This window comes from Brevundimonas sp. AJA228-03 (assembly GCF_017795885.1).
Taxonomy (GTDB): domain Bacteria; phylum Pseudomonadota; class Alphaproteobacteria; order Caulobacterales; family Caulobacteraceae; genus Brevundimonas.
Genome location: NZ_CP059297.1, coordinates 328,639 through 439,022, shown reverse-complemented (window position 1 = coordinate 439,022; position 110,384 = coordinate 328,639). Strand labels below are relative to the sequence as shown.

Genomic DNA, 110,384 nt, shown 5'->3' with positions numbered 1-110,384 from the left:
GCACCCGCACGATCTTCAGCAGTTCGTCCATCAGGGCGGACTTATTCTGCAGCCGACCGGCCGTGTCGATCAGGATGACGTCATAGTTCCCGGCCCGCGCCTTCGTATAGGCGTCGAACGCCAGCCCTGCGGGATCGGCTCCGTCCCTGCGGCTCTCGAAATCGGCACCCGCCCGTTCGGCCCAGACCTTCAGCTGTTCGCGGGCGGCGGCTCGGAAGGTGTCGCCGGCCACGATCATGACCCTGGCCCCCTTGCCGGTCAGGTCGGCCGCGATCTTGCCGAGCGTCGTGGTCTTGCCGGATCCGTTCACCCCGACGAACAGCACGACATAGGGCTTGATGCCTTCCGACAGGGGATCGAACGTCGCCTGGCGCGGCAGCAGTTCGGCGGCGACCGCCTCGGCCAGGGCCTCCTTGACCTCGCGTTCGTCCGACACCTTGCCGAACCGCAGCTCGCGGAAGCGGGCGACGATCCGGTCGGTGGCGGCGGGGCCCAGATCGCTTTCCAGCAGATGCTCTTCCAGCCGGTCGAGCGCGGCCTCGCTCAGCGGCTCCCTGACGAAGGCGCCGACGACCGTCTCGGTCATCTGCTGGCTGGAGCGGGCCAGCCCGGCGCTGAGGCGCTGGAACCAGCCCTTCTTTGGCGTGTCGGTCATGGGCAAGGGCTTTAGCGGGGCGGGGAAAGGGCGTCATCTTTTCCTTTCGTCATCCTCCGGTCTACGCCGCAAAGGCGCGGCTTGCCGGAGGATGACGAAAGAATTGAAGGGCGGATCGGAGTCGTTTGGGGATCCGACCCTTTAGCTCTATATGAGCATAACCCATCTCGAGGATCTGCCTTGGCCGAACCGCACCCGTTCCACTCCCCGCGCACCCACGGCTTCGTCCGGGTCGCGGCGGCGACGCCGGTGGTCCATATCGCCGACCCGATGGCGAATGCGCAGGAACATGCGGCCCTGATCCGTCAGGCGGGCGAAGCGGGTTGCGACCTGGTCGTTTTCCCGGAGCTGTCGCTGAGCGGCTACGCCATCGACGATCTGCACATGCAGGCGGCGCTGCTGGACGCGGTCGATCGCCAGATCGGCGAACTGGCCCGGGCGGTGGGCGAGGCGGGCCTCGTCGCCGTGGTCGGCGCGCCGGTGCGGCACGGCGATCGCCTGCTGAACACCGCCGTCGTTCTGGCGGGCGGCGAGGTCACGGGCGTCGTGCCCAAGACCTATCTGCCCAACTACCGCGAATACTATGAGAAGCGCTGGTTCTCGTCCGGCGACGACATCGGGGCGGAAACGATCCGGATCGGCGGTCAGGACAGCTGGATCGGCACCCGGCTGCTGTTCGAGGCCGACGACCGGCCGGGCTTCGTCGTCGGCATCGAGATCTGCGAGGACTTCTGGGCCCCCGTGCCACCCTCGACGCGTCAGGCGCTGGCGGGGGCGCGCATCCTGCTGAACCTGTCGGCCTCCAACATCGTCATCGGCAAGGCGGACGAGCGGGCCATGCTGTGTTCCAGCCAGTCGGCGCGGACCCTGTCGGCCTATGTCTTCACCGCCTCCGGCTGGGGCGAGAGCACCACCGACCTGGCCTGGGACGGCCAGGCGACGATCCACGAACTGGGGGCGAAACTGGCGTCCGGCGAACGGTTCGCACTGGAAAGCCACCTGACCATCGCCGACGTCGACATCGCGCGGATCGGCCAGGACCGGCTGCGCAACGGCACCTTCGCCGATTGCGCGCGGCGGGAGCTGGATGAGGAGGGCTGTATCCGGCTGGGCTTCCGGACCCATCCCTCCCCCGGCGGAGGAGGACTACGCCGCCCGCTGGACCGCTTCCCCTTCGTCCCCGACGATCCCGCGCGTCTGGACCAGGACTGTTTCGAGGCCTTCAACATCCAGGTCCAGGGCCTGATGCGGCGGATGACGGCCACCGGAGCGGAAAAGCTCTGCATCGGCGTGTCGGGCGGTCTGGATTCGACCCAGGCCCTGCTGGTCGCCTGTCGCGCCTTCGACCGGCTGAAGCTGCCCCGGACCAACATCCTGGGCTTCACCCTGCCCGGCTTCGCCACCTCGGAGGGGACGAAGTCCAATGCCTGGGCCCTGATGACGGCGCTCGGTGTCACGGGCGAGGAGATCGATATCCGCCCCGCTGCGGAGCGGCTGCTGGCCGACATCCACCATCCCTATGCGGATGGCCAGCCCGTCCACGATATCACCTTCGAGAACGTCCAGGCGGGGCTGAGGACCGACTATCTGTTCCGGCTGGCCAACCAGAACCGGGCCTTCGTGCTGGGGACCGGCGACCTGTCGGAACTGGCCCTGGGCTGGGCCACCTATGGCGTCGGCGACCATATGAGCCACTACAATGTCAACGGCGGCGTGGCGAAGACCCTGATCCGGCACCTGATCCGCTGGGTCGCCGAACGCGAACCCGAGGGCGGGGCCTCCGACGTCCTGAATGCCATTCTGGACACGGAGATCTCGCCCGAACTGGTCCCGGCGGCCGCGGACGGGCAGATCCAGTCGACGGAGGCCACGGTCGGCCCCTATGCGCTGAACGACTTCTTCCTGTTCCACATCACCCGCTTCGGCACGAGCCCGTCGAAGGTCGCCTTCCTGGCCCATCAGGCCTGGGGGGATGCTTCGCGCGGGCACTGGCCCGCGAACACGCCCGATGCCGAACGGTTCGCCTGTGACCTGCCGACCATCAAGGCCTGGCTGCGCAAATTCCTGATCCGCTTCTTCCAGACCAGCCAGTTCAAGCGCTCGGCCCTGCCCAACGGCCCCAAGGTCGTCACCGGCGGCTCCCTGTCGCCTCGCGGCGACTGGCGCGCGCCGTCGGACGGGAACGCGCGGGTCTGGCTGGACGAGCTGGACGCTCATGTGCCGGAGGCCTAGGAGGCGAGCATGACCGACGCCCCCACCAAGGATTCCAACGGCAACATCCTGTCCGACGGCGACAGCGTGACCCTGATCAAGGACCTGAAGGTCAAGGGCTCGGGCGGGGTGACGCTCAAGCGAGGCACGATGGTCCGGAACATCCGCCTGACCGACGACACCGACGAGATCGAGGCCAATGTCGAGAAGGTGCGCGGGCTGGTGCTGAAAACCGACTTCGTCCGGAAGGCCTGAGACAGACCTCAGGGAATATCCCGCAGGAATTCGAAGATCGCGGACATGGCCTCGGGTTCGTCCAGCATGGGCGCGTGGCCGACGCCGGGAACCTCGGCATAGGCCATGTCCGGCGCGGCCTTCTGCATGCGGGCCGCGATGTCGGCTCCCAGCAGGTCCGAGGTCGCCCCCCTGATCAGCAAGGTGGGACGCTTCCTGGCCAGCCGTCGGAAATAGGGCCACAGGTTCGGGGCCAGGGCCCTGGCGCCCGCCGCCCGGATCGGTGCGGCGATGTCGGGATCGTAGTCGAGGACCGGCGACCCTTCGGTCCCCTCGCGGAACGTCCTTCGCGCGAAGGCGTCCCAGTCGGCGTCGCTGTAGTGCGGCAGGGCGACGGCGTTGATCCGCTTCGCATAGGCGGCGGCGGCGGCCCAGGTCGGGGTCTCGACCGGCTGGCCGGAATAGGCGGCGATCCGGGCCAGACCTTCGGGCGACACCTGGGGGCCGATGTCGTTGAGGATGGCGGCGGCGACCACGCGGGTCTTCATCGCGGCCAGCGTCATGGTGATCAGCCCGCCCATGGAGGTGCCCAGGAAGACGGCGCGCTCGAGACCTGCCTGTTCGAGCAGGGCCAGCACATCGTTCGCATAGATCGGCGGCTGATAGGTCATGGGATCGGTGGCGCGGTCCGAGCGCCCCCGTCCCCGCACGTCCAGCGCCAGAACCCGTCGCCCGCCCCGCGCGATCAGGGGCGCGATGGCGTCGAAATCGGCACTGTTGCGGGTCAGGCCGTGGATGGCGATCACCGGCAGCCTGGCCGGACCATCGGCACCCGGATAGTCGCGCGCGAACAGGCTGAGCCCGTCGGATGAGGTCCAGTGACGTTCGGAAAAGCCGGTCGGATCGGGCATCGGTTCGTCTCCCTGACAGCGACGCCCCCGCGTCGGGCCCACAGTATTTCATCGCACGTGGAAATGCGATCAGCCGCCCAGCAGATCGCGGACGAATTGATCCAGATTGCCGCCCTCGAACAGAAAGCCCGGCACACCGGCCCGGCGAGCTGCCTCCAGGTCGCTCTGTCGGTCTCCGATCAGGAATGACCGCGTCGGATCGATAGGGTGATCGGCGATCGCGCGCAGGATCATGCCGGGATTGGGCTTGCGGTCCGGGTGATCCGGATGCCGGTAGCGGGGATCCTGCGCCTCCGCATGGAACGGGCAGGCATAGACGGCGCCGATCCGGGCCCCCTTGCCGGCCAGAGACCGCACGAGCTGGTCGTTGAACCGGTTCATCCGGGCCTCGTCGAACAGGCCGCGCGCGACGCCGGACTGGTTGGTCACGATCACCACCATATAGCCCAGGCCGTTCAGCCGACGTACCGCCTCGGCGGCGCCGGGGATCAGCACCAGATGCTCGTCCAGATGCGGATAGCCACTGTCCTCGATCAGGACGCCGTCGCGGTCCAGAAAGACCGCGGGGGTGCCGGGTTGGGGTTCGGTCAAGGCGAGGCGGCTCCGGGTGCTGACGGGCCACTGGATAGAAGCGACCGTTGCAAGGCGCAACGCGAAGTGACCCGGGCGTGTTTGGCGTTCGGGACCGACACGGGCTAGACCGCGCCCACCTTCGACGGCCGGGCCGTCCGCAAAGAGGCAACCCCCATGAGCATCGCCTTCATCGACCTTCAGGCCCAGCGCCGCCGTCTGGGCGGCAGGATCGAGGCCGCCATGATGGCCGCCGTCGAGAGCGGGGCCTATGTCATGGGTCCGCCCGTGCGCGAGTTCGAAGCGGCGCTGGCGACCTTTGGCCAGGCGAAACACGCCCTGGGCTGCGCCAACGGGACCGAGGCCTTGGTCCTGCCGCTGATGGCCTGGAACATCCGGCCGGGCGACGCGGTGTTCGTGCCCAGCTTCACCTTCTGCGCCACCGCCGAGGTCGTGCCCTGGCTGGGCGCGACGCCGGTCTTCATCGACATCGACGCCAGAACCTACAACATGGACCCCGGCCATCTGGAGGCCGCCATCGAGGCGACGATCGCCGAAGGGAAGCTGCGACCAAAGGTCGTCATCGCCGTCGACCTGTTCGGCCAGCCGGCCGACTATCCGGCGATCCGGGCGATCTGCGACAGACACGGTCTGAAGCTGATCTCGGATTCGGCCCAAGGCTTCGGCTGCACGATCAACGGCGACCATCCGCTGAAATGGGCCGATGTGACGACCGCCAGCTTCTTTCCGGCCAAGCCGCTGGGCTGCTACGGCGATGGTGGGGCGGTGCTGACCGACGACGACGACCTGGCCCAGGAGATGGATTCCTACCGGGTGCACGGCAAGGCGGTGGCCAAGGACCTGGTGGGCCGGACCTTCGCGCACGACACCAAATATCTGAACATGCGGGTCGGCATGAACTCTCGGCTGGACACGGTCCAGGCCGCTGTCCTGATCGAAAAGCTGAAGGCCTTCCCCGAAGAGATCGTGTGGCGGAACGGTATCGCCGCCCGCTACAACGAAATGCTGGCCCCCCATGTCACCGCCGTGCCCTTCGTGCCGGCCGGCAACGTCTCCAACTGGGCCCAGTACACGATCGAGCATCCGGACCGGGACGGCCTGGCCGCCCACCTGAAGGACCAGGGCGTGCCCTCCGCGGTCTACTATCCCATCCCGTGCCATCTGCAGCCGGCCTATGAGCATCATCCGCGCGGGCCGCAGGGTCTGCCCGTGACCGAGGCCAAAAAGGAAACGGTCATCAGCCTGCCGATGCATTCCGACCTCGACGAGGCGACCCAGGACCGGATCGTCGCCGCCGTCGCCAGCTACAAGGGTTGAGCCTCATGCCGAACCATCCCATCCCCCTGAAGGTCGGCGTCGCCGGCGTCGGCGTCATGGGCCGGAACCATGCGCGGGTCCTGTCCGATATCCGCGACTTCGACGTCACCACCATCTTCGATATGGACGCGCTGACGGCGGAGGGCGTCGCCGGGCTGTATGGCGCGACCCCCGTCACGACGGCCCAGGCCTTCGTCGACGCCGGGCTGGACGCGGCCGTGGTCTCCACCCCCAACCGCACCCATGCCGACCTGTCGGTCGCCCTGCTGGAAAAGGGCGTCCACGTCCTTGTGGAGAAGCCGATCGCGGCGTCCGTGGCCGATGCCCGGCGCATGATCGACGCGGCGAGGGCGAACGACCGCGTGCTGATGGTCGGTCAGGTCGAGCGGTTCAATCCGGCGGTCGAGGCGGTCAGGCGCGCCATCGCCGACGAGAAGGTGATCTCCATCCAGATCACGCGCGTCGGCCCCTTCCCGCCGCGCATGGGTGAAGTCGGCGTGGTCATCGACCTGGCCGTGCACGACATCGACATCATCCGCCACCTGACGGGCTCCGAGGTCGCCGAGGTCCAGCCGCAGCTGGCCCGCACCCGCGCCGAGCGCGAGGACACGGCCCTGCTCCAGTTCCGCATGGACAATGGGGTGATCGCCCACATCACCACCAACTGGGTCACGCCCTACAAGGTCCGCACGCTGCAGGTCGCGACCCAGGGCAAGTTCGTCGTCGCCGACCTGATGACCCGCCAGGTGACCGAATATTTCGGCCAGCAGCCGGACGGCAGCTACCAGACCCGGGCGGTGAACAGCTGGCCGAACGAGCCGCTGAAGAAGGAGCTGGAGAGCTTCGCCCACGCCATCCGCACCGGCGAGGCCCCGGCCGTCACCGGCGAGGACGGCCTGCGCAACCTCGAAGTGGCGCTGAGGTGCCTGGGGGAATGAACCTCGGATCGACGGTGCTCGAGAACCGGTTCGTCCGGCTGGAACCATTCGAGGACCATCACAGGGAACCGCTGCGGTTGGCCTGCGACGCCGACCCGGACCTGTGGCCGACCTTCTACTACACCTCGCTGGGCGGGGATCGGTTCGATGCGGGCTGGCAGGCGATGCGCGATCAGCAAGCAGTCGGAACGCGCATCCCCTTCGCCGTGATCCATGAGGGCGAGGTCGTCGGCCTGAGCACCTTCATCGACATCCAGCCCGCCAATCGCGCGGTCGAGATCGGCACGACCTACTATCGACCATCCGCGCGTGGCGGGGTGGTCAATCCGGCCACGAAACGACTCCTGCTGGACCATGCCTTCGGCTGTGGTGCCCAGCGCGTCGTCTTCCAGGTGGATCAGATCAACCAGCGCAGCCAGGCGGCGATGGCCAAACTGGGCGCGGTGCGCGAGGGCGTGATGCGCAACGACAAGGTCACCTGGACCGGGCGTATCCGCAGCTCCGTGATCTATTCGATCCTCTGCGAGGAATGGCCGACCCTCCGGGCGCGGCTGGACGATCGGCTGGCCGCCTTCGGATGATGCTCAGTCCGTCGATGGCGGCCGGGCCCGGGGGTGCCGCGCCCGGCCGTGGGCCCTGTCGCGTCCCTCGCGGCCCCGGACGCGCTGGAACAGGTCGAGCGCCGTCCATGCGGCGAGCACGGCGACCGGATAGGCCAGACGCAGGAAGGTCGTGCCGTGGTGCTGCTGTGCGTCGATTACCGTATGGACGTCATGGGTTTATCGGCCACCCGCTCTGGAGCGTCCACCGTCATCAGCCGCCCGCGACCACCTGCATCCCCAGCCACTCCGCGATCAGGGCCGGCTTCTCCGCCCCTTCTATCTCGACCGTCAGCTCGTGTTTGAGGAGCCAGCGCCCGCCACCCTTGTCCTCGGCGCCCAGCAGTCTGAACCGGCCCCGGATCTTCGATCCGGCCGGCACGGGGGCGAGGAATCGCAGCTTGTCGAAGCCATAGTTGACGCCCATCACGACGCCCTCCAGCGGCTTGACCGCATCATAGGACATGGCCGAGGCGAGGCTGAGGGTCAGGAAACCATGGGCGATGGTGCCGCCGAACGGCGTGGCCCGGGCGGCTTCCGGATCGATGTGGATGAACTGCCGGTCCTCGGTGATCTCGGCGAAGGCGTCGATGCGCGCCTGGTCCACCAGGATCCATTTCGAGACGCCGATCTCGGTGCCGATCAGGGATTGAAGGTCGGATGTTTTGGTCATGCAGCGTCTCCCTGGGGCCCGGGCCGGAATCGACCCTCTATGATTTGCGAGAACAGTCCGGGGTCGATGTTGCCGCCCGAAAGGATCACCGCCGTCGTCAGACCGGTCGTCTCGACCTTGCCCGCCAGCACGGCGGCGAGCGCTGCCGCGCCCCCCGGCTCGACCACGAGCTTCAGGGTGCGAAAGGCATAGGCCACGGCATCGGCCGCGTCCTGGTCGGAGATAGTGACGGCCCCGGTCAGGACGCGCCGGTTGATCGGAAAGGTCAGGACGCCGGGGACCGGCGTCTGCAGCGCGTCGCAGATCGATGGCGGCCCCTTCGGATGCCCCACGCGCTCACCGGCCGCCAGCGACCGGGCCGTGTCGTCGAAGGCTTCGGGCTCCACCGCCCAGCTCTTCGTCCGGGGGCTCCGTGCCTCCAGCACCAGATTGATCCCCGCCATCAGCCCGCCGCCGGAACAGCAGCAGATCAGCTGATCGATCGGGCCATCGGCCTGGTCCAGCAGTTCCAGCGCCGTCGTGCCCTGACCCTCGATGACGTAGGGGTCGTCGAAAGGAGGGACGAGCACGGAGCCTCGCTCCCGGGCCACCTGGGCCCCGATCTCCTCCCGGCTTTCGGTCCAGCGGTCGTAGAGGCGGACCTCGCCGCCGAAGGCCTTCACGCCCTCGATCTTGATCGCGGGGCTGTCGGCCGGCATCACGATCACCGCCCGCGTGCCCATCAGCTTCGCCGCCGCCGCCACCCCCTGGGCATGGTTGCCGGACGAGAAGGCGACGACGCCGCTGGCCAGCTCGGTCGCGGTCAGGCGGCTGATGCGGTTGTAGGCCCCGCGAAACTTGAACGCACCGGCAACCTGCAGCGTCTCGGCCTTCAGCAGGATGCGCCCGCCCGTCCGTGCGTTCAGCGCCGGGCTCTCGATCAGGGGCGTGCGGACGGCCGCCGGGGCGATCTGGCGGGCGGCGTCCAGGACGCCTTCATACGAAGCGATGCGATCGGTCATGGTCCCACTTAACCCGATGACGGTGGTGCGCGTAAGGTGGCGGCATGACGACCTGCATCCTCGCCATCGACCAGGGCACCACCTCCACCCGCGCCATCGCTTTCGAGCTCCGGGACGACCACGGCCTGCATCCCATCGCGGTCAGCCAGATCGAACTGACCCAGCATTTCCCGAAGTCCGGCTGGGTCGAGCATGACGCCGCCGAGATCTGGACCGCGACGGTCCAGACCTGTCGCGAGGTGATCGGGAAGGCCGGGGGTGTCGGGCGCTTCTCCGCCATCGGCATCACCAACCAGCGGGAGACCTCCGTCCTGTGGGACGCCACGACCGGCGAGCCCCTGCACCGGGCCATCGTCTGGCAGGACCGCCGCACGACCGCGGTCACGACCCGGCTGGCGGCCGAGGGCCATGAGGCGATGGTCCAGGCGGCGACGGGCCTGATCCTCGACCCCTACTTTTCCGCGACCAAGTTCGCCTGGCTGCTGGATGCGGTGCCCGGCGCGCGCGCGCGCGCGGCCGGCGGCGAGGTCCTGCTAGGTACGATCGAGTCGTGGCTGATCTGGAAGCTGACCGGCGGGGCCAGCCACGTCACGGACGCGACAAATGCGTCGCGCACCTCGCTGATGGACCTGCATACCCTCCAGTGGCGCGACGACCTGTGCGACCTGTTCGACGTGCCGAAAGCCGCCCTGCCGCGCATCGTCGGCTGTGCCGGCCCGATGGGCGCGTGCGACCCCGCCCTGTTCGGCTGCGCCCTGCCGATCACGGGCTCGGCGGGGGACCAGCAGGCGGCGCTGGTCGGCCACGGCGCGCTGAAGCCCGGAGACGCCAAGATCACCTACGGCACCGGGGCCTTCCTGGTCGCCAATGTCGGCGATGCGCCGGTGTCCTCGTCCAGCCGCCTTCTGGGCACGCCGGGCTATTCGGTCGGCGGGGCCGTCGCCTATGCGCTGGAGGGATCGATCTTCTCGGCGGGGTCGGCGATCCAGTGGCTGCGGGACGGGGTCGGAATGATCACCGACAGTCGCCAGTCGGAGGCGGTGGCCCAGACCCTGGCCGACAACGGCGGCGTCTATCTGGTGCCCGGCTTCACGGGCCTGGGCGCGCCCTGGTGGGAGCCGGACGCGCGCGGGACGGTCATCGGCCTGACGCGGGATGCGAGGCCGGCGCATTTCGTCCGCGCGGCCCTGGAGGCCCTGGCCTATCAGACACGCGACCTCCTGGACGCGCTCGAAAAGGACGGGGCCCCGCCGTTGAAGGTCCTGAAGGTCGACGGCGGCGTCACCGCCAACGCCTTCGCCATGCAGTTCGTGGCCGACATCTGCGGCGTGCCGGTCGAACGTCCGGCGTTTCAGGAGATGACCGCCCTGGGGGCGGCCCGTCTGGCAGCGCGGGGCGCCGGGCTGATCGACAGTCTGGAGCCCCACAACGACGAGGCTCCCGCCGTCTGGACACCGCGCATGGACGAGGTCGAACGCATCCGGCTGCTCGAGGGCTGGCGTCGCGCGGTGAACGCCGCCATCATCGCCGCCGCATGACCCAGACCGACACCGCCGCCGCCATCGAAGACGCCCAGTCCACTTTCTCAGGCACCCGCGAGGTCGATGCCCGATACCGGTTGGACGAGGTGGCCCTGGACCGCTGGATGGTCGACCACGTCGATGGCTATGGCGGGCCTCTGACGATCCGTCAGTTCAAGGGCGGACAGTCCAACCCGACCTATGAGCTGGTCACGCCCGGGGCCGCCTATGTGCTGCGGCGCAAGCCGCCCGGCACCCTGCTGCCCAGCGCCCACGCCGTCGACCGCGAATACACCGTCATCTCGGCCCTGTACGCGCAGGACTACCCCGTGGCCCGGCCCCATGCGCTGTGTGTCGACGAGACCGTGATCGGCTCGATGTTCTATGTCATGGCCAAAGTCGAGGGCCGGGTGCTGTGGGACCTGAAGCTGCCCGGCATGGAGCCCGGGGAGCGAGGCGCGATCTACCGGGCCCAGGTCGATGCCCTGGCAGCGCTGCACCGGTTCGATCCGGACGCTATCGGCTTGGGCGACTACGGCCGCCCCGGCAACTATTTCGAGCGCCAGACCGCGCGCTGGACCAAACAGTACCGGGCGTCGGAAACGGGCCCTGTCGCCGACATGGATCGGCTGATCGCCTTCCTGCCCCAGGACCTGCCGCCACAGGGGCCGACGCGCATCGTTCACGGCGACTTCCGGCTGGACAACCTGATCATGGCTCCCGACACGGCGCAGGTTCGGGCCGTTCTGGACTGGGAGCTGTCGACCCTGGGCGATCCGCTGGCGGACCTGTCCTATCTGCTGATCGGCTGGGCCATCCCTGCGACACTTCGAAACGGTCTGGGGGGTGCCGATCTGGAGGCGCTGGGCATTCCCTCGGTCGAGGAGACAGTCGCCCGCTACTGCGAGCAGTCGGGGACGGCAGCCCCCGCGCATCTGGACTGGCTGTTCGCCTACAACCTGTTCCGCCTCGCCGCCATCTGCCAAGGCATCGCCGGGCGGGTGCGAGATGGCACCGCCGCCTCGCCCCAGGCGCGCTCCATGGCCGCACAGGTCGAACCCCTGGCCGCCGCGGCCTGGGGCTTTGCGAAGAAGGCGGGGGCGTAGAGCCTGATCGTTTGAGCTGGACCCCCGTCGCGGGTCAGACCGAAAGTGTGGATCAGGCTCCGGAGCAGGTCCCCCGACCCGCGCCCCGTCGGTTGCGACCGGCAAAAGCCCATGCTATCAGGCGCCCGGCTTCCAGAGGGTGTTTCGGATGAAACAGCCACTGGCGTGCTTTCCTTAAGCATTTCAAGCCTTTGACCGGCGCGAGGCTCGCGGCCGGTCGTTTGAACAGATACGTATTCGGACGGACAGGCCTTGGCTGACGATTTCAGAACGACGGAAGTCGGCGCGCGCTATGCCCAGGCGCTGTTCGATCTCGCCCTGGAAACGGGCCGGCTGGACGCCGTCCGCGCCGATCTGAAGTCGCTGAAGGCGGCCTGGGTCGAGAGCGCCGACCTGCGCCGCATGGCCACGTCGCCGATCCTGTCGGCCGAGGATCAGGGAAAGGGCCTGACCGCCATCGCCACAGCCGCGAAGTTCGAGACGACCACGAGGAATTTCCTGGGTCTGCTAGCCCAGAACGGCCGCGCCCGCGACCTCGGCGGCGTCATCACCGGCTTCGAGGCCCTGTATGCGCGCCACACCGGCGTTGTGGCGGCCGAGGTCGTCTCGGCCCAGGCCCTTACGGCGACCCAGCTGAAGGCCATCAAGACCGCCCTGACGACCGCGCTCGGCAAGGATCCGGAAATGACCGCCCGCGTCGATCCCTCGATCCTCGGCGGACTGAAGGTCAAGGTCGGCTCGAAACTGTTCGACGCCTCGCTGAAGACCAAGCTCGACCAGATGAAGTTCGCCCTGAAGCGGGCTTGATCCGCTTCATAAACCCGACGGCAGCGCGCATAGGCTGCACCACGATTTGACCGTCGGCCTCGCCGCCGACGCCCAGGAAGACGAAAGCCAGAGAGCCCGACCATGGACATCCGCGCCGCCGAGATTTCGGCCATCCTCAAGTCCCAGATCGCCAACTTCGGCGTCGAAGCCGATGTTTCCGACGTGGGTCAGGTCCTGTCGGTCGGCGACGGCATCGCCCGCATCCACGGTCTGGACAACGTCCAGGCCGGCGAGATGATCGAATTCCCCAAGGCCGGCGTGAAGGGCATGGCCCTGAATCTGGAACGCGACAACGTCGGGGCCGTGATCTTCGGTGCCGACGCCCAGATCGCCGAGGGCGATGAGGTCCGCCGCCTGGGCGAGATCGTGGACGTGCCGGTCGGCAAGGGCCTGCTGGGTCGCGTGGTCAACCCGCTGGGCGAGCCGATCGACGGCAAGGGCCCGATCCAGTTCACCGAGCGCCGCCGCGTGGACGTGAAGGCTCCGGGCATCATCCCCCGGAAATCGGTGCACGAGCCGATGCAGACCGGCCTGAAGGCCATCGACACCCTGATCCCCGTCGGCCGCGGCCAGCGCGAGCTGATCATCGGCGACCGCCAGATCGGCAAGACCGCCGTGGCCATCGACGCGATCCTGAACCAGAAGTCGATCAACGTCGAAGGTGCCTCGGAAGGCGAGAAGCTTTACTGCATCTACGTCGCCATCGGCCAGAAGCGCTCGACCGTCGATCAAGAACGTGGTGCGCGCGCTGGAACAAGCCGGTGCCATGGAATACACGATCGTGGTGGCCGCATCGGCTTCCGAATCGGCTGCCATGCAGTACGTGTCGGCCTACTCCGGCTGCACGCCATGGGCGAGTTCTTCCGCGACAACGGCATGCACGCCCTGATCATCTATGACGATCTGTCGAAGCAGGCCGTGGCTTACCGCCAAGTGTCGCTGCTGCTGCGCCGTCCACCAGGCCGCGAAGCCTACCCTGGCGACGTGTTCTATCTCCACAGCCGCCTGCTCGAACGCGCAGCCCGCGTGAACGCCGACTACGTCGAAGCCTTCACCAAGGGTGAAGTCAAGGGCAAGACCGGTTCGCTGACCGCACTGCCGATCATCGAAACGCAAGCCGGCGACGTGTCCGCCTTCGTGCCCACCAACGTGATCTCGATCACCGACGGCCAGATCTTCCTGGAAACCTCGCTGTTCAACGCTGGTATCCGCCCCGCCATCAACGCCGGTATCTCGGTGTCCCGCGTCGGTGGTGCTGCCCAGACCAAGCTGGTGAAGAACATGTCCGGTGGTATCCGTACCGACCTGGCCCAGTACCGTGAGCTGGCTGCGTTCGCGCAGTTCGCTTCCGACCTGGACGAAGCCACCCGCAAGCAGCTGGACCGCGGTGCCCGCGTGACCGAACTGCTCAAGCAGGCACAGTACTCGCCGCTGACCGTCGAGGAGCAGGTCGTCTCGGTCTATGCCGGCACGCGCGGCTACCTCGACAAGATCGCCGTGGCCGACATCGGTCGCTTCGAGGCCGAACTGCTGGCCCGGATGCACTCGGCCCATCAGTCGACGCTGGACGCCATCAAGTCGACCAAGGCCCTGTCCAGGGAGCTGGAAGCCGAGCTGAAGGCCGCGATCGAAGCCTTCGCCAAGACCTTCGCCTAAGTCTGACCCCGGAAAGCTGAGAGAGTAGCGCCCGATGGCCAGCCTCAAGGAAATGCGCAACCGGATCGAAAGCGTGAAGTCCACGCAGAAGATCACGAAGGCGCTGAACATGGTCGCCGCGGCCAAGCTGAAGCGTGCCCAGGGGCAGGCCGAAAGCGCGCGTCCCTATGCCCGCAAGATGGCCGCCGTCATCGCCAATCTGGCGGCGGGCGTGTCGGGCGACGGTGCCCCCAAACTGCTGTCCGGCACGGGCAAGGACCAGAAGCACCTGGTCGTGGTGGCCACGGGCGACAAGGGTCTGGCCGGCGGGTTCAACACCAACGTCATCCGCGCCGCCAAGGAACGGATCAACACCCTGATCGCCAACGGCAAGGACGTCCGGATCGTCGCCGTGGGCCGCAAGGTCCGCGACGGCCTGACCCGCCTGTATGGCGGCCGGATCATCCGGACGTTCGAACTGTCGGACCACAAGGTCATCGGCATGACGACCGCCGAGCCGATCGCCCGTCTGATCGCCGAGGAGTTCGAGGCCGGAAACGCCGACGTCGTGACCCTGTTCTACAGCCGCTTCCAGTCGGTGATCTCCCAGGTGCCGACGCCCAGGCAGCTGATCCCCGCCGTGGTCGATGGCGACGCCCCCCCGGTCGACCTGAACGGTGCGGTCTATGACTATGAGCCGTCGGAGGAGGAGATCCTCGACGTGCTGCTGCCGCGCAACCTGACAACCCAGGTCCTGGCCGCGTTATATGAGAACCAGGCCAGCTTCTTCGGGGCCCAGATGGGCGCCATGGACAACGCCACCCGCAACGCGGGCGAACTCATCACCTCGCTCCGGCTGACATACAACCGCAAGCGCCAGGCCCAGATCACAACCGAACTGATCGAGATCATCGCCGGCGCGGAAGCGCTCTGATCCTCCGATCCTGACAGACACACGATAAGAACGGACCCCGACCGATGACCGACACCGTCGCCAAGAAGCCCGCCGCCCGGAAGCCTGCCGCTCCCAAGGCACCGAAAGCCGCCGCCGCCACCGGCAATGCCGTGGTCACCGCCGGCACCGGCGTGGGCAAGATCGCCCAGGTCATCGGCGCCGTCGTGGACGTGGAGTTCACCGGCCAGCTGCCCGCCATCCTGAACGCGCTGGAAACCCAGAACGTCGACCAGGAACGGCGACAAGCCGCTTCACCCTGGTTCGAAGTCGCCCAGCACTCGGCGAGAACACCGTCCGCACCATCGCGATGGACGCGACCGAGGGTCTGACCCGCGGCCAGCCGGTCATCGACACCGGCGCGCAGATATCGGTGCCCGTCGGTCCGGGCACCCTGGGTCGCATCATGAACGTCGTCGGCGCGCCGATCGACGAACAGGGCCCGCTGAAGACGACGATGTTCCGCCCGATCCACCGCGAGGCGCCCAGCTTCGAGGAACAGTCGACCTCGTCGGAAATCCTGGTCACCGGCATCAAGGTCATCGACCTGATCTGCCCCTACACCAAGGGCGGCAAGATCGGCCTGTTCGGCGGCGCCGGTGTGGGCAAGACCGTGAACATGCAGGAACTCATCAACAACATCGCCAAGGCCCACAGCGGTCTGTCGGTGTTCGCTGGTGTGGGCGAGCGTACCCGTGAAGGGAACGACTTCTACCATGAAATGGCCGATTCCGGCGTGGTGAACCTGGAGAAGCTCGAAGAGTCCAAGGTTGCCATGGTGTACGGCCAGATGAACGAGCCCCCAGGCAACCGTCTGCGTGTGGCGCTGACCGGTCTGACCATCGCCGAGTCCTTCCGTGACGAAGGCCGTGACGTGCTGTTCTTCGTGGACAACATCTACCGCTACACGCTGGCCGGTACCGAAGTGTCCGCTCTGCTGGGCCGTATGCCTTCCGCCGTGGGCTACCAGCCTACGCTGGCCGAAGAAATGGGCCGTCTGCAAGAGCGTATTACGTCGACCAAGGTCGGCTCGATCACCTCCATCCAGGCCGTGTACGTGCCTGCCGATGACTTGACCGATCCTTCGCCTGCCACCACGTTCGCCCACTTGGACTCCACCGTGGTGCTGTCGCGTGACATCGCCTCGCTGGGTATCTACCCTGCCGTGGACCCACTGGACTCCACCAGCCGCCAGCTGGACCCGAACGTCGTGGGCGAAGACCACTACGCCACGGCCCGTGCGGTGCAAGGTACGCTGCAGCAGTACAAGGCCCTGAAGGACATCATCGCCATCCTGGGCATGGACGAGCTGTCGGAAGAGGACAAGCTGATCGTGTCGCCCGCGCGCGAAAGATCCAGCGTTTCCTGTCGCAGCCTTTCCACGTGGCCGAAGTGTTCACGGGCTCGCCAGGCAAGTACGTGCCTCTGGCCGAAACCATTCGTGGTTTCAAGGGCATCGTCGCCGGTGAATACGACCACCTGCCCGAAGCCGCCTTCTATATGGTCGGCCCCATCGAGGAAGCCGTCGAGAAGGCCCAGAAGCTGGCGGCGGACGCAGCGTAATGGCGGGCAAGCTCAGCTTTTCGCTGGTCTCGCCGGAACGCGAGGTCTTCTCCGGCCTCGTCGATCAGGTCGATGCGCCGGGCGTCGAGGGTGACTTCGGCGTCCTGGCCGACCACGCGCCCTTCATGACCGCCCTGCGCGAAGGCCCGGTCACGGTGTTCGACGGCGCGTCGCGGCGGACCTTTACGGTGCGCGGAGGCTTCGCCGACGTGACCCCCGCCGGCCTGTCCATCCTGGCCGAGGAAGCCACGGAAACAGCCGCGGCTTAAGGGCTTGTCATTCCCGAAGCCGCGCAGCGGCTATCGGGGATGGTGACGCCCCGAGGACGATCCCTCCCGGAAGGCGGAGCCTGTCCGGGAGCAGGGTCGAAGCCACCCGTCTCCCGGTTCAGCTCTGCGAGCTGCCCGGGAGTTTTTTTGGAGTCCTGTCTCGTCCCGGCTCTCCGCTTCGCTTCGGCCGGGATGACAAGGTGCGGCGTCGACGCCCTTCATCTTTGAAGCCCGCACCTGTGGCCGCGAGCGTTGCCTCGAGCTAAGGATCACCATGTCCCTACCTGACCTTCTCGGCATCTTCGGCGTCCTGCTGATCCTGGTGGCCTATGCCGGGGCGACGGCGGGGCGGCTCGATCCCAAACAATGGCCCGCCCTGTGCCTGAACCTCGTCGGCGCGCTGCTGATCCTGTGGTCGTTGTCGGTGGACTTCAACCTGTCGGCGGCGCTGATGGAGGGGGCCTGGGCGCTGGTGGCGGTGGCGGGGCTGGTCCGGCTGGCGTTGCGGCGATCCTCATCCCGAGCGTAGCGAACGGGGGAGGATCAGGGCGTGAACCGGCTGAACGCCGCCACGACCTGTTCATAGGCCGCGCGCTTGAACGGCACGATCAGGTCGCAGGCCTCCGACAGCTCGCCCCAGCGCCAGGCGTCGAACTCGATCTCGTCGTGGCGGTTCAGGGCGATCTCGGCCTCGTCGCCGGTGAAGCGGAAGGCGAACCAGACCTGCTTCTGGCCGTCCCAGGGCTTCCGGCCCTCGAGCCGGTGCGCCAGTTTCAGGGCCTCGGGGAAGTCGTAGACGATCCAGCCTTCGGTGCGGCCGATCAGCGCGGCAGAGGTGACACCGGTCTCTTCCTCCAGCTCGCGTCGGGCGGCGGCCTCGAGGTCCTCGCCCCTGTCCACCCCGCCTTGCGGGAACTGCCAAGCATGGTCCGTCGGTTGACCGGCGCGATGGCCGTACCAGACCTGGCCTGCGGCATTGAACAGGACGACGCCGACGTTGGGGCGGTGTTTGGGGAAGGAGGGCATTGGGATTAGGGATTGGGGATTAGGGATCATGAAGCAAGAGGGTCGGCACCCCTGCGCCGAGCAGAGCGTCCTTTTCCCTAATCCCTAATCCCTATCTTCCCGGCCTCTGCGTCATCGCCGACGCCGGGGCCAGTTGCAGACCGCGGGCTTCCAGACCGGCGGTCCAGCGGGCGGCGGCCTCGACCGTCACGGGATAGGCGAAGCCGGTCCCCATCGCCGCGCCGCGGGTCTTGGCGGTGGCTTCCAGCATGTTGAGGGCCCCGATGATGGCGGCGGGGGTCTGGGTCTCATCGATGATGCTGTCGGCGCTGGCGCGGGCCCAGGCCCCCGGCCGGCGACGGGCCGAGCCATCGTCGAGGAAGGCGATGCCGCGCTGGCGCAGGATGCCGAGGAAGGCGCTCATGCCCGTGTCGGAGGTCACGAACCGGTCGCCGAGATAGTTGGTGACCCCGAAATAGCCGGTCGCGCGGCCCAGCAGCCAGTTCATCTTGGCCTGGACGTCGTCGGGGGTGGCATTGTTCAGCAGGGTATAGGGCCCGGGGTCGGTGTTGGGATAACCGGTCGGCTCCATCGGGATCTCGATCATCACCTCGTGCCCTTGCGCGCGGGCCAGGTTGATCCACCCCTGAAGGCCCTCGGCATAGGGCACGAAGGACAGGGTGACCTCGGCGGGCAGGCGCTCGATCGCGGCGCGGGTGGTCACGGCGTTGAGGCCGAGTCCGCCGACGATCAGGGCCACCGTCGGCTTGCCGTTCGGGCGGAAGGGGCGGGCATAGGCCTGGGCCGGGACGCGGCCGTCGGGCGCGATGACGGGCAGAGGCCCCAGCGGACCCGGCTGGCTGAGACCGGCGATGGGGGCCGCGACCAGGGGCTGGGCCGGCTGGGGCGGGGCCGCGATGGCCGAGCCGCCTGCGACGGTGGCCCCGTCGGGCAGGGTGATCAGGGCGTCGCCGCCGGCCGCGCCGGTGGCGGGATCGACGGGAACCCCCGACAGACCCTGCCAGGCCCCGAATCCACCCATGCTGAACGCCTCCAGCCCCGAAGGCGCGGGGGGAGCGACAGGGGCGGGGCGGTGCAGGGAAACGCGCGCCGACGGCGTGCCGGCCCGGGGGTCGCCCAGCACGGTCAGGAACAGGGCGACGGTGCCCAGCAGCAGCAGGCCAGCGGCCCCCACGGCGACGGGCGGTTTCTTCAGCATCGCCCCGACGGGTTTGAAGTCGAGCTTCAGACCCCGACCCGGAGGCGGGGCACCGGCGGCGGCGGCGAGGGCGGACTGGCGCTTGGCGAACATGATGGGCGGACGCTCGATACAGGGCCCGGACGGATTTCCGGACCTCGACCTTCGCCCACGACTATGAACGGCCGTCGGTTAAGAAAGCCTAACGGCGCGTTAGGCATGTTTCTGGCCGCTGATGCGGCGCGCGATGGTCGGCTCGCGGAGCCTCCCGACTTGAGCGCGTTTCTTGCCGGTTCGCGCCCTGCCTATTCGCCCTCTGGCTCTTCCGTCGTATCGACCGCGGCCGTCTGGATCGTGCCGTCGTTGATGACGATGCCGTCGGGCGCGGCGGCCAGGCGGGTCAGGTCACCACCGGCGCGGAGCACGTCAAGCGCGCGCTGCAGCTGGTAGTCGGCGTCCTTGTCATAGTCCTCGCCGGGGGCCTCGCGGGGCGTATGGGCGCCCTTGCGTTCCGCGCCGATCGAGGCGTCCAGCGCCGTGGCATAGGCGGCTTCGGAATAGATGAAGCTGGAGCGGGAGACGATGCGGGCCTCCGCCGCGTTGCGGGCGACTTCCAGGTCCGGCTCGATGCCGATCTTCTGGATCGAGCGGCCGGACGGGGTGTAATAGCGCGCCGTGGTGATCGACAGCGCACCGTCCTGACCGTTCCTGAGCGGGATCACGGTCTGGACCGAGCCCTTTCCGAAGCTGGTCAGGCCGACGAGGGTCGCCCGCTCCTGATCTTTCAGCGCGCCGGCGACGATCTCGGACGCCGAGGCCGATCCATAGTTGATCAGCACCACCAGCGGCAGGCCGCCGGTCAGGTCTCCGGGCCGGGCGGCATAACGTTCGATCTGGTCGGGCTTGCGTCCCCGCTGGCTGACGATCTCGCCACGCTGCAGGAAGGTATCGGACACGTCGATGGCGGCGGTCAGCAGGCCGCCTCCGTTGTTGCGCAGGTCCAGCACGAAGCCCTTCACATCGGGCTTTTCGGTCCTGATCTTCTGGATCGCGGCGGCCAGTTCGCGCCCGGTGTTCTCGTTGAAGGTCGAGATGCGCAGATAGCCGAAATCGCCCTCCAGGCGGCCGGTCACGCTTTCGACCTTGATGACCTCACGGACCAGGGTGGTCTCCAGAGGGTCCTCACCGTCGCGCAGGAAGGTCACCTTCACCGATGTGCCCATGGCACCGCGCAGCCTGTCCGACACCTGCGACACCGTAAGACCCGAGGCGTTCTGGCCATCGATGGCCGAGATGACGTCCCCGGCCTTGACGCCCGCGCGGGCGGCGGGGCTGTCGTCCATCGGCGAGATGACTTTCACCACGCCGCCCTCGGCAGAGATGGTCAGGCCGACGCCGGAGTATTCGCCGGTCGTCCGCTCCTGCAGGTCGCCATACCCGTCCGGGGACAGATAGTTGGAATGCGGATCCAGCGCGGTCATCATGCCCGCCAGGGCCGCCTCGATCAGCTTCTTGTTGTCGACCGGGACCACATAATACTGCTCGACCACCGCCAGGGTATCGCCGAACAGCTGCAGCATGCGGAACGTCTCGTTCCTCGGCGTCTGGGACGCCACGGTCATGCCGCTGAGCCCCAGGGCGAGGACGGCACCGCCGACGATGAACAGTTTACGCATTCGGTCTCTTTCAGCCCGCCGGCCCGGCGGCAGGGTCATGGAACGACATGTCACGATGAAATCGTGGCGACGTCGCGTCGGTGGATAAAATCAGTGCGGGGCGGGCATGGGAAGCGGAATTGGAAGGGAGGCAATAGGCAGTAGGCAATAGGCGGGACGCAGGCGAACCGAGAGCGGGTAGTCCGCGCAGCGGACGCTCCCCATTCGTTACCTTCTATTGCCTATTGCCTATTGCCTACTGCCTTAAAGGTACGGGGCCGGATCCACGGGGCGATCCTCGCGGCGCAGCTCCAGATAGACCTCACCGCCCGCCGTGCCGGTGCCGACCGACTGGCCGTCGGCGATCCGGTCTCCGGAGGCGACCGAGACTCCGTCCAGACCGGCGATGACCGCGCGCCAGCCGGGGCCGAGATCGAGGATGACCACCTGGCCCCAGCCGTTCAGAGGACCGGCATAGTCGACGCGGGCGGCGGCGGGCGAGGCGACCGGACCGGCGCTGGACGGCCAGCGCCAGCCGCTGGAGCCGCGTCCGAACCGGACGGTGGGCGAACCGGAGACCGGCGGGGTGAGGCGTGCGCGTCCGGCGGGCAGGCGCATGGCCGGGGTCGCGTCCCTGGACGGGACGATATCGGCCGGTCGGCCACCCAGATTGCGGATGCGGGTCTCCAGCGCGGCCGAGGCGCGCTCGGCCCGGTCGGCGTCGGCCTTGAGCACGGCCAGCAGGGCGGAGCGGCGGGCGACCAGGTCCTCGATCTCGGCGCGGCGATCTCCCTGGGTGCTCTCGCTGGTCAGCAGCCGCTCGCTGGCCAGGACGGCGAGACGGCGGATGCGGCGGACCTCGGCCTGGCGCGCATCGAAGCCCGCGGCGCGACGCTGCAGCGCCGGGGCCATGGCCTTCATCAGGATGGCAGCCCGGACGGTATCGACGGCGCGGTCGGCCGGAACCAGCAGGGGTGGCGGCGGCTTGCGGCTCATCATCTGCAGGGCCGAGAACAGGCGGCCCTGGGCGTCGCGGGTGCGGGCCAGTTCCGTGACGAGGACGGCCTCGCGTCGGGACAGGTCTCGCAGACGCTGGCGCTGGGCCGACATCTGGACGTCGTCGGCGGTCTGGTCGCGCCGCAATGAGGTCAGCTGACGGTCGAGTGCGGCCAGGGAGACGGCCGCTTCGGCCGCGTCTGCGCGCAGGCGGCGGGCGCGGACGACCTCGTCGCGATAGCGGGCCTGAAGCAGTTCGAGATCGTCCTGAACCGATGCCGCGGCCGGCAGGGCCGACAGGGCGATCATCAGGGACAGGAGGGCGGGCCGATTCATCAGTCCCGATGATAGGGTGATCCGGCCAGGATCGTCACGGCGCGATAGAGCTGTTCGGCCAGCATGGCGCGGGCCAGGGCATGGGGCCAGGTCTGGGGTCCGAAGGCCAGGGTCGATCCGGCGGCGGCCAGAATGCCGGCATCCAGTCCGTCCGCCCCGCCGATGGCGAAGACCAGCCGCCGCTCACCCCGGTCGCGCAGGGCAGCGATGTGGTCGGCGAAGGCGCGACTGGGCCAGGTCCGGCCCCGTTCGTCGCAGGCGATCAGATGCGCGCCCTCGGCGGCGGCCAGAATCAGTTCGGCCTCCGGGGCCTTGCCCGGCTTTCGCGGATCGAGGTCGATCAGATCGAGCGGGCCCAGCCCCAGGGCCCGCCCGGCGGCGGTCGCGCGGGCGGCATAGTCGCTGGCGAGCGTGGCCTCGGGACCGCGCCCGGGTTTGCCGATCGCCACGATCGCCAGCTTCATGGCTGGATCAGGCGTTCGCCGTCCGGTGCGCGCTGTCGACGGCCCAGATCTTCTCGATGTTGTAGAACATCCGCACTTCGGGCCGGAACAGATGGACGATGACGTCGCCGGCGTCGATCAGCACCCAGTCGCAGTGGGGCAGACCCTCGACCTTGGCGCGGCCCAGACCCTGTTCCTTGAGCGTGCGCAGCAGATGGTCGGCCAGGGCACCGACGTGACGGTGTGAGCGGCCCGAGGCCACGATCATGGTGTCGGCCATCGGGGACTTGCCCTTCAGGTCGATCAGGACGATGTCCTGGGCCTTGTCCTCGTCGAGTTTGGACAGAAGTGCGGTCTCCAGCGGGTTCGAGCCGGTGGGCACCACGCCCTGGCGGTCGAAGCTGGATACGTCGTCGGCGTCATCGTCCGCGCCGAACAGCGGAAAATCCTCGGCGGAGTCGTCGGAAAGGTCTTCGTCCGAACCGTCGTCGCCGTCCTCGGCGTGGATGGGTTCGATGGCATCCATCTCGTGGGCCGTGTTGGAAACGGCGTCGTCGCGATCGGGATGGTCTTGCGCGTCGTGCGCGGGCGAGGGGGTCAGTGGAAGGCTCCGGGAGGGTTCACCAAACACGCTCTCTAGCATGGATGGGCCAAGAGGTCACCTTGTGACCCTGGCGCGCAAACGCCCGGCGCGCGGAGCCTCTCTAGCTGAGCGGCGGCCCGCCCTTGTTTCGCACCGCCGTCGACGAACTGGGGTTCAGGGGCGCGGTCAGATAGGTCCAGGCCGGGGCGGCCATCAGGGGCAACATGCGGGCCTCGTCCGAAGCCACGCGGTGGCCGGCGAAGCGGCGGGCTGCGGGGGCCGAGCGGCTTTCCAGCAGGGAGCCGGGTCGGGCGACGACCGCGACGGGCATCATCCGCATGATGTCGGTCCATCCGCGCCAGCGGTGAAAGCTTTCCAGATTGTCGGAGCCCATCAGCCAGACGAACCGCACGCCGGGATGCCGGGCCTTCAGCGCCCGCAAGGTGTCGATGGTCCAGAAGGTGCCGGCGCGGCTCTCGAAATCGGAGACGGTCATGCGGGGGCCGCCGGCGAACGCCTGGGCCGAGGCCAGCCGCTCGGCCAGCGGTGCGGTCTGGCGGGCGTCCTTCAGCGGGTTCTGGGGCGAGACCAGCCAGACGACCCGATCCAGATCCAGCCGCCGCATGGCGGTTTCGGCAACGTGGGCGTGGCCGTCGTGCGCCGGATTGAACGACCCGCCGAACAGTCCGACCTTCATGCCGGGCATCAGGGTCAGGCCGTCCCTCAACGCCCCGGATCGGGGGCCGCTCGCCTGGGGCGCGGGACCGGCATGGAAGAAGGACAAGGCGGCGGGACTCGCGGCGGGCTTATGCTCAAGGGTGAGCTAACACGGACGATCCGGAGTGTCGCGATATTCTCCCTCCCCCGAGGGGGAGGGTGGTCGCAGCGAAGCGAAGACCGGGTGGGGAGGGCAAGGCGCCCCAGACTCTGACCGTGCCGCTTGCCTTGCCGCCCCCACCCGGTTGCTTCGCAACCTGCCCTCCCCCGAGGGGGAGGGAGAAAGTCCATGCCCTAAGGCACCCAGCCGTCGGCGAAGGTCTCGATCTCGTCGCCTTCCTCGTCGATCTCGCCCCGCGTCTTGCGCACCTCGGCCCAGGCCGCGCGCAGCAGTTCGGGCACGCCCTCTCCGGAAACGCCGGAAACCAGCATCGGGCGGCGACCGGCCACGGCTTCCAGTTCCGCCGCCTTCTCCTCGCGCGCCTCGGGGGTCAGGGCGTCGATCTTGTTGAGCGCCAGGATTTCCTGCTTGTCGGCCAGGCCCTCGCCATAGGCGTCCAGCTCGCCGCGGATGATGCGGTAGGCCTCGGCGACGTCGTCCTGGGTGCCGTCGATCAGGTGGATCAGGGAGGCCGAGCGTTCGACGTGGCCCAGGAACCGGGTGCCCAGACCCGCCCCCTCCGATGCGCCCTCGATCAGGCCGGGGATATCGGCGATGACGAACCGTTCGCCGGGGCTCAGGTCGACCATGCCGAGGTTGGGGGCGAGCGTCGTGAACGGATAGTCGGCGATCTTGGGACGCGCAGCGCTGGCGGCGGCGAGGAAGGTCGACTTGCCGGCGTTGGGCAGGCCCGCCAGGCCGATGTCGGCGATCAGCTTCAGCCGCAGCCAGATCCACATCTCCTGGCCTTCCTGGCCCGGATTGGCGTGGCGGGGGGCCTGGTTGATCGGGCCCTTGAAGCGGACATTGCCCCAGCCGCCGTTGCCGCCACTGAGCAGCAGCTCCCTCTGGCCCGCCTCGACCATGTCGAGCACGACCGTTTCCTTGTCCTCGCCCAGCACCTGGGTGCCGACCGGAACTTTCAGCACGATGTCCTCGCCCCTGGCCCCGTGCATCTGGCGGCCCTGTCCGTGGCCGCCGGTCGGAGCCTTGAAATGCTGCTGGTAGCGATAGTCGATCAGGGTGTTCAGCCCCTCGACCGCCTCGACCCAGACATTGCCCCCATTGCCGCCGTCGCCGCCGTCCGGACCGCCGTTGGGGATGAATTTCTCGCGCCGGAACGACACGGAGCCCGCCCCGCCATTGCCGGAGCGGATGTAGATCTTGGCCTGGTCGAGGAACTTCATTTGCGCGCGTATAGGCGAAGCGAGCGGCGATTTACAGGCGTCGGTTTCGCCTTCACGGTTAAGCCGACAGCTCATCAAAGGCCGATCAAATGCCAACTGAAGACGAAATCGAACACGCGAAGATTCATCTACGGGCGAAAGCGCACGCGGAAGCCACGGTTTACAGCCTCAATAATTCGTATCTGACGCAGCACCAGAAAGCTTCCGTTGAGGCGGTTTACCAGTTTCCGCTCGGATTGATGGGCTTTGCATACGGTTTACTCGCTCTTGGAAGCGACCAGACTTGGCTGAACGCTTATTGGAATGCGAGCTTCCTAGGTGCCCTCGCTTGGGCATTCGCGGCATATGGGCCCACAGGATTCGTAGCCAAAATCGGCTTCCTAACCGGCGGGTGGGCAGCCACGCTTCTTGATCTCGCGCTGGCGGCGTGGGCTCTTTACGAACATCGCTGGCTAATCGCGGGGCTATTGGCAGGCACAGCGTTCGGTCTGACCTCTCCTGCCATGCTTCCAACTTGGCTTTGGGCATGGCAGGGAAAAGGCATGAACATCAAGTATCGGATCGCTAAGCGACTGTTTGGAGTAAACTTTCCCTTCGAACACCATCTGCGAGTTGGCAGCTAGATTTCAGATAACAGCAGGGTTTACTGCCCGTACGCCACCGGCATGCCGCCATCGATCCGGCCGCCCGCGCGATAGCGGTCGCGCAGCAGGATCTGGCGGCTGGTCAGGGGCTGTTCCTGGCCGTTGATGAACTCGGCGGTGACCGAGGACAGGGGTTCCAGCGGGTCGCCGGACCACACCACAACATCGGCGGCGGCCCCGGCGCGCAGTTCGCCGAACTGCCCGCCCATGCCGAAGATGCGGGCCGGGTTGACGGTCAGGGCCGCGATCGCCGCCTCGAACGGCAGGCCGTGCGAGACCGCATTGCCGGCGTTGTAGCGGGCCTCGCGCGCGCGGTGGACGCCATTGCCCTTGATGGCGATGACGACGCCTGCGGCGTTGAGGACCGCAGCATTCTCCATGCGCGAGGCGCGGGTCTCGATACTGCCGGGCAGGTTGTCGATCGGGTTCAGCAGGACAGGCACGCCGGCCGCCGCGATCTGCGGAGCGACCAGCCAGCCCTCGTCGGCACCGTCCAGGATGACCTTGACCCCCTCCTCATCGGCCAGGCGCAGCACCTGCAGGATGTCGGCCGCGCGGCGCACGGTCACGATCAGGGGCATGTCGCCACTGGCGACCGGGATCAGGGCCTCGAGGTCGGCGCGGGACAGGCTGAGATCGCGCAGGCCTGCGCGGTCATAGGCGGACTTGTTGCGGGCATAGAGGCGGACTTCGGCCAGGGTTTCCCGGAACTGGACGAACTGGGCCCCGCGCGCGCCACCGGCGATACCGGCCCCCGCCTCTCCGAACGGCGCGACCATGGCCACGCGTGGCTTGACCAGGATGTCGCTTCCGGCGGCCAGGTGGATGATCGAGGCCGTGCCGGCGAACAGGCCGGGCGTCTGGTAGCCGCCGTCGCCTGCGCCCGCGAACGCGGCCTCGCCGTCGTCCTGATGCAGGCCGCCGCCGCCCGACCCCGCGTGATTCGGCACCACGATGGCGCGGGTGATGCCGCCCAGACGCGCGACGGGCAGGGTGAAGGACCACGGATCGAGGCCATAGCTGACGTCGAACGAGGCCGAGATGGTGTTGGCGCTGTTCGATAGATCGTCGGACCCGTCCACCGACGAGACTTCGGAGGCTCCCAGCCCGGCATCCACGGCGACGAAGCCGGGTGCGACGACCTTGCCGCGCGCGTCGATCACGCGGGCCCCGGAGGGCGCCGCCCCGGTGCCGACCGAGACGACGCGGCCGTTCTGGATCACGACGGTGCCGTTCTCGATGATCGAGGTGCCGGTCAGGACGCGGCCGCCGGTGATGGCGGTGAGCTCCTGGGCGAGGGCGGGCATGGCCGACAGGGCCAGGGCCGTCAGCGAGATCAGTGCGAAACGGCGCATCAGCGGGCTCCCTCGTTCACGGTGGCGGCGGTCAGGCCGAAGCCCGGCTGGCCCAGCTCGAAGTCGGACACGGGCTGGTAGCGGGGGTCGAAGCGGTCAAACGTGAGCGCCCCGTCGATGAAGACCTGGTCGGCGCGGGCATAGACGCTGAACGGATTGGCGCTCCAGATCACGACGTCGCCCCGCTTGCCGGCCTCCAGCGACCCGGTCTCGTCGCCGATGCCGATGGAGCGGGCGGCGTTGGAGGTGATCCAGCTGATGGCGTGTTCCTCGGAGATGTCCAGGCCTGCATTGCGGCCGGCGGCCAGGGCGGCGGCGGCCTCCTGGTTCAGCCTCTGGGTCAGCTGGGCGTCGTCGGAGTGGATGACGGCGCAGGAGCCCTCGGGCGCATCGACCAGGGCGGCGTTCGCCTCGATCCCGTCCAGGGCCTCCATCTTGAAGCCCCACCAGCCGGTCCACATGTCGGCGCAGACGCCGGCCGCGGCCAGCTGCGGTGCGATCTTGTAGGCCTCGATGGCGTGGTGGAAGGCGGTGATCCGGTAGCCGAACTCCCTGGCGATATCGAGCATCACCATCATCTCGTCGGCGCGGTAGCAGTGGTTCTGGACCAGGATGGAGCCGTCCAGCACCCCGGCCAGGGTTTCATTCTGCAGGTTGCGGGTGGGGGGCGAGCCCTCGCCCGTCTCGCGCCACCTGTCCCATTTCTCGCGGTAGTCTTGGGCGGCGATGAAGGCGGCGCGATAGCCGGCGACATTGCCCATGCCGGTCGCGGGCGACTGGTTGCGGCTGCCGTAGACGCGGCTGGGGTTCTCGCCGCAGGCCATCTTCACGCCATAGGGCGCGCCCGGGAATTTCATGCCCTGCATGGAGATCGAAGGGATGTTGCGGACCGTCACCGAGCGACCGCCGAACAGATTGGCCGATCCGGGCAGGATCTGCAGCGTGGTGACGCCGCCGGCGCGGGCGGTGTTGAAGCCCGGGTCCTGGGGCCAGATCGAGTGTTCGGCCCAGACCTGGGCGGTATTCGGGCTGGTCGCCTCATTGCCGTCGCTCATGCCGGTGACGCCGGGCGAGGGATAGACGCCGAGGTGCGAGTGCACATCGATGATGCCGGGTGTCACATAGCGGCCGCGGGCGTCGACGACGCGGTAGCCGGCGGGTACGGCGGTCGAGGCCGGGCCGACCGTCTCGACCTTGCCGTCCGCGACCAGAACGACGCCGTTCTCGATCTTCTGGCCGGTCCCGGTCAGCACCGTCCCGCCGACGATGGCGATATTGTCGCGCGGCAGGGGCTGATAGGTCGAGGGGAAGGGATCCAGGTTGGTCGAGGCGTCGAGACCGCGCGCCATGGTCCGATCGGTGTCGGCTCCGGCATTGTCCGAGCCATCGGGCGCTGCGGCCCCGTCCCCGGTGGTGGCGCAGGCGGATAGCGCCAGCGCGCAGGCGACGACGGCGAGGCTGGGGCCCCGCAAGGCGTGACGGATCATGGATGGACGCTCCCCTGTCGCGCCGACGGCGCGGAACGGGTCGGATTACAAAGGCGTCGCAAGCCGTCCGTCAAAGGCGGAAACATTACATTCCTGTAAGGTGCGCTCTGAGGTCCTCATCCTCCATGCCTTCGACCTCGATCATTTTCAGGCGCGACTGCCCGCCGCGCATCAGGGACAGGGTCGAGCGTGGCACGCCGAGCGATTTCGCCAGCAGCAGGATCAGGGCCGCGTTGGCCTGTCCCTCCACCGGCCGGGTGCGCACGCGGACCTTCAGGACGGGCCGCCCGTCGACGTCCACGTCCCAGCCGTCGATGCGGTCGGCCGAGGCCCCGGGCATCAGTTTGACGGCGAGGCGTGCCATGGCGACGCAAGCTTCCTGGCATCCTCGATCAACTGATCGAGCAACCGGCCATCGTCAGTTCCGTGACGCTCAATCACAAGTCCATCGCGTGCAACGCCTCTGACCCGCCATGCCCCATTGGACACTTCCGTAACCGTAAACGACCAACCTTCAGGTGGTGCAGCGGCTATGGTACGTTGATGCGATGACATCCGGGCAGTCTGGCACATCGGGTATTGGATTTCTTCTCCCGTCCGACAGAAGTGGCTGAATCGCAAGCGCCCTGGTCATGCCTGTGGACGCCTCGTGCTTGTCATCCCGGCCGAAGCGAAGCGGAGAGCCGGGACGTGATGACTGAAAAGCCGGTCACTCCCGGAAATCGCGAAGCGGTTATCCGGGAGACGGGTGGCCGTCGCGCTTGCCCTGACCTGTCGCCCGGTTAGCGGCTGACGCCGCTTCCGGGAGGATCAGATGGGTGCGTCAGGCGTCCCGGATCGCCGCGCTGCGGCGTCCGGGATGACCAGGGGCCAGTGCCTACCCCAGGGCGGCCATCAGCTCCGGGACGATGGTCTTGTAGTCGCCGACGATGCCATAGTCCGCGACCTGAAAAATAGGCGCGTCGGCGTCCTTGTTGATGGCGACGATGACCTTGGAATCCTTCATGCCCGCCAGGTGCTGGATGGCCCCCGAGATGCCGACGGCGATGTAGAGGCCGGGAGCGACCACCTTGCCGGTCTGGCCGACCTGATAGTCGTTCGGCGCGTAACCGGCGTCGACCGCTGCGCGCGAGGCCCCGACGGCGGCGCCCAGCCGGTCGGCCAGGGGCTCGATCACGGCGTGGAACTCCTCGGCCGAGCCCAGGGCGCGACCGCCCGAGACGACGATTTTCGCCGCGCCCAGCTCGGGACGGTCGGACTTGACCAGTTCCTCGCCGACGAAGCCGGCCTTGCCCGCATCGGTGCCGGTGACGGTCTCGACGGAGGCCGACCCGCCTTCGTCTGCGGGCGTGAAGGCGGTCGGACGCACGGTGATGACCTTCTTGCCGTCCGAGGACTGCACGGTCTCCAGAGCATTGCCGGCGTAGATCGGACGGATGAAGGTGTCACCCGAGACGACCTCGACGATGTCCGAGATCGGGGCCACGTCCAGCCTGGCGGCGATGCGCGGCATGAAGTTCTTGCCGTCCATGGTCGCCGGCGACAGCACGGCGTCATAGCCGACCATCAGCGGCACGACGGTGGCGGTGACGGCTTCGGCCAGGGTGTGGCCCAGCTCGCCGCTCTCGGCCAGCAGCACCTTGCGCACGCCCGCGATCCTGGCGGCCGCATCGGCGACACCCTTCGACCCCTGGCCGACGACCAGGACGTCGACGTCGGGGCTCAGCGCCAGGGCGGCGGTGACGGTCTTGTGGGTCGTGTCGCGAACATGGGTGGCGTCGTGATCGGCGATGACGAGAACGGCCATTTACAGGGCTCCCACGGTCTTGAGCTTGGACACGAGTTCGGCGGCGTCGGCGACCTTGATCCCGGCCGAGCGGACCGGCGGGGCGGTGACCTTCAGGACGGTCAGACGGCTGGCCGTATCGACGCCGTAGTCGGCGACCGCCTTCATGGCGATCTCCTTCTTCTTGGCCTTCATGATGTTGGGCAGGGACGCATAGCGCGGGGTGTTGAGGCGCAGGTCCACGGTGATGACAGCCGGCAGGGCTGCCGACAGGGTCTGGTTGCCGCCATCGACCTCGCGCGTGACCGTGGCCCGGCCATCGGCGATCTCGATCTTCGCGGCGAAGGTGGCCTGGGGCCAGTCCAGCAGGGCCGCCAGCATCTGGCCGACCGCATTGTTGTCACCGTCGATCGACTGCTTGCCCATCAGGACCAGGTCCGGCTTTTCCTCGGCGACCACAGCTGCCAGCAGCTTGGCGACGGCCAGCGGCTCCAGATCGGCGTCGGACTGGATCAGGATGCCGCGATCGGCCCCCATGGCCAGCGCCGTGCGGATGGTTTCCTGGGCCTGTTGGACGCCGATGGACACGACGACGATCTCGTCGACGGTTCCGGCGGCGTGATGCTCCTTGCCCTCCTTCAGGCGAACGGCCTCCTCGACGGCGATTTCGTCGAACGGATTCATGCTCATCTTGACGTTGGCCAGATCGACGCCGGTCTGGTCCGCCTTGACGCGGGCCTTGACGTTATAGTCGATCACCCGTTTGACGGGGACGAGAACCTTCATGTTTGCCTGTCCATAGGATCGCCGGAATGTTGCGGCAGGGAATGGAACGGGCGAACCGGCCTGTCAATGTAACGCGGCGTGATCGGGCGTCGCACCGGGACAAGATTTGAGATGAACCGCTTCCTGACCGCGCGCCGCATCGGCGGACTGTTCTTCGGCCTGTTCGCCCTGTTGATGGTGGGTCTGTTCATCGTGCAGCGGTTCTATGTCGAGCCCGAGGACGCCTGCGTAAAGAGCGGGCGCTGGTGGTATGCAGAAGGGCGCACGTGCGTCCAGCCGATCTATCTGCCCGACATCACGGGGCGGGCCGAAGGCGTCAGCCGCGCCGAGGCCTCGGCCCAGCAGAACCGCGAACTGGTGGCGATCGAAGATCGTCTGAAGCGGGAGCGGGAGGCCCGGGCCGCCGCGATCCTGCGCGACCGAAAGGCCTATGAGGCCAAGCTTCCCGAGGTCTGATCAGACGGCCGCGTCGAACAGGGCGTCGCGCACGACATCGGCGCGGGTCATCGGGAACAGGTGGCCCGTGTCGGGGACCGTCTCGACGGCGACATGGGACAGACCGCGGGGGTGAGGCGGCATCTGTGTGATCGAGCCCGTGTCGGCCCTCAGGATGCGGACGGGCTTGCGATAGGTCCTCATCGCCCGCCACGGGTCATGGCTCTGGGACACGAAGTTGGACGCCTCCCAGGCCGGGTCGCAGCTGAGGGCGAACCCGTCGTCCGTCCGCGTCAGGCCATCGGCGAGGTAGTCGATCAGCACGGCGTCGGACCAGCCCCTGAACGCGCCCCGTCCGCGATAGGCGGCCAGCGCCTGTTCGCGGCTGTCAAAGACCGCCCGGCGTCGGCGGGCCGCCTTGACCAGCGGAATGCGGTCGCTGAAGCGGCGGAGCAGAGGCGTGCGAAACAGGACGTTCGTCAGCCCGCCCCAGATGACCGGATCGAACAGCACCAGCTGCGACACGCGGTCGGGCCGTTCTGCCGCCGCCAGCAGGCTGGACGTGCCCCCCAGGGAATGACCGGCCATGACCACGGGCGGACCCGGAAAGGCCTCCAGCAAGGAGATCAGGTCGTCGCGGTGGTCGTGCCAGTCGCGACGGCCATCCATTCCTGTCGGCAGGCGGGTGCCGCCATGCCCGCGCAGATCCGGGGCGAGGATGCGGAGCGATGAGGCCAGGGGTGCCAGGATGGAGCGATAGGTGACGGCGTTGAAGCCGTTGGCATGGCTGAAGATCAGATCGACCGGCCGCTTCGGGTCGCCGAAGTCCAGCACCGCCATGGTTCCACCGCCCCACCGGTTGTCGATGGGAACGCTGAGGCGACGGGGCGGGAAGAGCCGTGCGGCGTCCATGGCCCGAACTTAGGGGTCGCGGCGGGTGGACGCCAGCGGGAAGGGCCTATGCGGCGACGCGGCACGCCGGGCAGCGGCCATGGCCCTCGATCGTCGTCCGTTCCAGCAGATATCCCGAGGCCGTCGCTGCCTGCTGCAGGGCCTCGTCTTCGGGGGGGATGACCTCTTCGGTGGCACCGCAGCAGTCGCAGATCAGGAAGGCGGCGGCGTGGGCGCGATCGCCCACCGAACAGGCGACATAGGCGCTGATCGAGGCGATCCGGTGGGCCATGCCCTGTTTTTCCAGGAATTCGAGCGCGCGATAGACGGTCGGCGGCTTGGCGGCCGTGCCGTCGGTGCCGAACCGGGCGATCAGGTCATAGGCCTTCACCGGCTCGCCCGCGTCGAGCAGCAGCTCCAGCACCCGCCGGCGCGGCGCGGTCATCCGCTCGCCCCCCGCAACGCAGCGGCGTTCGGCGAGATCCAGGGCTCGGCCGACCTCGACGGCCGACAGGCCACCCGGTGCATGGTCGTGATCGCAGGAGGAACCCATGACCCACAGCTAGGACGGGTCCACCCCGACCGCAACCGTCATGGCTTGACCAACTGTGATGTTATCTCATAACACTCAAGCAGCCTCCCCGCGTCTGGAGTTCCCGTCATGCGTATCGTCCGCCCGCCCCTTGGCATCCTCCTGTCCGCCGCGAGCGCCTGGACGGCGCTGAGCGGCGTCGCCGCTGCCCAGTCCCGGCCCCAGGTGGACCAGGTGGACGATGTCATCGTCACGGCCGCGCCTTATGGCGTCAGCCAGCGCGCCTCGGTGATCGCCACCGATGTCGTCGACGAACAGGCGCTGGCGGTGGCGCCGGCCCAGTCGCTGGGCGATCTCTTGTCCAGTCAGCCGGGCCTGCGTTCCACCAGCTTCGCGCCGGGGGCCAGCCGCCCGGTGATCCGGGGTCTGTCGGGACCGCGTGTGCAGGTTCTGACGAACGGCATCGGCCTGATCGATGCCAGCTCCGTCTCGCCCGATCATGCGGTCGCCACCGACCCGGCCGAGGCCAGCCGGATCGAGGTCGTCCGCGGCCCCTCCACTCTGATCTATGGCGGGTCGGCCATCGGCGGCGTGGTCAATATCATCGACGACCGGGTGCCGACCGAACAGCCTGAGGGCGGCGTCGACGGCGTGATCTCGACCCAGGCCTCCAGCGTCGACGACGGGCGCTCGATCTTCGGGCGTGTGACGGTCGGCGCCGGACCGTTCGTGTTCAATGTCGACGGCGTGGATCGGCGGACCGACGACTATGCCATCCCTTCGCCCTCCCTCTCGGCGCGCAAGGCGACGGCGGACGGCGTGGCGCGCGACGACAACGACACCCAGCCCAACAGCGCGACGGAACTTCAGACCTGGGGCGGGGGCGCCGCCTATGTCGGCGAAAAGGGCTTCATCGGCGCCGCCTACAAGGAGACCGACAGCGAATACGGCACCGTGGCCGAACCCGACGTCTTCATCCGGCTGAACCAGACGCGCGAGGATGTGCGCGGCGAATACCGCTTCGACGCCGGGCCCTTCTCGGCCCTGCGCGCCAACTATGGCCATGCCCGATACACCCACACCGAGTTCGAGGGACCGGGCCAGCCGGGCACGATCTTCAACTCCGACGGTCAGGAAGGCCGCATCGACCTGGTCCAGCGGGAGCGGCCGATCGGCGAAAAAGGGGCCTGGAACGGGGGGATCGGGGTTCAGGCCTTGACCCGTGATTTTTCCGCCATCGGGGCCGAGGCCTATGTGCCCTCGACCCGTATCGAGGAGCAGGGCGTCTATGCGATCCAGCGCCATGACCGGGGCGCGACCGGATTCGAAGGCGGCCTGCGCTTCGACCGTCGCACCCTGACGGCCACGCCGCTGGGCACCACGCGCGAGGTCGAACGCGAATACGACAACGTCTCGGCCTCCATCGCCGCCTTCGCCCGGCCGGTCCCCGGCCTGTTCATGGCCCTGAGCCTGGCTCGCAACGAACGCGCGCCCAGCGAGGTGGAGCTGTTCGCCGACGGCCTGCACATCGCCACCGCCGCCTATGAAACGGGCGATCCGACCCTGGACACCGAGACGGTCACGACGCTTGAGGCCACGGTCCACTATGCGACGGGCGCGTTCGAGGGGGACCTGCACGTCTATGGCTCGCGCTACGACGGCTTCATCGACGAACGGCCCACGGGCGCGGTCTTCACCGATGGCGGAGAGGCGTTTCCGGTCTTCCGGTTCGTGCAGACCGATGCCGACTTTTACGGCTTCGAGGCCGAAGGCTCCTACGCCGTCTGGTCCAGCGGGGACCGCACGGTCTCGCTGGAGGGCCAGGCCGACTATGTGCATGCAGACACCGACCTGGGGCCGGCCGCGCGCATTCCGCCCTATTCGGTCACCGGCCGGATCACCTATGCCTCGACGCCGTTCGATGTCGGCCTGGAGGTGCGCCATGTCGGCCAACAGGACGAGCTCGCCGCGTTCGAACCGGGCACCGACGGCTACACCCTGGTCAATCTGACGGGCGCCTGGCGACCGCTCGCGCATCGCAACGTCACGGTCTTCGCCGAGGCGCGCAACCTGACCGATGCGGAGGCCCGCGAGCATGTTTCCTTCCTGAAGGACATCGCGCCCATGCCGGGTCGTAACCTGCGTCTCGGCCTCGCCTACCGGTTCTGAACCGTGATCGCCGGGGGAAAAACAGCGTTGCAAAATGCCCTTCCGGATGAATCCGGCGTCGGTCCTGTGCACGCGTTTGCCCGAACCGGCGTGTTCGGCTAGAAGCGCGCCTTCCTGCAATTCCAGAGCCCGCGTCCATGACCGACACCACCACGCCCGCACCGAACGGCATGCCCCAGCTGGACGGCAACGTCCTGTTCTATTCGCAGCCGCAGCCGCTGTCGGCCGAGTTGCACGGTACCCTGGGCGTCAATGCCCTGGACAAGCCCTATGCCTTCGTCGGCGCGTCTCACGTCGTGCCGATGACCGTGACGGAGTTCGCGCCCGGCGCCCTGTCCTATCCGATCGTCTTCCTGGGCGAGACCAAACAGCCGTGCGCCGTGATGGGCCTGCGCCAGGGCGAGAACCTGTACGTCAGCCCGGCCGGTGATTTCCGTCCCGAGGCCTATATTCCTGCCTATGTTCGCCGCTATCCGTTCGTGTTCGCCAACGATGCCGGGCAAGGCCGTCTGATCCTGTGCATCGATCGCGCGGCACCGTTCATCGCCGAAGGCGGAAGCGTGCCGCTGTTCGAGAACGGCCAGCCGACCGAATACGTCACCCAGGCCATGGAGTTCTGCAACAATTTCGAGCAGGAGCGTCAGCGCACCGACAGCTTCGTCGCCCTGCTGACCGAACTCGACCTGTTCGATGTGCGCGAGGCCGTGTTCACGCCGCGTGATGAGAAGGGTAATCCCGGACAACCGCAGAAGCTGGCCGACTATTTCGCCGTATCGGAAGAGAAGCTGAAGGCGCTTTCGCCCGAGAAGCTGGCCGAGCTGCGCGACAACGGTGCCCTGGGCCAGATCTATGCCCACCTGGTGTCGCTGCTGGGCTGGGACCGTCTGATCGCGCTCGCCTTCCAGCGCGCGGCCGAAATGCCGACCGCAGCGAACGCCTGAGCCACGAGCAACGATGTTTCTCCCTCCCCCAAGGGGGAGGGAGAAGGCTGTGCCTACCGCCGCACGAACAGCCCGCGCGTCAGGCACGAGAACACCAGCCGGCCGCCTTCGTCGAGCAGGTCGTGCTGGGCGATGACGATGCCCTTTTCGTCGCCGACGGGATCCTTGCCCATCACCGTCATGCGGCCGCGAAGCAGTTCGCCCGCAGGCGGATTGCGCATGTAGCGCAGGCCGTCCACCGCCAGCAGCTTGGACTGGGCCCAGCCGGCGGACTTGTCCGACTGCAGCCGGCTCCACAGGGCATAGACCAGGGCGTCGGGCGCGCCGTAGGCCAGGTCCCAGCCGGGCGCGAAATGGGTCACGAACACGTCGATGGCCGTCTCATCGACCGCGCAGGCTCCGAGTTGCAGGACCTGCCCGATCTCCAGATCCTCGAAATGGACGTGCAGGGGATCGGCCATCAGGCGGGTTCTTCGGAGACGCGGACCAGCAGCTTGCCGTCGTGGTCGCCCGTGAACAGACGGTTGAGCGAGGTCACGGCCCCCTCCAGGCCGTGGTCGACATGGACCTTCCACTTGACCTTGCCGGACGCCAGCCAGGGACCGAGTTCGGCGACCATTTCTCGCGCGCGCGGCGCATAGTCCATCACCAGGAAGCCCTGAACCGTCATCCGGTGCGTGATCAGACGGCTCAGATCGGGCGACGGCGGACGTTTGGTGGCGTTGTAGGCCGAGACCATGCCGCACACGGCCATCCGGGCCCTGAGGTTCAGCCGGTTCCAGACCGCGATCATGATGTCGCCGCCGACGTTCTCGAAATTCAGGTCGATGCCGTCCGGGCACAGCCGGTCCAGCGCCTCGCCCACGTCCTCGTTCTTGTAGTCGACCGCCCCGTCGAAGCCGAGTTCGTCGACCAGCCAGCGGCATTTGTCGGGTCCGCCCGCGATGCCGATGACGCGCGCACCTCGCTGCCTGGCGACCTGGCCGGCGATCGAGCCGACGGCCCCGGCGGCGGCGGAGATGACCATGGTCTGGCCGGGTTCGGGCCGCAGCACGTCGGTGACGCCGAAATAGGCGGTCATGCCGGTCATGCCCATGACCGACATATGTGCCGTCAGCGGCAGGCCGGGCGCGCGGTGGACTTTCGACACGCCGCTGTCGGCCACCACGCCATAGTCGCCCCAGCCGCCCATGGCGGTCGAGACGATGTCGCCCACGCTGAACCGCTCCGATCGCGACTGCTCGACCACGCCCAGGGTCAGGCCGCGCATGACTTCGCCCAGGCCGACGGGCGGGAGATAGCCGACGGCGTCGTTCATCCAGGTGCGGTTGGTCGGGTCGAGGGACAGATAGATGGTGCGGATCAGGACCTGACCGTCGCCCAGTTCCGGCACCGGGCCGGAGACCAGTTCCAGATCGGCGTCCTGCACCAGCCCTTGCGGCCTCTGGCGCAGTACCCACTGTCGGTTCATCAGGGTCATGGTCGTCTCCCGGCTGGTTTCTTTTGCAGACCCATCATGGCGCAGCACGGCCTTCAGGCCAAAGAAAAAGGCGACCGGTCAGGGTCGCCCTTGAAGTTGGCATCATCGGGAATGAGGCGCGGAGGCAGCAAGGACCGGCATGTGGCCGATCCATGTCAGGGGGCGTCGCCGCCTCCGCAAGGTGATAACCGCGGCGGGCCAGGACGGTTCCGCCTCGTCTCATCCTTTTCGTGCGTCGGCGAATGACGACAGGGTCAGGAACGCCGACGTTTCGACGACGTTGCCTCTGCGATCCCTTCCCCAGGATGCCGGAGCCCTGCATGTCCCACCACGATCCCCATTCCGAAGCCGCCGACGCTGTTCACGAAGGCCGCCCGGTCGAGGCGCAGTATACGAAGCAGGGCAAGGGCGGTCGCCGCATCTCGATCGAGATGGGCATTGCCGTCGCCCTGACGCTCGTCGGTTTCGCGGTGGTCTTCCTGTTCTTCAGCGGGGCGTCCAGGGGCGTCAACACCAGCGCCGAATCGTCCGTTGACTCGCCCACCACGGCCACCGGTCAGCCCACGGCCCCGACGCCTGATTGATCCAGTCGCGCCCAACGAAGTAGCCCTGCCGGTTCGCACCGGCAGGGCTGTTTCAGTCGCTAATGGCGCCTGTCGTCAGGCGGCTTCCCGGGTCCGGCGTGACGGATGGAAGAACAGGGCCTGGCTGATCGCCGCCTTCACCGTTTCCGGCTGGAACGGCTTGGTGATCAGGAAGGTCGGCTCGGGCCGTTCGCCGGTGAGCAGCCGCTCGGGGAAGGCGGTGATGAAGATGACAGGCACATCAAACCGCTTCAGGATGTCCTTGACCGCATCGATGCCCGACGAGCCATCGGCCAGCTGGATGTCGGCCAGGACCAGACCCGGGCGATGACGGGCGACCGCCTCGACCGCCTCGTCATGGGTCGTCGCCGTAGCGGTGACGTTGTGGCCCAGTTCGCGGACCAGGCTCTCGATATCTGCAGAAATGATCGCCTCGTCCTCGATGATGAGGACGTCGGTGGCCAGTTCGGCATCGATCCCGGCCTGGGCGTCGGCAATCAGGCGCTCGACCTCCTGGGCGTCGGACGACAGGATCTGCGCGGCTTCCGATGGCGTGAAGCCTTCCAGAGCGGTCAGAAGGAAGGCCTGCCGCGATTTCGGGGCGATGCGCATCAGGCGGCTGGAGGCGTCGGTGACGTCCAGACCACTCATGTCCTCGAGCTGCGCACCTGTCGAGGACCAGATGGCATGGAAAACATTATACAGGGCCACGCGGGGCGTCATGTCCGGAGACAGCTGGCGCTCGCCCGCCGCCAGGGCTTCCAGGGCGACGCGGACGTAGTTGTCGCCCGTCGCCTGGTCGCCGGTGAGGGCCCGCGCGTAGCGGCGCACATAGGGCAGATGCGGCGCAAGTCTGGCCAGAAGGCTCATTCAGATAGTCCCCGACGAAATCAGTGTTGCCGCCCGTTTTCCGGGCGGACCCTAACGTCAGAACGTCTCGGTGCTGCAACGGTTCCCGTGACACTGGCCAGCTTGACCATTAAATGCCGTCACGCCCGGAACCGGGGTGAACCCGCGACGTTCAACGGGTCGAAGAACGACAGACCGGTGTCGGTCGGCGCGCCTTCACCATCGAGATCAACATTGGCGACCGGGACTCCATGATCGACACACCCGACCAGGGGCGCAAGCCCGGCGCAGGCAAATCCGGCTCCCGAGAAATCCTGCTGGAGGAAGCCCGCCTTCGTCAGCAGGCCATCGGCGTGAAGCTGCGGCATCTGTTCGACGAGGTGGTCAACGAGCCGGTCCCTGACGAGTTTCTGGAGATCCTGCGTCGGGCTGACGAGCGCAAGGCCGGTGGAGACAAGGTGTGACCGTGGGCAACCGGCGCTCGACCGCGCCCAAGCCCCCCTCCGCCGATGACGAAGGCTTCAAGCGCGAGCTGGTCCAGTTGATCCCGCATCTGCGCGCCTTCGCCCGGACCCTGACCGGTGACCCGACGGCTGCGGACGACCTGGCGCAGGACGCGATGATGAAGGCCTGGGACGCCCGGGCCAGCTATCAGATGGGCACCAATATGAAGGCCTGGACCTTCATGATCCTGCGCAACCAATTCTATTCCGAGAAGCGCCGGTCGTGGCGCTCGACCCAGCTGGATCAGGAAGCCGCCGAGCGGACCCTGGTCGCCGTGGACGATCCTGAGGCGCCGGTGGCCCTGGATGAACTGCGTCAGGCGCTGAACACCCTGCCCGAAGAACAGCGCGAGGCGCTGATCCTGGTGGGTGCCGGGGGCTTTGCCTATGAGGAGGCGGCCGAGATCTGCCAGTGCGCGGTCGGTACGGTGAAGAGCCGGGTCAGCCGCGCCCGCAAGGCGCTGCAGGCCACGCTGGACCGTGGCGGTTACGGTCGCGACGGGCGCCCGGCGGGCGATGCGATGCGTTCCATTCTGGCCGACGCGGACCGCCTGAGCCGCGCGCGACAGGCCTGAGCGGGTGGCTGATAACGGCCCTGCGGCGGTTCAGCGTCTCGCGTCTCGCGTGCCCCGTTCGATGAAGCGGTTCCTGACCCGTTCGCCCCGGTTTCAGGGCATCCGCTTCCGGATGGGCATGGCCATGGCCATCGCCCTGTTGCCGATCCTGGTTCTCGGCGCGGTCCAGGCCCAGGCGGAGTTCCGGCGGCAGTCGGTCGATCGACAGGCAGACCTGCAGCAGGCGGCCGTGCGCGCGGCCATGACCGCCAGGGTCAGGCTGGACACCGCGACCGTGCTGCTTGACGCCCTGGCCCCTGAAGGCGCCGGTCCGGCCTGTTCGGAGCGCCTGTCGTCACTGGTCGATCGCGTCGAAGGCTTTCAGGCGCTGTATCGCATCGGCACCTCGGGAACGGCGGTCTGTGGCGGTGGTCTGTCTGGTGCCACAGAGGCGGCCCGGTTTGGCGACGACGCCTGGTTCCGGCGCCTGCAGCGGGGCGAGCCTGTGACCGTGGCCCGGGCCTCACGCGACGTCAGCCCGACACCGGCCCTGATTGTCGGCGTACGCTGGGACCGGCCACGCGGCGTGTTCGCCGGAGCCATGGCGGCCGTTCTTTCTCTGACGGACCTTCAACCGGACACCAATGACCGGTCGCTGCCCGCCGGGGCGCAGGCCGCGCTGACGAACGAAGACGGTCAGGTGCTGGTCGCCACAGATGCCCGGGCCTTCGACCTGCAGCGGGGGGCGTCGCTTCTCGGCTGGCTCGAGCGTGCGCGGCGGGGCGAGTCGGTGGCCTTCGACGGCTGGGACGCGACCGGCGAGCACCGCGACTATGCCGGTGCCGCCCTGGCCGGGCGCGATGTCTATGTCGTGGTGTCGGCCCCGTCGCCCGGACTGTTGTCCTGGGCCCGGCTGAATCCGATCGGCGTGCTCCTGCTGCCGCTGGCAGCATGGCTGACGGCCTTCGCCGCGGTCATGCTGGTGTCCGAGCGGATCGTCATCCGCTGGCTGGGCTATCTGGAGCGGATCGCGTCGCTCTATGCGCGAGGCCGTTATTCTGTGCGTCCGGTTCAGGCCGCCAGCGCCCCCTCGGAAATCCGCGTGCTGGCCTCGACCCTGGACGGTCTGGCAGCGGCGATTTCCAACCGCGACGGCTCGCTGAACGAAAGCCTGGCGGAAAAGGACGCGCTGATGCGCGAAATTCATCACCGGGTGAAGAACAACCTGCAGATCATCTCGTCCCTGCTGTCGATGCAGCAGCGGTCGCTGAAGGACGAACCGGCCAGGGCGGCCCTGGGCGACACGCGCCAGCGGATCTCGGCGCTCGCCCTGATCTACCGCACGCTCTATCAGTCCGACGACATCCGCTACGCCGACGCGCGCGACTTCATCCATGAGCTGGTGGGGCAGCTGGTGGCCGCCGAATCCGGTCGCGGCCCGGTGGTCACCAGTTCGATCGACGCCGACAGCCTTGTGGTCGATCCCGACAAGCTGGCGCCGATGGCCCTGTGGCTGGTCGAGGCGGTCTCCAATGCGCAGAAGCACGCCTTCACTGGACGTGGCGGCGCGCTGCAGGTCCGTTTCCGGGTCCACGGCGACACCAGCGTGCTGGAGGTCCAGGACGACGGACCGGGCCCGCAGGAGGCCATGGCGAAGGCCGGTGTCGGCCGGACCCTGATGGGGGCCTTCGCCAGGCAACTGCGCGGCGAGGTCGAGGTGATCGCGGCACCGGGTGGCGGTACGATCGCGCGCATGATCTTTGCCACGCCCGAGGCCGTTCGGCCCACCGACCCGCAGGATCTGGAGCGCAGCGATGCCGTCATCCGACCGGGAACCCTGACCCGCGCCCGGCGTTGATCTGGCGAACCGGCGATCCGTCCCCGCCGATCCGGATTTTCAGGAGTATTCCGATGCGCAAGATTTTCGTTCTGGTCGCTGCCGCCGCCGCACTGACCACAGCCGCCTGCAACACCGTCGCCGGTGCCGGCCGCGACACCCAGGCGGCCGGGTCGGCCGTCACGGGTGCAGCCGAGGCCGCCAAGAACTAGACGACATTCTTCCCCGAAGGTGAAAGCCTCGTCGGTCACCGGCGGGGCTTTCGCTTGTCCGGCGGCCGGTGGTGACGCTAGATCGGAATGAAGGGTGTCCACCAGACGACGCCTGCGGGAAGAGACGACATGAGCGAACAGGCCACGAAGGATGCGGGCGGGCCCAGCCTGAAGACGGTCGTGGGGGCCTCGGCGGCCGGCACGGCGTTCGAATGGTATGACTTCTTCATCTTCGGATCACTGACCACGATCATCGCCCGGCATTTCTATGCCGATGTCGGCGAGGCGACCTCTTACATCCTGGCCCTGCTGACCTTCGGCGTCGGCTTCGTGGTCCGACCGCTCGGGGCCCTGGTGTTCGGATGGTTCGGTGACCGGACCGGGCGCAAGACGACCTTCCTCGTCACCATCACCCTGATGGGGGTGGCGACCGTGGCGATCGGCTTGCTTCCCGACTATGGCCAGATCGGCATCGTCGCGCCCATTCTGCTGCTGCTGATGCGTGTGCTTCAGGGGTTCGCCCTGGGCGGTGAATACGGCGGCGCGGCCATCTATGTGGCTGAACACGCCCCCGCGAAGAAGCGCGGCTTCCTGACCGGCTGGATCCAGACCACGGCCGCCATCGGTCTGATCATGGCGCTGAGCGTCATTCTGATCACCCGGGCCATTCTGGGCGTCGAGGCCTTCGATGAATGGGGCTGGCGCGTGCCCTTCCTGCTGTCAGCCTTCCTTCTCGTCATCAGCCTCTGGATCCGGCTCAAGCTGCACGAAAGCCCGGCCTTCAAACGCATGGTCGCCGAAAGCACCGAACGCCAGGCCCCGTTCCGCGAGAGCTTCGGCACCTGGAAGATCGGCAAGTTCGTGCTGATCGCCCTGGTCGGCATCATGTTCGCCCAAGGGGCCGTCTGGTACGCCGGCTATTTCTACACCCGCTTCTTCATGGAGCGAGTGCTGAAGGTCGAGGTGGCAACGGTCGATCAGCTGATTCTGGCTATAACCGTGGCCTCGGCCTTCCTCTATGTCTTCTTCGGCTGGCTGTCGGACCGCGTGGGGCGAAAGCCCGTGATGGTCGGTGGCATGGTGCTGTTCCTGCTGGCGGTGTTTCCGTGCTTCCACGCCCTGACCCAGGCCGCCAATCCGGCGCTGGCCCGGGCCCAGGCCTCATCGCCCGTCACCGTCATCGCCGACCCGGCCACCTGCGCAGTGCAGTTCGATCCGGTCGGCAAGACGGCCTTCGCCTCGTCCTGCGACCTGGCCAAGTCGGTGCTGTCGAACGCGGGCGTCAGCTATGACAATCTGGCCGCCGCCCCCGGATCCTTGGCCACCGTCCGTATCGGCACGGTCGAGATCGCCTCGGTCGAGGGCGCGGGTCTGGACGCCGCCGCCCTCAAGGCCGCCCGCACCGACGTCGAAACCCGGATCAAGGCGGCGCTCACCGGGGCGGGCTATCCGGCCAGGGCCGACGCCGCCGGCGTGAACATGCTGGCCGTCTTCGGCATACTGATGGTCTTCATGGTCGCGGCCACCGCCGTCTATGGCCCCCAGGCCGCAGCCCTGGTCGAGCTGTTCCCCACGCGGGTCCGCTATACGGCCATGAGCCTGCCCTACAACGTCGGCACCGGCTGGGTCGGTGGGCTGTTGCCCGCCGCCAGCTTTGCCCTCGTGGCCTGGTCGGGGAACATCTATTTCGGCCTGTGGTACGCGGTCGCATTCACGGCGGTGGCCTCTGTCGTGGCCCTGATCTTCCTGCCCGAGACCCGGGGTCGCGACCTGAACACGATCGGCGACTGAGGCGTTAGGTCGGGCGACGACCCTCCCCCGCAGGGGGAGGGAGAACAGGATGACACAATGAACACCGCCGCCCGTGACGCCGGACTGAAGCTCCTTCGCGAGCACGCCTTCATCGCCGGAGAGGCGATCCCCGCAGGGGCGCACGGCATCCCCGTCGACGACCCCGCGACCGGCGAGATCATCGGCCACATCCCGAACCTCGGCGTCCCCGACGTCAAGCGCGCGATCCAGGCCGCCCACGACGCCTTCCCTGCCTGGTCGCGCTCCGACCCGCACGCGCGCGCCCGGTTCCTGCGGGACTGGGCGCGGCTGATCGACGAGCATACCGAGGGTCTCGGGGCCCTGATGGCGCTGGAGAACGGCAAGCCGCTCGAGGAGGCCAGGGGCGAGGTCGCCTATGCCAACAGTTTCATCACATGGTTCGCGGGCGAGGCCGAACGCATCATCGGCGAGACCCAGGACAGCCCGCTGGGCCACGTCATCCTGACCTTCCGGGAGGCCGTCGGCCCCTGTGCCCTGATCACGCCCTGGAACTTCCCGGCCGCCATGCTGACGCGCAAGCTCGGTCCCGCCTTCGCCGCGGGCTGCACCGCCGTGGTCAAGCCGGCCAGCCAGACCCCCTTCACCGCCATCGCCCTGGCCGAACTGGCCTACCGGGCGGGGCTGCCCAAGGGCGCGCTCAGCGTCGTCACCGGCGATGCGGCGACCATCGGCGGCGTCCTGACGGCCTCGCCCCTGATCCGCAAACTGTCCTTCACCGGCTCGACCCCGGTCGGGCGCAAGCTGGCCGAACAATGCGCCCGGACGCTGAAGCGGGTTTCGATGGAACTGGGTGGGGCCGCGCCGCTGATCGTGTTCGAGGACGCCGACCTCGACCTCGCCGTCGCCGAGACCATCAGGGGCAAGTTCCGCAACGCCGGCCAGACCTGCGTCTGTCCCAACCGCGTCTATGTCCAGGCCTCGGTCGCCGGGGCCTATGCGTCAAAACTCGCCGAGGCGGTGTCGAGGATTCCCGTCGGTCCGGCCTTCGAGGACGGCGTCAAGGTCGGGCCGCTGATCGAGGACAAGGCCATCGCCAAGGTCGAGGACCATCTGAAGCGCGTCCTGGCCTCGGGTGGCCAGGTCCTGACCGGCGGGGCGCGTCATGCGCTTGGCGGCCGCTTCTTCCAGCCGACGGTGACCCTCGGCGGCGACGACGAACTGTTTCGCCACGAGGAGACGTTCGGCCCCCTGATCCCCGTCTTCCCGTTCGAGACAGAGGCGGAGGCGCTGGGCAAGGCGAACGATTCGGAGTTCGGCCTGGCCTCCTATCTGTTCACCCGCGATCTGGACCGCGCCATGCGAATCGGGCGCCATATCCAGGCGGGCATGATCGGCATCAACACCGGCATCATCTCCACCGCCGTCGCCCCCTTCGGCGGGGTCAAGCAGTCCGGCTATGGGCGCGAGGGGTCGATCCACGGGATCGACGAATACATCGACATCAAACAGGTCACGCTCGCGTTGAAATAGGGGGCGCTGAGTGACCCGCCGCCGGTTCCAACCCCTGGTCTGGCCCTTGACCCTGCTGGTCGCGGGCGGGCTGATCGCGCTGCTGGCCGAGGCGACCGCGTGGTCCGACGGGACAGTGGGGATGTACGGAATGGCGAAGGTGGTCAGCGACCTGGTGCTGGGGATCGGAGGGATCTGGCTGGCGATCTCAGCCGTCAGTCTCTGGCTCGATGTGAGACGTTAGACCTTCTTCAGCCCCGCGATGAAGGTCTGCACGTCAGGCGCTTCCCAGTCCGCGCCGTCCCACCAGAAGCTGGCGAGCGCCTCGTGATTCAGGGCCACCCATTGCATGACGCGCGGAGCCATCTTCGTCAGATCCCGCTCCTCCAGGCTGTTGGCGACGACCCGGGGCTCCGACGCCACAGCGATCGAAAAGCTCGGGTTATGCCGGCCGGCCTTGAGGAAATATTTCACGCGAGGGCCATGCCGTCCCATCACCGTCGTGATCGTCACGATGCCCACAATGCCGGTCTGAGCCTCGGTCAGATTGGCCATGTCGAAGATGTCCTCGTCGTCCAGCGCACCGATTTCTTCGTCGAGCGTCGGCTCACGATCGGTCCAGACAGCGATGTTGTCGCTAAAGCCCATGGGGGAGATAAAACCCTCGCCCCAGCCTCCAAGTCAAGCGGACAATACAACCATTCCGCGCTTTCCGCACGATTTTCCGGCTCCCTGTCGGCAACCCCCCCGAAATGCTCGCTCTGGTTACTGGCCGAGCCAGGGGGTATATCAAACCGGCAGCGCTCCCCGCTTGACCACCGTCCGCATCGCCACGCTGGAGCTCACCCGCGTCACCCCTGGAATGGTCGTCAGGGCCCTGGCATGGACCCGCTCCAGGTCGTCGACATCCTTGACCACCAGCCGCAGCAGATAGTCCGACCCGCCCGTCATCAGATAACATTCGACCACTTCGGGGACGGTGGCGATGGCGGTCTCGAAGGCGGTCAAGGTGCTCTCGGCCTGGGACGACAGGGTCACGGTCACGAACACGCTGATCGGCAGGCCCACGGCCCTTTCGTTGATGATGGCGGCATAGCGGCTGATGACCCCGGCGGCCTCCAGCGCCCGCAGGCGGCGCAGGGACGCGCTTTCCGACAGGGCGACCGCCCTGGCCAGATCGGTATTGCTCATGCGGCCGTCCTGCTGCAGGGCACGAAGCATCTTTCTGTCGGTCGCGTCCAAAGTGACGGCGGAAACAGTCTTCATGGCGGCTCCAGACGCAATATTCTGCGAGTTTACGCCGATCACCCATCAAAATGAACAGGAACCTGCGATCGGGGCGGCGCTATTTTCCGGTCAACCCCATCAGAGGCGAGGAAATCCCATGCGTGTCGGCGTCCCAAAGGAAATCAAAAAGAACGAACACCGCGTCGGCCTGACGCCTACGGCCGTCCGCGAATATGTCGCCCACGGTCACACCGTGTCAGTCGAGACCGGAGCCGGTCTGGGCGCGGGCTTCACCGACGAGGATTTCCGGCGGGCCGGTGCCGCCATCGTCGCCGATGCGCCGACGATCTTTGCCGGCAACGACATGATCGTGAAGGTGAAGGAGCCGCAGAAGGTCGAGTGGGAGATGCTGCGCGAGGACCAGATCCTCTACACCTACCTGCACCTGGCCCCCGATCCGGAGCAGACCCGGGGCCTCCTGGCCTCCCGGTGCGCCGCCGTCGCCTATGAGACCGTCACCGATGCGCGGGGCGGCCTGCCCCTGCTGGCCCCGATGTCCGAGGTCGCCGGACGGATCGCCGTCTTCTCCGCCGCCGAGACCCTGCTGAAGCACAACGGCGGCATGGGCCTGCTGTTCTGCGGCGTCCCGGGCGTGGCCCCGGCCCGCGTGCTGGTCCTGGGGGGCGGGGTCGTCGGCCTGAACGCCGCCCGCATGGCCATGGGTCTGGGGGCCGAGGTCGTGGTGCTGGAACGCTCGATCCCGCGCATGGCCTATATCGACGAGGTCACCAACGGCCGCGTCATCACCCGCTATTCCTCGATCGGCGCGATCGAGGAGGAGATCGTCAAGGCCGACGTCGTCATCGGCGCAGTCCTGGTCCCCGGAGCCGAGGCCCCCAAGCTGATCAAGAAGGACCATCTGAAGCGAATGAAGCCGGGCTCGGTGCTCGTCGACGTCGCCATCGACCAGGGCGGCTGTTTCGAGACCAGCCACGCCACCACCCACGAGGACCCGACCTACACTGTCGATGGCGTGGTCCATTACTGCGTCGCCAACATGCCGGGTGCCGCCCCGCGCACCTCGTCCGAGGCCCTGAACAACGCCACCCTGCCGTTCGGCCTGGCCCTGGCCGACCACGGACTTGAGGCGCTGAAGAAGGACCCGCACCTGGCGCGCGGCCTGAACGTGCTGAAGGGCGAGATCACCTATCCCGCCGTCGCCGAGGCCATGGGCCTGTCGTGGTCCGATCCGTTCGGGGTCTGGGCCAGGGGCTGAGGCACAGCTTCACCGAACGATGCGGGCGGGCTATCCTGATCGGATGGCCCCCCGCATCTTCATCGACGCCGACGCCTGTCCGGTGAAGGACGAGGTCTATCGCGTGGCCGAGCGCTACGGCCTGCACGTCTTCGTCGTGTCCAACAGCTGGATCAACACCCCGCGCCACCGCTGGATCGAACAGATCGTGGTCGATGCCGGTCCCGACATCGCCGACGACTGGATCGCAGAGCGGGCGGGTCCGGGCGACATCGTCGTCACCGCCGACATCCCCCTCGCCGACCGCTGCCTGAAGGCCGGGGCCCAGGCGCTGAAGTCCAACGGTCAGCCCTTCACGCCGGACTCGATCGGCTCGGCCCTGGCCGGTCGGATGGTGGGCGAGCATCTGCGCTCGATGGGCGTGGCCACCTCCGGCCCGCCACCGTTCGGTCCTCGTGACCGCTCGGCCTTCCTGCAGGCGCTGGATCAGGCGGTGGTCAGGGCCAGGCGAATCTCGGCATGACCGTCATTCCCGAGGACGAGCTGGAGTTCCGCTTCTATCGCGCCGGCGGGCCGGGCGGCCAGAACGTCAACAAGGTCTCGACCGCGGTGCAGATGCGGTTCGACGTGGTCAACTCGCCGTCGCTGCGCGATCCGGTCAAGGCGCGGCTGATGAAGCTGGCGGGCAGTCGGCTGACGCTGGACGGCGTGATCCTGATCACCGCCGTCCGTCACCGAACCCAGGAGCGCAACCGCGCCGACGCCATCGCCCGGCTGCAGGAGATGGTGGACCAGGCCTCGATCGCTCCGACTTTTCGCGTCCCGACCCGTCCGACGCGGGCGTCGAAGGAGCGGCGGCTGGACGGCAAGACCCGGCGTTCGGACATCAAGTCGGGGCGGGGCAAGCCGACCCTGGACTGACCGCGCGACCCTCCAGCGCCGGGCGCAGCAGGCCCTCGGCCAGCGCCTGCACGACCGGCACAGCCACGGCGTCGCCCATCAGCTTCAGCGCCGCCGTCTCGCCGCGCGGCAGGATATAGGTGTCGGGCACCCCCATCAGCCGCGCCGCCTCCCGCCCGGTCAGGCGGCGGGCGCGCACCTTGCCGCCCACGCAGACGATCACATACTGGCGCGAGGACCCGCCGGACGGCGTGCGCAGACAGCCCGCCAGGCCGTCGAACCGCAGCTCCAGCCGCTGGACCTTCTGCCCCGCTTCGATCCGGACCCGGCGAAAGGCGGCCGCGACGCGTCGCTCGCCCGACGCGCGGGCGGCCTCCAGCCGGTCGCGATGCAACGGGGCGGTCAGGGCCAGCAGGGCTCCGGTCTGCGCGTCCGTAAACCAGCCCACAGCATCGTCCGGTTCCAGCAGGGCGGCCAGATCGAGGTTGCGCCGAGGCGGCGCGGGCAGGGACCACCAGACCCACGCCGCCTTCGCCCGCCCGGACAGACGCTGTTGCGCCGTGATGACCCGCGCAGGATGGAACAGGGCGACCGGTCCCGCCGCGACCGGCCCCGAAACACCCCGCATCGCGACCACGAACAGCCGGGGCCGTGACTGCGGCAGCCAGTGGGCCGTGTCCATCTCCAGGGCCCCGACGCGATAGCCCGCCCCGGCCAGAGCCTCGCAGATCGCGCCGAAATCCCGACCCGCGCCGGAGGTCAGAAGTCCGACGACATTCTCGATGACGATGACGGGCGGCGCGCGGCCCCCGGTCTCCAGCGCCTCGATCAGCCGCCAGAAGCCCCATAAGGCCCCCGACCGACGGGCGTCCAGCCCCGCCCGCGCACCGGCCAGGCTGACGTCCTGGCAGGGGGATGAGGCCCAGGCCAGATCGGCCTGCCCCGGCAGATCGGCGGCCGTCAGGTCCCAGACGTCACCGACCGCGATGGCGGCCTCGTGATTGGCCCGCCAGCTGGCCGCCTTGGCCGCATCCATGTCGTTGGCGAACAGGGTCCGGAAGCCCTCGAGGCCCAGACCCGCCAGCCCGCCCCCGGCGAAGAACTCATAGGCCACGAGGGCCGGACGATCGCGAATCGACATCACGCGACGTTAGGCGCCTGATCGTCATCGTGCGACCGTCGTGACCCGCGGTCGGACGGCGGGCTTTGCCTCGCCGCCGCGACGGGCTATCCCCGCCTCGTTCCGCGCGACTGATCTTCCGGAGAGCCCCGATGCGCCTCGTCCTGCCCGTCCTGACCTCCCTGATCCTGATGGCCGCCCTGGGTGGCTGCTCGAAGGCGTCGGAGACCGAGGCGGAGCCCGCGCCCGAGACGGTGACCGCTCCGGTCGTCATCGGTGGCGTCGACCTGACCCGGCCGGTGCGGGTGCTGGGGACCGAGCCCTTCTGGGCCATCGACATCGCCGATCAGGACCTGGTTCTGACCCGCCCGGACGTGGCCGACGTCACGGCGCCCGTCGCCTCTCCGATCGTGACCGGCACCACGGCCGTCTACACCGGCACGACCGATTCCGGTCAGACCGTGGTGCTGACCCTGATCGCGACCGAATGCTCGGACGGCATGAGCGACCGGCTGTATCCGCTGACGGCCAGGGTCGAGCTCGGCGAGGAGACGCTGAACGGCTGTGGCACGACGCCCGAAGCTTTGGCGCAGGCTCCTGCTGTGTAGGGTTCAGGCGTCGCCGAGCAGCGGCCCCACGCCCGGAACGCTGCGCACCGCCTCGCCCAGAAGATCGCGACCGGTCCGGGCGCGGATGAGGTCGCGCGCGGCGGGCAACAGCCGCTTCAGATCGGCTTTCGAGACCCCGACCTCCTCCAGTCGATCCAGCAGCCCCATGGCCTCGGCCACGGCCTTGCCCGACAGGCCGCCCGCGCCGGCGATCAGCCCGCCGAACGGACCGCGCTTCGGACGGGCCGCGCCCTCCGACCGGGCAGCGGCCTCGGCCCCCGGCACCGCCTCGAACAGTGCGACCAGGGTCTCGTGCGCGGCATGGCGATCCAGCAGGCCCAGCGCCCCGGTCAGGGCGATACGCGCCTGGTCCCGGGACAGGCCGGCATCGGCGGCGCTGAGCCCCGTCAGGTCGTCGAACGTCAGGTCCGGCAGCATGGTGTCGCGCGCTATCATGGGGCCCTTAACGCTTCCCGAACCGGTCCGGGCGCAGGATCGACCGATGATCTCCGGTTCCGCCCCCGCAGACCTTCGCCCGCTGACCGCCCTGCGGTTCTTCGCGGCCGCCTGGGTGGCGCTGTATGCCTTCTGGCCCAATCTGGATGTCGCCTTCGTGCCGACCCTGGTGACCAAGGGCTATCTGGGGGTCGAGCTGTTCTTCGTCCTGTCCGGCTTCATCCTCAGCCACGTCTATCTGGCGGCCCATGGCGAGAAGCGGTTCAGCTATGGCGGCTTCCTGTGGGCGCGGATCGCGCGGGTCTATCCGCTGCATCTGGCGACCCTGATCGGCGTCGGAGTGCTGGGCCTCGCCGCCGTCGCTATGGGGATGGCGATCGACGCCAATATCCTCAGCTGGCCGTCGCTGCCCGCCAATCTTCTGATGCTGCACGCCTGGGGCCTGGCTCCGCAGTCGGGCTGGAACCATTCGTCCTGGTCGATCTCGGCAGAGTGGTTCGCCTATCTGGCCTTCCCGGCCTTCGCCTTTGTGGCCTGGCGACTGCGCGACCGGCCCGTGCTGGCGCTGGTCGGGGCCGCCGCCTTCATGATCGGCCTGTATGCTGCGTTCCAGGCGCTGGCCGGCTTCTCCCTGACCGAGGCGACCATTCGCTGGGGCGCGCTGCGGATCGTTCCCTGCTTCGCCCTGGGCTGTGCGCTCTATCTGATGCACCGTCGCCGGACCCTGCCGCGTCCGGGCTGGATCGCCGGGGCGTGCGTTCTGGCCATGGCCGTCGCCGGATCGCTGGGCGCGCCCGATGGGGCTTTGGTGCTGCTTGGCGGGGGGCTGATCCTCGCCCTGGCCTCCCTGCCCAATACCGGCTGGCTGGCCTCGCGCCCGGCGGTCTATCTGGGTGAGATCAGCTATGCCGTCTATATGGTGCTGGTGCCGTGGCAACTGCTGGCGGTGAACCTGGCCGCCCGCGTCACAGGGGCCGAGGACAAGAAGCTTCAACTCTTCGTGTGGCTGGCCGTCGTGCTGGCCCTGCCCGTAGTGGCCGCCATCGCCCATCACCTGGTCGAACGCCCGGCGCGACGGGTCCTGCGGGCTATGGCCGGGCGCAGGGCGGCGCGGAAGGCCTCGGCCAGGGAGACGCCCCAGCCGGCCTGAAAAGGCGGCTTCAAGGCCCCGGCGCTAAGGGCTGCCGACCCGGCGACCGGTCTGTCCTGACGTGGCGGCGGACGGGTCCCCTGCGCATTCGCGCGACCGAATCCACGTCTGCCGCCGGCCGCAACCCATCAATTGCGGCCCTGCACGCGAACTGATAATGGCGTTACTCCGTCATGAGGAGGCTGCGATGAAGCAAGGAATCGTGAAACTGCTCGCCGCATTGATGGCAACGTTCTTGTGGACCGGGACGGCCCTGGCCGACGCGCCGTCGATGGCACGCACATGGCACTGGAATGTCGGCTCCACCTCGGCCGGTCTCAGCATGGCGGCCAATGATGCGGGCCTGCCGGGGCATTTCTGGTTCGAACTCGGCACGTCCCCCGATCTGTCGGATGCGCATACCGTCGGCGACGAGCGGAACGATCAGGGTTATGGCGGCGTCGTCCAATCGCATGCCACGATGTCCGACCTGCGTCCGGGGACCACCTATTACTACCGGGCGCATGTCCGCAATTACGACGGCCAGGCGCAGAGCGGGATCCAGTCGTTCACGACCGCTGCGGCTTCTGCCATTGCGGCACCGAGCATCAGCTTCGAAAAGTCCCAGCCCTACGAGGGCGGCTGGATGTTCGATTTCGTGGTCGACGGGCATGGGCTGGGCGGGGAGGTGCGGGTCTCGTTCAGCACCAGCCCGGACATGAGCAACGCGCGCGAAATCCTTGTTGATCGGATCGAGGCCGGGCCCACGGGCCAAGGGATCCATGCCATCGTGCCGCCCGTGACCTACCCCGACCGGACGACGATCTATGTACGGGCCGTCGCCACATCTTCAGCGGGCACAAGCAGCGCCAATGCGCAGATGGTCTATCGCAACGCCGACTACTGATGTAGTCAGGCGCAGAGGTGCCCTCTCCCCCCAAGCATCCCGGTCGCCTGCAGCAGCGGACGTAACAGTCGGAGCCCATCCCGTATGTTGAAACGACTCACTGCCGCCGCAGTTGCGGCGACCCTCGGTCTTTTTGCGCTGGCCCCTGCCGTGGTGGCCACGCCTGCGAGAGCCGAGGATCCCTACTGGCAGTGCGTGACGTTCGCGCGGATGTTCTCCGGCATCAATATCTTCGGTGACGCCTGGACCTGGTGGAGCCAGGCGGTCGACCGGTTCCGCACCGGCCGCGCGCCCGAGACCGGCTCGGTTCTGGTGTTTCGCCCCGAAGGCCGTATGAGCCGGGGCCATGTCGCCGTGGTGTCCGACATCCTGACCGACCGCGTCATTCGCGTGACCCACGCCAACTGGGGCGGCAGCCGGGGCCGGGTCGAGGAGAATGTGACCGTCGTCGATGTCTCCGGTGCCAACGACTGGAGCGAGGTGAAGGTGTGGTACAATCCGATCAATGACCTGGGCACCACCGTCTATCCGACCTATGGCTTCATCTATAACGGTGCCCGCGACGCCTATGACGCCGGTCGCCAGATGGCCGCGAATGCCAGCTCGCCCGCCGGTCAGCCCTGATCGCCTGACCCGACCTTGAGGCGACGCCGATGATCCGCCTCTATCGCGCCGGTTGCGCCGCCTGTGAATCCGTCGAGATCGACGTCGCAGGCCCATGGAATATGCCGGCCGACACCCTGTGGATCGACCTGATCGAGCCGACACGCGCGGAGGACCTGGCCGTTGAAAGGGCGCTCGGCATCGCTATTCCGACGCGCGAGGAAATGAGCGAGCTGGAGGCCTCCAGCCGACTGTATCGCGAGGGCGGCGCGACCTATGTCACCGCCGACATCATCCATAACGGCGACGCCGACCTGCCGGGGAGCGATCCCGTCACCTTCGTCCTGACCGCGGGGCCGATGGTCACCATCCGCTACTTCGACCCGCGTCCCTTCACCCAGTTTACCGACAAGCTCGAACGCGACCCTTCGCTGTGCGCGACGGGCCTGGAGATGTTCCTGAACCTGATGGAGGCGATCATCGACCGTGCCTCCGATGTGCTGGCCAGGACCGCGCACAAGGTCGAGGCGGTCGGCAACCACGTCTTTTCAGACGGCAAGCGCGTCGGGTTCGAGCATCTGGTGACCAAGCTGGGCCGCGCCCACATCGCCAATGCCCGCATCGAACAAAGTCTGGCCGGGCTGGCCCGCGCCTTCGCCTTCGTCGGCTTCGACGACCGGATGGACGAGGCGCCCGAGGCCTGCGAGCATCTGAAATCCCTGGCCAGCGACGCCGCCAGTCTGATCTCGCACAATCAGGCGGTGGCGGCGGGGATCAATTTCCAGCTGTCGGCGGCGCTCGGCTTCATCAACATCGAGCAGTCGTCGATCTTCAAGGTCTTCTCGATTTTCAGCGCGGTCCTGATGCCGCCGACGCTCATCGGCGCCATCTACGGCATGAATTTCGAGCATATGCCCGAGCTGCGCTGGGCCGGCGGCTATCCGATGGCCCTGGTCGTCATGGCTGTCTCGGCCTTGCTGCCGCTGCTGTGGTTCAGGCGCAAGGGCTGGATCTGAGGGGAGAGTTTGGGGGGTGAGGGATTAGGCATTAGGGATTAGGACCGTAATCAAGACCAGGCAGGACGGAGCATCTTCCCAAGTCGCCAATCCCTGATCCCTAATCCCTAGTCCCTAGTCCCTAATCCCTAATCCCTAGTCCCTGATCTCTCGCGTCTACCACTGCGGCTTGATCGACAGCTGGAAGGCCACCAGACCCTCGGTGACGTCGTTGTCGAGGCCACGGCCACTGCGCAGCCCTTCCGCTTCTATCTCGCGGTAGACGATGCCGAACGAGCCCTGCATGTCGCCCCGGCGAAGCGCCACGCCGACCGAGGCATCCCCCAGGAAGTTGCCGCTGTCGCGACTGACGCCCGAGCGGGCATAGTCGCCGTCACGGTTGCGGGCGAAATTGTAGCCGACGGCCGTCCCCGATCCGGCAGCATACAGATACCATCGCGCGCGTTGGCCGAATTCGGCACTGCCCTCGGGAACCAGCCGGTCGATACCGCGTCCGATCCTCAGCGTGGCTCCCGCCTCCGCCAGACCGCCGCGGTCGCCGACCCCGATGCCGGCGTGCGGCGTCAGGGTGACCTCCAGCCCCGAGGCCGTATAGCCGCGCGCGACCGGCCAGCCGCGCGAAAAGCTGACGTCATAGCCCTCGGCCAGGAAGGCACCATGGTCCAGCGGCGAGACGGGAAGGGGGGCACCGTCGGCGCGGCGCAGTTCGCCGCGAGTCCGCATCCGCAGGCGGTCGGCATGGCCATCGCCCTCGATCCAGACATCCCGCGTCGTGGCGGCCGCGAAGGGGTTGCGCATTTCCGCTGGAGCGAAGGCATCGGCCACTTCGAGGCCGGGTCCGAACCCGGCCTCGGCTGCGACAGCGAAGGCGGGTCGGCTATTCAGCCGGGCGGTGATGGCGGTGGCTGTCGCCTGCTGGTCTGCCGACCAGTTCTGGTTCACCCACGTCTGGGCAGAGGCCGGGACCGCCAGGGTCACCAGACACACTACGCCCGATGCAAGTCGCTCCAGATAAGGCAACGGTCCTCCCACAGCCCGCAAGCGGCACATAGAATGCACCGGAAATCCGGCCCGGCCAACCGCGATTTTGTGACACGGTCCTGAGGCTTGCAGAACGCGGGGCGCGGAAGCGTGTTCCCGGCCCCCCGCAACGACCGCACGAATCAACCCCGGGCGGGTAAAGTGGTCCTTGCGCCCAAGCCGACAGGCTCCGCGAGCCCGGCGTTTGCGCCTCTTGCCGCAGAACGCGCTGAAGCCGCGAGTGACCGTGCTGCGAGCCTTGACGCCCTGCCCTACTGGCAGGCCAGGCACTCGTCATAGTCGGTGCGCGCAGCGCTGAACAGGTCGGGCTGGTTGGGATCGGGCTCGACCTCGGCCTTGTCCTCCGCGCCCGCGAAGGCGGCCCGCTGCACCGACTTGGAGCGCAGGTAATACAGGGACTTCACCCCGCTCTCCCACGCCTTCCAGTGCAGCATATGCAGGTCCCACTTGTTCACGTCGCCGGGGATGAACAGGTTGATCGACTGGGCCTGACAGATTTCCGGCGAGCGGTCGGCCGACAATTCGACGACCCAGCGCTGGTCCAGCTCGAAGGCGGTCTTGAACACGCCCTTTTCGTCGTCGGAGAGGAAATCGAGATGCTGGACCGAGCCTTCGTGCTCCAGGATCGACGACCAGACGACGTCGGTGTTGCGGCCATAGCCTTCCAGCAGCTGCTCCAGATAGGGGTTCTTGACGGCGAACGAGCCCGACAGGGTCTTGTGAGTGTAGATATTGGCCGGGATCGGCTCGATGCCGGCGCTCGTCCCGCCACAGATGATCGAGATCGAGGCCGTGGGGGCGATGGCCAGCTTGTGGCTGAACCGCTCCATCACGCCGCGCTCGGCTGCGTCCTCGCAGGGCCCCTTCTCTTCGGCCAGCTTGACGCTGGCCTTGTCGGCCTCGCGGCGCAGGTGCTTGAACAGGCGCATGTTCCACGACTTGGCCATGGCGGATTCGAAGGCCACGCCCTGGCTCTGCAGGAAGGAGTGGAAGCCCATCAGCCCCAGACCCACCGACCGCTCGCGCCGGGCCGAATAGACGGCGGCGGCCATCTCCGGCGGTGCGCGGGTGATGAAGTCCTCCAGGACGTTGTCCAGGAACCGCATCACGTCCTCGATGAAGCGGGGCTCTTCGCGCCATTCCAGGAACATCTCGGCATTGACCGACGACAGGCAGCAGACGGCGGTACGGTCGATGCCCAGGTGGTCGGGGCCGGTGTGCAGCATGATCTCGCTGCACAGGTTCGACTGTTTGACCTTCAGTCCCAGCTCCTGCTGGTGCCGCGGCATCTGGCGGTTCACCGTGTCCGAGAAGATCAGATAGGGCTCGCCGGTCTGCAGGCGGATCTCGAGGATCTTCTGCCACAGCGACCGCGCATCGACGCGGCGGATGACCGCCTGGTCCTTGGGCGACAGCAGGGCGAAATCGGTCCCGGCCTTCACCGCCTCCATGAATTCGTCGGTGATGTTGATGCCGTGGTGCAGGTTCAGGGACTTGCGATTGAAGTCGCCCGAGGGCTTCCGGATCTCCAGGAACTCCTCGATCTCGGGGTGGTGCACATCCAGGTACACCGCCGCCGAACCCCGGCGCAGCGAGCCCTGGCTGATCGCGAGCGTCAGCGAATCCATCACGCGGATGAAGGGGATGATGCCGCTGGTCTGGCCCGCGCCCTTCACCTTTTCGCCGATCGAGCGGACGCCGCCCCAATAGGTGCCGATGCCGCCGCCGTTCGAGGCCAGGCTGACGTTCTCGTTCCAGACGCGCTGGATGCCGTCCAGGCTGTCGGCGACCGAGTTCAGGAAGCAGGAGATCGGCAGGCCGCGGTTCGCGCCGCCGTTCGACAGCACCGGCGTCGAGGGCATGAACCATAGTCTGGACATGTAGTCATAGACGCGCTGGGCATGATCGGCGTCGTCGGCATAGGCCGTCGAGACGCGGGCGAACATGTCCTGATAGCTCTCGCCGGGCAGCAGATAGCGATCCTCCAGCGTCTTCTTGCCGAAGTCGGTCAGAAGGTCGTCGCGGGTCCGGTCCAGTTCGAGGCTGCGCACCACGGTCAGATGGGGACGATCGGACGCCAGCGCGCCCTGTGGCACGCCGGGAACCGCCGCAAAATCAACCGTCTTCAATGCTTCCCCGCCAGCCATAATCGTTATCGCCCTGAACCAAAAATCGAAGTGAAGCCGCCAGGCTCCAACCACTGCATCTAGTGGCCGAAGCACTCCCCGAACCAATATATGGGGCGCAGATGCCTAACCAACCGTCAACGGGCTTGACGCCGCAATTCGTTCCGAATCATCTCGGGGCAGGGGATGACCCTGTGCAAAAGGGCGCGACGGCCGTGCGACGCAGCATTGTGACAGAATTCACGAAACCGTGATCCGGAACGGGCCCCCAGCTTGACCGTTAGCAAACGATGCCATCTTCCGATCTCGTCCCTTTTCTCCGTCGCGCGCTTTCCGTGGCGCGGGCCGAATTCGCCGCCCTCGGCGCCCTCGCCGTCGTCACCCTGGGGACCGTGACCTTCGTCGGGCTCGCCGACGACATGACCGAGGCGGACGGCCAGGCCTTCGACCAGGCCATCCTGCACTGGATGCAGCCGGTCGCCGGCCAGCCGCGTGGGCCCTGGTGGCTGCACGAGGCGGCGACCGACCTGACCTCCCTCGGCGGCATCGCTGTCCTGACCCTGTTCGCGGTCGTCGCCCTTGGCATACTCCTGATCCTCAGGAAGCGACTATCGGCCCTGCTGCTGGTCGTGGGCCTGGCCGGGGGCGTCGGTCTGAGCGAGGGCCTGAAGGCCATGTTCGGCCGTGAACGCCCGCCGGCCGACTTCCAGGCGGTCGAGACATTGAACGCCAGCTTCCCGTCCGGCCACGCCCTGCTGTCGACGGTCTTCTATCTGACGGTTGCGGTGATGATGACGCGCGCCTTCCCCAGACGGCGGCTGAAGGCCTATGTGCTCGGCGTCGGCATGGTCTTCGCCCTGATGGTCGGCCTGACCCGCGTCTATCTCGGCGCCCACTGGGCCACCGACGTCATGGCCGGCTGGTGCGTTGGCGCGGCCTGGGCCATGGCCCTGTGGCTGGTCAGCTATGCGGTGGAGCGTCGCCAGGCTGTGCACCATGCCACCCTGGTCGACGACCCGGCAGTCGCTGAAACCTGAAATTTCACTAGGTCGCCACGCCGCGTCGGCGTTAACTAAATCCCGGACGGTCGAAGCCCCCGTTTCGACCCCATCTGCGGGAGGACCGACATGATCGGCCTGATGCTGGCTCTCGCCGTCGCCGACCCGGCTGCCGCGCTCCCCTCGGCGTCCCCCGCGGCTCCGCCCCAGGCGGTCCAGGCCACGCTGCAGTCCTGTGCCATGGAGCAGGGCCGCTGGGTCTGCCGCTATCAGGTGCCGGACGTGGAGATCATCCCCTTCACCGGTGAGGCGTCGGAACTGGAACTGACCTCGCGGACCGGACCGGCCCCGCCCCCGACCCCGGGCGCACCCGCGAACGGGACCGTCCCGACCGAAGCCGGCGCCGCCAGGTCCGAGACCGGCATTTTGACGGAGCGGGAGGCCGGTCTTGTGGCGCGCTGTGCCGATGCCGGCTGGATGTCCCTGTGCCTGCCCGACGACCGTCGGGCCGCCCGCGCGCTGCGGGATCGCCAGGTCGCCTATCAGACGGTGCAGCGATCGGTGACGGGCCTGCTGGCCGAGGATCGCTGCGACGACGCCATCAGGGCGGCGCTGGACGGCGGCTATCTGGGGCTGGCGCGCGAGGCCCGCGATTTCTGCGCCGCCCCGATGGCCGAACCGGCCAACGTCCAGGCCGTGGTTCCCCCGGCCAGCTGACGCCGCCCGCGCCCGGCGCGAACAGCCTCCAGACAATAAAGGACCCGGACGTCGAGCAGCGTCCGGGTCTTTTTGTTGATCCACCGAAGATGCCGGCGGGGCCGTCCGGCCCCGCCGGCGATCATCAGGGTTAGTGGCCGCCCGGCATGGGCGCGCAGACGGTGCCGTCCGGGCAGTCCGCGAAGTGGACCTGCGGCGGCTCGACCAGGATTTCCGAGGGCCGGACGTGGACTTCGGGACGCTGGATGTAGATCTGCGCAGGTGCCACGCGGATCGGAGGGGCGTTCACCCAGACCGGCGGGCCGGCGACATAGATGGTGGGGCCTTCCACCTCGACCGGACGACCATAGACGACCACGCCCGGCGCATGAACGTGTATGGCAGGCCCGGCCGGGATGTGAACAGCGGGACCCCAGCCGCCGGGAGGTCCTCCGGGACCCGGCCATGCACCGCCGGTCCAGGGACCGTAGAAGTCGGTGTGATAGACGCACGGGCAGAGTTCGCCGTCGTAGTGCGGATGCGGTGCGCATCCGTCCGGTGCTTCGACCATGCCGCCCAGCAGCATGGAAGCCACCAACATCGAGACTGGTTCCATGAAATAACTCCCCTAACCCTCTGAAAGAACACATATTCCCCTCAGAAGCGAAATCACTCTAATGGCGCTTTCGAGGCATGATCAGCGTTATATTAACCATATTGGACTGTCTACCGCTCCCGTCAGGTTCGCGCACGGCTGTGGCGCGACCCTTGCTGGCAACTTCGGCCATCTGGATGAGGTTCACCGTTAGAACCGGCCGAACCGATGACGCCCGCTTCTCACCCCGGGCTATAGACCGGTTTCGATCCGTCGCGAACATTCATGCCGCTTGGGCACATTGGGCGCGGCGGCAAAAAGCGAACCACCGTAGAGCTTGTCAAACGAGACTCATTCAGAGGCGACATGCTCACCCTCATTGTCCGATGGTCACTATCCCGCCCCCGGCTCGTCGCACTTCTGGCGGGCCTCATCGTTGCCTATGGCCTGGTTACGCTATCGAGAGCCAGGTTCGACGTCTTTCCGGATTTCGTGCCGCCCCAGGTGGAGGTCCAGACGGAAGCGCCTGGTCTGTCTGCTGAACAGGTCGAACAGCTGATCACCCGCCCTATCGAGCAAGCCATCGCGGGCGGCCAGGGTGTCGAGGCTGTCCGATCCGAGTCGATCCAGGGCATTTCCGTTGTGACGGTGATCTTCGCCGACAAGGTCGATCCCTATCGCGCCCGCCAGACCGTCACGGACAGCCTCGTCGAGGCTGGTTCGGCCCTGCCCGCCATCGCCCGGTCGCCCCAGGTCGCGCCCTTGACCTCCTCGACGATGGACCTTCTGAAGATCGGCTTCACGAGTGAGGCGCTTTCACCGGAGCAGCTGCGAAGCCTGATCGATACGGTCGTTCGTCCCCGGCTACTGGCAACGCAGGGCGTCGCGCGGGCCAGCGTCTATGGCGGGGAGGTCAGCCGGATAGAGGTGCGGATGCGGCCTGGCGATATGGCGCGGTTCAACCTCACGCCGTCCGACCTCGCCAGTGCCGTTGCTGCAGCCACAGGCGTTCGGGGAGGCGGCTTCGTCGACACGCCTTCCCAGCGCATCCTCATCACGCCCCAGGGACAGGCCCAGGGTCCTGATGATCTGGCGCGCGGCGTCATCCGATCCGTCGTGGGCCAGCGCGTTACGGTCGGAGACGTCGCCGATGTCGTCGAGGCGTTCGAGCCCCGTCTCGGCGAGGCGCTGATCATGGGCCGGCCCGGCGTGCTGGTCAGCCTGTCGAGCCAGTATGGGGCCAACACCCTCGACGCGACCCGAGCGGTCGACGCCGCCCTTGCCGAGCTTCAACCGTCGCTGACCGCCCAGAGGGTTTCCGTCAACGCCGACCTCCACCGCCCGGCGAATTTCATCAACACCGCCCTGTCCGGACTTCGCGAGGACCTGGTCCTCGGCGCGGTCCTGATCGCGGTCGTCCTGTTCGCCTTCATGGGCAGCGTCCGGACCGTGATCATCTCATTCGTGAGCATCCCGATCTCGCTTCTCTCCGCCCTGATCGTCATGGACCTCCTCGGGCATACCCTCGACACGATGGTCCTCGGCGGCCTCGCAGTCGCGCTGGGCGTCGTGGTCGATGATGCGGTCATCGACGTCGAGAATATCGTCCGACGCCTGCGACAGAAGACGTCTGGATCGCTCGCCGAGGTCATCCAGCACGCATCGGTCGAGGTGCGCGGGCCGGTCGTCTATGCGACCCTGGTCGTCGCACTGACCCTCGCGCCCGTCCTGTTGCTGGACGGGCTGCAGGGTCGCTTCTTCAGTCCTCTGGCGTCTGCCTTCATTCTGGCGACGATAGCCTCGCTTCTGGTCGCGGTCATCGTGACTCCGGCTCTGGCCTTGCTCACCCTCGGCGGCTGGACGCCCGTGTCCGAACCGGTATGGCTCGCAAGCCTCAAGGCGCGCGCCACAAGACTGATCGCCAGGGGTGCAGGCCAGGGCCGTGTTGCAATCGTCGTCACCTGTGCAAGCGCCGCCGCCATGCTGGTTGCCCCCTTCGTTTTCCCCTCCGAGCTGCTGCCGACCTTTCGCGAAGGGCATTTCGTGGTGGGGGTGTCCGCTGTGCCCGGCACCTCGCTGGAGGCCAGCCGCAGCCTGGGTCGGTCTCTCACGACCGAGTTCCTCGCGATCGACGGGGTTCAGACCGTCGAGCAACAGATCGGGCGCGCGCAAGGCGGGGAAGATACCTGGGGACCGGAGCAGAGCGAGTTCCATATCGAACTGAAGCCTCACCTCAGCGGGGCCGCGCAGGACAGGGTCGAGGCTGGATTGCACGCGGCCCTGGAGAGCCATCCGGGCCTTGAGACCGAAGTCCTGACCTTCCTGGGCGACCGGATCGGGGAGTCCGTGACCGGCGAAAAGGCCCCGGTCGCCGTCAGCGTCTTCGGTGACGATCTCGGCGAGCTCGATCTGGCGAGCCATGCCGTCGCGCGCGCACTGGAGGCCATACCCGGCACCGGCGATGTGACGCGACAGACCCCGCCGGAAGCCCCCGCCGTCCGGATCAGTCCCCGGGTCGACCAGCTGGGGAACGCGGGACTGACTGTCAACGACATGCTCGATGTGGTGTCGAGCGCCTATCTGGGCACCGTCGCGACGCAGCTCTATCGTCCGGATCGGGCCATCGACGTGACGGTCATTCTGCCGCCGGAGCAGCGCGCCGACCCCACGGCCATTGGGCAGGTCATGTTGCGGGGCGCGGCAGGCGAGGTGCCGCTCTCCAGCGTCGCTGATGTCGGGATGGGAAGCCAGCGGACCGTCGTCTCGCGTGAGGCAGGACGTCGCCGGGAAGTCGTCACCGCCGATCCCAACCCGGCAAATGTGGCTCGGGTCGCCCGCGAGGCCAAGGCTGCTATCGCGTCATTACGCCTGCCGCCCGGCATCGTCGCGTCCGTGTCCAGCACGGCGGACGCTGCCGCCTCGGCCCGCAATCAACTCGTGTTCAACTGCGCCATTGCGGCCTTGGCTGCCGTCGTCCTTCTGATCCTCGCGTTCGGCGACGGACGCTCGGTCGGACTGGTACTTTGCTGTGCGCCGGTGGCGCTCCTTGGGGGCATCCTGGCGTTGCCTCTCGCGGGCGGCAGCCTGTCGCTCGGGGCCCTCGTGGGCTTCGTCACCCTCTTCGGGATTTCATCGAGGAACTCGATCCTGCTGGTCTCGCACGTCGATCACGTCGTTCGACATGAGGCGCGGGAATGGTCGCTGCACACCCTCGTCAAGGCGACCGAGGAACGGGTTACGCCGATCCTGATGACCGCCCTGGTAACGGGTCTGGGACTTCTTCCGCTTGCCCTTCAGAACGGTGAAGCCGGGCGCGAAATCCAGGGGCCTATGGCGATTGTCATTCTCGGTGGGCTGCTCACCTCAACGGCAGCGACACTGTTCATGCTGCCCGCGCTGATCTGGCGTTTTCGTCGAACGTAGTGGAGGTGGGCGAGGCGGTGGCCATCCGCGCGGCCTGGCTACAGCACGTTCACGACACGATGGCTGACCACGGCGACGGGCAGGATGCACCGGGGACGGACACGCCGGACGCCGCCTGGGTTACGGAGAGTCACCTCGGCCTGCGTCACCGTGACCCAAAACGCTCCCCCAATTCACACAAGATGTTGAGGCTGGGGATCGTTAACCATCTACCCGTAGCATTCGGATCGATTCTGGGGTTGGATAAGGTCCCAGGTCGCCCACTCGTCCCCGCCGCTTCCATTTCCGGTCATGCCATGAACGCTCACGTCTCGATCAAGCCCGCCCTGCCTGGCCTGCTGACCCCCTCGGCGGCCTACAAGCCGTTCCGCTATCCGTGGGCGTTCGACATGTGGAAGAAGCAGCAGCAGGTCCACTGGATGCCCGAAGAGGTGCCGCTGGGCGAGGACTGCAAGGACTGGGCGGCGAACCTGAACGACAGGGAGCGCAACCTGCTGACGCAGATCTTCCGCTTCTTCACCCAGTCGGACATCGAGGTCGCCGACAACTACATGGAAAAATACGGTCGGGTGTTCAAGCCGACCGAGGTGAAGATGATGCTGTCGTCCTTCGCCAACATGGAGACCATCCACATCGCGGCCTATGCCCTGCTGCTGGAAACCATCGGCATGCCCGAGAGCGAGTTCGGGGCCTTCATGGAATACGAGGCCATGCGGGACAAGCACAACTATATGGGCCAGTTCGGGGTCGAGACCGAGGCCGACATCGCCCGGACGCTCGCCATGTTCGGCGGCTTCACCGAGGGGCTGCAGCTGTTCGCCTCCTTCGCGATGCTGATGAACTTCCCGCGCCAGAACAAGATGAAGGGCATGGGCCAGATCGTGTCCTGGTCGGTCCGCGACGAGAGCCTGCACTGCGACGGCATCATCAAACTGTACCACGCCTTCAACAAGGAAACGGGCTGCGTCACGCCCGCCGTGGCCGACGACATCGTCGAATGCTGCCGCACCGTGGTCGGTCTGGAGGACAAGTTCATCGACCTGGCCTTCGAGGCCGGCGAGGTCCAGGGCATGACGCCCGGGGACATCAAGCAGTACATCCGCTTCATCGCCGACTGGCGCCTGCGCCAGCTGAAGCTGCCCGAGCTCTACGGCATCAAGGAAAACCCTCTGCCCTGGCTGCAATCGCTGCTCAGTGGCGTCGAGCACGCCAACTTCTTCGAGGCGCGCGCCACCGAATACTCCAAGGCCGCCACCACCGGCGCCTGGCACGGCGCCGACGGCGTCTGGGGCGAGTTCGACAAGCTGATGGCCCGCCGCGACATGAGCATGGTCGCGGGTTAGGCTCAGATCCCCGCGTACCAGGCGTAGCCGCGGTCGGGCCAGTAGCCGCCCTTGCCGCCCTCGATGTCGTCGAAGCGCTCGACGGCCTCGATCCGGCGGATGTATTTGGCCTGTTTGTAGCCCAGCTGGCGCTCGACCCGGAGCCGCAGGGGCGCGCCGTGGGGAACGCCCAGGACCTCCCCGTTCATGTCGTAGGCCAGCAGGGTCTGGGGATGGCGGGCGTCGACCAGGTCGATGCTCTCATAGTAGCGCGGCCCGTCCTCGGTCTGGGTCAGGGCGTCGAAGCAGTGGAAGACGATGTACCGGGCTTCGGGCTTCAGGCCCGCCTCGTCCAGCAGGGTCTCCAGCCGGACCCCGGTCCATTGCCCGATCGCCGTCCAGCCCTCGACGCAGTCGTGCTTGGTGATCTGGGTCCGCGACGGGCGCGCCCGCAGCTCGGCCAGCGACAGGCTCAACGGCCGCTCGACCAGACCGCCCACCTCCAGCCGGTAGTCGGCGAAGCCCGCGTCCCGCAGCGCCACATAGTCCGCCGCCGCTGGCGAGATGGAGCCGTTGGGCTTGAAATCCGGGCTGATCTCCGAGACGTCGTACTCCGGGGCCAGGGCCTCGCGCGGGATCAGCAGACGCTGCGCACGACGGGTCAGGGCCTCGGCGCTGACCAGCAGGCTCGCCCCGGCGTCGCTGGCTCTCTGACAGCCGGCCAGCGCCATCACGCCCGCCGTCGCCAGCGCCCGACCCAGCCAGGACCGGCGGTTAATCGGGGTCCCGCTCATGCCGCATCCCCCTTTGTGGTGTCGGAGGGCTCCAGCACGAACCAGCCCGTGATCATCGCCCGCATGTTGTTCAGGAAGCCGGTCCAGAAGACGAGGAAGACGTGGACGACGATGAAGCCCACGATCAGCCCGGCCGAGAGGAAATGCAGCGTCCGCGCCGACTGACGCCCGCCCATGATGTCCAGCAGGAAGCCGCCCACCGCATTGAACCCCGGCGACATCGACAGCCCCGTGATAAGCATCATCGGCAGGATTACCAGGATGATCGTCACATAGGTCAGCTTCTGGATGACGTTGTAGGTCCGGGCCTCCTCATCCTTTGGAAAGTGGAAGCGGGCGTGCTCCTTGACCGAGGCCCAGGTGCCCTTCAGCTCGTCCGTGGTCGGCCACAGCCGCCGCCCAAACCGTTTCGAGGCGAAGCCATAGGCCAGGTAGATCAGGCCGTTGATCACGAAGACCCAGGCGAAGAAGAAATGCCAGGTTCTCGCTTCGGCCAGGTTCCGCCCCTGCGGAATCAGCAGCCAGTCGGGAATGGTCGGAATGCTCAGCCAGGGATCGGCGAAGGTCGAACGCACGCCCCAGTACAGATGCGGATGGGCCAGCAGGATATTGGCCCCGCTCATCAGCAGGACGACGACCGCCGTCACGTTCAGCCAGTGATTGATCCGCACCAGCGGTGGATGGCGATAGGTGTCGGTGCGCCCGCCCGGCAGGGGGCGATCCGCATGATCCGGCGGGCCGTCTTCGACCGGAAAGGCTTCCAGCGTTCCGTCGCTCATCGATCCCTCCACCAAGGCCCGGACGGTCTCACAGGACCGCCCGTTCGGCAAACGCTTCCGTCAGCCGACTACGTTGGGGGAATGCGAAAGGTTACCGGGGACAGCGTGCGCGCTCGCCTGCGCGGCAGGCCAGCAGGTCGGCGGCATATTGAGCGCGCGCGCGTTCGGCGGCCTCCCACTCGGCTTCCCACTGGCGGCGCGCTGCATCGGCCTGACGGGCGGCCTCCTCATAGGCCAGACGCTCCCGGGTGGCCTGGGCCACCGTGGCCTCATAGGCTTCCCGATCGGCGCGTTCCTGGTTCTCGGCCAGCTGGTTGCGCGACACGATCTCTTCGTTGAGGGCCTGGGTCGTTCGCACCTCGGCCGGATCCTGTTGAGCGTCGTCGGCGCGATGGTAGGCCTCGCCATCGTTGACCGTCACGGGCGTCGGCCGGACTTCCGATGGCAACAGTCGATCGACCGCATCGGCGCGGGCCCGGGATGCAGCCGGATCCGCTGTCTGCGCCCGGCCTTGGCCTGACATGGCAAGCGAGGCCAGGACCATCACGATCCCGGCCTTGACAGGATGGAACATCTCGATCTCCTGGCTGCGTCCCCACTGGACCCGCCCGATGCCAACAACGCGGTTCTCTCGACAAGGATGCGCGCCATGCCTTGCCCGGGGGTAAACTTGCCCTAGGATCAGGTCCGATGATGCTGACCACCACATCGGGAACCTTTCCCATTCCGCCGGAGGTGGCCAGCCGCCTGCCGCAGGTGCCACCCATTCCGAGCCCGGATGCGCCGGATTACAAAGTCCTGAGCAAGGCCTTCAACCAATGGCTCGAGGCGTCTTCGGTCCATGCCATCGACTTCGAACGCCTGCGTCGCTGGCATCTGGTGCAGGAAGAACTGTCCGCCAGGGCCATCGCCAGCGGCCTCGACTATCAGGTCACGGACGACGGTCTGGACTGAGCTGTCCCGCCAGAAGGCTGATCCTGTCGGCCCCCATGGCCTGAAGGTCTGCGGCATCGTGCGACACGACCAGGATCGCCACATCGATCCGGGTCGTCAGGTCGACCAGCCAGGGGATGAGTTCGTCGCGTCGGCGCTGATCCAGGCCGGAAAAGGGCTCGTCGAGAAGCAGCAGTCGCGGACCGGCCGCAAGGCTGCGCGCGATTGCCACACGCCGGGCTTCTCCGCCCGACAGATTGCGTGTCCAGCGCGCCAGAAGATGACCGATCCCCAGAAGCTCGACCAGCGCGCCCACGTCCGTCCGGTTCGGCGCGAAGCGCTGGCCATAGGCGATGTTGTCGGCGACGCTCAGATGCGGGAACAGCCGGGCGTCCTGAAAGACATAGCCCACGCGCCGGGCATGGGGGGGCGGTGCCAGACCGGCGTCGGTATCGACCAGAGCCTCGCCATCCACGATCAGGCGCGCGCGGTGGACGGGGACCAGGCCGGCCAGGGCGTGAAGCAGGGTCGTCTTTCCGGCCCCCGACGGACCCTCGATGCCAACAACGCGGGCCGTGCTGTCGAAGGCGACGTCGATCCGGAACCCGCCACGTTCGGCCTGAACGGCGCAGGTCAGGCTCATGCGACGGCGGTCCGTCGGGCCAGGCCGCGACTGACGGCCTCGGTGGCGAACAGGGCGATCATGGCGACGGCGACGGACACCAGGGCGAGCCGCAGAGCCACTGTCTCTCCACCCAGTCCCTGCAGCGACGCATAGATCGCGACCGGCAGGGTTCGGGTCTCTCCGGGGATGGCTCCCACGAAGGTCACCGTGGCCCCGAACTCTCCAAAGGCCCGGGCAAACCCCAGCAGGGCCCCGGCGATGACGCCGGGCAGGGCCAACGGCAGGGTCACGCTGAAGACCACGAAGGCCGGGGGCGCGCCCAGGGTCGCCGCGGCCTGCTCCAGGCCCCGATCCACGCCCTCGATCGCCAGGCGGATGGGCCGTACCATCAGCGGCAGGGCCATGACCGCGGCGGCCAGAGCCGCTCCGGTCCAGTGAAACAGCAGGCTGACCCCGAACACATCGGCCAGCACCCGGCCCAGCGGTCCCCGCGATCCGAACATCAGAAGCAGCGCAAGACCCGTCACCACCGGCGGCAAGACCAGCGGCAGGTTGATCGCCGCCTCGACCAGCCATTTGCCCGGAAAGACTCCCCGCGCCATCAGCCATCCCAGACCCACGGCAACCGGCAGGGTTGCCAGGCTGGCGACGCCCGCCACGCGCAGCGACAGGCCAAGGGCTTCCAGCTCGGGCCCGGTCAGCGGGGCGAACAGATCAGTCATGGCGATTATCCGGCGCGTCCAGGGCCGCCAGCGTCGGCGCGGCCGTGCTCGCCAGCGCCACGCGCAGATGCTCGTAGGCCGCCACCAAGGCTTCGCCCCGGGGCGTCAGCCGGGCCCCGCCGCCTCGCGCGCCCCCGCGCTCGGTTTCCACCGCCGGGGCATCGGTCAGGGCGTTGACGGCCTCCAGCAGGGTCCAGGCGCGGCGATAGGACATGCCCATCCGCCGCGCCGCCGCGCTGATCGAGCCGGTGTCCCGGACGTGAGTCAGCAGTTCGGCCTTGCCCGGACCGAACCGGCCCTCGCCGATGCGGATCTGAAACCAGAGACGGGGCGCCTCGCTCACGATACGGCCCCGAAGCCGTGACGGGCGAAGGTCTCGCGGGCTTCGGCCCCCGCCAGAAATTGCATCAGCCCGGCCGCGCCTTCGGCCGCGCGCGTCGTCAGGGCGGCCGGGTAGACGATCCGGGGCTGAACGTCCGGCGGGGGCGTGGCGACCACCCGCACCGCGTCATAGCCGAGGGCGTCGCTGCGATAGACCACGCCCAGATCCACCTCGCCCCGCGCCACGAAGCCCCGAACCGCGCGCACATCGGCGGCGGTGATCAGGGTCATGTCACCTCCGTCCCATACCCCCAGCGCCTGCATCATCTGCCGCGCATACCGGCCGGCCGGGACGCTCCCGGGATCACCGATGGCGATGCGCCCCTGCCAGGCGAAGGTCGACGGCGGCCGGTCCGCGGGTGCGATCACCACCAGGCTGTTGGTCGCCAGATCGACGCGGCTGCCCGGTCGAAGGACGTTCGCCGTCGCCAGCCGGTCCATCCACTCGGTGTCGGCCAGGACAAGCAGATCGGCGGGAGCCCCCGACAGCACCTGACGCGCCACATCGCCGCTGCCGGCAAAGACCGTCCGGGTTGGGCGGCCCGTCCTGTCGGTGAACCGGGCCGAAAGCGCGGTCAGGACATCGCTCAGCGATGCGGCCGCGAACAGGGTCAGGGGCGCGGCCGCCGGCGCGGCACAGCCGCCGAGCGCGCCGAGGCCTGTAACCAGAAGCGCCCGTCGGTCGATCAGGACAGAAATGACTTTGCTCCAGAACCACGACCGTTATGCTGATATGAGCATGTCGCCCCCGTCACCGTCCAGCCAGACAGGGTTTCCGATGGTCGATCCGTTCGGCCGGTCGATCGACTATGTCCGCGTCTCGGTCACCGACCGGTGCGATCTGCGCTGCACCTATTGCATGGCCGAACGTCAGATCTTCCTGCCCCGCGCGGAACTGCTGTCGATCGAGGAGCTGGACCGGCTGTGCTCGGTCTTCATCGGCCTGGGGACGCGTCGGCTGCGCCTGACGGGGGGAGAACCCCTGATCCGCAAGGGGTTCATGGATCTGGTCGCTGCCCTTGCCCGGCATCTGCGATCCGGCGCCCTGGACGAGCTGACCCTGACCACGAACGGCACCCACCTGGCCGAACATGCCGAGGCCCTGGCCCGGCATGGCGTGCGGCGGATCAATGTGTCGCTGGATACGCTGGACCCGGACACCTATCGCCGCGTCACGCGGGGCGGGGATCTGTCCAGGGCGCTGACGGGGATCGAGGCGGCCCGGGCCGCCGGGATGGCGGTCAAGATCAACGTCGTGGCCCTGAAGGCCGACAATGCCGCCGACCTGCCCGCCCTCGTGGCCTGGGCGCACGGCGAGGGCCACGAGATGACCCTGATCGAGACCATGCCGATGGGCGAGACCGGAATCGACCGGACCGACCAGTTTCTGTCGCTGACGGAGATGCGACGCGACCTCGAGGCGCGCTGGACCCTGACCCCGCTGGCGAAGCGAACCGGTGGCCCCTCGCGATACGTCCGCGTCGAGGAGACGGGCGGGACGCTGGGGTTCATCACCCCCATGACCCACACCTTCTGCGAGACCTGCAACCGCGTCCGCGTGACCTGCACCGGTCGGCTCTATCTGTGCCTCGGCCAGAACGATCACGAGGACCTGCGTCCGGTCCTGCGCGCGGGCGACGACGCGGCCGTGGCAAGGGCCATCCGGGCGGCGGTGTCCAGAAAGCCGAAGAGCCACGATTTTCGCATCGGTGCGGGCCTCGCGCCCGCGGTGGCGCGGCCCATGTCGATGACGGGAGGCTGAGCCATGGCCAGGGTCCTGCTGTTCGGAGCACTGGCCGATATCGCGGGCTGGCGCGAGCGCGACATCGCGGGTGACAGCGTCGAGGCCCTGCGGGCGACGCTCTGCGCCGACGAGCGGCTGGCAGAGCGTCTTGGGCGTCCCGGCCTGATGAGGGTGGTGAACCAGGTGATCGTGCGCGGGAACCCTCCCGTCGGACCCGACGACGAGGTGGCCTTCGCGCCCCCGGTGTCGGGCGGGTGACCATGGTGCGCCTGCAGACCGATCCGATCGATCCTGGCGCCCTGCTGGCTGACTTTTGCCGCGCCCGGACCGACGCCGGCGCGGTGGTCAGCTTCACCGGCCTGTGCCGCGCCGCCACCGACGGACAGGCGGTCGAGACCCTGGCGCTCGACGCCTGGCCCGGCTTCACCGAGCGGGTGATGGCCGAACTGGAGGCCGGGGCCCGGGCGCGGTTCGACCTGATCGACCTGATCGCCGTCCATCGCTGGGGCGAGGTGGGCGTGGGCGAGGCCATCGTCTTCGTGGCCACCGCCGCCGTGCATCGCCGCGACGCCTTTCAGGCCGCCGATTACCTGATGGACCAGCTGAAGACCCGCGCCCCCCTGTGGAAGCGCGAGGAAGGGCCCGACGGCCGCCGCTGGATCGAACCCCGCGCCAGCGACCACGCCGACGCTGCCCGATGGGAGACCACGCCATGACCGACATCCTGCCCGCGCCCGGAGGCAAGCTCCTGCTCGACCAGCCGGTGGTTCCCGTGCGGATCGCCGTCCTGACCATCTCGGACACGCGGGACGATGACAGCGACACGTCCGGCGGCATCCTGGCCGAACGGATCGTCTCGGCGGGCCATGTCTGCGTCGAAAGGGCCATCGTGCCCGACTCCGTCGACGCCATCCGCACCCGGGTCAGGGCCTGGATCGACGCGGGCGCGGTCGATGCGATCCTGACGACCGGCGGCACCGGCCTGACCGGGCGGGACGTCACGCCCGAGGCGCTCGAGCCGTTGTTCGACAAGCGGATCGACGGCTTTTCCGTCATTTTCCATACCGTCAGCTACCAGACCATCGGCCTGTCGACCCTGCAGTCGCGGGCGACGGCAGGGATCATCGACGGGGTGTTCGTCTTCTGCCTGCCGGGATCGAACGGGGCGGTGCGCGACGGCTGGGACCGGGTGATCCGCTGGCAGCTCGACAGCCGTCACCGGCCCTGCAACCTCGTCGAGATCATGCCCCGCCTGCTGGAGGTCTGAGATGGCGTCCCGAGAAGAGGCAGGCCTGACCCACATCGATCCCGACGGTCGCGCCCGGATGGTCGATGTCTCGGCCAAGGCCGCGACCGTGCGCGAGGCCGTGGCCACGGGCCGCCTCGTCATGGAGCCGGAAACCCTCGCCCTGGCCCTGTCGGGCGGGGGCGCAAAGGGCGACGTGCGCGCCGTGGCCGAGATCGCCGGCGTCATGGCGGCCAAGAGGACGGCCGACCTCATCCCCCTGTGCCACCTCCTGCCGCTCGATGCCGTGATCGTCGCGGTCGATCCGAGCCCCGACGGATCGGGCCTGTCCGTTACGGCGACGACCCGGACCACGGGTCGCACCGGCGTGGAGATGGAGGCGTTGACGGCGGCGAGCGTCGCGCTGCTGACGCTCTATGACATGTTGAAGGCCGTCGACCGGGGCATGACGATCGAGGCGGTCCGGCTGGTCCGCAAGACCGGCGGCAAGTCCGGCGACTGGGTCCGCGCGTGACCCTGCCGACGGTCGAGACGGCCCGAGCGGCCATGCTGGCGGCGGCGAAGGTCCTGCCCGGCGAGCCGGTCCCCCTGATCGAGGCCGACGGCCGCTGGCTGTCCGAGCCCGTTGTCGCCGCCCGCGATCAGCCGCCTTTCGATGCCTCGGCCATGGACGGATGGGCGGTGCGCACCGCCGACCTCGGCACGGGCCCGCTGCGGATCGTCGGCGAAAGCGCGGCGGGGCAGGGCCATGAGACGCCGCTCGGCGCGGGTGAGGCCGTCCGCATCTTCACCGGCGCGCCCCTGCCACCCGGTGCGGATCGGATCGTGATCCAGGAAGAGGCGAGGCGCGACGGCGATCACCTGGTCCTGCTGGCCCGCGCCGACGCGCCGACCTGGGTCCGGTCGCGCGGCGCCGACTACCGGAACGGGGCGTGCCTGCTGGAGGCCGGTCTGCGTCTGAACCCCTGGCGGGTCGCCCTGGCGGCCTCCGCTGGCCGTCCGGAGGTCGTCTGCGCCCGTCGTCCCCGCGTCGCCATCCTCGCCGGCGGGAATGAGGTCGTCGAGCCGGGCGCCGCTGCAGGCCCCTTTCAGATCCACGACGCCGCCGGGCCGGGCGTCGCCCTGGTCGCCCGCCGCGCAGGGGCCGAGGTCCGCCGACTGCCGCTGGTCGGAGACAGCCTTGCGGCCATCGCCGACAGCCTGGGCCGGACAGAGGCCGACCTGATCGTCACCATCGGCGGGGCCTCGGTCGGGGATCACGACCTGCTGAAACCCGCCGCCCGCAGCCTGGGCGCAGATCTTCTGGTCGAGGGGGTCGCCATGCGTCCGGGCAAGCCCGTCTGGTTCGCCACCCTGCCGGATGGTCGCCGGCTGCTGGGCCTGCCCGGCAATCCGGTCTCCGCGCTCGTGTGCGCCGAGCTGTTTCTGACACCGCTGTTGGCGGCGATGCAGGGCGGCAGCGACCTTCCCGATTTCAGACCTGCGCCACTCCTGGCGGCACTCCCTGCCAACGGCCCTCGGGACCATTACATGAGGGCGATCGTCGGCAGCGACGGGGCGGGTCGGGCTGGCGTACAAGCTCTGCCGGATCAGGACTCGTCGCTGGTATCGGTACTGGCCTCGGCCAACGCCTTGCTGCGGCGTCCACCCTTCGCCGGGGCGATAGCGCCTGGGGAGCTGGTCGCGGTGGCCGCGCTGATCGTCTAGGGCGCCCCAGGCGTCGCCAGTTCGGTGAGGTAATCCTCTGCGAAATCCACCTTGAATGCGGCCCAGAGCAACAGGTGGTCCGACATCTGATAGGATTTCCAGTCCTTGTAGGTCGGGGGCTTGCCCGATTTGGTGGGCTTGATGTCGGCGGCATAGAGGGCCTCGTCCTCGGGCCGGAAAACGGCGTCGTAGTAATTCAGCACGCCGCCACGGTCCGTCGTGTCGAACCGCTTGCCGCGCCAGATCGCGATCTGGTCGTAGTATTTGTCGCGCGCCATGTTGCTGCCCGCGCGGTCGGTCAGGACCTTCGGAACCACGAAGCCGGCATCGGTGATCGCCTTCAGCGTCGCGTCGCCCGGATCGAAGATGTTGAAGTCGCCCAACAGGATCAGATTGTCCGCACCCTGTGACGCGCGCGGGGCCGGATCGGCCCCGGCCGCCGGAGCCGGTGGCGCATCGACCTTGGCGCGCCGGGCCAGAAAACCTGCCAGGTCGCCGATCTCCTTGAGGCGTCGTGGATCCAGCGATTTCCCCCCGCCGTAGTAGATGTGGACCGTGCACAGGTCGATTCTGGCCCATCCCGCCTTGAATCCGCAGACGAACGGGGTTCGGGCGAACTGGAGGATATCCGGATCGACCTTGCTCCTGGGCAGGACGATCTCGCCGGCCAGCCCGCCGAACGTCACCTTGCGACTGTCGTAGAGGAAGGCCATCCGCTCGCCATTGCCGGACGCCCCCTCGGTGACATCGGTCACCAGATACTTCCACCAGCTACCGAGCAGGCCCTGAACGCGATCCAGCGCCGACAGATCGCCGCGCACCTCCTGGATGGCAATCAGATCGAAGTGACTGAGGATTTCAGCGATGAAGTAGAAGGAGTCGACCAGGCGTCCGCCGTATTTGCGGCTGTCGAACTCCCGGATGTTCCAGCTGGCGATCAGCAGGTCGCCGTCGAGCGTCCGGGCCGGAATCTCTGCCCGGATGGCCTTGCGCAGGCGTCGCAGGCCCTCCGCCACCCTGACCCGGACCTCCGGGTCTTCTTTTCGCAGGCTCGCATAATAGGGCACGGCGATCTCCGGGCAGTGAAGCCAGAGACTAACGCACAACCCATGCGCCCGCCATTCGAAGAACGATGAAATATATGCGAAGGACGATGGCGCACCCGAGAGGATTCGAACCTCTGACCCCTGCCTTCGGAGGGCAGTACTCTATCCAGCTGAGCTACGGGTGCATCGCCAGGGCCTGACGGCCGGACGAAGGGCCTTACAGCAGGTCCGCGAGGGTCTCAATCCCGGAATGAGGCTTGGCGGCATGGGAGCGGTGCCATAGCGTGCCGTCGGTCGTTGCCGGAGTGCGTCATGCGTCGCCTGTTTCTCGCCGTTCTGCTGCTTCTGGGGGCCTGCACGACAGTGGCTGACGCCGAACCGTCCGGCGACAGTCTGGACGCCATCGCTGCGGACTATGTGCGCCTGACGCTGGAGATCGGCGAGCGCGAGCCCGGATATGTGGATGCCTACTACGGTCCGGCGGGATGGGCCGAGGCGGCCAGGGCCGCGCCGCGTGACGTGCCCGCCCTGATGCAGGGCGCGGCCGCGCTGGCGGACCGGCTGAACGCGGTCTCCGTACGGGGGGCGGATCCCGTGGTCGTGCAGCGCAAGGCCTATCTGCTGGCCCACGTCTCGGCGGCTTCCGCGCGACTGCGCTTCATCCGGGGCGAGCGGCTGCCGTTCGCGGAAGAGGCCTTCGCCCTGTTCGGGGTTCGACCGGAGCTGAAGCCCCTGTCGGACTATGACGCGGCGCTCGACCAGATCGATGCCATGCTGCCGGGGGACGGGCCGCTGGTGGAGCGTGTCGCGGCGTTCAAGTCGGCCTTCATCATCCCCAGGGACCGGCTGGAACCGGTCATGACCGCCGCCATCGCCGAGTGCCGCCGCCGCACGGCCGAACACATCGCCCTGCCTGCCAACGAGCGGTTCACCCTCGCCTTCGTCACCGACAAGCCGTGGTCGGGCTACAATTATTTCCAGGGGGATGCGGCCTCGAGGATCGAGATCAACACCGACTTCCCGATCTACACCGAGCGGGCCATCGATCTGGGGTGCCACGAGGGCTATCCCGGACATCACGTCTATAATGCGCTGCTGGAGCGGACCTTCGTGCGCGAGCGCGGCTGGGTGGAGATGAGCGTCTATCCGCTGTTCTCGCCCATGTCCTTCGTGGCCGAGGGCAGCGCGAACTACGGGATCGACCTGGCATTCCCCGGCGACGAGGGCGCGCGGTTCGAACAGCAGGTACTGGCCCCGCTGGCCGGGATCACGGGCGCCGATTTCGCCAGGAAGGCCCGGCTTCAGGCCCTGACGCGGCAGCTTGCGCGGGCGGAATACACGATCGCCGACGATTTTCTGGCCGGGCGCGTGAACCGCGAGGAGACCATCGCGCGGCTGGCCAGATACACCCTGACCACGCCGGACAAGGCGGCCCAGCGGCTGCGCTTCATCGAGACCTATCGCAGCTACATCATCAACTATGGCCTGGGGCGCGATACGGTCGAAGCCTGGGTGGAAGCGCAAGGGGCCGACCACTGGCGCGGCATGGAGACCCTGCTGGCCAGCCAGATCCTGCCGGTGGATCTGTCGAACTGACCCGGACCGCGCCCAGGCAACGAGGTTCCGTCCACCGAGCGTCAGCGCCCCACGCAAATCCGCGCTCAAGCAGCGAGCGACCGTGTCGCGAGCGTTAGCGCCCCTTGCCAATCCGCGCTCAAGCAGCGAGCGACCGTGTCGCGAGCGTTAGCGCCCTTGACTCACTGCGCCGTCATGCCGCCGTCGATCTTGAATTCCGATCCCGTGACGAATTTGGATTCGTCCGACGCCAGATAGAGGACGCAATAGGCGACGTCGTCCGGCTCGCCGATCCGCTTGAGCGGGATGCCGCGCGCCAGCCGCTCGTGCGCCTTGACCTCGTCACCGCCGGCCATGGCGATGAAGGGATCCAGGATCGCTGTCTTGATGAAGACGGGGTGCACCGAGTTGACGCGGACGTTCCAGTCCATCTTTGCGGCCTCCAGCGCCACCGTCTTGGTGTACATCCAGACGGCGGCCTTGGTGGCGTTGTAGGCCCCCATGCCGACCCCGGCGGCGAGTCCCGCGATCGACGAGATATTGACGATCGACGCCGCGCCCGAGGCCCGCAGATGCGGCATGGCGTGCTTGCAGCCGAACATCACGGACCGCAGGTTGATCTCGTATTGCCGCTGCCAGTTCTCGGCGGTGTCCTGCTCGGCGAACATCAGGACGTCGCCGACGCCCGCGTTGTTCACCAGGATGGACAGCCCGCCCATATCCGCCGCCGCCCGACCCACAACGTCGACCCACTGGTCCTCCGAGGCCACGTCGTGGGCATAGCCAAAGGCAGAGCCGGGAATTTCGGCATTGATGCGGGCCGCCAGGGCCAGGGCACCCGGGCCATTGATGTCGGTCACCGCGACCTTTGAACCCTCGCGCGCCAACATCCAGGCGATCGCTTCTCCCAGGCCCTGGGCACCGCCGGTGATCAGGGCAGCCTTGCCGGCGACGCGTCCGGGTTTCGTCATGTCATTCCCCTCCCAGGGACGTCGCGGCGTCATTGATGAAGCGCGCCAGCGTAAGATCGAGCTCGGTCACCCCGCCCGCATCGTGGGTGGTCAGCAGGATGTCCACGCGATTGTAGACGTTCGACCATTCCGGATGATGGTCCATCGTCTCGGCCTTCAGCGCCGCGCGCGTCATGAAGGCGAAGGCGGTGTTGAAGTCGGCGAATTTCAGGGCACGGGCGATGGCCGGGCGGTCGCCCGGGGCGACGGTCCAGCCGGACAGGGCGGCGATGGCGTCGGTCGGGGAAACGGTGGGACGGGTCATGGCGCTGGCCTAGCCCCGGTTGCCCGACCCGGCAAGATCACGTCGGGGAAGGCTTTCGGCTGCGAGACCCCACAGTCACGCCGGGCGTTCCGGACGCGCATCCATGCGCCGGGGAATGCCGTCATGGACCGCCTGGGGATCGTGGCCCCGCAGCCCGCGGATCGTGGGCGGCTGGCCCGGGCTCAGGGCCTTCTTCCACCCGCGACGCCGCCGCCCGGTGACGGGGCCGCATTGCCGCGCTAGACCGCCCCGATGAGCGACACAGACAGCCCCTCTACCAGGACATCGCCGTTCGGATTTCGCGACGTCGATGCGCGCGAAAAGGTCCGGATGGTCCGCGGCGTGTTCGACAGCGTGGCCTCCAGCTACGATCTGATGAACGATCTGATGAGTGGGGGCATCCACCGGCTGTGGAAGGACGCCACTGCCGCAAGGCTGAACCCCCGGCCCGGCGAGATCATCCTGGATGTCGCGGGCGGTACCGGCGACATGGCCCGGCGCTATTCGAAGATGGCGCGTGCGGCCCAGGAGCGGGGTGGCGGCGACGACGCCTCCGTCATTGTGCTGGACTACAATGCCGAGATGATCCTGGCCGGGGTCGACAAGGGCGGAGAGCCGGAGATGGTCTGGACCGTGGGCGACGCCATGGCGCTGCCGATGCCGGATGCCTCGGTCGACGCCTATTCGATCAGCTTCGGGATCCGCAACGTCTCGGATATCGCAGGCGCGCTGAAGGAGGCGCGCCGGGTGGTGAAGCCGGGCGGACGTTTCATCTGTCTGGAGTTCTCGCGCCCCACGGCCGAAGCCGTGCGCAAGGCCTATGACGCCTGGTCCTTCCACGCCATTCCGCGCATCGGCGGCTGGGTCGCCAGGGATCGGGACAGCTACCAGTACCTGGTCGAGAGCATCCGCCGCTTCCCCGACCAGCCCACCTTCAAGGCCATGATCGAGGAGGCCGGCTTCAGTCGCGTGACCGTGACCAACCTGTCGGGCGGCGTCGCCGCGATCCACTTCGGGTGGGCGATCTGAGCCTGTCAGCCTCATACCGGGTCGCGCCCGCCCCGCCGCCCACGATCCCCGTGCGCGATCCCGTCGGTGCGACCTGGCGGCTGCTGCGCTGGGGCTTCGCCCTGGCGAAGCACGACGCGCTTCTGCCCCGCGAACTGACGCCCCTGTTGCCAGGCTGGATGAAGCCGGTGGCGGGGTTCATCCACCTGTTCGCCGGCAAGGAAGGCCGCGACGGTCGTCCCGGCCAGCGTCTGGGCCGCGCCTTCGAGACCCTGGGGCCCGTCGCGATCAAACTGGGTCAGGTCATGGCCACCCGCGCCGACATCTTCGGCATCGAGTTCGCGCGCGATCTGGGCCGGCTGAAGGACAGGCTGCCGCCGTTTCCGACCGATCAGGCCCGGCGCGAGATCGAACGATCCATCGGCCGCCCTGTTGAAAGTCTCTTCCTTGACTTCGGCGATCCGATCGGGGCCGCCTCCCTGGCCCAGGCGCACCCCGCCTGGCTGGCGGATGGGCGCAAGGTCGCGGTCAAGGTCCTGCGACCGGGTGTCGAACGCCGCGTGACCACCGGGCTGGACGCAATGCGTCTGGCCGCGCGGGTCGTGCATCGTCTGGTCCCCGCTGCGCGCCGGCTGGAGCCCGAGGCCTTCGTCGAGACGGTGGCCCGCTCCATGTATCTGGAACTGGACATGCGGCTGGAAGCGGCGGCCGCGTCCGAGCTCCACGACATCATGGAAAAGGCCCGGGGCGACGGCATGCACATGTCGGCCCCCAGGGTGGTCTGGGACGGGGTCGGCAAGCGGGTCCTGACACTGGAATGGGCGACCGGGATGCCGATGACGGACCCCGAGGCGATCCGGCAACCCGGCATGGACATCGACGCCCTGGCTGACAACGTCGTGCGCGCCTTTCTGAGCCAGGCCCTGGATCACGGCACCTTCCATGCCGACCTGCACGAGGGCAATCTGTTCGCCTATGCCCCGGCCGAGCTGACCGCCGTCGATTTCGGCATCGTCGGGCGGCTGGGCGAGGGGGAGCGCCGCTATCTGGCCGAGATCCTGTGGGGCTTCCTGACACGGGATTATCCCCGCATCGCCCGGGTCCATTTCGAGGCCGGATATGTCCCGCCGCATCACTCTGTCGAGGCCTTCGCCCAGGCCCTGCGGGCGGTGGGGGAGCCGGTGATCGGCCGGGCGGCGTCGCAGGTCTCGATGGGGCGGCTGCTGGGCCAGCTGTTCGAGATCACGGCCCTGTTCGACATGCACCTGCGGCCCGAGCTCATCCTGCTGCAGAAGACCATGGTCTCGGTCGAGGGCGTCGCGCGCCGCCTGAACCCCGATCACGACCTGTGGTCGGCGGCCCAGCCGGTGGTCGAACGCTGGATCACCCGCGAGCTCGGCCCCAGGGCCCAGATCCGCGACGGGCTGAAGGAGGTTCTGGCCGGGGCGAGGGCCCTGTCGCGCCTGGTGCAGGATCCGCCCGCGCCGCAGACGGTGATCGTGGAGCCGACGCGCACGCCGACCTGGATCGTCGTCTGCATCACGGCTGCGACCACCATGTCCGCCGCCGCCCTTGTTCTGTCGCTTTGGACAAGGATCATGGGCTGAAGTTCCGGAGTCCCCGCATGATCCTTTCTGCCCGCGCCGTCCGCCTGATCCTCGGCTTCAGCCTCGCGTTTTCCTCGCCGGTCATCGCGCAGACCGTGCCTGCCGGGCCGGCTCGCTCTCTGGCCCCTGCCGGTGGTGCGGCCGCGACCCTGCCCAACAGCTTCGACATCCCCGCGCCGACCGCGCCCCCGACGGCCCGGGTCGCGCCCTCGTCCACCGATGTGGCGGTGGCCGAAGCGACGCTGAGAGTCGTCATCGAGCAACTCCGCGCGGGGACGTTAGACCCCAAGCTTTATACGCGCGACCTGGCGACCCGTCTGACGGGGCAACTGCCGACGATCCGCCCGCTTCTGGAGGGCTATGGAGCGATCCAGAGCGTGGAGGCCCAGGGCACGCGGGACGGCGCGGGCCAGTTCCTGGTCATCTTCGACGAGGCTGCGACCCAGTGGCGGATCGGCCTGAACGACGAGGGTCTGATCGCTGCGCTTTTGTTCAGGCCTGCGCCGCCGGTATCGTCGGACCCCACGACGCCGGGGTTGGCAGACTGAGCCACAGCGGGTGGATCAGTCGTCGCGTGACGGCCCGCGCCCGGGATCCAGCGTATTGTCGACCTGGTCGTCCCAGCCTTCGCGATGCGACTTGAACGCCAGGGCCATCAGGCCATAGGTCAGACCCACGGTGCCTGTCACGCCCAGACCCATGGCGATCCAGCCATGCAGCGGCAGGGCCCCGCCGCCGATAGCGATCCAGAACAGGCTGAGGCCCCAGGTCGCGAGGCCTGAGAGGCCCAGGCCCAGCAGGGTGATCAGGGAAAGACGGATGAGACGGACGACCATGCCGCCGCCCTTAGCACGCCCGGACGGGCCGCGCCTGCGTCAGATCAGCGTTGGACCCACTGACCCGCCGCGTTGCGATACCACTGGCCCGAGGTGATGCGCGGCATCAGCTGGCTCCCGAACATCCCGGCGGCGGCCACGTCCGGCGTCGTGCCGGCCTGACGCGCGGCGACGGCACAGGCTTCGCGACGGGCGTCACTGGTCGTCGTCACGGCTGTCTGCAGGACCGTCCCGAAACCGGTCAGGCGGCGCGGGAAACGCCACGCCTTCAAGGTCTCCGTCCCCGATCTGGACCCGGTGGTCATGGCGAGCGATCGCGGTCGCCGGAGGCGAGGCCGTGACGGGGTCCGGGATTCCGACAGACCAGGGCAACGCCAACATCGTTGCCGATCCGACACAATGAGTGGCGCGCGAGTCACGTTCAATGCAGTTGTGTTCACGGACGCGGACGCGCGAGTCCCTTAGCGCAGCAAAGACGACCATAGCTTGGCGATAGACTGTAGCGATCACTGTCGAAAGACCCGGACAGCCATGTTTTTACCCGTTGGGATCACGGCGGTTAATGGTTTGGAACGAACCTGCTTCCCATTCTGGAAACGGCGAGCTATACGGCTTGCTTCGCGATTGGGGGGCTCTCCGGCGCGATCCTTGCTTTGCGTAGAACCTGGCGCCGTGTGGCGTCGTCGTTTGCCGGGGACCGATGGCCCAGTTCGATCCGCGCCGCCAGCCGATGCGTTTTGCACCGCACCTGCTCACAGCCATCGCCGCCGTGTCGGTGGCGATGCTCGCCGGTCGCGTCTACCAACCCGCGCAGGCCGAGGTGGTTCCCGAACTGACCTCCGAAGAGATGGCGTCGCTCGAAGCGCGTGCCTTTGAATCCGCCGGAACGCCGGCCGGCTTGACGGCCCCCGAAGCCATTCCGGTCCAGATCCGTCGCGGCGAAACCTTTGAACAGGCCGTGCGCCGTACCGGCATCGGTGCCGCCGAGGCCTCGGCCGTCGCCGCCACCCTGTCCAATGCCTACGACGTGAGCCAGATGCGCGCGGGCCTGCGGTTCGAGACCGCCATCTCCCATCCGCGCGGTGGCCGCGGCGACGCCCGCCTGATCGGTTTGACGATGCGGACCGGCCCGGCCAGCCAGCTGACCGTGTCGCGCAGCTTCGACGGCGCGCTTCGTTTGCGGGCTCTGGAAGAGCGCGTGACGCACGAGACCATGGTGGTCCACGCCAACGTCGAGGGCTCCCTGACCGCCACGGCCCAGCGTATGGGGGCCGACTCCGCCATCCGCCGCAAGGCCAATCAGCTGTTCGGGCACCGCTTTGACCTGGATCGCGATATCCATGCCGCCGACCGTTTCACCCTGGTCTTCGACCGCTCGGTGACCGAAAACGGCCGTACCATCGACACCGGCGATCTGCTGTACGCAGAGCTGAAGGGTGCCGTCTTCTATCGCTTCCAGCGCCCCGGCGCGCGCCAGGCGGAATATTTCGACGCCACCGGCAAGAGCATGCGGTCGTCGATGATGCGCACCCCGCTGGACCGCGCGACGCGCGTCAGCTCCAGCTTCGGCTTCCGCGTTCATCCGATCTCGGGCTATCGCAAGATGCACCAGGGCATCGACTTCGCCGCCGGTACCGGGACCCCCATCGTCGCCCCCGCCGACGGCGTGGTGGTCGAGGCCCGTCGCTGGGGCGGCTATGGCAACTGGTTGCGCGTGCGGCATGCCAATGGTCTGGAAAGCGGCTACGGTCACCTGTCCCGCTATGCCTCGGGCATTCGCGCCGGCCAGCGCGTCAGCCAGGGTCAGGTCATCGCCTATGTCGGCTCGACCGGTGCGTCGACCGGCCCGCACCTGCACTACGAACTCTGGCGCAATGGTCAGCGGATCAATCCCGGCAGCATCCGCGTCGAGGACAATGTCCAGCTGGCGGGCTCCGATCTGGCGGCGTTCCGCGCAGAGAAGGCGCGCATCGACCGGATCATAGCCTCGGGAGGCGAACGTCGTCCGGCCGTGACGCGGGCCAGCGTCGAGGGTCTTCGCCCCGCCAATGCGACGACCACCCGCTCCTGATCATGCCCTCGCTCATTTCCGGAGCCTGATCGGCATCGGTTTCATCGATCGCAAGTCCAGCAGGGCGAACAGGCGTGCGTCCTCGTCCTGTTCGGGATTGGGCGTCGTCAGCAGCCTGCCTCCGACGAAGATCGAGTCGTCCCCCGCCGAGCGGGCGATCATATAAGGACATCCTTATACGATCTTGCTCCTGATACGGTTGGCGGCTATATGCGCGCGATCCGATTTCACGCCAACGGCCCACGTCGCCGGAAAGAGCCGCCCATGCCCGACTATATCGTCCGCGACATCTCCCTCGCCGAGTTCGGCAACAAGGAGATCGCTATCGCCGAAACGGAGATGCCGGGCCTGATGGCGCTGCGCGAGGAGTTCGGTCACGACAAGCCGCTGAAAGGCGCGCGCATCGCCGGCTCTCTGCACATGACGATCCAGACGGCTGTGCTGATCCAGACGCTGGAAGCCCTTGGTGCCGACGTTCGCTGGGCTTCGTGCAATATCTTCTCGACCCAGGACCATGCCGCAGCCGCCATCGCTGCCGCCGGCACCCCGGTGTTCGCCACCAAGGGCGAGACGCTGGAAGAATACTGGGACTATGCGCACAAGATCTTCGAATGGGCCGACGGCGGCTATCCGAACCTGATCCTGGACGACGGCGGTGACGCGACCCTGCTGTGCGTGCTCGGGCCGAAGGCCGAGAAGGACCTCTCGGTCCTGACCAACCCGCAGAACGAGGAAGAAGAAGCCCTCTACAAGGTGATGAAGCGCTACATCGCCGAGAAGCCCGGCTTCTATTCGGCGATCCGCGACGCCATCGGCGGCGTGTCGGAAGAGACGACGACCGGCGTGCACCGCCTGTACCAGATGGCCGAAAAGGGCGAGCTGCCCTTCCCCGCCATCAACGTCAACGACAGCGTCACCAAGTCCAAGTTCGACAACCTCTACGGCTGCCGTGAGTCGCTGGTCGATGCGATCCGCCGCGGCACCGATGTCATGCTGTCGGGCAAGGTCGCCGTGGTCTGCGGCTATGGTGATGTGGGCAAGGGCTCGGCCGCCTCGCTTCGCCAGGGCGGTGCCCGGGTGATCGTGACGGAGATCGACCCGATCTGCGCCCTGCAGGCCGCCATGGAAGGCTATGAGGTCCAGACGCTGGACGATTCCGTCGGCCGCGCCGACATCTTCGTGACGGCCACCGGCAACAAGGACGTCATCACCGTCGATCACATGCGGGCGATGAAAAACAACGCCATCGTCTGCAACATCGGCCACTTCGATTCCGAGATCCAGGTCGCGGGCCTGAAGAACTTCAAGTGGGACGAGATCAAGCCGCAGGTCCACCACGTCGAATTCCCGAACGGCAACAAGATCATCCTGCTGTCCGAGGGCCGACTGGTGAACCTGGGCAATGCGACGGGCCACCCGTCATTCGTGATGAGCGCATCCTTCACCAACCAGACCCTGGCCCAGATCGAGCTGTGGACCAACAAGTCCCGCTACGAAAACCAGGTCTACGTCCTGCCCAAGCACCTGGACGAGAAGGTCGCCCGACTGCACCTGGCCAAGCTTGGTGCCAAGCTGACCGAGCTGTCCACCGAACAGGCGGACTACATCTCCGTCCCGACCGCCGGACCCTTCAAGCCGGACCACTATCGCTACTAGACGGTCGCAAAGGCCCGTATTGACGATGAAAGGCCGGCCGCCTGGCCGGCCTTTTCCGTTCAGGCGGCGATCGCATCCTCTGTTTCGTCGCGCCCTCGAAGGCCGATCTCGAAATCCATGAAGATGTCCATCAGCTCTTCGGCGCCTGCCGCGGTCGCACGCGGGCCAAACCGGAATGTCCAGAAGCTGACGATATGCTGGATGGCACCCAGCTGGTCCCCGAGACGCGCGAACAGATAGGGGGCCTCCAGCAGAAAATCCCGGAAATCCAGCGGATTCCCGTCCTGGGTCAAGCTGGCATAGGCCTCGTCATAGATCTGGAGGGTGGAGCGAACGCCCGCGCAGGTCTTGCCGATCTTGCTTCGGAGCACCTGACGACCGCGGGCGATATACTCTCGTGTCGCCTGGTCGACAGGGCCGGCGACCTGCACGGAGCCCACCCGATCCGCCACTTCGGCGATCTGCGATGTCATGCTTTTCAGGCTCCACTTGTAGTAGAGGAAGCCCTTCCAGCAGAAGACACCTTCCTGATATTGCTCGGGGTTGAGCCTTAGCGTCTGGCCCAGAGCTTCCATGCCGTCTCCGTTGGCGTTGGACAGGATTTTCGACGCCATTCGGTCGATCGAGTTCGCGCTGGCGGAGGCATCGCCCATGCATAGAGCGACCAGAGGCGTAATCTCGGCTTTCACGAAGTTGAGCATATTCTGCAGGTCGGCGTCGCTGAGCGCGAAATAGCAAGGTGCCGGATCGATTCCGGATCGCCTGAGTTGTTCGCGCATCAGGAAGGGGTCCAGAGACGGCAGCTTGTCCATGAGACGGAGCGTATTCACGTCCGGATGCCCGGGTTGAATGCCGAAAACCTCGCCCAGTGTCGCTTCGAAATTGATCTGATCGACGAAGAAGTATCGCCCCCCGGACCTGAGTTCCCCATGATCAATGGGGACAATCACCTTGGTGGCAGTCTGGCGACGCCCGCGAAAGGCATCGGTCTCGTTACGCCGGAGGCGGTGCTTTATAAGCAGACAGGTATTGAGCGCCGGGGTCTGAAACAATGGACGCTCGCGCCACTCCTGCGAGTCCCGATTTTCCCTCGAAATTTTCAGCAGGTTGAGCACTCGTGCTGTAGATGCAGAGCGTTCGAGATATTCAAGGCTTCGAACAGAGCGATCCGACATGAAGCCATACTAACTCGAGATTGATTGAGAATGGCGTACAGTTTAAGGTTTATCGCAGGCTAACAGGCGCACGCTCTGATCGTCAGCCTGTAGACGGCTGACGTCTTCAGGCCGCCAGCGCCGGCGCTTCCGGTCGCTCCGTGCCCGAAAGGCTCAGCTCGAAATCTGACAGCAGATCGATCAGCTCTTCGGCGGTGAGCGGGGGCTTGTCCGGTGCCATCCGGTAGTTCCAGAAGCTGACGATGTGCTGGACGGCACCCAGCCGCTCACCCAGCCGCGCGAACAGCAGGGGTGCGTCGCGCAGAAACTCGCGAAAGGCGGTCGGGCGGCCTTCCTGCGTCAGGCCTCGAAAGGCGGCGTCATAAACGCGCAGCATGTCGGCCGTGGCCTCGCAGGTCACCAGGATGCGGTGCCGGATCTTCTCGCGCGCGCGGTCGATCTCGGCGTACTGTTCGACGTCGACCGGACCCGAGGCCCGGATCCGGTGCACACTGTCGACAACGCTGCCGATCTCGCCCGTGACACTCTGCATGGCCCATTTGTAGTAGAGGAAGCCCTTCCAGCAGAAGACGCCTTCCTCGTACTCGTGGGGGGGTAGTTGCAGGGTCTGCCCCAGGGCGCTCAAATCCTCTCCGGCCGAGTTCGACATCATCTTGGCCGTCATCCGGGCCACCGGGTTCTCTGTCGACAGATCGTTGTCGAGCCCCACGCTCAGGTCGACCAGCGGCCTGATCTCGTCGGCGACGAAGGCCGTCATCCGGGCCACATCGGCCTCGGAGAGGTTGAAATAGCAGGCCGCCGGGGTCCGGCCACTCCGGCGCAGCTGCTCGCGTAGCAGGAAGGGATCGAGACTTGGCAACTCGTCGATCAGCGCCAGCGTCTGCCGGTCAGGATGCAGCGGACTGATCCCGAAGCTCTCCTCCATCGACTTTTCGAAACCGATCTGATCCACGAACAGATAGCGGCCGCCGATCCGCAGGTCTGCGCCGTCGATCGGCAGGACGATTTTGGTGGCGACATAGCGACGGACCCGGAACTGTTCGGTCTCGTTGCGGCGCAGGCGGTGCTTGATGATGAGCGCCTTGTTCAGCATCTGATTGGAAAACAGGGGCTGGGACTTCCAGTCCTGGGTTTGTCCATGCTGACGCCAGACATGCAGCAGGTTCAGCACCCGCGCGGTGGAGGCTGACTTGCGCAGATTGGCGAGGTTTCGGACGGCACGATCGGTCAAACGGAACTCCTGACCCGGCCTTTCTGAACGGCAAAGGTTAGGGGGATGGCGACGAGCGTGGTTTGGCAGGACTTAACGGGGTGCGGCGCGACCGCCGCTGGCGTCCCGGACCGCGGGGGATTAAGAGGCGACCATGGGCATCGTGTTCGACATCCTGATCCTTATGGCCATCCTCGCCGTCGCGGTGGTGCTGGGCTTCGGCATCTATTCGCTGTTTCGTGGCGGGGACTATGCGCGGTCCAATTCCAACCGGTTGATGCGGCTGCGCGTGGTCATGCAGGCGACGGCCGTGGTCCTGCTGATGGCCGGGCTGTGGTGGAGAAACAGCCACGGCGGCTGACGAGGAGACGCGCGTGGTCGTTCTGAACAGGATCTATACCCGCACCGGCGACGGTGGCGACACCGGCCTGGCCTCGGGAGAGCGCGTGTCCAAGAGCGATCCCCGCGTGGAGGCCTATGGCACGGTCGATGAGTTGAACGCGGTAATCGGGGTGGCCCGGCTGCATTCAGGCCAGAACGACCGCATCGACGCCATGCTGGGCCGGATCCAGAACGAGCTGTTCGACCTGGGGGCCGATCTGGCCACGCCGCTGGACCCGCCGCCGACGTGGGAAGCCCTGCGCATGGTGCAGTCGCAGGTCGAACGGCTCGAGGCCGAGATCGACTGGATGAACGAGAGCCTGAAGTCGCTGGACAGCTTCATCCTGCCGGGTGGCTCGCCGCTTTCGGCGCATCTGCACCTGGCCCGGACGGTCGCCCGGCGGGCGGAGCGCGATACCATCCGCCTTGTGGAGACGGGCGCGGCCGTGACGCCGGAGGCCCTGCGTTATCTGAACCGCCTGTCCGACCACCTTTTCGTGGCGGCCCGACGCGCCAATGCCAACGGTGCGGGCGATGTAAAGTGGGTCCCCGGTTCGACGCGGTGACGCTGGCGTCTGTCCCGGCGCAGGGCTAAACCGCCCGCCAGTCAAGAGCATCCAGGTCCAGGGAAACGCCATGCGCGACATTCACCACTTCATCGACGGTGCGTCCTTCGCGGGAACGTCGGGCCGGTTCGCCGACGTGTTCAATCCGAACACGGGCGAGGTCCAGGCCCGCGTCCAGCTGGCCTCGATCGAGGAGATGGATCGCGCGGTCCAGTCCGCCCAGACCGCCTTCGAGGGCTGGTCCAGCACGAACCCCCAGCGCCGCGCGCGGGTGATGTTCGAGTTCAAGCGGCTGGTCGAAGCGAACATGACCGAGCTGGCCGAACTGCTGTCGTCCGAGCATGGCAAGGTCGTCGCCGACTCCAAAGGCGACATCCAGCGGGGTCTGGAAGTGATCGAGTTCGCCTGCGGCATCCCGCATGCGCTGAAGGGCGAATACACCTGGGGCGCCGGCCCCGGTATCGACGTCTATTCGATGCGCCAGCCCCTGGGCGTGGTGTCAGGCATCACCCCGTTCAACTTCCCGGCCATGATCCCGATGTGGATGTTCGGCGTGGCGATCGCGGTCGGCAACACCTTCATCCTGAAGCCGTCCGAGCGTGATCCATCGGTGCCGGTGCGTCTGGCCGAACTGATGATGGAGGCGGGGGCGCCCGCAGGCGTGCTGAACGTCGTCCACGGCGACAAGGCGGCGGTCGACGCTATCCTGACCCACCCGCAAATCCACGCCGTCAGCTTCGTCGGTTCGTCCGACGTCGCCCACTATGTCTATCAAGTGGGTGCCGCCAACGGGAAGCGGGTTCAGGCCATGGGCGGGGCCAAGAACCACGGCATCGTCCTGCCCGATGCCGACATGGACCAGGTGATCAAGGACCTGTCGGGCGCGGCCTACGGCTCGGCCGGCGAACGTTGCATGGCCCTGCCGGTCGTGGTTCCGGTCGGCAAGAAAACCGCCGACGAACTGCGCGAGCGGATGGTGGCCGAGATCCCTACGATGCGGGTCGGCATCTCGACCGACGCCGGGGCCCACTACGGTCCGGTGGTCACCGCCCAGCACAAGGCCCGGGTCGAAGGCTGGATCGAACAGGGCGTGAAGGACGGCGCCGAACTGGTCGTCGACGGTCGCGGGTTCTCGCTTCAGGGCCACGAGAAGGGATACTTCATCGGCCCGTCGCTGTTCGACCACGTCACGCCGCAGATGGAATCCTACAAGGAGGAGATCTTCGGCCCCGTGCTGCAGATCGTGCGCGCCGCCAGCTTCGAGGAGGCCCTGTCGCTGCCGTCGCAGCACCAGTACGGCAACGGCGTTGCCATCTTCACCCAGAACGGCCGCGCGGCCCGCGACTTCGCCGCCCGGGTCAATGTCGGCATGGTCGGCATCAACGTCCCGATCCCGGTGCCGGTCGCCTATCACACCTTCGGCGGCTGGAAGCGCTCGGCCTTCGGCGACACCAACCAGCACGGCATGGAGGGCGTGAAGTTCTGGACCAAGGTCAAGACCGTCACGGCACGGTGGCCGGACAGCGACCTCGAACACGCGGACTCATCGTTCGTCATCCCGACCATGGGGTGAGGCCTCGCCATTGCCCGGCCGGTGTTCGAGGCGACGCAATTCGGTGTTAAGCATTATGGTGGCCGTTAAGCTGAAGCTGGAGTGCCTCCCCGCATGCGTCGTTTCCTGATCTGGTCGGCCCTGGCGGTCATCATCGGCCTGGCCGTCGCCGGCGGCGGCTACTGGGCCTACTGGAACTTCTATGCGCGGTTCCAGCCGGTGACCGTGGCCCGCAACCAGGCCGAGATCCAGCGTCTGCTGGACGAGGCGTCCTGGGTGTCCGAAGGCGGCGGCGGCCAGCCGCTCTACATCATCGGCTATCGCGACAGCGCCGCCAGCCAGCGTTACGAGCGCGAAGAGGCCGGGAAGCTGCGCGCCGGGGGCGTCGAGGTCCGCGTCGTCGTCTTCGCCCGGCCGGACAAGGAGGGCCAGGCCCTGTCCACGGCCGCCGAAAGGGCCACCGTGGCCGAGCTGTGGCTGAGCCGCGACTGGAACCTGTACCAGCGCTGGACCGCCACCCCGGCCCCCAACTGGACGGCGGCGGGTATACCGGCGGCGGACGGCAATCTGGCGCGCTCGGCCGTGGTCGATGCCAGCCGCGCTTTCGTCGCCGAGCTGACCGACCTGCTGCGGGATGCCGGCATTCCGACCGGCTATCCACTGGTCATCTGGCGCGACCGCGAGGGCTTCATGAAGGCCTGCGCCTGTTCCGACGCCCGGTCCTGGGCCTTCATCCGCGACGATTTCGCTGCGCCCGATGCCGTCGCGCCCGCCAGCCTCGACGAACCCGGTGCTCCGGTGCCCCCCGGGTTGCCCGGTCCCGCCGAGCCGGGCAGTCTGCCCTATCCGACCCTGCCCGACATCCCACCCGCCGATGGCCAGGTCGCGCCGCCCCAACCGGCTCAGCCGGGAACGACGGGCCAGCCGGAAGCGTCCCGCCCGCGCACGACACCGGATCGTCCCGGCCCGCCAGCCACATCGCCGCAGCCGACCCAGCAGGAAGATACGACCTTCTTCTAGAGGCCGGTCAGAACAGGCGTCTGCAGGTCTCGATCAGGCGTTCGACGTCGGCGTCGTCCTGATACAGGCCAAAGCCGAAGCGGATGACCTCGTCGCGCACGTCGGTGACGACATTGGCCTCCAGCAGCCGCGCCCGCCACGCCTGGGCGTCCCTGTGCTTCAGCGCCAGGAAACGCGCCCGGGGCGCGTCGTCGCCGGTGATGGGGTTCAGGATTGCGGCCTCGCCCAGACGCCCGCAGTCTCCGGCCGCCAGGGCTTTCGAGAACCGCGCCGACAGCCGGTCCGCATGGGCCGAAATGGCGGCCGTCGTCAGCCCCTGCTCGTCCAGCATCCGGCGCACGCCGTTGAAGCGGTAGATCGGCGTGGACTCGAAGGTCGCGCCCCAGAACCGGCCGGCGTCGGCGCGGTACTGGACCCCGTCAGGCGGCCCCATCAGATTGCCGAACTCCGCGAACCAGCCGGTGACGACAGGGCGTTCGCAGAAGCCGTCCGGCGCATGCAGGAAGCCCGCACCCTCGCCGGTCATCGCGTATTTGTATCCGCCCGAGACATAGAAAATCCGGTCCCCCACCGCCGACAGGTCGGTCGGAGTGGCCATGAAGCCGTGGTAGCCATCGACGATGACCCACGGCCCTTCTGGTCTTGCCAGCGCCGCCAGGTCGTCGATGCAGCCGATCGCCTGGCCGGTCTTGAAGAAGACCTGGCTGACGAAGATCACGTTGTGCCCGCCGCCCCGGGCGGCCGCCGTGAACCGGGCGTCGAAGGTCTCGAACGGCTCCAGCGGCACGCGGGTGACGACGGCGTCGCCGCTCTCTTCCCAGCGCTCGGCCTGGCGGCGAAAGGCGTGGAACTCGCCGTCGGTCGTCAGGATGCGCACAGGCTTCGTCTCACAACCCGAGAAGATGCGGATCAGAAAATCGTGGGTGTTGGGCGCGAACACGACGGTCTCCGGGTCCGGCAGATGCAGCTCTGCGGCGACGTGTTTCTGCGCCTCGGGGATCACCTCGCCCAGGATCAGATCCCATTTCCGGTCGGCGAAATGGTTCGCCTCGACCCAGGCGCGCACCTGACCGTCGAAACTGGCGTCCGGCCAGAGGTGATGGCTGTGGGCCGCGAAATGCAGCCGCTCGTGGTCGAGCGCCAGGGCGCGGGAGAAGAGGGGTTTGTAGGTCATTCGCGCCGTGTGAAAGAGAGGGTCGAGGTGTCTCGCATGGCGTGGACGATCCGTTCGACCAGCACGATCTCGCCTTGGACAGAATAATAGATGTCGTGCGAACGGTAACGCGTCCTGTGCAGACCGCTACCAAACTCAGGGCACGCGGTGAAACGTCTCGGAAAATGCCTGAGGGCTTCACAGTGCGTCTTCAATCCAGCGACGTAGCGGCGCGCGGCTGATCGATTGTCGGTCGCGATGTAATCGCCGACCTCGACCAACTCCTGGCGAGCAACGGCTGCGAAGCGGACTCTCACGCCGGATCGGCGTAGCGGGCCTCAAGCTCAGCGAAAACCTCCTCGGCCGGAATGCTGGGCCGAGGATCAGCCCGGCTTTCCTCGATCAACGCACGGATGCGGGCGATCTCTTCGGGGCTTTCGAAGCGTCGTGCGGCAACCCACTCGCTGACAATCATCGTCAATGCTTCAGCAACCGAGGTGAACTCGCCGGCGGCCACCGCCGCTTCGACGTCCGCATAAACGTCTTCGTCGAGCTCGGCGGTAATGGTTTCGTGCTTGCCCATGGCGGTCCTCGCTGGACCAAGACTACCACAGGGTGGGCGTCAGACCAGCGCCCCGTGGCAATGCTTGAACTTGCGGCCCGAGCGGCAGGGGCAGTCGCCGTTGCGGGGGGTACGCTCCCAGCCGGCCGGCAGAAGCTCGACCGGCAGACGCGACCGGGCGTCGCCAGTCAGCTGCCCTTCGGGGTTCTGGGCCAGCGGATCGGCCATTTCGTTGACGCCGGTGCCGGGGTTCAGGTGGATTTCCTGGAACTCGGGCATCTCCATCGCGGGCGGGGCCTCGAAACGGAACTCCACCGTCATCAGCCAGCGCGTCACATTGTGCCGCAGTTCGTGCAGCAGGGTCTCGAACAGGCTGAAGGCCTCGGTCTTGTACTCGTTCAGCGGGTCGCGCTGGCCATAGCCACGCAGGCCGATGACGCCGCGCAGGTGGTCCAGATGCACCAGGTGCTCGCGCCATTGCATGTCGATCATCTGCATCAGGAACTGCTTTTCCAGTCCCCGGGTCTGGTCGGTGCCCAGCTGTTCCAGACGTTCGGCGGCGCGGGCGTCGGCGGCGTCCTGAAGGCGCTGTTCGACCTCCTCGTTGGACACGCCTTCCTCGGCGGCCCAGTCGTGCAGCGGCAGGTCGAGGCCCAGCGTCGACTTTACCTTCTCGTCCAGGCCGTCGATGTCCCACTGCTCGGCATAGGCCTTCGGCGGCATGAAGCGGTCGACCAGGTCGGTGACCACGTCGCGCCGGAACTCCCCGACCAGTTCGGACAGGTCGTCGGAATCCATGAACTCCTGGCGCTGCTCGAACACGGCCTTGCGCTGGTCGTTCACGACGTCGTCGTATTTCAGCAGGTTCTTGCGGATGTCGTAGTTGCGGGTCTCGACCCGCTTCTGCGCCGTCTCGACCGCGCGGTTCAGCCAGGGGTGCGAGATCGCCTCGCCCTCGGCCACGCCGAAATTCCGCATGATCGCATCCAGCCGGTCGCCGGCGAAGATGCGAAGCAGGTCGTCCTCGCAGCACAGGAAGAATTTGGACGTGCCGGGGTCGCCCTGACGGCCGGTGCGGCCGCGCAGCTGGTTGTCGATGCGGCGGCTTTCGTGACGCTCGGTGCCCAGGACGAACAGGCCGCCGGCATCGAGGGCGATCTTCTTCTGGACGGCGATGTCGGCCTTCAGCCGGGCCTCCTCGGCGGCCAGCATCTCGGGCGTGACCTCGATGGCGAGGTTGCGCTGGTCCAGCCGGTATTTCTCCAGCCGCATTTCCAGGTTGCCGCCCAACTGGATGTCGGTACCGCGGCCAGCCATGTTGGTGGCGATCGTGACGGCGCCGGGCAGGCCCGCGTCCGCGACGATGAAGGCTTCCTGTTCGTGCTGGCGGGCGTTCAGGACGTTGTGCGGGATGCCCTTGAACCTGGTCTCGTACTTGATGTCCCAGGCGGCGTCGCCGACCTTGGCGGCCTCCTTTTCCTTGCCGACAAAAGCCGGTTTGAGGCTGCGCGACACCTCCACCTTGTGCTCATAGTTGCTGAGAATCTCCGACAGCTGTTCGGACTTCTCGATCGAGACGGTGCCGACGAGGATCGGCTGGCCCCGCTCGCGGCAGTCGGCGATCTGGCGCGCGATCGCCTGAACCTTCTCGGCATAGGTCCGGTAGACCTCGTCGTCATGGTCGATGCGCTGGACCGGCCGGTTGGTGGGAACCTCCAGCACATCCATCTTGTAGATGTCGTGGAACTCCTGGGCCTCGGTGGCGGCCGTGCCGGTCATGCCCGACAGCTTTTCATAGAGGCGGAAATAGTTCTGGATCGTGACCGAGGCCAGGGTCTGGTTCTCGGGCTGGATCTTGACGTCTTCCTTGGCCTCGATGGCCTGGTGGAGACCCTCGGACAGGCGGCGACCGGTCATCATGCGGCCCGTGAATTCGTCGATCAGGACGACCTCGCCGGCCTTGATGATGTAGTCCTTGTCCTTCTGGTACAGGGTGTTGGCGCGGAGCGCCTGGTTGACGTGGTGCACCAGGCTGATGTTGGCGGCGTCGTAAAGACCCGTCGTGTCCTCGGCGAAATGGCCGCCTTCCTCCAGCAGTTGCTCGATCCTCTCGGAGCCTTCCTCGGTCAGCAGCGACTGGCGCTGCTTCTCGTCGAGGTCGAAGGTCGTCGGGTCCTTGATCAGGTCCTTCACCAGGGCGTCGCAGATCTTGTAGAGATCCGACCGGTCCTCGGTCGGCCCCGAGATGATCAGGGGCGTGCGCGCCTCGTCGATCAGGATGGAATCGACCTCGTCGACGATGGCGAAATGGTGCGGGCGCTGCACCATCTCGCGTCGGTCATAGACCAGGTTGTCGCGCAGATAGTCGAAGCCGAACTCGTTGTTGGTGCCGTAGGTGATGTCGGCGTTGTAGGAGGCCTGGCGCTGGCCCTGGCTGAGGCCGTTGACGATCACGCCGACCTCAAGACCCAGGAACCGGTAGACCCGACCCATCCATTCGGCATCGCGCCGGGCCAGATAGTCGTTGACCGTGATGACGTGAACGCCCTTGCCCGACAGGGCGTTCAGATACACCGGGGCCACGGCGACGAGGGTCTTGCCTTCGCCGGTCCGCATCTCGGCGATGCCCCCCTCGTGCAGGATCATTCCGCCGGTCAGCTGCACGTCATACTGGCGCTGACCCAGCACCCGCTTGGAAGCCTCGCGCGACACGGCGAAGGCGTCGTCCAGCAGCCTGTCCAGGCTCTCGCCGGCCGCGACCCGGTCCTTGAAGGTCTGGGTCATCATGCGCAGCTCGTCATCGGACAGGGCGGCGTATTTCGGCTCCAGGGCATTGATCTTCTGGACCCGGCCCATGAAGTCCCTGACCTTGCGGTCGTTGGAAGAGCCGAAGAATTTCTTGGCAAAGCCGAGCATGGGCGGTCCGGAAACGGTCGAGCAGTCGATAGCTCTGGAAAAGCCCTGAACGGGCGTCGACGAACGCCCCGTGAGTGGCTGCCGGACGAGGCGGCGAAACACGCCGCGCATACGATCGAAAACCCCTCGACTTGGGCGCAGGCGGGACTTAAGCACCGGCCCTACCCCTGTCAACGCGAGGGGCTTTTCGGCCCGGCGTTTGGACCCCTTCAGTCGGAACGGAGCGTCCGATGCGACATTCGCGCAACCCCTTCACAGTCCTGGCTTTGACCGCTGTTCTGGCGCTGGCCGCCTGTGGGCGCGGCGGCGGCAGCGACCAGCCGCCGGAACCGGGCGACCGGGCGGTGGCCAGGGTCCAGGACCAGACCATCTGGGCCTCCGACGTCAAGCGCGAGGCTGTGGCGCAGGGGCTGGTGGGCGAGGGCGAGCCCCTGGACATCACCTCCAACCTGTTCCGGCGTGTGCTGGACGAGGTGGTGGATCAGAAACTGCTGGCCCGCGAAGCCGAGCGGCGCGGCCTCGACAACTCCGCCCTCGCCCAACGACGGCTGGAGGCGACCCGCGAGCGCATCCTCGGCGACATGCTGGTCGAGAACGTCGTCAATGGCGCGATTTCGGATCAGGCGGTCCAGACCCTGTATCAGGAACAACTGCGGCTGGCCCGGACCTCCGAGGAGATCCGGGTCCGCCTGATCCTGTCGCGCTCCCGGCCCGAGGCGGACGCCGTCATCGGCATCCTGGGGCAGGGCGCGTCGTTCGAGGCCGTGGCCCAGGAACGCTCGATCGACGAGGCGACGCGGTTCTCGGGCGGCGACCTCGGCTATTCGACCGCCGACGTCATGCCCCAGGCCTATGCCAGCGCGCTTCGTGATGCCCCCGCCGGATCGACGGTCGGCCCGTTCCAGACCGAGGGCGGCTGGGCCGTGCTGCGGGTCGAGGACCGCCGCCGCGAGAGCCCGCCGACGCTGGATCAGGCCCGCCCCCAGATCGTTCGCTATCTGACCTACGAAGGCGTGCGCCAGCTGCTGGAGGAGCTGCGCGGCAAGGCCAGGGTCGATGTGCTGCTGGCCGCCGAGGGCAATGCGCCCCAGGAGCCCGCCTCGGCTCCGCGCATGGCCGCGCCGACGACCCCCGCACCTGCGTCGGCCGCCCCCGCAACCGCTCCCGCTCCCGCCCCCGCACCGACGGCGACCGCCCCATGAGCGCCGATCCGAAGAAGCCCGTCTCGACCGGCAAGGCCATCGAACAGGCCTTCGAAAAGGCGCTGGATCCCTTCGCCACCGCCATCCGCAAGGCGACCCAGCCCCACGCGACGGCACCGGCTGCGGCACCGGCCACGCCCGGCAAGCCCGGCCTGAAGGTCTCGCCCCTGGCCGTGCCCTTCCCGACCATTCCGCCGGTCGGCGGGGTCGAGATCACCACCGCCCGCGCGGGCTTCTACAAACATGAACGCGACGACCTGGTGGTGTTCCGTTTCGCCCGCGGCACGACCTGCGCCGGGGTCTTTACCCGCCACAGGATCGGCTCGGCCCCCGTCGACTGGTGCAAGCGCCAGCTGGACGCGCCGGGCGGAGGCCTCGATGTTCGGGCCCTGGTCGTCAACGCGGGCTGCGCCAATGCCTTCACCGGCAAGGCCGGAGCCGATGCGGCCCGCCGCACGGCCTCCGAGGTGGCCAAGCGGTTCGGCTGTCGCCAGCGCGACGTCATGCTGGCCTCCACCGGGGTGATCGGCGTCCTGCTGGACGACCGGAAGATCGCGGCCAGGCTCGGCGAGGTGGAGACGAAGCTCGACGGCGACACCCCTCACACCGAGCAATGGGCGGCGGCGGGTCTGGGCATCATGACCACCGACACCTTCCCCAAGGGCTCCTATGCCGAGGCCCGGATCGACGGGGTCAAGGTGCGGATCGCGGGGATCGCCAAGGGCTCGGGCATGATCGCGCCGGACATGGCCACCATGCTGGCCTTCATCGTCACCGACGCCAGCATCCATCCGAACGTGCTGCGGGCCATGCTGGGCCTGCATGTGCGGACCACCTTCAACTCGGTGACGGTCGACGGCGACACCTCGACCAACGACACCTGCCTGCTGTTCGCCACGGGGGCCTCGGGCGCGCCCCGCATCGGCCGTCTGGGCGACCGGCGGCTGAAGGAGTTCAGTGCCGCGCTGGAAAAGGTCATGCTCGACCTGGCGCACCAGCTGGTCCGCGACGGCGAGGGGGCGACCAAGTTCGTGCGCGTCACCGTGGACGGCGCCGCCAGCCCGGCCTCGGCGAGGAAGCTCGCCAAGTCGATCGCCGACAGCCCCCTGGTCAAGACCGCCATCGCCGGTGAGGACGCCAACTGGGGCCGGGTCGTCATGGCCGTCGGTAAGACCGAGGAACCCGTCGACCGCGACCACCTGGCGATCCGCTTTGGGCCCAACGTGGCGGCCGTCGACGGAGCGGTTTCCCCGACCTACGACGAGGCGAAGATGAGCGCCTATATGAAGAAATCGGAGATCGAGATCAGCGTCGACGTCGGCTCAGGCCGCGCCTCGGCCACCGTCTGGACCTGCGATCTGACCAAGGGCTACATCGAGATCAACGGGGATTACCGGAGCTGATGGCGGCTCTGTCGTGGTGAAGTCGCCCGACAGACTGGCCCGACAGATGCGGGCGCGCGGCTGGACATCGACCCAGGTCGCGGAGGCCATTGCGGATGGCGAACGGCACCCTGCGGTCAATCGCGAGACAGGAGCGCCCGCGACGCGCTATATTCATCCCGGGACGGGCCGATCGGTCGTGATCGAGGATGTCTCTGGAGACGTGATCCATGTCGGCGGCGATGGCTTCATCTACTGACCTCGCGACCGTGTTCGTCCGCCTGCTGGACGAAGGAACCGACGTCTGGCGGCCGGTCCAGGCGCATCGGTTGGGCCAGACGACATACCGCATCGCTGACGAGCCCGTGCCCGAGGACGAGGCCTGGAGCTTCCAGCCCGGGGACATCGTTGTCGTGGAACAGCGTCCGGATGGGCAATCGCTCGTCGCCGTCGCGCGCGCCATGGATTTCGACGAGCGGTCGTGGGCGACGAGGCGCAGCGTCGCCTAAGCCGCCGCCTGCTCGGCCTTCCTGAGCGCGCTCGCCCGGACCTTCTCGCTCTCGGACTTCAGCTGCCCGCAGGCGGCCAGGATATCCCGTCCCCGCGGCGTGCGGATCGGGCTCGCATACCCCGCCTTGTTCAGGATCGCGGCGAACCGCTCGATCGTCTTCCAGTCCGAGCATTCATAGTCGGTGCCCGGCCAGGGGTTGAAGGGGATCAGATTGACCTTGGCAGGGATGCCCTCGATCAGCTTGACCAGGGCGCGGGCCTCGTCGGGGCTGTCGTTGATCCCTTTCAGCATCACATATTCGAAGGTGACGCGCCGGGCGTTGGAAAGGCCCGGATAGGCGCGGATGCCGTCCATCAGCTGTTGCAGCGGATACTTCCTGTTCAGCGGCACCAGGACGTCACGCAGGTCATCGTTGGTGGCATGCAGGCTGATGGCCAGCATGGCCTGGGTCCGCGTGCCGAGCGGCTCCAGCTGGGGCACCACGCCACTGGTCGAGACCGTGATCCGGCGGCGCGACAGGGCGATGCCCTCGTTGTCCGAGATGATGTCGATGGCGTCCGAGACGTGGTCCAGATTGTAGAGCGGCTCGCCCATGCCCATGAAGACGATGTTGGACAGGCGGCGGTCTTCCTTGGGCGACGGCCATTCGTTCAGATCGTCGCGGGCCACCTGGACCTGGGCCACGATCTCGGCGGCCGTCAGGTTGCGGACCAGGGCCTGGGTGCCCGTATGGCAGAAGGTGCAGTTCAGGGTGCAGCCGACCTGGCTCGACACGCACAGGGCCCCTGCCCGGCCCACATCGGGAATGTAGACCGTCTCGATCTCTATGCCGGGGGCGGTGCGGATCAGCCATTTGCGCGTGCCGTCGGCCGAGACCTGCCGCTCGACGATCTCGGGCCGGTCGAGGGTGAAGGCGGCGGCCATCTTCGCCTTCGCGTCCCTGGCCATATTGGTCATGGCGTCGAAGTCGGTGACGCCGAAATGGTGGATCCAGCCCCACACCTGACTGGCGCGCATCTTCGCCTTTTCCGGCGGGCAGATGTCGGCGTCGATCAGGGCCTGACGCAAGGCTCCGCGCGTCAGACCGGACAGGTTGACGGGGGCCCTGGGGGCCGAGGCAGAGACGCGGGACAGGTCGAGCGTGACGCTCACTGGTAGTGATCCTGAGGGGCGGGATGGGGGGCTTGTAGCACAAAACCCTCTCCCGGCGGGAGAGGGCTTGAGCGCACGGCGGCGAAGCCGTCGTTCTTGCGCGAAAGGGTGAGGGATTGAGGTGCGAAAGCGTCAGGGCGGCACCCCTCACCCTTTCGGCTGACGCATCGCTACGCTCTGCGAGCCTCAAGCCCTCTCCCGCCGGGAGAGGGAATCTTTCAAAGAATAAACCGGCTCAGATCGGCGTTCCTGGCCAGTTCGGCCACCTTGTCCCGCACCGCATCGCCATCGAAGGCGACCGTCTGGCCCGACAGGTCAGAGGCCTTGAACGACGTCTCCTCCAGCACCCGTTCGATCACCGTGACCAGACGTCGGGCCCCGATATTCTCGACCGCACCATTGGCCGCCACAGCCGCGTCGGCCAGGGCCTCGACCGCATCCGGCGTGAAGGTCAGGGTGACGTCCTCGGTGGCCAGCAGGGCCTGGTTCTGACGGATCAGATTGGCCTCGGGCTCGGTCAGAATGCGCACGAAGTCGTCGCGGGTCAGGGCCTTCAGCTCGACGCGGATCGGCAAACGGCCCTGAAGTTCGGGCAGCAGGTCACTGGGCTTGGCGACATGAAAGGCCCCCGAGGCGATGAACAGCACATGGTCCGATTTCACCGGGCCATATTTGGTCGAGACTGTGGTGCCCTCGATCAGGGGCAGGAGGTCGCGTTGCACGCCTTCGCGCGAAACATCGGCCCCGCCACGATCCTGACGGCCGGCGACCTTGTCGATCTCGTCGATGAAGACGATGCCCTCGTTCTCGGCCAGCAGCAGGGCCTCGCGGGTCAGACTGTCCTGATCCAGCAGCTTGTCGCTCTCTTCCGCCAGAAGGGGCTGCAGGGCGTCGCGGACGGTGGTCCTGACCGACCGCGTCCGCCCGCCGCCCAGCTTGCCCAGCATGTCCGACAGGTTCAGCAGGCCGACGTTGCCGCCGCCGCCGATATCCAGCCCCTGGATCGGCGAGGCGGTGTCGGCCAGCTGCAGCTCGATCTCCTTGTCGTCCATCTCTCCGGCGCGAAGCTTCTTCCTGAAGCTGTCACGGGTCGCGGGCTGCGATCCCGGGCCGACCAGGGCGTCCAGGATTCGCTCTTCGGCCGCCGATTCGGCCTTGGCCCTCACGCCGGTGCGGCGGGTATCACGCACCATGACCAGGGCCGCCTCCACCAGATCGCGCATGATCTGGTCGACGTCACGGCCGACGTAGCCGACCTCGGTGAATTTGGTCGCCTCGACCTTGAGGAAGGGCGAACCGGCGAGGCGGGCCAGACGGCGCGCGATCTCGGTCTTGCCGACGCCGGTCGGTCCGATCATCAGAATGTTCTTGGGCGTGACCTCGTCGCGCAGATCGGCAGGCACCCGCTTTCGTCGCCAGCGGTTGCGCAGGGCGACCGCGACGGCGCGTTTGGCGTCGTCCTGACCGACGATATAGCGATCCAGCTCGGAGACGATCTCGCGGGGGGACAGGTCGGTCATGCGCGGCCTCTGCCGAGCGTTTCGACGGTCAGATTGCCGTTGGTATAGACGCAGATGTCGGCCGCGATCGCCATGGCGCGACGCGCCACCGCCTCGGCGTCCAGGTCGGTGTTGTCGATCAGGGCGCGGGCGGCCGCCAGGGCATAGTTGCCGCCCGACCCGACGGCCGCGACCCCATATTCCGGTTCCAGCACGTCGCCGACGCCCGTGACGGTGAAGATGGAGTCCCTGTCTGCGACCAGCAGCATGGCCTCCAGCCGGCGCAGATAGCGGTCGGTGCGCCAGTCCTTGGCCAGATCGACACAGGCGCGGGCCAGCTGGTCGGGATATTGCTCCAGCTTGGCCTCCAGCCGTTCGATCAGGGTGAAGGCATCGGCGGTGGCACCGGCAAAGCCCGCCAGAACCTTGCCGCCCGCCAGGGTGCGCACCTTGCGGGCCGCACCCTTGACGATGGTGGGCCCCATGGAGACCTGGCCGTCGCCGGCGATGACGGTGCGGCCACTTCTGCGCACCGCCAGAATGGTGGTGCCGTGCCAGTCCGGGAATGTCGAATGTGTTTGGCTCATGCCTCCCAGATGGAGAACGGATTGCGATGCGGCAAGCCGAAAGCCGTGCAAAGAAAGTATGCCGGCGTCGTCATATTTTCACCAATGCAGCTCGTTAATGCTGCAACATAATACCCAGTAAACCGCGTTATCTGAGTAAAATCGTGCTGTATCGCCTTATCTACGTCAGCGAAGCTGTCGGCTCGACCGGAGCCTCCACACTGTCCATCGCCCAGATTCTGGGCATTGCCGGGCGCAACAACCGCCGCGATCACATCACCAGCGGCATCCTGTTTCACGACGGCTGGTGCCTTCACGCGATAGAAGGCGCGCGGATCGACATCGACCGCCTGATGCGTCGCCTGCGCGAAGACCGACGTCATACGAACATCCGCATTCTCGTGGACAGGCCGATCGCCGAACGTCGCTTCTGCGAGCCCATGAGCCTGAGCCGGAATCCATCGGCCCTGCTGAAGGCGATCGGCTCGCCCCGGATGGAGACCATGACCGGCCAGGAGGCCGAACGGATCGTCGATCTCAAACAGGCGGCGTGACGTCCTCCGCTACAGCGCCTAGTGGGAGCCGATGGCATTTTCTCCCGAAGAGGTCGAACGCTACGCCCGCCACCTGGTTCTGGCCGAGATTGGCGGACCGGGGCAGCAGAAGCTGGCGGCTGCCACCGTCCTGATCGTCGGTGCGGGTGGCGTCGGGGGGCCTGCCGCCCTGTATCTGGCGGCGGCGGGCGTCGGGACGATCCGGATCGTGGACGGCGATGCGGTCGCCCTGTCCAATCTTCAGCGCCAGATCCTGTTCGACACGGCTGACATCGGCCGCGCCAAGGTCGAGGCGGCGGCCGGGCATCTGACCGCTATCAATCCTCATGTCCGCGTCGAAGCCCTGGACCACCCGCTGAACGCGGACAATGCCCCGGCCGTGATCTCCGGCACCCATGTCGTTCTGGACGGCACCGACGATTTCGCCACACGGCACATCGTAAACGCCGCCTGCGTCGCTGCCGGGGTTCCGCTGGTTTCGGGGGCCCTGGGACGATGGAGCGGTCAGGTGGGAGTCTTCCTTGGCCGCCCCTGCTACCGCTGCCTGGTACCTGAAAGTCCGCCGGATGCCGAGACTTGCGCCCGCGTCGGCGTCGTCGGCGCTCTGGCAGGCGTCATCGGGGCGATGGCGGCCCTCGAGGCGATCAAGCGGATCACGGGCGCAGGCGAACCCCTGACCGGTCGGCTGATGCTCTACGACGGCCTGTCCGCGACCAGCCGGACGGTCACCGTCACCGCCGATCCGGGGTGCCCGGTCTGTTCCAGCCCCTGATCCCTCGACCCGCGCAGGGCCGAACGCAGAAGAGGCGCACGATCGCTCGTGCGCCTCCTGCATTCCGGATCGATCTCCCGGATCAGGTCCGGGGCCGCCGTGTCATCATGCCCAGTCGGGACGCGCGCGCTTCTTGCGGAACGACGGGTTCAGCGTCTGCTTGCGCAGGCGGATGGACTTGGGCGTGACCTCGACCAGCTCGTCGTCGGAGATATAGGCGATGGCCTGCTCCAGCGACATCTGGCGAGGCGGCGTGAGACGCACGGCCTCGTCCTTGCCGGAGGCGCGGACGTTGGTCAGTTGCTTGCCCTTGATCGGGTTGACGTCGAGGTCGTCCCAGCGGGCGTTCTCGCCGATGATCATGCCCTCATAGGTTTTCTCGCCGGCACCGACGAACATCACGCCGCGATCCTCGAGGTTCCACAGGGCAAAGGCGGCCGTGTCACCGTCGGAGTTGGAAATCAGCACACCCTTCAGACGGCCGGCGATCTCGCCCTTGAACGGCTCATAGTGGCTGAAGACGCGGTTCAAGACGCCCGAACCGCGCGTGTCGGTCAGGAACTCGCCCTGATAGCCGATCAGCGAGCGCGACGGGGCCTTCAGGCTGATGCGGGTCTTGCCGGCACCCGACGGACCCATGTCGGTCAGCTCGGCCTTGCGTTGCGACAGCTTCTCGATGACGACGCCGGAGTATTCGTCGTCGACGTCGATCATGACGTCCTCGATCGGCTCCATCTTCTCGCCGTTCGGTCCCTCCTGATAGACCACCCGCGGACGGCTGATGGAGACCTCGAACCCCTCGCGGCGCATGTTCTCGATCAGAACGCCCAGCTGCAGTTCGCCCCGGCCCGCGACCTCATAGGCGTCGCCGCCTTCGGTCGTGGTCACGCGGATGGCGACGTTGGCCTCGGCCTCCTTCAGCAGACGATCGCGGATGACGCGCGACTGGACCTTGTCGCCTTCGCGGCCGGCCAGGGGGCTGTCGTTGACCGAGACCGTCATGGAGATGGTCGGCGGGTCGATCGGCTGCGCGGGCAGGGCGTCCGTGACCTCGAGGGCGCACAGGGTGTCGGCCACGGTCGCCTTGGACATGCCGGCGATGGCCACGATGTCGCCCGCTTCCGACCCCTCGTCCAGCGCCTGACGCTTCAGGCCGCGGAAGGCCAGGACCTTGGTGATCCGGCCGCGCTCGATCTCCTTGCCGTCACGATCCAGGGCGTGGATCGCCATGCCGGGGACGGCCTTGCCGCTCTCGATGCGGCCGGTCAGGATCCGGCCAAGGAAAGGATCGCTTTCGATCAGCACGTTCAGCATCTGGAACGGCTTGTCCCTGTTGTCCTGCACCTTCGGCGGCGGCACGTGGTCGACGATCAGGTCGAACAGGGGGGCCAGATTGTCGTTGGGCTGGTTCAGATCCATCGTCGCCCAGCCGTTGCGGCCCGAGGCGTAGATGTGCGGGAAGTCCAGCTGCTCGTCCGTCGCGCCGATGGCGGCGAACAGGTCGAAGGTCTCGTTGTGGACCCGGTCGGGATCGGCGTGGGCGCGGTCGACCTTGTTGATGCACAGGATGGGGCGCAGGCCCATCTTCAGGGCCTTGGTCAGCACGAACTTGGTCTGGGGCATCACGCCCTCTTCGGCGTCCACCAGGATGACGCAGCCGTCCACCATGCCCAGGATGCGCTCGACCTCGCCGCCGAAGTCGGCGTGGCCGGGGGTGTCGATGATGTTGATGCGCGTCTCGCCCGCCTTGCCGTTCCAGAGCACCGAGGTGCATTTGGCCAGGATGGTGATGCCGCGTTCCTTCTCCTGGTCGTTGGAGTCCATGGCGCGCTCGGTCGTGGCCTCATTGGCCCGGAAGACGCCGGACTGGGCCAGGAGCTGGTCCACCAGGGTGGTCTTGCCGTGATCGACGTGGGCGATGATGGCGACGTTGCGTAGGTTCATGGCCGAGGTTCTAATCTGTCAATGCGAAAAGGCGGCCGACAAATGCGGGGGCCGCTCGTTAGGGGCGTCATGCGGGGAGCGCGCGCCTCTTACAGGCTGGGCGCGCGAAAGGCCATAGGGGCGCAGCACGGCACAGATTTGACAGGGCGCAGGTCCCGGCGCAGCCTTCGCCTCTCAATCAGCGGGAGCGGGCCAATGAAGCGAACGATCGTGGTGGGCGTGGTCGCCCTGATGGGCGTGGCAGGCGTTGCCGGGGCCCAGGGCCAGACATCGCCGGGCCCGGCCGAGATCGTCGCCGCGCGTCAGGCGTCGTTCGACATGTCCGCCGTCACCCTGGGGGCGATCAAGACCCAGCTGGACGCGGGCGCGCCGCCACAGGGCATCGCGTTCGCCGCCTCCGGCCTGAACAAGTGGGCCACGGCCCTGCCGACGATGTTCCCGGCCGGCACCGGATCGGACAGCCTGCCGGGCGCGACCAAGGCCCGGGCCGAGATCTGGTCGGACCGCGCGGGATTCGAGGCCAGGGCTGCGGCCTATGCCGCCGCGACGGCGGACCTTCAGGCGAAGGTCGCCGCCAACGACACGGCCGGGGCGCTGGCAGCCTGGACCACCGTGCGGGGCACCTGCGGCTCCTGCCACGACGCCTATCGGGAATAGACCGCCGCCTCAGACCCTGGCGGACCGGCTCCGGACCCAGGTGTAGAGCGCCAGGGTCAGGACGGCGAAGGCGACGATCCCCGCCAGCATGGCCGGCCAGGAGGATCCTTCCGCGATCAGGGCGAACGGAGAGTCGTTTTTGGTCGCCACGATGACCCCGGCCGTCATGACCAGGAAAAGGCTCTCGCCCACGATCAGGCCGCTGGCCAGGAGCACGCCCATGCGCCGGCCGACGTCGGCGAAGCGGGTGGTTTTGATCGCCCGGTCATAGACCCAGCCCGCGACGGCCCCGATGACCAGCATCGTGGTCACTGCGGCGGGCAGATAGAAACCGATGCCGACGGCCAGCGGCGGCAGCTTGACCCGGCCCTTGCTCGTCGCGTTCAGCACTGCGTCCAGCACGATGATGACGACGCCGATCACGGCACCGATGCCGATCAGGTCCCAGCGCAGCCCGCCGTCGATCACCCCCTTGGCCAGGGCCGAGATCAGCGTGGCCTGCGGGGCGGCCAGAGGCTCGTCGGCGATCCCGGCCGGGCCGCCCTCGAAGCCGAAGGCCTGGTTCAGCAGGTTCAGGATCAGGGGAATGACGATCGCGCCCGCGCCCACGCCGATGATCAGCGCCGTCTGCTGACGCCAGGGCGTGGCCCCGACCAACTGGCCGGTCTTCAGGTCCTGCAGGTTGTCGTTGGCGATCACGGCCACGGCAAAGACCACCGCCGTCACGATCAGGGCGAAGGCCACGACCGACGGATCGGCGGGCAGGCCCGACAGCGCCATCACGCCCAGCATCAGGACCGAGGCGATGACGATGGCCAGGATGCCGACGCCCGACACCGGGCTGTTCGAGGACCCGATCAGCCCGGCCATATAGCCGCAGATCGCCGCCACCGCGAAGCCGATGACGACGACATAGACCAGACCCCCGCCGACCAGCAGGGCGGTCGATCCGGCCAGCGTCGGATTGCTCTGGGCGAAGACCGCCAGGATGCCGGCGATACCGACCAGGCAGGCGACCGAGATCAGTCCGATCAGATGGATGGGAATGTCCTGCTCGGAGCGTTCCAGCACCTCGCCCCCGGCACGGCGCCGGTTGGCCGCCAGCGCCGAGGTCAGGCCGCCGACCAGCGGTCCGGCCAGCTTGATCAGGGTCCACAGGGCGGCCACGCCGATCACCCCCGCCCCCATGAACCGGACCTCGCGTCGCCAGACCGTCGTGGCCAGTTCCTCGGGCGAGGCCCCGGCAACGGTGGAGGCGATGGACTCGATCCCATGGCTGGCCAGCCAGGCCACCAGGTCGGGCGAGGTCATCAGCGGCACGAACACGAACCAGGCGACAATCAGGCCGAACAGCTGGGCCAGACCGACCGTCAGCCCGATCAGGTGTCCGGCCCCCAGAAGCGCGAACTGCATGCCGAAGCCCAGACCGGTGGCTCCGCCGCCCAGAGAGGCGGGCAATTTGACGAACCGCGCCGCCTCGCCAGCGAACACCCGCGCCGACACCAGCCAGGCATAGACGGTGGACACGATGGCACCGACGACCACGACGGCCAGACCGGCCTTGTTCTCGCGCACCGCGCTGTCGGTCTGTTCGGCCCCGCGAGAGCCGACGGTCAGGACCTCGGCCGCCGCGACGCCTTCGGGATACGGCAGGCCCGCATCGACGACCAGGGCGCGACGGAGAGGGATGGAGAAGGTCACGCCCAGCACGCCGCCGAACACGCAGATCAGCACCGATTCCCAGAAGGGAAACCCGGTCCACCAGCCGACCATGACGAGGCCGGGCAGGACGAAGATGATCGAACTCATCGCACCGCCGACCGAGGCCACGGTCTGGACCGTCATATTCTCCCAGATCGTCGAGGTCCTGAAGGCCCGCAGGATGGCCATGGAAATGACCGCCGCGGGAATGGCCGAGGCGAAGGTCAGCCCGACCTTAAGGCCCAGATAGGTGTTGGCGGCCGTGAAGATCACCGCCAGCAGACAGCCCAGGATCACGGCCCGGACGGTCAGCTCCACGCGCCGGGCGGGCGGGGCGGCGGGGGCGGTCTGGGTCATGCGGCGATCCTGTATGCGACGGTCCGCGCGACCTAATCGACAAAACCCCGCTTGGGCAACGCCCCTCTCACGCCGGGCGAATGATCAGGCGACGCCGGGGCGGCTTCGCTGCCCGCGCCGGGCGCGCCGGGCCTCGACCGGACAGGCCAGGGTGAGGCGATGCAGGACGGCCAGCACCAGGCCCGTGATGGCCCACGACAGCAGGGTGTCGGACAGGTAATGGCCGCCGAACGCCATCCGGTTGACCGACAGGGCGATGCCATAGGTCAGAGCGGCCGGAACGGTCCAGCGCCGCCACTCGGGTGGCGTCATCACCCAGACCGCCGCCACCATCCAGGCTGCCGACGACGCCTCGCCGGAAACGAACGAGCAGTTCTGCGCGCAGCCGTCGCTGATCGTCCATGCGGGGGTGAAGGTCGCGTCGCCGCCGAACAGGTCGGTCTGGATCGGGCGCGGCCGCCCCCACATCGACTTCAGCAGGCCGTTGACGATCAGGCCCGGCCCGATCACCAGTCCGGCCAGCAGCACCACGGCCCGTCGGCTGTAGTGCCGGAAACGGCCGACACGGGCCCGGAGTCCGACCGCGATCTCGCCCAGCAGGCCCAGGACGATCAACATCAGTACATAGGTCGAGGACTTTCTCAGCGCCTTCAGCACGACGTTGTCGGCCAGGGGAAAGCCGGTCTCCGGCGAATGGAACAGCCGGGCCACTGCGATATCGACACCCGGCAGAAGCACGAAATAGAGCGACAGGGCCAGCAAGGCGACGGCCGCTATCGTCACCGGTTCCCCCGGCCGAAGACCGGCGGCCAGCGACAGCCTGATTCGTGTCGCCTCCCGGCGCAGGCCATGAAGGCTGACCCAAGGCCGGGGCCGTCTGCGTGCATCGTGCGCTGTGATGTGCGCCATCGAATCCCCCGACACGAAGCTGAGACGAAGCCCTGCTCCGTTTCTGCGGCGGATACATCACGGAAACATTGGTATTCTGTGTCGAACCCATGGCGTTTCCGTGTAAAATGCTCTGGTATCGCATGATCGGCCCAGGCTTGAGGGCGGCGTGACGCCTCTTCACCCCGGCCGCATCGTCCGCTAGACCGCGCCATGCCCGAACTTCCCGAGGTCGAGACGGTCCGACGGGGCCTGGAGCCTGTGCTGGTCGGGGCGCGCCTGACCCATGTGCGACAGAATCGCCCGGACCTGCGCTTCCCCTTTCCCGAGCGGTTCGTCGAACGGCTGACGGGGGCGACCGTGGAGCGGATCGACCGCCGGGCCAAATACCTGCTGACGGGCCTGTCGACCGGCGAGACCTGGGTGACCCACCTGGGCATGACCGGGCGCTTCACCGTCGACGGCGAACAGCTGGGCGAGTTCGAGGAGCCCGCTCCCATCGGCGGCAAGCACGAACACATGAGCCTGTGCGCCTTGCGCGACGGGTCCGCGACCCGGATCGGGTTCGCCGACGCACGCCGGTTCGGCTTCATGGGGCTGATGGCGACGGACGCAGTCGACCGCCATGCCTGGTTCGCCGGTCTGGGACCCGAGCCGCTCGGCAACGGCTTTTCCGGCGCGCACCTCGCCGAGGCCTTCGAGGGCAAGAAGCAGACCATCAAGGTGTCGTTGCTGGATCAGCGGATCGTGGCCGGTCTGGGCAACATCTATGTCTGCGAGGCCCTGTACCGCGCACGCATCTCGCCCCTGATCGCGGCGGGCAAGGTTTCGCGGCCCCGGCTGGAGCGGCTGGCGGCGGTCGTCCGCGACGTGCTGACCGATGCCATCGCGGCGGGCGGATCGACGCTGCGCGACTTCGCCAATGCCGACGGCGGCCAGGGCTATTTCCAGCACCGGTTCGACGTCTATGGCCGCGAGGGCCAGCCCTGCCTCGGCGAAGGCTGCACCGGCAGGGTCCGGCGCATCGTCCAGGGCGGCCGCTCGACCTTCTACTGCCCCACATGCCAGAGGCGATGATGGATCACCGCATCGTCCTGTTCCGCGCGATGAACACCGGCGGCATTCGCGCTCCGGTGACCGAGCAGCGCGCGATGGCCGAGGCGATGGGGCTGGCCAATCCGCGCACCCTGATGGCCAGCGGCAATCTGGTGGTCGGCAGCGACCGGGATCCGGCCGAGCTGGAAGCGGCGATCGAGGCGGAGACCGAGGTCCGGTTCGGCCGGCTGATCGAGACCCTGGTGCGCACCCCCGCCCAGTGGGCGGCGATGATGGCCGCCAACCCCTTTGCCGATGCCGCGGCATCGGATCCGACCCGCCTGCTCGTCATGGTGATGAAGGGCGAGATCCGGCCGGGAGCGGTGGAGGCCCTGCGCGCCCTTGCCACCGGCGATGAGGCGGTCGCGGCGGCTGGCGGAAACCTGTTCTTCTGGCATCCGGACGGCATCGGCGCGTCGAAAATGGCCCAGAAGGCGCAGCCTCGGCTGATCGGCACGGGCACGGGGCGCAACTGGAACACGGTGCTGAAGCTGGCCGCCCTGGTCGACCTCTGACGCCCGGTCCTGATCGC

116 protein-coding genes, 1 tRNA gene and 2 pseudogenes (1 of these 119 running past the window's edge) are annotated in these 110,384 nt (G+C 67.6%); 63 read left to right on the top strand and 56 right to left on the bottom strand.

What is annotated here, in order from left to right:
* Positions 1-655 carry the 5' portion of a signal recognition particle-docking protein FtsY gene (ftsY, locus tag HZ989_RS02325; protein WP_209322042.1) on the bottom strand. It extends 284 nt beyond the left edge of the window, so 655 of the gene's 939 nt are visible here — the first part of the coding sequence; it begins with the start codon at positions 653-655; its stop codon lies beyond the left edge, outside the window.
* A 180-nt stretch (positions 656-835) separates the two neighbouring features.
* Here ftsY and HZ989_RS02320 point away from each other — a divergent pair, with 180 nt between their 5' ends.
* Entirely contained in the window at positions 836-2,887 is a 2,052-nt protein-coding gene (locus HZ989_RS02320) for an NAD(+) synthase (protein ID WP_209322041.1), read from the top strand.
* Positions 2,888-2,896: 9 nt separating this feature from the next.
* A complete protein-coding gene (locus HZ989_RS02315) occupies positions 2,897-3,121 on the top strand; it encodes an alkylphosphonate utilization protein (RefSeq protein ID WP_209322040.1) in 225 nt (74 codons plus the stop codon).
* Between the two features lie 8 nt (positions 3,122-3,129).
* Here the strand turns inward: HZ989_RS02315 and HZ989_RS02310 are convergent, their stop codons facing one another.
* Both HZ989_RS02310 and HZ989_RS02305 read right to left on the bottom strand, forming a co-directional pair.
* The gene (locus HZ989_RS02310; protein WP_209322039.1) at positions 3,130-4,011 is read right to left on the bottom strand and encodes an alpha/beta fold hydrolase; all 882 of its coding nucleotides are present in this window, start codon (positions 4,009-4,011) and stop codon (positions 3,130-3,132) included.
* Between the two features lie 69 nt (positions 4,012-4,080).
* Positions 4,081-4,602, bottom strand: coding sequence for an HAD-IIIA family hydrolase (locus HZ989_RS02305; protein WP_209322038.1), 522 nt, complete (start codon positions 4,600-4,602; stop codon positions 4,081-4,083).
* A 156-nt stretch (positions 4,603-4,758) separates the two neighbouring features.
* Between HZ989_RS02305 and HZ989_RS02300 the strand changes: the two genes are divergently transcribed.
* Genes HZ989_RS02300 through HZ989_RS02290 form a run of 3 tightly spaced genes read left to right on the top strand, consistent with a single transcriptional unit; the run spans position 4,759 to position 7,438 of the window.
* Positions 4,759-5,919 carry a DegT/DnrJ/EryC1/StrS aminotransferase family protein gene (locus tag HZ989_RS02300; RefSeq protein WP_209322037.1) on the top strand — a complete coding sequence of 387 codons (1,161 nt, stop codon included), beginning with the start codon at positions 4,759-4,761 and terminating at the stop codon, positions 5,917-5,919.
* A gap of 5 nt (positions 5,920-5,924) precedes the next feature.
* Complete coding sequence (locus tag HZ989_RS02295) at positions 5,925-6,857, top strand: Gfo/Idh/MocA family protein (RefSeq protein WP_209322036.1); 933 nt, start codon at positions 5,925-5,927, stop codon at positions 6,855-6,857.
* A complete protein-coding gene (locus HZ989_RS02290; protein WP_209322035.1) occupies positions 6,854-7,438 on the top strand; it encodes a GNAT family N-acetyltransferase in 585 nt (194 codons plus the stop codon). Before HZ989_RS02295 ends, HZ989_RS02290 begins: the two co-directional genes overlap by 4 nt.
* Before the next feature lie 232 nt (positions 7,439-7,670).
* Here the strand turns inward: HZ989_RS02290 and HZ989_RS02285 are convergent, their stop codons facing one another.
* Both HZ989_RS02285 and HZ989_RS02280 read right to left on the bottom strand, forming a co-directional pair.
* Positions 7,671-8,129, bottom strand: coding sequence for a MaoC family dehydratase (locus HZ989_RS02285; RefSeq protein WP_209322034.1), 459 nt, complete (start codon positions 8,127-8,129; stop codon positions 7,671-7,673).
* Positions 8,126-9,130: a threonine/serine dehydratase gene (locus HZ989_RS02280; RefSeq protein ID WP_209322033.1), complete on the bottom strand. Its 1,005-nt coding sequence runs from the start codon at positions 9,128-9,130 to the stop codon at positions 8,126-8,128. The genes HZ989_RS02285 and HZ989_RS02280 overlap by 4 nt, the downstream gene beginning before the upstream one ends.
* Before the next feature lie 44 nt (positions 9,131-9,174).
* On the opposite strand from HZ989_RS02280, the gene glpK reads away from it, so the two are divergent.
* The 8 genes and pseudogenes from glpK (at position 9,175) to HZ989_RS02235 (ending at position 17,532) form a co-directional block, all read left to right on the top strand.
* On the top strand, positions 9,175-10,668 hold the full coding sequence (gene glpK, locus HZ989_RS02275; protein ID WP_209322032.1) for a glycerol kinase GlpK: 1,494 nt from the start codon (positions 9,175-9,177) through the stop codon (positions 10,666-10,668).
* On the top strand, positions 10,665-11,756 hold the full coding sequence (locus HZ989_RS02270; protein ID WP_209322031.1) for a phosphotransferase: 1,092 nt from the start codon (positions 10,665-10,667) through the stop codon (positions 11,754-11,756). Before glpK ends, HZ989_RS02270 begins: the two co-directional genes overlap by 4 nt.
* Before the next feature lie 252 nt (positions 11,757-12,008).
* The gene (locus HZ989_RS02265; protein ID WP_209322030.1) at positions 12,009-12,563 is read left to right on the top strand and encodes a F0F1 ATP synthase subunit delta; all 555 of its coding nucleotides are present in this window, start codon (positions 12,009-12,011) and stop codon (positions 12,561-12,563) included.
* A 102-nt stretch (positions 12,564-12,665) separates the two neighbouring features.
* Positions 12,666-14,240, top strand: coding sequence for a F0F1 ATP synthase subunit alpha (locus tag HZ989_RS02260; RefSeq protein ID WP_245162424.1), 1,575 nt, complete (start codon positions 12,666-12,668; stop codon positions 14,238-14,240).
* A 34-nt stretch (positions 14,241-14,274) separates the two neighbouring features.
* Entirely contained in the window at positions 14,275-15,153 is an 879-nt protein-coding gene (locus tag HZ989_RS02255; RefSeq protein ID WP_209322029.1) for a F0F1 ATP synthase subunit gamma, read from the top strand.
* A 44-nt stretch (positions 15,154-15,197) separates the two neighbouring features.
* Positions 15,198-16,734 (top strand): annotated as a pseudogene (gene atpD, locus HZ989_RS02245) (F0F1 ATP synthase subunit beta).
* The gene (locus tag HZ989_RS02240) at positions 16,734-17,003 is read left to right on the top strand and encodes an ATP synthase F1 subunit epsilon (protein ID WP_209322027.1); all 270 of its coding nucleotides are present in this window, start codon (positions 16,734-16,736) and stop codon (positions 17,001-17,003) included. Before atpD ends, HZ989_RS02240 begins: the two are co-directional and overlap by 1 nt.
* Positions 17,004-17,277: 274 nt before the next feature.
* Positions 17,278-17,532 carry a hypothetical protein gene (locus tag HZ989_RS02235; RefSeq protein ID WP_209322026.1) on the top strand — a complete coding sequence of 85 codons (255 nt, stop codon included), beginning with the start codon at positions 17,278-17,280 and terminating at the stop codon, positions 17,530-17,532.
* A 14-nt stretch (positions 17,533-17,546) separates the two neighbouring features.
* Here HZ989_RS02235 and HZ989_RS02230 read toward each other — a convergent pair whose 3' ends face one another.
* From HZ989_RS02230 to obgE, 8 genes are all read right to left on the bottom strand, one after another.
* Positions 17,547-18,029, bottom strand: a complete 483-nt coding sequence (locus HZ989_RS02230; protein WP_209322025.1) for an RNA pyrophosphohydrolase — start codon at positions 18,027-18,029, stop codon at positions 17,547-17,549.
* Between the two features lie 91 nt (positions 18,030-18,120).
* Complete coding sequence (locus tag HZ989_RS02225) at positions 18,121-19,320, bottom strand: divergent polysaccharide deacetylase family protein (protein ID WP_209322024.1); 1,200 nt, start codon at positions 19,318-19,320, stop codon at positions 18,121-18,123.
* Positions 19,321-19,511: 191 nt separating this feature from the next.
* Entirely contained in the window at positions 19,512-20,882 is a 1,371-nt protein-coding gene (locus tag HZ989_RS02220) for a S41 family peptidase (RefSeq protein WP_209322023.1), read from the bottom strand.
* A gap of 243 nt (positions 20,883-21,125) precedes the next feature.
* On the bottom strand, positions 21,126-22,193 hold the full coding sequence (locus HZ989_RS02215) for a murein hydrolase activator EnvC (RefSeq protein WP_209322022.1): 1,068 nt from the start codon (positions 22,191-22,193) through the stop codon (positions 21,126-21,128).
* Positions 22,193-22,657 (bottom strand): 23S rRNA (pseudouridine(1915)-N(3))-methyltransferase RlmH, encoded by a 465-nt coding sequence (rlmH, locus tag HZ989_RS02210; RefSeq protein WP_209322021.1) that lies wholly within the window; start codon positions 22,655-22,657, stop codon positions 22,193-22,195. Before rlmH ends, HZ989_RS02215 begins: the two co-directional genes overlap by 1 nt.
* Positions 22,658-22,664: 7 nt before the next feature.
* The gene (rsfS, locus tag HZ989_RS02205; protein WP_209322020.1) at positions 22,665-23,162 is read right to left on the bottom strand and encodes a ribosome silencing factor; all 498 of its coding nucleotides are present in this window, start codon (positions 23,160-23,162) and stop codon (positions 22,665-22,667) included.
* A 178-nt stretch (positions 23,163-23,340) separates the two neighbouring features.
* Positions 23,341-24,003 (bottom strand): nicotinate-nucleotide adenylyltransferase, encoded by a 663-nt coding sequence (locus tag HZ989_RS02200; protein WP_209322019.1) that lies wholly within the window; start codon positions 24,001-24,003, stop codon positions 23,341-23,343.
* A 227-nt stretch (positions 24,004-24,230) separates the two neighbouring features.
* A complete protein-coding gene (obgE, locus tag HZ989_RS02195; protein WP_209322018.1) occupies positions 24,231-25,283 on the bottom strand; it encodes a GTPase ObgE in 1,053 nt (350 codons plus the stop codon).
* A gap of 89 nt (positions 25,284-25,372) precedes the next feature.
* Here obgE and HZ989_RS02190 point away from each other — a divergent pair, with 89 nt between their 5' ends.
* Entirely contained in the window at positions 25,373-25,906 is a 534-nt protein-coding gene (locus tag HZ989_RS02190) for a hypothetical protein (protein WP_209322017.1), read from the top strand.
* A gap of 20 nt (positions 25,907-25,926) precedes the next feature.
* Here HZ989_RS02190 and HZ989_RS02185 read toward each other — a convergent pair whose 3' ends face one another.
* The 5 genes from HZ989_RS02185 to HZ989_RS02165 all read right to left on the bottom strand — a co-directional run bounded on the left by HZ989_RS02185 (position 25,927) and on the right by HZ989_RS02165 (position 31,341).
* Entirely contained in the window at positions 25,927-27,282 is a 1,356-nt protein-coding gene (locus tag HZ989_RS02185) for an amidohydrolase family protein (RefSeq protein WP_209322016.1), read from the bottom strand.
* On the bottom strand, positions 27,282-28,769 hold the full coding sequence (locus HZ989_RS02180) for an amidohydrolase (protein ID WP_209322015.1): 1,488 nt from the start codon (positions 28,767-28,769) through the stop codon (positions 27,282-27,284). The genes HZ989_RS02185 and HZ989_RS02180 overlap by 1 nt, the downstream gene beginning before the upstream one ends.
* A gap of 85 nt (positions 28,770-28,854) precedes the next feature.
* On the bottom strand, positions 28,855-29,133 hold the full coding sequence (locus HZ989_RS02175) for a DUF167 family protein (RefSeq protein WP_209322014.1): 279 nt from the start codon (positions 29,131-29,133) through the stop codon (positions 28,855-28,857).
* 513 nt (positions 29,134-29,646) lie between these two features.
* Positions 29,647-30,576, bottom strand: a complete 930-nt coding sequence (locus tag HZ989_RS02170; protein ID WP_209322013.1) for an electron transfer flavoprotein subunit alpha/FixB family protein — start codon at positions 30,574-30,576, stop codon at positions 29,647-29,649.
* Positions 30,577-31,341 carry an electron transfer flavoprotein subunit beta/FixA family protein gene (locus HZ989_RS02165; protein WP_209322012.1) on the bottom strand — a complete coding sequence of 255 codons (765 nt, stop codon included), beginning with the start codon at positions 31,339-31,341 and terminating at the stop codon, positions 30,577-30,579. It lies immediately after the preceding gene.
* A 111-nt stretch (positions 31,342-31,452) separates the two neighbouring features.
* Between HZ989_RS02165 and HZ989_RS02160 the strand changes: the two genes are divergently transcribed.
* Positions 31,453-31,797 (top strand): hypothetical protein, encoded by a 345-nt coding sequence (locus HZ989_RS02160; protein WP_209322011.1) that lies wholly within the window; start codon positions 31,453-31,455, stop codon positions 31,795-31,797.
* Here HZ989_RS02160 and HZ989_RS02155 read toward each other — a convergent pair whose 3' ends face one another.
* Positions 31,798-32,688, bottom strand: a complete 891-nt coding sequence (locus HZ989_RS02155) for an alpha/beta hydrolase (protein WP_209322010.1) — start codon at positions 32,686-32,688, stop codon at positions 31,798-31,800.
* A 46-nt stretch (positions 32,689-32,734) separates the two neighbouring features.
* Positions 32,735-33,220: a Fur family transcriptional regulator gene (locus HZ989_RS02150; RefSeq protein WP_209322009.1), complete on the bottom strand. Its 486-nt coding sequence runs from the start codon at positions 33,218-33,220 to the stop codon at positions 32,735-32,737.
* Between the two features lie 108 nt (positions 33,221-33,328).
* Between HZ989_RS02150 and HZ989_RS02145 the strand changes: the two genes are divergently transcribed.
* Together HZ989_RS02145 and HZ989_RS02140 are read left to right on the top strand one after the other, a co-directional pair.
* Entirely contained in the window at positions 33,329-35,368 is a 2,040-nt protein-coding gene (locus tag HZ989_RS02145; RefSeq protein ID WP_209322008.1) for a TonB-dependent receptor, read from the top strand.
* Positions 35,369-35,505: 137 nt separating this feature from the next.
* The gene (locus HZ989_RS02140; RefSeq protein WP_209322007.1) at positions 35,506-36,309 is read left to right on the top strand and encodes a SapC family protein; all 804 of its coding nucleotides are present in this window, start codon (positions 35,506-35,508) and stop codon (positions 36,307-36,309) included.
* A 53-nt stretch (positions 36,310-36,362) separates the two neighbouring features.
* On the opposite strand, the gene HZ989_RS02135 is transcribed toward HZ989_RS02140, so the two are convergent.
* Positions 36,363-36,770, bottom strand: coding sequence for an acyl dehydratase (locus HZ989_RS02135; RefSeq protein ID WP_209322006.1), 408 nt, complete (start codon positions 36,768-36,770; stop codon positions 36,363-36,365).
* Positions 36,770-37,789, bottom strand: coding sequence for an NADP-dependent oxidoreductase (locus HZ989_RS02130; protein WP_209322005.1), 1,020 nt, complete (start codon positions 37,787-37,789; stop codon positions 36,770-36,772). The genes HZ989_RS02135 and HZ989_RS02130 overlap by 1 nt, the downstream gene beginning before the upstream one ends.
* Before the next feature lie 320 nt (positions 37,790-38,109).
* Between HZ989_RS02130 and HZ989_RS02125 the strand changes: the two genes are divergently transcribed.
* The gene (locus tag HZ989_RS02125; RefSeq protein ID WP_209322004.1) at positions 38,110-38,373 is read left to right on the top strand and encodes a hypothetical protein; all 264 of its coding nucleotides are present in this window, start codon (positions 38,110-38,112) and stop codon (positions 38,371-38,373) included.
* Between the two features lie 75 nt (positions 38,374-38,448).
* Here the strand turns inward: HZ989_RS02125 and HZ989_RS02120 are convergent, their stop codons facing one another.
* Entirely contained in the window at positions 38,449-39,243 is a 795-nt protein-coding gene (locus HZ989_RS02120; protein ID WP_209322003.1) for a response regulator, read from the bottom strand.
* A 230-nt stretch (positions 39,244-39,473) separates the two neighbouring features.
* Between HZ989_RS02120 and HZ989_RS02115 the strand changes: the two genes are divergently transcribed.
* The 7 genes from HZ989_RS02115 (at position 39,474) to HZ989_RS02085 (ending at position 45,854) form a co-directional block, all read left to right on the top strand.
* Positions 39,474-39,686, top strand: a complete 213-nt coding sequence (locus tag HZ989_RS02115; protein ID WP_209322002.1) for a NepR family anti-sigma factor — start codon at positions 39,474-39,476, stop codon at positions 39,684-39,686.
* Between the two features lie 2 nt (positions 39,687-39,688).
* Positions 39,689-40,300: a sigma-70 family RNA polymerase sigma factor gene (locus tag HZ989_RS02110; protein WP_209323015.1), complete on the top strand. Its 612-nt coding sequence runs from the start codon at positions 39,689-39,691 to the stop codon at positions 40,298-40,300.
* Between the two features lie 49 nt (positions 40,301-40,349).
* A complete protein-coding gene (locus tag HZ989_RS02105; protein ID WP_371812966.1) occupies positions 40,350-42,137 on the top strand; it encodes a sensor histidine kinase in 1,788 nt (595 codons plus the stop codon).
* Between the two features lie 53 nt (positions 42,138-42,190).
* Complete coding sequence (locus HZ989_RS02100; RefSeq protein WP_013267584.1) at positions 42,191-42,328, top strand: entericidin A/B family lipoprotein; 138 nt, start codon at positions 42,191-42,193, stop codon at positions 42,326-42,328.
* A 129-nt stretch (positions 42,329-42,457) separates the two neighbouring features.
* Positions 42,458-44,119 (top strand): MFS transporter, encoded by a 1,662-nt coding sequence (locus tag HZ989_RS02095; protein WP_209322001.1) that lies wholly within the window; start codon positions 42,458-42,460, stop codon positions 44,117-44,119.
* 57 nt (positions 44,120-44,176) lie between these two features.
* Positions 44,177-45,631 carry an NAD-dependent succinate-semialdehyde dehydrogenase gene (locus tag HZ989_RS02090; RefSeq protein ID WP_209322000.1) on the top strand — a complete coding sequence of 485 codons (1,455 nt, stop codon included), beginning with the start codon at positions 44,177-44,179 and terminating at the stop codon, positions 45,629-45,631.
* Positions 45,632-45,641: 10 nt separating this feature from the next.
* Positions 45,642-45,854 carry a hypothetical protein gene (locus tag HZ989_RS02085; RefSeq protein ID WP_209321999.1) on the top strand — a complete coding sequence of 71 codons (213 nt, stop codon included), beginning with the start codon at positions 45,642-45,644 and terminating at the stop codon, positions 45,852-45,854.
* On the opposite strand, the gene HZ989_RS02080 is transcribed toward HZ989_RS02085, so the two are convergent.
* Together HZ989_RS02080 and HZ989_RS02075 are read right to left on the bottom strand one after the other, a co-directional pair.
* Positions 45,851-46,258: a hypothetical protein gene (locus HZ989_RS02080; protein ID WP_209321998.1), complete on the bottom strand. Its 408-nt coding sequence runs from the start codon at positions 46,256-46,258 to the stop codon at positions 45,851-45,853. The genes HZ989_RS02085 and HZ989_RS02080 overlap by 4 nt on opposite strands.
* Before the next feature lie 141 nt (positions 46,259-46,399).
* Entirely contained in the window at positions 46,400-46,876 is a 477-nt protein-coding gene (locus HZ989_RS02075; RefSeq protein ID WP_209321997.1) for an Lrp/AsnC family transcriptional regulator, read from the bottom strand.
* A gap of 118 nt (positions 46,877-46,994) precedes the next feature.
* Between HZ989_RS02075 and ald the strand changes: the two genes are divergently transcribed.
* The 3 genes from ald to arfB are packed head-to-tail and all read left to right on the top strand — an operon-like array spanning position 46,995 to position 49,013.
* Positions 46,995-48,113 (top strand): alanine dehydrogenase, encoded by a 1,119-nt coding sequence (gene ald / locus HZ989_RS02070; protein ID WP_209321996.1) that lies wholly within the window; start codon positions 46,995-46,997, stop codon positions 48,111-48,113.
* A gap of 43 nt (positions 48,114-48,156) precedes the next feature.
* Positions 48,157-48,615, top strand: coding sequence for a YaiI/YqxD family protein (locus tag HZ989_RS02065; protein ID WP_209321995.1), 459 nt, complete (start codon positions 48,157-48,159; stop codon positions 48,613-48,615).
* Complete coding sequence (gene arfB, locus HZ989_RS02060; protein WP_209321994.1) at positions 48,612-49,013, top strand: alternative ribosome rescue aminoacyl-tRNA hydrolase ArfB; 402 nt, start codon at positions 48,612-48,614, stop codon at positions 49,011-49,013. Before HZ989_RS02065 ends, arfB begins: the two co-directional genes overlap by 4 nt.
* Here arfB and HZ989_RS02055 read toward each other — a convergent pair.
* Positions 48,979-50,133, bottom strand: coding sequence for a DNA cytosine methyltransferase (locus tag HZ989_RS02055; RefSeq protein ID WP_209321993.1), 1,155 nt, complete (start codon positions 50,131-50,133; stop codon positions 48,979-48,981). The two genes, arfB and HZ989_RS02055, sit on opposite strands and share 35 nt — an antisense overlap.
* Before the next feature lie 131 nt (positions 50,134-50,264).
* On the opposite strand from HZ989_RS02055, the gene HZ989_RS02050 reads away from it, so the two are divergent.
* Positions 50,265-50,720: a COG3650 family protein gene (locus HZ989_RS02050; protein WP_209321992.1), complete on the top strand. Its 456-nt coding sequence runs from the start codon at positions 50,265-50,267 to the stop codon at positions 50,718-50,720.
* A gap of 3 nt (positions 50,721-50,723) precedes the next feature.
* On the opposite strand, the gene HZ989_RS02045 is transcribed toward HZ989_RS02050, so the two are convergent.
* Positions 50,724-51,176 (bottom strand): hypothetical protein, encoded by a 453-nt coding sequence (locus HZ989_RS02045; RefSeq protein WP_209321991.1) that lies wholly within the window; start codon positions 51,174-51,176, stop codon positions 50,724-50,726.
* A 46-nt stretch (positions 51,177-51,222) separates the two neighbouring features.
* On the opposite strand from HZ989_RS02045, the gene HZ989_RS02040 reads away from it, so the two are divergent.
* The 4 genes from HZ989_RS02040 to HZ989_RS02025 all read left to right on the top strand — a co-directional run bounded on the left by HZ989_RS02040 (position 51,223) and on the right by HZ989_RS02025 (position 54,831).
* Entirely contained in the window at positions 51,223-52,326 is a 1,104-nt protein-coding gene (locus tag HZ989_RS02040; protein ID WP_209321990.1) for an acyltransferase, read from the top strand.
* A gap of 187 nt (positions 52,327-52,513) precedes the next feature.
* Positions 52,514-53,212 (top strand): fibronectin type III domain-containing protein, encoded by a 699-nt coding sequence (locus HZ989_RS02035; protein ID WP_209321989.1) that lies wholly within the window; start codon positions 52,514-52,516, stop codon positions 53,210-53,212.
* Positions 53,213-53,296: 84 nt separating this feature from the next.
* Entirely contained in the window at positions 53,297-53,836 is a 540-nt protein-coding gene (locus HZ989_RS02030) for a CHAP domain-containing protein (RefSeq protein WP_209321988.1), read from the top strand.
* Between the two features lie 29 nt (positions 53,837-53,865).
* Positions 53,866-54,831, top strand: a complete 966-nt coding sequence (locus tag HZ989_RS02025; RefSeq protein ID WP_209321987.1) for a magnesium transporter CorA family protein — start codon at positions 53,866-53,868, stop codon at positions 54,829-54,831.
* 156 nt (positions 54,832-54,987) lie between these two features.
* On the opposite strand, the gene HZ989_RS02020 is transcribed toward HZ989_RS02025, so the two are convergent.
* Positions 54,988-55,809 (bottom strand): lipid A-modifier LpxR family protein, encoded by an 822-nt coding sequence (locus HZ989_RS02020; RefSeq protein ID WP_245162423.1) that lies wholly within the window; start codon positions 55,807-55,809, stop codon positions 54,988-54,990.
* Between the two features lie 314 nt (positions 55,810-56,123).
* Positions 56,124-58,019 (bottom strand): ribonucleoside-diphosphate reductase subunit alpha, encoded by a 1,896-nt coding sequence (locus HZ989_RS02015; RefSeq protein ID WP_209321985.1) that lies wholly within the window; start codon positions 58,017-58,019, stop codon positions 56,124-56,126.
* Between the two features lie 314 nt (positions 58,020-58,333).
* Between HZ989_RS02015 and HZ989_RS02010 the strand changes: the two genes are divergently transcribed.
* Positions 58,334-59,035 carry a phosphatase PAP2 family protein gene (locus tag HZ989_RS02010; protein WP_245162422.1) on the top strand — a complete coding sequence of 234 codons (702 nt, stop codon included), beginning with the start codon at positions 58,334-58,336 and terminating at the stop codon, positions 59,033-59,035.
* A 90-nt stretch (positions 59,036-59,125) separates the two neighbouring features.
* Positions 59,126-59,713, top strand: coding sequence for a hypothetical protein (locus HZ989_RS02005; protein WP_209321983.1), 588 nt, complete (start codon positions 59,126-59,128; stop codon positions 59,711-59,713).
* A 130-nt stretch (positions 59,714-59,843) separates the two neighbouring features.
* Here HZ989_RS02005 and HZ989_RS02000 read toward each other — a convergent pair whose 3' ends face one another.
* Positions 59,844-60,293: a hypothetical protein gene (locus HZ989_RS02000; RefSeq protein ID WP_209321982.1), complete on the bottom strand. Its 450-nt coding sequence runs from the start codon at positions 60,291-60,293 to the stop codon at positions 59,844-59,846.
* Between the two features lie 360 nt (positions 60,294-60,653).
* On the opposite strand from HZ989_RS02000, the gene HZ989_RS01995 reads away from it, so the two are divergent.
* Positions 60,654-63,710 (top strand): efflux RND transporter permease subunit, encoded by a 3,057-nt coding sequence (locus HZ989_RS01995; RefSeq protein WP_209321981.1) that lies wholly within the window; start codon positions 60,654-60,656, stop codon positions 63,708-63,710.
* A gap of 296 nt (positions 63,711-64,006) precedes the next feature.
* Entirely contained in the window at positions 64,007-65,053 is a 1,047-nt protein-coding gene (locus tag HZ989_RS01990) for a ribonucleotide-diphosphate reductase subunit beta (RefSeq protein ID WP_209321980.1), read from the top strand.
* 2 nt (positions 65,054-65,055) lie between these two features.
* Here the strand turns inward: HZ989_RS01990 and HZ989_RS01985 are convergent, their stop codons facing one another.
* The 3 genes from HZ989_RS01985 to HZ989_RS01975 form a co-directional block, all read right to left on the bottom strand.
* Positions 65,056-65,826, bottom strand: coding sequence for a molybdopterin-binding protein (locus HZ989_RS01985; RefSeq protein WP_209321979.1), 771 nt, complete (start codon positions 65,824-65,826; stop codon positions 65,056-65,058).
* Complete coding sequence (locus HZ989_RS01980) at positions 65,823-66,605, bottom strand: cytochrome b/b6 domain-containing protein (RefSeq protein ID WP_209321978.1); 783 nt, start codon at positions 66,603-66,605, stop codon at positions 65,823-65,825. Before HZ989_RS01980 ends, HZ989_RS01985 begins: the two co-directional genes overlap by 4 nt.
* A gap of 91 nt (positions 66,606-66,696) precedes the next feature.
* Positions 66,697-67,179, bottom strand: coding sequence for a cell wall hydrolase (locus HZ989_RS01975; RefSeq protein ID WP_209321977.1), 483 nt, complete (start codon positions 67,177-67,179; stop codon positions 66,697-66,699).
* 116 nt (positions 67,180-67,295) lie between these two features.
* On the opposite strand from HZ989_RS01975, the gene HZ989_RS01970 reads away from it, so the two are divergent.
* Positions 67,296-67,559, top strand: a complete 264-nt coding sequence (locus HZ989_RS01970; RefSeq protein WP_209321976.1) for a hypothetical protein — start codon at positions 67,296-67,298, stop codon at positions 67,557-67,559.
* On the opposite strand, the gene HZ989_RS01965 is transcribed toward HZ989_RS01970, so the two are convergent.
* The 4 genes from HZ989_RS01965 to modA are packed head-to-tail and all read right to left on the bottom strand — an operon-like array spanning position 67,537 to position 69,845.
* The gene (locus HZ989_RS01965; protein ID WP_209321975.1) at positions 67,537-68,181 is read right to left on the bottom strand and encodes an ATP-binding cassette domain-containing protein; all 645 of its coding nucleotides are present in this window, start codon (positions 68,179-68,181) and stop codon (positions 67,537-67,539) included. The genes HZ989_RS01970 and HZ989_RS01965 overlap by 23 nt on opposite strands.
* Complete coding sequence (modB, locus tag HZ989_RS01960; protein ID WP_209321974.1) at positions 68,178-68,885, bottom strand: molybdate ABC transporter permease subunit; 708 nt, start codon at positions 68,883-68,885, stop codon at positions 68,178-68,180. Before modB ends, HZ989_RS01965 begins: the two co-directional genes overlap by 4 nt.
* On the bottom strand, positions 68,878-69,228 hold the full coding sequence (locus HZ989_RS01955) for a winged helix-turn-helix domain-containing protein (RefSeq protein WP_209321973.1): 351 nt from the start codon (positions 69,226-69,228) through the stop codon (positions 68,878-68,880). The genes modB and HZ989_RS01955 overlap by 8 nt, the downstream gene beginning before the upstream one ends.
* A complete protein-coding gene (gene modA, locus HZ989_RS01950) occupies positions 69,225-69,845 on the bottom strand; it encodes a molybdate ABC transporter substrate-binding protein (RefSeq protein WP_245162499.1) in 621 nt (206 codons plus the stop codon). Before modA ends, HZ989_RS01955 begins: the two co-directional genes overlap by 4 nt.
* 154 nt (positions 69,846-69,999) lie before the next feature.
* Here modA and moaA point away from each other — a divergent pair, with 154 nt between their 5' ends.
* The 6 genes from moaA to glp are packed head-to-tail and all read left to right on the top strand — an operon-like array spanning position 70,000 to position 73,963.
* On the top strand, positions 70,000-71,028 hold the full coding sequence (moaA, locus tag HZ989_RS01945) for a GTP 3',8-cyclase MoaA (RefSeq protein ID WP_245162421.1): 1,029 nt from the start codon (positions 70,000-70,002) through the stop codon (positions 71,026-71,028).
* Between the two features lie 3 nt (positions 71,029-71,031).
* A complete protein-coding gene (locus tag HZ989_RS01940) occupies positions 71,032-71,268 on the top strand; it encodes a MoaD/ThiS family protein (protein ID WP_209321971.1) in 237 nt (78 codons plus the stop codon).
* A 2-nt stretch (positions 71,269-71,270) separates the two neighbouring features.
* Positions 71,271-71,726, top strand: coding sequence for a molybdenum cofactor biosynthesis protein MoaE (locus HZ989_RS01935; protein ID WP_209321970.1), 456 nt, complete (start codon positions 71,271-71,273; stop codon positions 71,724-71,726).
* Positions 71,723-72,277, top strand: a complete 555-nt coding sequence (moaB, locus tag HZ989_RS01930; RefSeq protein ID WP_209321969.1) for a molybdenum cofactor biosynthesis protein B — start codon at positions 71,723-71,725, stop codon at positions 72,275-72,277. Before HZ989_RS01935 ends, moaB begins: the two co-directional genes overlap by 4 nt.
* A gap of 1 nt (position 72,278) precedes the next feature.
* Positions 72,279-72,770, top strand: coding sequence for a cyclic pyranopterin monophosphate synthase MoaC (gene moaC, locus HZ989_RS01925; protein ID WP_209321968.1), 492 nt, complete (start codon positions 72,279-72,281; stop codon positions 72,768-72,770).
* Entirely contained in the window at positions 72,767-73,963 is a 1,197-nt protein-coding gene (gene glp / locus HZ989_RS01920; RefSeq protein WP_209321967.1) for a gephyrin-like molybdotransferase Glp, read from the top strand. Before moaC ends, glp begins: the two co-directional genes overlap by 4 nt.
* Here glp and HZ989_RS01915 read toward each other — a convergent pair.
* The gene (locus HZ989_RS01915; protein ID WP_209321966.1) at positions 73,960-75,030 is read right to left on the bottom strand and encodes an endonuclease/exonuclease/phosphatase family protein; all 1,071 of its coding nucleotides are present in this window, start codon (positions 75,028-75,030) and stop codon (positions 73,960-73,962) included. The genes glp and HZ989_RS01915 overlap by 4 nt on opposite strands.
* Before the next feature lie 87 nt (positions 75,031-75,117).
* Positions 75,118-75,194: transfer RNA gene (locus HZ989_RS01910), tRNA-Arg, on the bottom strand.
* A 127-nt stretch (positions 75,195-75,321) separates the two neighbouring features.
* Here HZ989_RS01910 and HZ989_RS01905 point away from each other — a divergent pair.
* On the top strand, positions 75,322-76,605 hold the full coding sequence (locus HZ989_RS01905; RefSeq protein WP_209321965.1) for a hypothetical protein: 1,284 nt from the start codon (positions 75,322-75,324) through the stop codon (positions 76,603-76,605).
* A gap of 161 nt (positions 76,606-76,766) precedes the next feature.
* On the opposite strand, the gene HZ989_RS01900 is transcribed toward HZ989_RS01905, so the two are convergent.
* Positions 76,767-77,555 (bottom strand): SDR family oxidoreductase, encoded by a 789-nt coding sequence (locus HZ989_RS01900; protein ID WP_209321964.1) that lies wholly within the window; start codon positions 77,553-77,555, stop codon positions 76,767-76,769.
* A 1-nt stretch (position 77,556) separates the two neighbouring features.
* Positions 77,557-77,859: a 4a-hydroxytetrahydrobiopterin dehydratase gene (locus HZ989_RS01895; protein WP_209321963.1), complete on the bottom strand. Its 303-nt coding sequence runs from the start codon at positions 77,857-77,859 to the stop codon at positions 77,557-77,559.
* A gap of 252 nt (positions 77,860-78,111) precedes the next feature.
* Here HZ989_RS01895 and HZ989_RS01890 point away from each other — a divergent pair, with 252 nt between their 5' ends.
* Genes HZ989_RS01890 through HZ989_RS01880 form a run of 3 tightly spaced genes read left to right on the top strand, consistent with a single transcriptional unit; the run spans position 78,112 to position 81,022 of the window.
* Positions 78,112-78,888 carry a class I SAM-dependent methyltransferase gene (locus HZ989_RS01890; RefSeq protein WP_209321962.1) on the top strand — a complete coding sequence of 259 codons (777 nt, stop codon included), beginning with the start codon at positions 78,112-78,114 and terminating at the stop codon, positions 78,886-78,888.
* Positions 78,876-80,474, top strand: coding sequence for a 2-polyprenylphenol 6-hydroxylase (ubiB, locus tag HZ989_RS01885; RefSeq protein ID WP_209321961.1), 1,599 nt, complete (start codon positions 78,876-78,878; stop codon positions 80,472-80,474). The genes HZ989_RS01890 and ubiB overlap by 13 nt, the downstream gene beginning before the upstream one ends.
* A 17-nt stretch (positions 80,475-80,491) precedes the next feature.
* Positions 80,492-81,022 carry a hypothetical protein gene (locus HZ989_RS01880; RefSeq protein ID WP_209321960.1) on the top strand — a complete coding sequence of 177 codons (531 nt, stop codon included), beginning with the start codon at positions 80,492-80,494 and terminating at the stop codon, positions 81,020-81,022.
* Positions 81,023-81,037: 15 nt separating this feature from the next.
* Here HZ989_RS01880 and HZ989_RS01875 read toward each other — a convergent pair whose 3' ends face one another.
* Both HZ989_RS01875 and HZ989_RS15140 read right to left on the bottom strand, forming a co-directional pair.
* Positions 81,038-81,310 (bottom strand): hypothetical protein, encoded by a 273-nt coding sequence (locus HZ989_RS01875; protein WP_209321959.1) that lies wholly within the window; start codon positions 81,308-81,310, stop codon positions 81,038-81,040.
* Between the two features lie 44 nt (positions 81,311-81,354).
* Positions 81,355-81,522 (bottom strand): DUF1318 domain-containing protein, encoded by a 168-nt coding sequence (locus HZ989_RS15140; RefSeq protein ID WP_245162420.1) that lies wholly within the window; start codon positions 81,520-81,522, stop codon positions 81,355-81,357.
* Positions 81,523-82,010: 488 nt separating this feature from the next.
* Here HZ989_RS15140 and HZ989_RS01865 point away from each other — a divergent pair, with 488 nt between their 5' ends.
* A complete protein-coding gene (locus HZ989_RS01865) occupies positions 82,011-83,381 on the top strand; it encodes a M23 family metallopeptidase (protein WP_209321957.1) in 1,371 nt (456 codons plus the stop codon).
* Positions 83,382-83,393: 12 nt separating this feature from the next.
* On the opposite strand, the pseudogene HZ989_RS01860 reads toward HZ989_RS01865, so the two are convergent.
* Positions 83,394-83,528: pseudogene (locus tag HZ989_RS01860) on the bottom strand (hypothetical protein); the annotation flags it as partial.
* Between the two features lie 117 nt (positions 83,529-83,645).
* Here HZ989_RS01860 and ahcY point away from each other — a divergent pair.
* The gene (ahcY, locus tag HZ989_RS01855; protein ID WP_209321956.1) at positions 83,646-85,037 is read left to right on the top strand and encodes an adenosylhomocysteinase; all 1,392 of its coding nucleotides are present in this window, start codon (positions 83,646-83,648) and stop codon (positions 85,035-85,037) included.
* Between the two features lie 59 nt (positions 85,038-85,096).
* Here the strand turns inward: ahcY and HZ989_RS01850 are convergent, their stop codons facing one another.
* Positions 85,097-86,212, bottom strand: a complete 1,116-nt coding sequence (locus HZ989_RS01850; protein WP_209321955.1) for a hypothetical protein — start codon at positions 86,210-86,212, stop codon at positions 85,097-85,099.
* 106 nt (positions 86,213-86,318) lie between these two features.
* Positions 86,319-87,443, bottom strand: coding sequence for a hypothetical protein (locus tag HZ989_RS01845; RefSeq protein WP_209321954.1), 1,125 nt, complete (start codon positions 87,441-87,443; stop codon positions 86,319-86,321).
* A 133-nt stretch (positions 87,444-87,576) separates the two neighbouring features.
* On the opposite strand from HZ989_RS01845, the gene HZ989_RS01840 reads away from it, so the two are divergent.
* The 4 genes from HZ989_RS01840 to HZ989_RS01825 all read left to right on the top strand — a co-directional run bounded on the left by HZ989_RS01840 (position 87,577) and on the right by HZ989_RS01825 (position 90,941).
* Positions 87,577-87,783 (top strand): twin transmembrane helix small protein, encoded by a 207-nt coding sequence (locus HZ989_RS01840; RefSeq protein ID WP_209321953.1) that lies wholly within the window; start codon positions 87,577-87,579, stop codon positions 87,781-87,783.
* A 13-nt stretch (positions 87,784-87,796) separates the two neighbouring features.
* Positions 87,797-88,369: a cob(I)yrinic acid a,c-diamide adenosyltransferase gene (locus tag HZ989_RS01835; protein ID WP_209321952.1), complete on the top strand. Its 573-nt coding sequence runs from the start codon at positions 87,797-87,799 to the stop codon at positions 88,367-88,369.
* 70 nt (positions 88,370-88,439) lie between these two features.
* A complete protein-coding gene (locus HZ989_RS01830) occupies positions 88,440-89,942 on the top strand; it encodes a CoA-acylating methylmalonate-semialdehyde dehydrogenase (RefSeq protein WP_209321951.1) in 1,503 nt (500 codons plus the stop codon).
* A gap of 93 nt (positions 89,943-90,035) precedes the next feature.
* A complete protein-coding gene (locus HZ989_RS01825; protein WP_209321950.1) occupies positions 90,036-90,941 on the top strand; it encodes a hypothetical protein in 906 nt (301 codons plus the stop codon).
* 7 nt (positions 90,942-90,948) lie between these two features.
* Here the strand turns inward: HZ989_RS01825 and HZ989_RS01820 are convergent, their stop codons facing one another.
* From HZ989_RS01820 to secA, 4 genes are read right to left on the bottom strand one after another with little or no spacing between them, the layout of a single operon-like run.
* Positions 90,949-92,115, bottom strand: a complete 1,167-nt coding sequence (locus HZ989_RS01820; protein ID WP_209321949.1) for an aminotransferase class V-fold PLP-dependent enzyme — start codon at positions 92,113-92,115, stop codon at positions 90,949-90,951.
* Positions 92,112-92,411 (bottom strand): type II toxin-antitoxin system RelE/ParE family toxin, encoded by a 300-nt coding sequence (locus HZ989_RS15290; protein ID WP_209321948.1) that lies wholly within the window; start codon positions 92,409-92,411, stop codon positions 92,112-92,114. The genes HZ989_RS01820 and HZ989_RS15290 overlap by 4 nt, the downstream gene beginning before the upstream one ends.
* Positions 92,408-92,677, bottom strand: a complete 270-nt coding sequence (locus HZ989_RS01810) for a hypothetical protein (RefSeq protein WP_209321947.1) — start codon at positions 92,675-92,677, stop codon at positions 92,408-92,410. The genes HZ989_RS15290 and HZ989_RS01810 overlap by 4 nt, the downstream gene beginning before the upstream one ends.
* A gap of 39 nt (positions 92,678-92,716) precedes the next feature.
* Positions 92,717-95,572, bottom strand: coding sequence for a preprotein translocase subunit SecA (gene secA / locus HZ989_RS01805; protein WP_209321946.1), 2,856 nt, complete (start codon positions 95,570-95,572; stop codon positions 92,717-92,719).
* A 230-nt stretch (positions 95,573-95,802) separates the two neighbouring features.
* Here secA and HZ989_RS01800 point away from each other — a divergent pair, with 230 nt between their 5' ends.
* From HZ989_RS01800 to HZ989_RS01785, 4 genes are read left to right on the top strand one after another with little or no spacing between them, the layout of a single operon-like run.
* Positions 95,803-96,774: a peptidyl-prolyl cis-trans isomerase gene (locus HZ989_RS01800; RefSeq protein ID WP_209321945.1), complete on the top strand. Its 972-nt coding sequence runs from the start codon at positions 95,803-95,805 to the stop codon at positions 96,772-96,774.
* On the top strand, positions 96,771-98,177 hold the full coding sequence (gene argJ / locus HZ989_RS01795) for a bifunctional glutamate N-acetyltransferase/amino-acid acetyltransferase ArgJ (RefSeq protein ID WP_209321944.1): 1,407 nt from the start codon (positions 96,771-96,773) through the stop codon (positions 98,175-98,177). Before HZ989_RS01800 ends, argJ begins: the two co-directional genes overlap by 4 nt.
* 13 nt (positions 98,178-98,190) lie before the next feature.
* Positions 98,191-98,415 (top strand): colicin E5-related ribonuclease, encoded by a 225-nt coding sequence (locus HZ989_RS01790; RefSeq protein ID WP_209321943.1) that lies wholly within the window; start codon positions 98,191-98,193, stop codon positions 98,413-98,415.
* On the top strand, positions 98,387-98,665 hold the full coding sequence (locus HZ989_RS01785) for a hypothetical protein (protein ID WP_209321942.1): 279 nt from the start codon (positions 98,387-98,389) through the stop codon (positions 98,663-98,665). Before HZ989_RS01790 ends, HZ989_RS01785 begins: the two co-directional genes overlap by 29 nt.
* Here HZ989_RS01785 and rlmN read toward each other — a convergent pair.
* The 3 genes from rlmN to hslV form a co-directional block, all read right to left on the bottom strand.
* Positions 98,662-99,819 carry a 23S rRNA (adenine(2503)-C(2))-methyltransferase RlmN gene (gene rlmN / locus HZ989_RS01780; RefSeq protein WP_209321941.1) on the bottom strand — a complete coding sequence of 386 codons (1,158 nt, stop codon included), beginning with the start codon at positions 99,817-99,819 and terminating at the stop codon, positions 98,662-98,664. The two genes, HZ989_RS01785 and rlmN, sit on opposite strands and share 4 nt — an antisense overlap.
* A gap of 218 nt (positions 99,820-100,037) precedes the next feature.
* The gene (gene hslU / locus HZ989_RS01775; RefSeq protein WP_209321940.1) at positions 100,038-101,339 is read right to left on the bottom strand and encodes an ATP-dependent protease ATPase subunit HslU; all 1,302 of its coding nucleotides are present in this window, start codon (positions 101,337-101,339) and stop codon (positions 100,038-100,040) included.
* Complete coding sequence (hslV, locus tag HZ989_RS01770) at positions 101,336-101,905, bottom strand: ATP-dependent protease subunit HslV (RefSeq protein ID WP_209321939.1); 570 nt, start codon at positions 101,903-101,905, stop codon at positions 101,336-101,338. The genes hslU and hslV overlap by 4 nt, the downstream gene beginning before the upstream one ends.
* Before the next feature lie 143 nt (positions 101,906-102,048).
* On the opposite strand from hslV, the gene HZ989_RS01765 reads away from it, so the two are divergent.
* Positions 102,049-102,438 carry a BLUF domain-containing protein gene (locus HZ989_RS01765; RefSeq protein ID WP_209321938.1) on the top strand — a complete coding sequence of 130 codons (390 nt, stop codon included), beginning with the start codon at positions 102,049-102,051 and terminating at the stop codon, positions 102,436-102,438.
* A 31-nt stretch (positions 102,439-102,469) separates the two neighbouring features.
* Entirely contained in the window at positions 102,470-103,210 is a 741-nt protein-coding gene (locus tag HZ989_RS01760) for a molybdopterin-synthase adenylyltransferase MoeB (RefSeq protein ID WP_209321937.1), read from the top strand.
* Between the two features lie 105 nt (positions 103,211-103,315).
* Here the strand turns inward: HZ989_RS01760 and typA are convergent, their stop codons facing one another.
* Complete coding sequence (gene typA / locus HZ989_RS01755) at positions 103,316-105,154, bottom strand: translational GTPase TypA (RefSeq protein WP_209321936.1); 1,839 nt, start codon at positions 105,152-105,154, stop codon at positions 103,316-103,318.
* A 195-nt stretch (positions 105,155-105,349) separates the two neighbouring features.
* On the opposite strand from typA, the gene HZ989_RS01750 reads away from it, so the two are divergent.
* Positions 105,350-105,811, top strand: coding sequence for a cytochrome c (locus HZ989_RS01750; protein WP_209321935.1), 462 nt, complete (start codon positions 105,350-105,352; stop codon positions 105,809-105,811).
* A 9-nt stretch (positions 105,812-105,820) separates the two neighbouring features.
* Here HZ989_RS01750 and HZ989_RS01745 read toward each other — a convergent pair whose 3' ends face one another.
* A complete protein-coding gene (locus HZ989_RS01745; RefSeq protein ID WP_209321934.1) occupies positions 105,821-107,869 on the bottom strand; it encodes an OPT family oligopeptide transporter in 2,049 nt (682 codons plus the stop codon).
* A gap of 84 nt (positions 107,870-107,953) precedes the next feature.
* Positions 107,954-108,652, bottom strand: coding sequence for a phosphatase PAP2 family protein (locus HZ989_RS01740; RefSeq protein WP_245162419.1), 699 nt, complete (start codon positions 108,650-108,652; stop codon positions 107,954-107,956).
* Between the two features lie 318 nt (positions 108,653-108,970).
* On the opposite strand from HZ989_RS01740, the gene mutM reads away from it, so the two are divergent.
* Positions 108,971-109,834, top strand: coding sequence for a bifunctional DNA-formamidopyrimidine glycosylase/DNA-(apurinic or apyrimidinic site) lyase (gene mutM, locus HZ989_RS01735; protein ID WP_209321932.1), 864 nt, complete (start codon positions 108,971-108,973; stop codon positions 109,832-109,834).
* Entirely contained in the window at positions 109,834-110,367 is a 534-nt protein-coding gene (locus HZ989_RS01730; RefSeq protein WP_209321931.1) for a DUF1697 domain-containing protein, read from the top strand. The genes mutM and HZ989_RS01730 overlap by 1 nt, the downstream gene beginning before the upstream one ends.
* Positions 110,368-110,384: the final 17 nt, after the last annotated feature.

Excerpts from the sequence above, each read along its gene's own strand:
- HZ989_RS02140 (WP_209322007.1), top strand. The coding sequence starts at position 35,506 with ATGACCGACACCACCACGCCCGCACCGAACGGCATGCCCCAGCTGGAC.
- HZ989_RS02055 (WP_209321993.1), bottom strand. The coding sequence starts at position 50,133 with ATGTCGATTCGCGATCGTCCGGCCCTCGTGGCCTATGAGTTCTTCGCC.
- HZ989_RS02015 (WP_209321985.1), bottom strand. The coding sequence starts at position 58,019 with ATGGCTGGCGGGGAAGCATTGAAGACGGTTGATTTTGCGGCGGTTCCC.
- HZ989_RS02005 (WP_209321983.1), top strand. The coding sequence starts at position 59,126 with ATGATCGGCCTGATGCTGGCTCTCGCCGTCGCCGACCCGGCTGCCGCG.
- HZ989_RS01850 (WP_209321955.1), bottom strand. The coding sequence starts at position 86,212 with ATGTCGGATCGCTCTGTTCGAAGCCTTGAATATCTCGAACGCTCTGCA.
- HZ989_RS02285 (WP_209322034.1), bottom strand. The coding sequence starts at position 8,129 with ATGACCAAAACATCCGACCTTCAATCCCTGATCGGCACCGAGATCGGC.
- HZ989_RS01875 (WP_209321959.1), bottom strand. The coding sequence starts at position 81,310 with ATGGTCGTCCGTCTCATCCGTCTTTCCCTGATCACCCTGCTGGGCCTG.
- HZ989_RS01895 (WP_209321963.1), bottom strand. The coding sequence starts at position 77,859 with ATGACCCGTCCCACCGTTTCCCCGACCGACGCCATCGCCGCCCTGTCC.
- HZ989_RS02240 (WP_209322027.1), top strand. The coding sequence starts at position 16,734 with ATGGCGGGCAAGCTCAGCTTTTCGCTGGTCTCGCCGGAACGCGAGGTC.
- HZ989_RS02090 (WP_209322000.1), top strand. The coding sequence starts at position 44,177 with ATGAACACCGCCGCCCGTGACGCCGGACTGAAGCTCCTTCGCGAGCAC.
- HZ989_RS01820 (WP_209321949.1), bottom strand. The coding sequence starts at position 92,115 with ATGACCTACAAACCCCTCTTCTCCCGCGCCCTGGCGCTCGACCACGAG.
- HZ989_RS02130 (WP_209322005.1), bottom strand. The coding sequence starts at position 37,789 with ATGACCCTGATGAACCGACAGTGGGTACTGCGCCAGAGGCCGCAAGGG.
- HZ989_RS02300 (WP_209322037.1), top strand. The coding sequence starts at position 4,759 with ATGAGCATCGCCTTCATCGACCTTCAGGCCCAGCGCCGCCGTCTGGGC.
- HZ989_RS01730 (WP_209321931.1), top strand. The coding sequence starts at position 109,834 with ATGGATCACCGCATCGTCCTGTTCCGCGCGATGAACACCGGCGGCATT.
- ald (WP_209321996.1), top strand. The coding sequence starts at position 46,995 with ATGCGTGTCGGCGTCCCAAAGGAAATCAAAAAGAACGAACACCGCGTC.
- HZ989_RS01800 (WP_209321945.1), top strand. The coding sequence starts at position 95,803 with ATGCGACATTCGCGCAACCCCTTCACAGTCCTGGCTTTGACCGCTGTT.
- HZ989_RS02065 (WP_209321995.1), top strand. The coding sequence starts at position 48,157 with ATGGCCCCCCGCATCTTCATCGACGCCGACGCCTGTCCGGTGAAGGAC.
- glpK (WP_209322032.1), top strand. The coding sequence starts at position 9,175 with ATGACGACCTGCATCCTCGCCATCGACCAGGGCACCACCTCCACCCGC.
- HZ989_RS02185 (WP_209322016.1), bottom strand. The coding sequence starts at position 27,282 with ATGCGCCGTTTCGCACTGATCTCGCTGACGGCCCTGGCCCTGTCGGCC.
- HZ989_RS02180 (WP_209322015.1), bottom strand. The coding sequence starts at position 28,769 with ATGATCCGTCACGCCTTGCGGGGCCCCAGCCTCGCCGTCGTCGCCTGC.
- modB (WP_209321974.1), bottom strand. The coding sequence starts at position 68,885 with ATGACTGATCTGTTCGCCCCGCTGACCGGGCCCGAGCTGGAAGCCCTT.
- HZ989_RS02175 (WP_209322014.1), bottom strand. The coding sequence starts at position 29,133 with ATGGCACGCCTCGCCGTCAAACTGATGCCCGGGGCCTCGGCCGACCGC.
- HZ989_RS01980 (WP_209321978.1), bottom strand. The coding sequence starts at position 66,605 with ATGAGCGACGGAACGCTGGAAGCCTTTCCGGTCGAAGACGGCCCGCCG.
- HZ989_RS01840 (WP_209321953.1), top strand. The coding sequence starts at position 87,577 with ATGGGCATCGTGTTCGACATCCTGATCCTTATGGCCATCCTCGCCGTC.
- HZ989_RS01880 (WP_209321960.1), top strand. The coding sequence starts at position 80,492 with ATGATCCTTTCTGCCCGCGCCGTCCGCCTGATCCTCGGCTTCAGCCTC.
- HZ989_RS02290 (WP_209322035.1), top strand. The coding sequence starts at position 6,854 with ATGAACCTCGGATCGACGGTGCTCGAGAACCGGTTCGTCCGGCTGGAA.
- moaB (WP_209321969.1), top strand. The coding sequence starts at position 71,723 with ATGACCGACATCCTGCCCGCGCCCGGAGGCAAGCTCCTGCTCGACCAG.
- rlmH (WP_209322021.1), bottom strand. The coding sequence starts at position 22,657 with ATGAAGCTGGCGATCGTGGCGATCGGCAAACCCGGGCGCGGTCCCGAG.
- HZ989_RS02315 (WP_209322040.1), top strand. The coding sequence starts at position 2,897 with ATGACCGACGCCCCCACCAAGGATTCCAACGGCAACATCCTGTCCGAC.
- HZ989_RS01890 (WP_209321962.1), top strand. The coding sequence starts at position 78,112 with ATGAGCGACACAGACAGCCCCTCTACCAGGACATCGCCGTTCGGATTT.
- HZ989_RS02280 (WP_209322033.1), bottom strand. The coding sequence starts at position 9,130 with ATGACCGATCGCATCGCTTCGTATGAAGGCGTCCTGGACGCCGCCCGC.
- HZ989_RS02145 (WP_209322008.1), top strand. The coding sequence starts at position 33,329 with ATGCGTATCGTCCGCCCGCCCCTTGGCATCCTCCTGTCCGCCGCGAGC.
- HZ989_RS02295 (WP_209322036.1), top strand. The coding sequence starts at position 5,925 with ATGCCGAACCATCCCATCCCCCTGAAGGTCGGCGTCGCCGGCGTCGGC.
- HZ989_RS02310 (WP_209322039.1), bottom strand. The coding sequence starts at position 4,011 with ATGCCCGATCCGACCGGCTTTTCCGAACGTCACTGGACCTCATCCGAC.
- HZ989_RS02125 (WP_209322004.1), top strand. The coding sequence starts at position 38,110 with ATGTCCCACCACGATCCCCATTCCGAAGCCGCCGACGCTGTTCACGAA.
- HZ989_RS02045 (WP_209321991.1), bottom strand. The coding sequence starts at position 51,176 with ATGATAGCGCGCGACACCATGCTGCCGGACCTGACGTTCGACGACCTG.
- HZ989_RS01940 (WP_209321971.1), top strand. The coding sequence starts at position 71,032 with ATGGCCAGGGTCCTGCTGTTCGGAGCACTGGCCGATATCGCGGGCTGG.
- argJ (WP_209321944.1), top strand. The coding sequence starts at position 96,771 with ATGAGCGCCGATCCGAAGAAGCCCGTCTCGACCGGCAAGGCCATCGAA.
- mutM (WP_209321932.1), top strand. The coding sequence starts at position 108,971 with ATGCCCGAACTTCCCGAGGTCGAGACGGTCCGACGGGGCCTGGAGCCT.
- HZ989_RS01900 (WP_209321964.1), bottom strand. The coding sequence starts at position 77,555 with ATGACGAAACCCGGACGCGTCGCCGGCAAGGCTGCCCTGATCACCGGC.
- HZ989_RS02255 (WP_209322029.1), top strand. The coding sequence starts at position 14,275 with ATGGCCAGCCTCAAGGAAATGCGCAACCGGATCGAAAGCGTGAAGTCC.
- HZ989_RS01830 (WP_209321951.1), top strand. The coding sequence starts at position 88,440 with ATGCGCGACATTCACCACTTCATCGACGGTGCGTCCTTCGCGGGAACG.
- HZ989_RS02050 (WP_209321992.1), top strand. The coding sequence starts at position 50,265 with ATGCGCCTCGTCCTGCCCGTCCTGACCTCCCTGATCCTGATGGCCGCC.
- HZ989_RS02170 (WP_209322013.1), bottom strand. The coding sequence starts at position 30,576 with ATGGCCGTTCTCGTCATCGCCGATCACGACGCCACCCATGTTCGCGAC.
- HZ989_RS01745 (WP_209321934.1), bottom strand. The coding sequence starts at position 107,869 with ATGACCCAGACCGCCCCCGCCGCCCCGCCCGCCCGGCGCGTGGAGCTG.
- HZ989_RS02100 (WP_013267584.1), top strand. The coding sequence starts at position 42,191 with ATGCGCAAGATTTTCGTTCTGGTCGCTGCCGCCGCCGCACTGACCACA.
- HZ989_RS02150 (WP_209322009.1), bottom strand. The coding sequence starts at position 33,220 with ATGGGTTCCTCCTGCGATCACGACCATGCACCGGGTGGCCTGTCGGCC.
- HZ989_RS02260 (WP_245162424.1), top strand. The coding sequence starts at position 12,666 with ATGGACATCCGCGCCGCCGAGATTTCGGCCATCCTCAAGTCCCAGATC.
- HZ989_RS01975 (WP_209321977.1), bottom strand. The coding sequence starts at position 67,179 with ATGTTCCATCCTGTCAAGGCCGGGATCGTGATGGTCCTGGCCTCGCTT.
- ahcY (WP_209321956.1), top strand. The coding sequence starts at position 83,646 with ATGCCCGACTATATCGTCCGCGACATCTCCCTCGCCGAGTTCGGCAAC.
- HZ989_RS02225 (WP_209322024.1), bottom strand. The coding sequence starts at position 19,320 with ATGTTCGCCAAGCGCCAGTCCGCCCTCGCCGCCGCCGCCGGTGCCCCG.
- HZ989_RS02160 (WP_209322011.1), top strand. The coding sequence starts at position 31,453 with ATGAACCGCTTCCTGACCGCGCGCCGCATCGGCGGACTGTTCTTCGGC.
- HZ989_RS02235 (WP_209322026.1), top strand. The coding sequence starts at position 17,278 with ATGTCCCTACCTGACCTTCTCGGCATCTTCGGCGTCCTGCTGATCCTG.
- secA (WP_209321946.1), bottom strand. The coding sequence starts at position 95,572 with ATGCTCGGCTTTGCCAAGAAATTCTTCGGCTCTTCCAACGACCGCAAG.
- HZ989_RS02080 (WP_209321998.1), bottom strand. The coding sequence starts at position 46,258 with ATGGGCTTTAGCGACAACATCGCTGTCTGGACCGATCGTGAGCCGACG.
- HZ989_RS02030 (WP_209321988.1), top strand. The coding sequence starts at position 53,297 with ATGTTGAAACGACTCACTGCCGCCGCAGTTGCGGCGACCCTCGGTCTT.
- HZ989_RS01990 (WP_209321980.1), top strand. The coding sequence starts at position 64,007 with ATGAACGCTCACGTCTCGATCAAGCCCGCCCTGCCTGGCCTGCTGACC.
- HZ989_RS02190 (WP_209322017.1), top strand. The coding sequence starts at position 25,373 with ATGCCAACTGAAGACGAAATCGAACACGCGAAGATTCATCTACGGGCG.
- HZ989_RS02075 (WP_209321997.1), bottom strand. The coding sequence starts at position 46,876 with ATGAAGACTGTTTCCGCCGTCACTTTGGACGCGACCGACAGAAAGATG.
- HZ989_RS01970 (WP_209321976.1), top strand. The coding sequence starts at position 67,296 with ATGATGCTGACCACCACATCGGGAACCTTTCCCATTCCGCCGGAGGTG.
- moaA (WP_245162421.1), top strand. The coding sequence starts at position 70,000 with ATGAGCATGTCGCCCCCGTCACCGTCCAGCCAGACAGGGTTTCCGATG.
- HZ989_RS02040 (WP_209321990.1), top strand. The coding sequence starts at position 51,223 with ATGATCTCCGGTTCCGCCCCCGCAGACCTTCGCCCGCTGACCGCCCTG.
- HZ989_RS02115 (WP_209322002.1), top strand. The coding sequence starts at position 39,474 with ATGATCGACACACCCGACCAGGGGCGCAAGCCCGGCGCAGGCAAATCC.
- HZ989_RS01965 (WP_209321975.1), bottom strand. The coding sequence starts at position 68,181 with ATGAGCCTGACCTGCGCCGTTCAGGCCGAACGTGGCGGGTTCCGGATC.
- HZ989_RS02230 (WP_209322025.1), bottom strand. The coding sequence starts at position 18,029 with ATGCCCTCCTTCCCCAAACACCGCCCCAACGTCGGCGTCGTCCTGTTC.
- HZ989_RS02025 (WP_209321987.1), top strand. The coding sequence starts at position 53,866 with ATGATCCGCCTCTATCGCGCCGGTTGCGCCGCCTGTGAATCCGTCGAG.
- HZ989_RS02000 (WP_209321982.1), bottom strand. The coding sequence starts at position 60,293 with ATGTTGGTGGCTTCCATGCTGCTGGGCGGCATGGTCGAAGCACCGGAC.
- HZ989_RS02120 (WP_209322003.1), bottom strand. The coding sequence starts at position 39,243 with ATGAGCCTTCTGGCCAGACTTGCGCCGCATCTGCCCTATGTGCGCCGC.
- HZ989_RS02165 (WP_209322012.1), bottom strand. The coding sequence starts at position 31,341 with ATGAAGGTTCTCGTCCCCGTCAAACGGGTGATCGACTATAACGTCAAG.
- HZ989_RS01935 (WP_209321970.1), top strand. The coding sequence starts at position 71,271 with ATGGTGCGCCTGCAGACCGATCCGATCGATCCTGGCGCCCTGCTGGCT.
- HZ989_RS01810 (WP_209321947.1), bottom strand. The coding sequence starts at position 92,677 with ATGGGCAAGCACGAAACCATTACCGCCGAGCTCGACGAAGACGTTTAT.
- HZ989_RS01995 (WP_209321981.1), top strand. The coding sequence starts at position 60,654 with ATGCTCACCCTCATTGTCCGATGGTCACTATCCCGCCCCCGGCTCGTC.
- HZ989_RS01985 (WP_209321979.1), bottom strand. The coding sequence starts at position 65,826 with ATGAGCGGGACCCCGATTAACCGCCGGTCCTGGCTGGGTCGGGCGCTG.
- arfB (WP_209321994.1), top strand. The coding sequence starts at position 48,612 with ATGACCGTCATTCCCGAGGACGAGCTGGAGTTCCGCTTCTATCGCGCC.
- typA (WP_209321936.1), bottom strand. The coding sequence starts at position 105,154 with ATGAACCTACGCAACGTCGCCATCATCGCCCACGTCGATCACGGCAAG.
- HZ989_RS02220 (WP_209322023.1), bottom strand. The coding sequence starts at position 20,882 with ATGCGTAAACTGTTCATCGTCGGCGGTGCCGTCCTCGCCCTGGGGCTC.
- HZ989_RS01785 (WP_209321942.1), top strand. The coding sequence starts at position 98,387 with ATGTCGGCGGCGATGGCTTCATCTACTGACCTCGCGACCGTGTTCGTC.
- HZ989_RS01865 (WP_209321957.1), top strand. The coding sequence starts at position 82,011 with ATGGCCCAGTTCGATCCGCGCCGCCAGCCGATGCGTTTTGCACCGCAC.
- obgE (WP_209322018.1), bottom strand. The coding sequence starts at position 25,283 with ATGAAGTTCCTCGACCAGGCCAAGATCTACATCCGCTCCGGCAATGGC.
- HZ989_RS02135 (WP_209322006.1), bottom strand. The coding sequence starts at position 36,770 with ATGGCCGATCCCCTGCACGTCCATTTCGAGGATCTGGAGATCGGGCAG.
- HZ989_RS02215 (WP_209322022.1), bottom strand. The coding sequence starts at position 22,193 with ATGAATCGGCCCGCCCTCCTGTCCCTGATGATCGCCCTGTCGGCCCTG.
- HZ989_RS01760 (WP_209321937.1), top strand. The coding sequence starts at position 102,470 with ATGGCATTTTCTCCCGAAGAGGTCGAACGCTACGCCCGCCACCTGGTT.
- HZ989_RS01825 (WP_209321950.1), top strand. The coding sequence starts at position 90,036 with ATGCGTCGTTTCCTGATCTGGTCGGCCCTGGCGGTCATCATCGGCCTG.
- hslU (WP_209321940.1), bottom strand. The coding sequence starts at position 101,339 with ATGACCGACCTGTCCCCCCGCGAGATCGTCTCCGAGCTGGATCGCTAT.
- HZ989_RS02095 (WP_209322001.1), top strand. The coding sequence starts at position 42,458 with ATGAGCGAACAGGCCACGAAGGATGCGGGCGGGCCCAGCCTGAAGACG.
- HZ989_RS02035 (WP_209321989.1), top strand. The coding sequence starts at position 52,514 with ATGAAGCAAGGAATCGTGAAACTGCTCGCCGCATTGATGGCAACGTTC.
- HZ989_RS01905 (WP_209321965.1), top strand. The coding sequence starts at position 75,322 with ATGCGTCGCCTGTTTCTCGCCGTTCTGCTGCTTCTGGGGGCCTGCACG.
- HZ989_RS02155 (WP_209322010.1), bottom strand. The coding sequence starts at position 32,688 with ATGGACGCCGCACGGCTCTTCCCGCCCCGTCGCCTCAGCGTTCCCATC.
- rsfS (WP_209322020.1), bottom strand. The coding sequence starts at position 23,162 with ATGGATGCCATCGAACCCATCCACGCCGAGGACGGCGACGACGGTTCG.
- moaC (WP_209321968.1), top strand. The coding sequence starts at position 72,279 with ATGGCGTCCCGAGAAGAGGCAGGCCTGACCCACATCGATCCCGACGGT.
- HZ989_RS02270 (WP_209322031.1), top strand. The coding sequence starts at position 10,665 with ATGACCCAGACCGACACCGCCGCCGCCATCGAAGACGCCCAGTCCACT.
- hslV (WP_209321939.1), bottom strand. The coding sequence starts at position 101,905 with ATGAGCCAAACACATTCGACATTCCCGGACTGGCACGGCACCACCATT.
- HZ989_RS01750 (WP_209321935.1), top strand. The coding sequence starts at position 105,350 with ATGAAGCGAACGATCGTGGTGGGCGTGGTCGCCCTGATGGGCGTGGCA.